The sequence below is a fragment of the Desulfobotulus pelophilus genome (assembly GCF_026155325.1).
In the GTDB taxonomy this organism is placed as follows: Bacteria; Desulfobacterota; Desulfobacteria; order Desulfobacterales; family ASO4-4; genus Desulfobotulus; species Desulfobotulus pelophilus.
The window spans coordinates 1-115,343 of the sequence record NZ_JAPFPW010000005.1 but is presented as its reverse complement, the minus strand read 5'-3'; the positions used below and the strand labels follow the sequence as shown (position 1 = coordinate 115,343).

Sequence of the window (115,343 nt, the reverse complement as noted above, 5' to 3'; positions counted from 1 at the left end):
ATCAATATTGACACCATAGAAAAACAACAGGGCGAAAACAAGGAAATAACTGGAATTCCAACAGGGTATAGGAGGCTAGACAAACTGACGGCAGGACTGCAGAATTCCGATCTTCTCATTCTGGCCGCAAGACCCGCCATGGGCAAAACATCCTTTGTTCTGAATATTGCGAGAAATGCCGCCGTGGAAGCCAATGTACCCGTAGGAATCTTTTCTCTGGAAATGAGCAAAGAGCAGCTTTCCATGCGTCTTCTGACGGCGGAAGCCAGGGTGGAATCCGGTAAACTGCGCGGCGGCTCGCTCAGCCCCGATGAATGGAACCGCATCAATACAGCTGCGGGTATTCTATACGAAGCACCCATTTTTATTGATGATTCACCGGATGCATCTCCCATGGATATTCGAGCTAAGGCCAGGCGCCTCAAAATGGAAAAGGGACTGGGTCTTCTGATCATCGACTACCTTCAGCTCATGCGTGGCTCTTCCCATTCAGACCGCCGAGATCTGGAGATTGCCGAAATCTCACGTTCCCTGAAGGGGCTGGCCAAAGAACTGAGTATTCCCGTCATTGCCCTTTCCCAGCTCAACCGTATGCTCGAGCAGCGTGCGGACAAACGCCCCATGCTGTCTGATCTCCGGGAATCAGGCTCCCTCGAACAGGATGCGGATATCGTCATGTTCATTTACCGGGATGAAGTCTATAATAAGGAAGAAAACAATCCCAACAAAGGGAAAGCGGAAATTATTCTGGCCAAACACAGAAACGGTGCCGTCGGGACAGCACACATGGCTTTCCTGGGTGCCTACACGCGGTTCGAAGATCTTGCAGCAGGCGAGTATCCCCACTGACATCTTTCGGAGTACAGCCCCATGGCCAACATATTCGGCAATACAACCGGACTCAAGACCCGGCAGATCAAACGGCTTGAAAGCCTCTATAACCAGAGAGTTCCTCAGGATACCATTCTCCCACCGGACCTTGCGGACGAGCTTTGCCTTTTCTCCAGAGAGCTGAACCGGCAGATCGGGCTTGCCATAGACCGCGGCGGTAAAATAGTCCGGGTGATAGCAGGAGATGCCAAAGAAATTCTCATACCGGATCTGTCGGATTTCAGAACGGCTCCAGGTCGCCTCAGGGGGGTACGCATTGTTCATACACATCTGAATGGTGAACCCCTTACGGAAGACGACCTCACTGACCTTGCTCTTCTGCGCCTGGACCTTATCTGTGCCCTCTGTACCTCCCGCAAAGGGGAACTGGAGACAGTCCATGTCGGCCATGTTCTGCCCGGCAGCGACCGGGAAAATCCCTGCCGGGTTTTTGCTCCCGGCCATGGGGAACTGCTGGAAAATGACTGCCTCCACTTTATCCTTGAACTGGAAGATGAACTCAGCCGTTCCGGTTCTCTGCAGGATGCTCCTCCGGGGGTGGAAAGGGCCATTCTTGTGGGTGTTTCCAGTCTCAGCAAAGCCGAAGCAGAAGCCCATATGGCGGAGCTGAAGGAACTGGCCCAGTCCTGCGGGGTTCATGTCATCCGCAACCTCATGCAGACCCGTCAAAAACCCGATCCCAAAACTCTTATGGGACAGGGCAAACTCAAGGAACTCTATCTGATGGCCTTGCAGGATGCGGCCACACTGATCATTTTTGATCAGGAACTATCCCCGGCCCAGGTCCGTAATGTCAGTGACCGCATGGAACTCAAAGTCATGGACCGGACCCAGCTTATTCTGGATATTTTTGCCCGAAGAGCCCAAACCCGGGAAGGGAAATTACAGGTAGAACTGGCTCAGCTGAAATACCTGCAACCCCGACTGACAGAAAAAAATACAGCCATGAGCCGTCTGACAGGCGGGATTGGAGGAAGAGGGCCAGGAGAAACCAAGCTGGAGATCAACCGGCGCAGAGTGAGAGAACAGATCCTACGGCTGGAAAAAGACGTATCCCAGATTCAGAGCCACCGAAGGCAGCAGAAAGCCCGGCGCAATCGCATGGGCCTGCCGGTTTTTTCCATTGTGGGTTACACCAACGCCGGTAAATCCACCCTGCTCAATGCCATGACCCAAAGCAAAGTCACAGCAAAGGATCAGATGTTTGCCACCCTGGACCCCACCTCCCGACGTCTTCGTTTCCCTCAGGATGTGGAAGTGATCATAACTGATACGGTGGGATTCATACGGAACCTCCCGAAAGAGCTGGTCGCCGCCTTCAGGGCAACGCTGGAAGAACTGGAAGGAGCGGATATCCTCCTTCATGTGGTGGACATTGCCAGCCCCTCATGGGAAAAACAACTCGCAAGCGTTGATGGCGTTCTGGAAGATCTGGGACTTTCCGATATCCCGCAGATCCGGGTTTTCAACAAAAAAGATCTGGCCCTTCCGGAAGAGGTGGTAAAAGCCCTGAGACAGTATGGTGGCATAACTGTTTCCGCCCTGGACCGCTCCAGCCTCCGCCCCCTGTTGGAAACCATGCAGAAGGAACTCTATGCACGTACCGGCAGCCAGGCCCTTCCCGTCTGTTCAGACTCCAGCACAAGCGGGGAGCCTACGCGTATTGACAGACCCGGACAAAGTCCCTATATGAGAGCCGATGAATAAAGAAGCACTTTTACATACCGCTGTCATGGCGGCAAGGGTCGGGGGGGAGAGACTCATGGCCCACTTCGGCAACCTGAACGGTATCCGTAAAAAAGGCCGGACCGATCTGGTAACAGACGCCGATACTGCCTCCGAGCAAGCTGTTATTGACCACATCAGAAACCGTTTTCCGGACCATGGTATCATGGCAGAAGAATCTGGCATGCAAGGCGATAATACGTCCTTCCTCTGGATTATTGATCCCCTTGACGGTACCACCAACTTTGCCCACGGCCTTCCTTTTTTTGCTGTCTCCATTGGTATTTCTCTGGATGGCAGACTTCTTGCCGGCTGTGTATTCAACCCGGTAATGCAGGAATGCTTTACCGCCATGGAGGGCAAAGGAGCCTGTAAAAACGGCATACCCATATCCGTATCCCAAACCACATCTATTGAAGACAGCCTTCTTGCCACAGGTTTTCCCTACTCTCTGGATCAGAAATTTGACGCCCTTACCAGCCGTTTCCGTCGTTGTATCCGCCCAGCCCGGGGAATCCGTCGCCTGGGTGCCGCATCCCTTGATCTGTGCTATGTGGCCAACGGGCATTTTGACGGATTCTGGGAAGAGGATCTCAAACCCTGGGATACAGCAGCAGGCAGTATCATTGCCCGGGAAGCCGGAGCCCTTGTAACGGACTTCTCCGGAAACCCTCATCATATTCATGCCGCCGAAATTCTGGCATCCAATGGCCGGATCCATGAACCTCTGCGCAGTCTTCTGGAGTTAGAATCATGAAAAAAAGAAGTTCATCACAGGATCGTTACGACGATACTCTTGAATGTTATGCCCGTTTTCGTATGAATGACCGAATCTGCAGGGAATTCTGTGCCGTACGGCTCCGCTGCCTCATCGAACAGGAACAACAGCTTGATGCTGGTTTTCTTGATGATTTCTTTGTACCCGAAGAAAGTCCCCTCAGAATGCAATAAAATCATAAAGGGGCCCTGCGGCCCCTTTCCTTCCTTTCCGGACTCTTGCAGAGATTATTATAAAAAGCCTTTTTCTTTCAGCCTTTTTCCCATTTCCTCCGCAAGAGCCATGAGGCCCGTAAGGGGACGAATAAAAACCTCAAAACGCTGAATTTTTCCTTCTTCATTAAATTCTATGAGATCAATGCCTTTAACGGACTTATCTCCCACATCCGCACTGAACTCCAGAGCCCAGTTTCTGCCCTGAATCAACTCGCGGTGATAGGTAAAGTTCCCGAAGACTTCTATGACCGTTCCCAGCATCACCATGGCTTCCATGCGTGTACCTTTGGGCTTCCAGAGAGCCGGAGAAAAAAACTGCACGTCCTCGGCCAGAAAATTTTCCAGCGCTTCCATGTCCTTCTTACACACCACATCATGCCAGGCTGCCAGCTTTTCGTGATCCTTTTCAACCATTGTTCTCCTACGCTTTCATTTCACAGGTATCATTCAGATCTTTGGCCATCTTCTCAAGAAAACCCGAAGAGGCTACCATTTTTTCAATGTCTTCCCGAATACGCTCCACTGCCTCATTCAGGGCAAGTACATGCTCGGCCGCATCATCACTCCGCTGGGCGGATTCTCCTATGCGGGAAGCAATGTCCTGAATAACCACGCTCTGCTGTTCCACGGCAGCGGCAATGGACTCTTCTCCTTCCCTTATCTGGGCAATGGTACGGCTGATGGCCTGATTGCTCAAAACAACCTTTGCCACCGTTTCCTCATTGCCGGAAATATGGTTACGGATTTCCTCCGTAGCCTCCCGTGTCTTACGTGAGAGATCCTTGATCTCTCCCGCCACAACGGCAAATCCCTTACCTGCTTCTCCGGCCCGAGCCGCTTCTATGGTGGCATTCAGGGCAAGAAGGTTGGTCTGTTCAGAAATCTCCTGGATGACAGCGGTCACTTTCCCGATGCGGCGACTGCTTTCCGACAGATTGTCAATCATTTCATTGGCAGAGTCCGCTTCCTTCACCGCCATACGGGCCACACTGGCTCCTTCATTAATTCGGTCCCGTACCTCACGGATGGAAACGGCCGTCTCCTCAACGGAACTGGCCATGACGTGGAGAATTTCCTTGATCTCCTGGGTGCCCTCCTTCACCTCTGCGGAAAAACGGGCCGTTTTACCCGCTTCGCCCCCCATATTGGCACTGGAAGCGGCCAGTTCCTTGGAAGCATCCAGCAGATCACAGGCATTCTGTGCGGTACGCTGAAACACCTGCTCCAGATTCTTCATGTGCCGCTCCACATCCCGTGCGGAGCGGGCCTGAGCTTCCATGGCTTTTGCCTGTTTTGCATCGGCTTCCTTCTGCGCGGCCATTGCCTGCAAGCGCAGTCGTTCAATCACATACATACATACGGCAACGGAGGACAGCTGCCTTGCAAAATCCCCGAAACGTAAATCCGAACGCTGTGCGGAAGTGACATCAAGCAGAGGAAAAACAATACCCATCTGTGGACCATAATGAAAAAAACACAAAGCCAGCCCCATGGTTACCGACCATGCCACACAGGCCCACAAGCCCTGAAATACCGCTGCCAGAACGGGAAAAACCAGAAGCCAGCTTAGGGCACTGGAATCCATTCCTCCCGTACGCCAGATGTAAAAAAGAAAATACCATGCCAGCAAAGTCATCATGTAGGCAGCGGTAACCCGGGAAGAACGGATAAGCTTCTGTAAAAAAGGTGCGAAAATAACACCAAACATCACAAGCAGTATGTTTGTTGCCAACACGCTTTCTCCCATTCGAAACCACCGAATGGTTGTCAGTAGAAAAAGGGTGCTTGCAAAAAACGTAAAAATCACCAAAAAAACGGCTACTCTTCTTTCTTCCGGATTTTCGAAAAAATTCTTCGGGACAAAAAAATCCCAGAACCCCTCTGTCAGCTTTCCCATAAACCTCCCCCCTTGCACACTTCTGTGTCTCCGTGATTTTGTCTGGGTGCTCACCAAAAGAGCAAGCTGCCTCCCCGAAACTATTTTACTGAATATGCATTTCGATTAGCAGAAATTCGTTACAAGAACAAGGTTTCGCGCTTCAATCTCCCATTTTATCGCTCCGTTTTTTCTGAAATGATTTTTTTTGACCCGGATAAAAAGTCATTGAAGATTTATCTTCCTGAATGTATAAATAAAAAATACAGATATTTTCTTTTTTGAATTCATTTATGTTCACTACAAATGCCATCCCAGACGATCATGGGCCCGGGTTTATCTCTTCTCAACAGCCAGCCGGAGTCTGCCATGGCCCGTACCGCCTCCCTGTCCATCCGTATTCTTCTCTATTTTCTGCTTCTGGCCATGATCATAACACTGGCGTCCACCATTCTGATGGTCGCTCAGGATCATCAACAGGAACAAAAAGCCATGCACCAGACACTGGATCAGATCGGGTATACCTATGTTCACACTATCTCCGCGCTTGTCTGGAATATGGGATCCGAAGAAATATTTCTGGTTGCAGATGGTATCCATAATATTCCCGGAGTTGTTCATGTAAAAGTGGAAGATGAAAAAAAACAACGCCTCGCAGAAAAGGGAGAAGAGACAGAAGGAACTACCCGGATCTATCCCCTTTATCAGCTCGAAGGACTGATTCCCTCCACCATTGGCACCCTTTTTGTCACCATGGATACGGTTGCCATGAATCAGAGAATACGTACGAACGGTCTGCGCATCCTCGCCATCCGGGCCGTTGATCTCATGATCATCAGCCTGGCCTTTCTCTGGATCATCCGGCACCTTATCACACGCCGGTTGGAAACAATGGCCGTTTATACACGGAATATGAATCTGGACGGCCTCGAAACACCCCTTATTCTGCAAAAAACGACAGGCAGCCAAGACACTGACGAACTGGATACCGTTGCCGGAGCCATCAATATCATGCGGTTATCCATCCTTCAGGGGCTGGAACAGAAAGCTGAAAAAGCCCGCATGGAAGGGGAAATCCGTGCGGCTGCCGCCATACAGGGAGCACTGTTACCCCAGAGTCCGCCTCTGATATTCTCCACGGATGCAGCCTTTGCCTTTGAACCCGCCCTTGAAGTCAGCGGGGATTATTTTGATTTCTTCCCCCTTGATGAATTCCGCATGGGGGTGGTCATTGCGGATGCTTCAGGCAAAGGCATACCCGCAGCCATGATCGTCAGTGCAGCCAGGGTGCTGATCATGGCTTACCCCGAACTACAGTCCAGACCCGATGCTCTCCTTTGCGCCATGAACCGCACCTTGCCCAGTGCCATGGGGGCATCCCAGTTTCTTACTCTCACCTACTTTGTAGTGGATACCCGGGAAAACCGGATCACCCTCGTTTCCGCAGGCCACGATCCGGTCCTGCTGAAAAGGGGCAGCGGTGAAATCCTAAGCCTTAAACCCCATGGGTATCCTTTCTGCCGCCTGCATCAGAAAACATTTGACACAAGACTGAAAAGCCTTAGGCTATCCATTGAGCCCGGCGACACCCTTCTTGCTTTTACCGATGGTGTCACCGAAACTCTTTCCCCGGAAAATGAAGCCTTTGGTGAAAATCGTATCCGCAGTCTTATGAAACAGAACCATTCCTCACCGGAGGACCTGATACGCAGCATCCGGAATCAGCTTGAGCATTTCCGCAACAACCGGATTCCTCTCGATGATGCAACCCTGGTGGCCCTCCATTTCCACCCGAGGCACCCCTGAAGGAGTACGGCAATGCCAGTCCTGTCCTTTCTTGCGGAAGATACCATGCAGGCCCTTGAAACCCAGGCAGCAATCCTGGGAATTCAGGAAAATGATATCCGGGAAATCCGGATAGAAAAGGAATGCCGGATCCGGATGATTTTTCCTGCCGAAACCCGTCAGCTTGAACTCATCCGCAGGCTGGCCCACAGCACGGCATCCCAGGCTCCGGGCCTGGATCCACAGACTGCCGACGATATTTCCCTTGCGCTGGATGAAGCCTGTACCAACATTATGGCTCATGCCTATGACAGGCACAGCCATCAGAAAATCATTGAAGTGGAACTATCCATCTCTTCCGATTCCATCACCATCATTCTGACGGATCAGGGTGAGTCCGGTCGATGTTTTGAGCCCGAAAAACTTCGCCCTCCAGACATGGATGCCCTCAGGGTCACCCCCATACCCGGAGGTCTGGGCTTCCATCTGATTCGGAAAATCATGGATGCGGTTACCTATGAAAAAGGACCCGGTCAGCCCAATCGCCTCACCATGAAACGCTATATTCACCGACCCGGATAATACATTCTTCTGCTCCTGCACAGTTTCTGATCCTAATCAAACGAGGCCCGTCATGCTCATCATCAAAAGTGAGACGCTAAACCAGATACATGTCATTCATCTCAACGGTATCCTGAATGCGGACACCAGCCCAGAGCTCGAAAAACTGCTCCGCCAGCTGGCTCAGGAATCACGGCCCTGCATCCTGCTCTGTGTCAGGGATCTCGAATACATCAGCAGTGCAGGTGTGGGATGTTTTATCGGTGCCATTGCAGCCATCCGCCAAAAAAAAGGTGATCTCCGCTTTAGCGAAATGCAGCCTCAGGTCAGACGTATTTTTACTCTGCTGGACATGGAGGATTTCTTTTCTCACTTTGATTCCATGGAAATGGGACTGGCCAGTTTTGCGTAAGACCAACAAAGGGACGCAGCCATGAATCCACCAGAGGATGTGATTGTTCAGCTCATCGAAGGCCTCAGTCAGGCCCCCTCCCTTGAAGATTTTCATCACCTGCTCTCTTCTTTCATCCGTAGGCATACCGGCATTGAAATCTGGCTGGGTCTTCACCATCCCCCCTTCAACGGTCTTTTTCGCTTCAGTGACCACATCCTGCCGCCACCATTCTCCTGCCTTGAGCTCAGCACGGAAGAGATGGAGGACTATGGCAGAGATAAAAAACCGGACGGCTACACACTGATCCCCATCCATTTCGGCAAAAAAACGATAGCCATTCTTGCCTGTGAGGATTCAGGCTGCCCGAATTCCGCAAGCCAGCATTCCTTTTTGCAACGCCTCGCCGCACTGTCTGGCCTTGCCATTCATCACCTCTTTGTCCGTCAGGACCTTGAACAAAGAAAAAACGAGCTGGAAAAAAAAGTCTTTGAGCTGGCCATGCTGGAAGAAAGCGGAGCCAGCCTTGCACCCGAACTGGATATTGCTGCCATTGCCAAAAAGCTGCTGCTCTCCGTTGGCGGATACCTTACAGCCACATCTGCGGCCCTCTATCTGAAAGAGAGAGAGCATTCCACCATCTTCCACCTTGCCGCCGAAACAGGAACTTCCGGCCCGGCCTGGCCCCGGGACCTGTCCGTCTCTTATTGGAACTCTCCGGGTGGCTGGCCGCGCTTTGTCCGCAGCGGAGACATTCATGACCCTCAGCTGTCTGCCCTGGCTGTATCCATGGGCATGGAAATACTGTTTCCCCTGCGTGATGATGCAGAACTTGGCGTCCTTGTGTTTTTTGGCCCCATGGCCAGAAAGCTTTTTCCCGAAGAAGGGGCACTGCATCTGGCCGCTGCCATGATAAGCCAGTCTCTGGCTCCCTTCCGTAATGCTATCCTTTATGCAGATCTCAAGCAAAACAATGCAGCGCTGGAAAAATCTCTCGGAAACCTGCAGGCAGAAATCACAGAAAAAAAGCAGACACAGGAAAAACTGCTTGCCTATCAAGGTGTTGTGGCCGCCTCCCAGGATCCCATGGCCCTTATCGGTTCTGATTTCTGTTTTGTACTGGCCAACAGGGCCTGTGCCGAAGCCTTCGGTACCACCAGCCAGAGGCTGGAAGGAAAAAACATAGCCAGGGTAACGGATCCTGATCTTTTTCAGAAAAAGCTGGAAAAACCGCTGATACGATGCCTTGGCGGAGAAACAGCCCGATTCCGCTTTTCATGGTCTTTTCCCGGATGGGGGCTTCGGCACATTGATGTGGCAGCCTACCCTTATAAAGGATCGGTTCCCGAGCGTCATGCGGCCATCTTCATTTTAAGGGATATCACCCAGATGCAGGAATTGGAAAACCGTCTGCTCCAATCCCAGAAAATGGAAGCCATAGGTACCCTTGCCGGAGGCATAGCCCATGATTTCAACAATATTCTGGCTGGAATCATGGGCTATGCGGAACTGGCCATTGCCAAACTGGATTCCCCTGATGGTGCGAGACCGTATATCGAAAAAGCCCTTTCCGCATGCAACAGGGCCTCCGAACTCATACGCCAGATTCTCTCTTTTGCACGGGGAGAGAGCAACAATAAGGACATGCGCCCCCTCTGCCTCACAGAAATCACGGAAGATGTGCTGAAACTGCTCAGAGCCAGCCTGCCTGCCACACTGGAAATAGAACTGTACCGCAGAGAAAGTCCGCTCCCCGTTCTGGGGAATCCAACCCAGCTCCATCAGCTGATCATGAATCTCTGCACCAATGCCGCCCATGCCATGCCCAACGGAGGTACTATTTCCGTTGGAATCAGAGGCCTTGTGATCGGTCCTCTTCTCGCTTCCACAGATCCTGCTTTCCAAGAAGGTACCTACGCGGAACTGACTGTGAAGGACAGAGGAACAGGTATTCCCGAAGCCTACCTCTGCCGTATTTTTGACCCCTTTTTTACCACAAAACCCCAGGGCAAAGGCACAGGAATGGGTCTCTCCATCAGCCATGGAATCATAGGCCGCCACGGTGGTGTCATACAGGTGGAAACCCAGACGGGCAGGGGCAGCACTTTCAGGGTATTCCTTCCCTTACTCCCAGCACTGGATGTCCCTGGCCCCGATCGTACACAGCTTCCGGCTCCGACTGGCGGCAGCGAGCATATCCTGCTGGTAGAAGATGAACCTGACCTGCTCCATCTTTCCACCACCATCCTCTCAGGACTGGGCTATGAGATCACAGGAACCTCCTGCCCCAAAGAAGCCCTCCGGATATTCCAGAAACGTCCCCAAGCCTTTGATCTTGCCATTCTGGATCAGATAATGCCACACATGACAGGTGTCCAGCTAGCCCGGCATCTGCTGGGTGCACGCCCGGGCCTTCCCATTCTGCTCTGTTCCGGTTTTTCCGAAGCCATTGCACCGACGATGCTGGAATTTATGGGAATACGAAGCTATCTGATGAAACCCTTCACACGCCATCAGCTGGCCAGTGCCGTTCGCAGCCTTCTTGATTAGCGCCCATGCATCGCAACAAAGACACCGCCCCCCTTTACATACCCGCCACCATGATTAGTTTGAATTACAATTGTACATTGTTCTGACGGATTCACCATCCATAGCACGCAGGAGAAATCATGATGTATGACACCTTGAGTGAACTTCTGGAAGCACGTTTCAGTAAAAAAGCACCTGAAGAGCCCGTTGTATTTATCCATGACGAAGAACTTGCCAGACTGGATGAATTTATCACGCCCGGGGCTGACGGTCAGTCTGTCTTCAATGCTCCCCTTGTTATGCAGAAAGCGGCACTACTTGGCTACTGGTGCGAGGCAGACTGGGATGAAAAAGGAGGAGGTTTTGTGTTTGCAATAGATACAAAAAGATAGAAACCGGCCCCATGACAGAACCTGCGCGGCATGATGCAAACTATCTGCACCGTGCCGCTTGCATTTTATCGGGTGCTGCCAAACAAATCTCTCCATCGGTATCAGGCCAGCTGACAACATCTCACGGAGGTACCTTACAGAGATACAAAAACAAAGCCCCCCGGAACTCTCAAAGAATCCGGGGGGCTGATCGTGATTCACAGGGAATCACGGTAGTGTCTGTGGGAACGGAAATGGTCACCCTCAGGCGGGTTTTCTTCATGGTGCAGAGACCCTTCATCGAGGGCGGCAGGTTACATAGTAACAAGGAAGGTCGGCTCAATTGGCCGAAAGATTCTTTACATTGTTTCAGATGGGGCCGCTTCCGTTCCCGAAGCGCAGAATCAGAAACCGGCTTTTTACCGAACAGACTTTTTCCGGTTTCTCTATCTGGTACCAAACATTGGCACGTTCCCACCTCTTGTCAAGGACGAAAATCATAAAGTTCCTGATATCCGCCATGCCTTTTCCTGTAAAATCTAACCGCGGCGGAAAACCGCAAGGTAGAGCGAATCACCCACAGGCCGTATCTCATCAAGGGTGAATCCAAAGGGGACAACCAGAGCCGTCAGCTCTTCAGGAGAAAGACGTATGGCTTCCGGAGGACCGGGGGGGCCGGGCTTTTTGTCAAACTCCACCACAGCAAGCCGTCCTTCGCATTTGAGTGTCCGTGCCACCGCCTTCATCATTCCGTCTATGGTTCCATCGGCCACCAGATCATGAAGCACCGTAGCAGCCAGACAAAGATCCACACTTTCCGCAGCCAGTGTAGTGCCCTGAGAAAGATCGGCCACCATTGCCTGAATATAGGACGCTCCGGCATCACGGATACGCTGCCTCAGCTCAAAAACACCCTCCTCCCAGAGGTCCACGGCATAAATGCGGCTGTGCAGTCCTGCCCAGCGGGCAAGGGCCAGTGTATAGTTTCCCGCACCGCAGGCAGCATCCAGAATCACCATGCCGTCCAGGGGGCCCAGAGCCTCTTTCAGTCGCTGGGTATCTACAAGAGAGAAACTGGATTTTCCCGCTGCTATGGGCATTGCTTTCATAAAGCCTCCTGACTTCCGTATCAATTCAACCTTTTCACGCCATATTTCCAGCTCAAGCTGAAAACGGATCTCCGGCTATGGCACTCCATATCTCACAGCCCCTAAGGCCTTGTCTGCTATTCAGCCTGGCAACCCATATTAGCCAGACCTAACAAGATAAGTACACAGCAATGAATTTTGCAATAGCTAGCACCAAAAAAACAACCTTCTTCAAACATCCATCAGAAGGGAACGGGCTTCTTCCAGACTGTGTAAAACCCGCTCTGCTCCACTGAGATCCCCGCCACATCCCATAGGTCCCGGAACCACCCAGCAGCAAAGCCCCGCCGCCTGAGCTGCCATTACACCCCTCCGGGCATCTTCAATCACCAGGCAGAATTCCGCAGGACAGCCTGCCATGGTAAGGGCTTTCAGGTAGGGCTCCGGATGGGGCTTAGAAAACCGCACATCCTCCCGGCAGACCACAAAATCAAAAAAAGGAAGAAATCCGGTACGCTCATGAATGCGCAGAAAAGGTTTTTTTTCCGAGCTGGTTACCACACCGATACGAAAACGCGATGAAAAGTCAGCAAGAACCTTGTCCACTCCGGGTATGGTTATGGGCTCCTTTGCCAACAGCTCCATGTGATGTTTATTTCTTTTTTCCCTGAAGTCAGACATAAATGAAGCAGACATTTCCGGAAACCAGGCATGAATCCCCCTGGATGACCTCAAAAAATGTTCCTGATAATCCTCAAGGTTCATGGTAATATCATATTCTGCCAGTACACGACGATTTGCCTCAAAATAACATTTTTCCGTGTCCACCAGGACGCCATCATTATCCAGTAAGAGGGTCTGAATGCGGGTCTTCTCCATTGTTTTCACATGTCCTTTACGCTAAAGTATTTCATACGGTTTTCCCCAACCCCTTACAGGAAGGTGTGTCCATGCCCTGTGTTCCCATTTCAGGCCTGATTCTCTCTGCCTTGCTTCTGATACTTGCGCCCGGCCTTTCCTTTGCTGAACCATCCGAAGCAGGGGATACTTCTGATGAAGGATATGAAACTCTCCTCCTGGTCAATCCCCTGGAAGAAAGGAGAAAGCTGGAAAAAAGTACGGCCGACAACCCCTTTGCCATGCTGCCCCATAAAACCAACTACCTTCTCCCGTTTACCTGGAATAGCTCTCCCAACCCTACACCGGAAGATCCGGACAGCGACATTGACAATACGGAAGTTCATTTTCAGATCAGTATTAAGGTCCCTGTTCTCCGTAATTTCTGGGATGGACGTGCCAACCTTGCCTTTGCCTATACCAACCGGTCATGGTGGCAGGCCTACAACAAAGACGATTCCAGCCCTTTCCGCGAAACAAACCATGAACCGGAGCTGCTTCTTTCCTACGCCATGGAAAAACAAAAAGGGCGCATCCATCTGTCCCATCTCGTTTTGGGTCTTAATCATCAGTCCAACGGACAGAACGGCCTTATGTCCAGAAGCTGGAACCGTGTTTATCTCAGCAGCATATGGGAAATCGGAGACCGCACGGCAGTAATCATCCGGCCATGGTACCGGATTCCCGAAAGTAAAAAATCCCATCCCACGGACCCGGGAGGGGATGACAATCCCGGAATCCATAACTACATGGGATATGGAGACATCCGGTTAGTGTACAAGGTGAAGGAAGAACAGAATCTGGCACTGCTCCTGCGCAATAATCTCAGAGGAAAGGATAACAGAGGAGCCATACAGGTGGACTGGACTTTTCCGGTTCACCAGCACCTGAAACTGTACGTACAATACTTCAACGGATACGGAGAGAGTCTTCTTGACTACAATGTATCCGTTAATCGCATAGGATTGGGATTCCTGCTGACAGACTGGATGTAAGCTAGTCCCAGGGTCCACGGCGACGGGTGTCCACCACAATAATACGACCGTTTTCAAAACGGAAACCCGTGAGGGCCACATTGATTACAGCCATCACAAGGGAAGCCCAAAAAGCTGTCCAGAAACCGGAGACCTCAAACCCGCTGACCAGAGCCGCGCTTATCTGCAAAAGAAAAGCATTGATCACAAAGGCAAAAAGGCCAAGAGACAGCAAGGTAACCGGCAGGGTCAGGAGAAGCAGGACCGGCCGGATGAAGGCATTCAGAACACCCAGTATGGCAGCAGCGGCAATGGCCGTTCCCACACTGGCAATCTCTATACCCTGAAAAAGCATTCCAGCCACCAGAATGGAAACGGTGAGAATAAGCCAACGGACGGCAATATGTTCCATAATATCAGTACCCCTGTGAAATAAATGTTACCAGAGTGCCTGTTTCGGCAGCTGGAATTTGTTTCCTTCTGGTTCAGGCAGCCGTGGCTGAAGGAACTGTGTCCTGTTCCGCCGTATCAGCCCTTTTCCCCTTTGCCACGGAGTTTCCGGACATTCTGCATGCGCTTGCGCCTGAACCCGTAACGCTGAGCTTCCAGAACAAAACGGTGCAGGGTTTCCTCATCCACATCCAGAATATCCGGGAAACTGCAGTGACAGAAACCATCCAGGGTGCGGCCCAGAACTTCTGCCGTAAGAACAAGCTCCATAGGAACAGCCGGGTTGTCGGACATGACAACGAGGGTTACCCGGTCTCCCGGCTTCAACTCAGGGCAGTGAAAACTGCAGCCCCCCGCACTCAGATCCCTTACCGGCCGTTGCTCCACATCCTTACCGACCTGAACCGTAACCTTTACCGTTTCGGCAGGGGTGTAGCGATAATTCTTCCTGCGGTCGTTCAGAATTTTGTCAAGCCAGGCAAAAACCTTATCCTTTTTTTTCGAGAACAAACTCAACCCTCCTGTTGATAGCGCGGTTCTCATCCGTGGTATTCGGCCGAAGAGGAAGAAGGGACCCATACCCGGTAGCCGTCAGACGGAAAGGAGATATACCCTTATCAATTAAGTACTTAAGAACAGTTGTCGCCCTGAATGCCGAAAGTTCCCAGTTGGATGGGAAGCGAAGGGTCGCAATGGGAACATCATCCGTATGCCCCCGTATATTGATATTATACTCTGGATATGCCCTGAAAATATGCACAATCTGCTCCAGAATAGGAGCCGCCTGACCGGTAAGCTGTTCACTTCCGGACTCAAAGAGAATGGTTCCACGGATGCGCACCACGATCTTGTTATTCAGGATCTGTACCGTGATATGGTCCCCCACATTCCGTTCCGCAATAAAAGCATTGATATCTTCCACAATGGCTTCTTCTCTGGAGCGCTGACCAAAAATTTCCTCCACGGTAAGTTCCCTTCGGTCCAGCTCCGGTACCTCCATGACTTCAATAATTCCCAGCGTGGTCAAATCCTGACCAAGACTGATGCGTATGGATTCAAACGCCTGTTTGAATCTCTCCATGTTCAGGCTGGATATGGAGTAGAGAAGCACAAAAAAAACCAGCAGCAAGGTCACAAGATCCGCATAAGTAACAATCCATCCGGGGCCGTCGTCTTCCTGAAGAAAATCATCGCTGCCACGTTTTTCTCTCATATATCCCCCTGCCGTATATCCATTTTTTCAAGGGGAACGCGTTCTTTAATGGGGATAAAGGAAGAAAGACTTTCATAAACCATGATGGGATTGTTGCCTTTGAGAACGGCGATGGCACCCTCCAGCATAATTTCAAGCTGCATCACCTCGGATATGGTCCGGGCCTTCAGCTTACCGGCCATGGGGAGAAAAACCATGGAAGACAGAAGAGAGCCATAAAATGTGGTGAGAAGTGCCACAGCCATAGCCGGTCCTATGGAAGAAGGGTCTGCCAGCTTGGAAAGCATATGAACAAGGCCGATCAGTGTACCCAGCATACCGAAGGCAGGTGCATAGGCTCCCATTTTTTTAAAGACATCCTGCACCGCAAAATGACGCATTTTCAAAGAGTCAATTTCCGTCCGCAGAGCTGCCCGCACCACATCTTCCTCCGAGCCATCGGCAATAAGGCCGCAGGCTTTTTTCAAAAACCCGGAATCTGTATCAAGGTTACCCAGCTCCAGAAGACCTTTCTTGCGCCCCACATTACATATCCGGATCATGGTTTCCACGGCCGTATTGGGATCTTCCCGGTCCTTGGTAAAGGCAAAAGCCGCAGCCCGGAATGCCGCAGCCACTTCACGGAAGGTAAAGGTCAGGAGTGTTGCGGCCATGGTTCCGCCCAGTACAATCATCATTCCGGGCACATTGATAAAACTTTTTATGTCACCACTCAGAAAAATGGCACTGATGATAAGGGAAAGACCCGAAACGATACCAATAAGGGATGCAAAGTCCATGGAAAGTCCTTTATGAGTCTTTGGGAAGAGAGACCCGGATGGAAGAACAGGCCCCATGGTTCCGGAAAAGCCTGTAAAAGAAAAGCTTGAGCAAAAGTTGCTTTTTTCTGGGTATCACAGGGACATACCCAGGTCAACAGAGAGCCGGAAACTCCCCCTAATTGCCTTTGCGTAACCTGTTCAGCAAGGGGCTGAAAGGGTCTGTAGTCGCCTTTCTATCCATGATTTTATCCTTTCCGGCCTTCTGTCTGAAGACAGGGTCCAATCCGCTAACAAACATATGGGACAAAGCCTTTATTTTTAAAGCTCCATCAGAAATTAAAAGACAAGAATCTGCGCCTTTATTTGCCATTGCAACAATCCGATGGCCTTTCTCACACCCACCGGTATCAGAAAAAACTTCTTCCTCCTCTTCCAATCATTTTAACAAGATAAGAGCAAAATCGGATCTTCTGAAAACTTTCTGAAGTTTTTTCAGTGCTATGAAGATTGACTTGGCCGGGGGGAGCTGCTAATTTTTCCGGTTATGGAACCTGGGAAAATTGTCGAATATATCGACCAACAAAAAATTATCACCGCCGTTGTCACAGAAAATAAAAAGCAGAGACTTCGGCTTCTTACAGAAACCAACCGGGAGGTCAACCTCTCGGCCAACCGCCTGTCCCATATATCGGAAAGCTCTCTGGATCCCGCCACACCGAGGGACGGACAGGTCCGTACACTCAAAGAAATTGCCGATCGCCGCAGGCAGCTGGCCGCCTCCATAGATCTTGCAGAGCTCTGGGAAGTTCTTCAGGAAGAAAATGACTGGCTGGAAACGGAAACCATTGCTTCCCTCTGTTTTACGGACGAAAGCGCCGATGATGCAGGATCTGCTGTTATACGAACCCTGTTTGCGGACCGTCTCTATTTTAAATTCGGTACCAGCCGTTTTCTGCCCCACAGTCCGGATCAGGTTATGCAGCTCCAAAAGCAGCAGGAAGAAGCGGAACGGCGTAAACGCATCATAGAAGAAGGAGTGGTCTGGCTCAAAAAAAGCCTGGAGGACCCGGCACCGGAGCTTCCCGACAACCTCAGGCCCGTAGCAGAGCTTCTTCAGGATTATATCATTTTCGGAGATGAAGCACCCGGGATAGAAATTTCCCGCCACATTCTCAACGGCATAGGCGGAGATCCAGGAGAAAAACTCTTTCATCTGTTTGTTCGCCTCGGACTCTGGGGACCGAACGAAAACCTGCTCCTGAAAAAATTTGAGGTTGAAACAGAATTCAATGGGAAAACCATGGAAGCCGTCAGCGCACTGCGGGAAACACCGCTGGATTTCTGCAACGACGCCCGGCGACGCGACCTGAGAGACCGTCGTCTCATGACCATAGACGGTCCTTCCACCCTGGATTTTGATGATGCCATCAGCATAGAAGCTGCGGGAGACTTTCATATAGTTGGCGTTCACATTATTGATGTGGCTCACTTCGTTACCAAAGACAGCCCTCTGGATAACTGCGCCCTGGACAGGGGCAGTTCCATCTACCTGCCCGATGCTCGCTTTTCCATGTTGCCGCCTGCCATGTCCGAAGACCTCTGCAGTCTTAAAGGAGGAGAGCTGCGACCGGCTGTCAGCGTACTCATGCGGATTGCCGACTATGCCCGGGTGGTGGACTATGAAATTGTACCCAGCATTATCCGTGTTGCGGAACAGCTGACGTACAGTGATGCCAACCGTATGATAGAAGAAGACACGGATCTGGCCAATCTGGACCGTATCGCCAGAAATTTCAGAACCCAGCGGCTCCACGCAGGAGCTGTGCAGATTTCCCTGCCGGAAGTCAATATCCGTGTGGATGACGAAAATGGAGACATCCTGATTTCTAAGATAGACAGGGAAAGCTCCAGTCGCATGCTTGTGGCGGAAATGATGATCATGGCCAATGCCATGATGGCAGATTTTTTGAAAAAAAATAATATGCCTGCGGTTTTCCGTTCCCAGCCCGAACCGAAAAACCGGCTTTACAAGGGAGACGAAGGGAGCCTTTTTCAAAATCTGATGCAGCGTCGGCACCTGAACAGGGTTGTGCTCAGCCCCGTTCCCGAACCCCATGCGGGCATTGGCTTCCCCTGCTATGTGACCGCTACCTCTCCCATACGCAAATACTGGGATCTGGCCACACAGAGACAGCTGAAATCCATTCTTGGGATGGAAACACCCGCTGACATGCAGGAAATTCAAAACCTCTTCGCACGGCTGGAACAACCCATGGCAGCGGTGGGCAGAGTGCAGTTTTTCAGAAAACGCTACTGGCTGCTGAAATACCTGGAAAAACGTATTGGCCAGAGGGAAAGGGCCATGGTCCTGGAAGAACGCCGCAATCAGTATCAGATTCTTCTCATGGATTATATGCTGGAATGGATGCTACCCGTATCATCCGGCATACAACTGAAACCGGAAAGCGAGATTGAAGTGGTCATTCAGCAGGTCAGTGCCCGACGGGATCAGCTATCCCTTTACCTTGCCTGACTGATTTTGAGGCTTCCTTTCCTGCATTCCGTTCGGCAGGTCTCCTGACCACCCAACCAAACCGGGTTTTTATATGGATTACTCTGCGGATCAATCCCGGCCAGCCCAAAACTGGCAGCATCAGGCCACAGCTTTTCTTGCACGCTGCCGTGCCCAGATGTGGGGAAAACACAAGGAAGAACCCCTGACATGGCTGCACAGAGCCGGATTTTCCCTTGCCTTTGCTCAGGATCACTATCTGGGCTGGAACTTCCGGTCCATGTTCCGAAAAACAGCCCTGTGGCTGGGAGAAGAACGGGGTGATGAGAAATATTATCTCCCCCGGGGTCTCCTTCTTCCATGGATTCAGGAACAGGAACTGCTCCGCCTTTCCATCCTAAGCCCCGATGGCAGTCTTCTCCTGCTGGAAGGCAGCGCGACAGCCCCCATGGTTTCCGGAAAAGGTCCGGGTCTGCTGCTTACCCTCAGTGACGGTGACGCCTTCCGCCTGATACAGGAAAAAGACAGCTCAACGGCTGTCATGGCCGTTCCCATAAGTCCTCAGGCTGCTTCCATCGATTTTTCAGACTTCGGACGGATACGCCTTGTGGCACCCGCCAATGAAGAAAACCGGGCCATCCTCGCAGGCCTCAGGGAAAGAGGACGGATGGCGGAAGCCTTCTGGTTGCCGGACAAAGGGCTTGTGGGAGGCATTCTGGACGGAGACCTCCACCCATCCGATCTTTCGGCCATGGCCCGCTTCCGCTGACCTTCCGTGTGAAATACCCCTCCGGCGTGAATACCGGCTGTTTATACGGGTCCGCATCATAATATTTGGCGGACCCTTCCCCGGATGTCACATACGGCTAGCCGGGCGGCAGAAACTCAATCTCCACCCTGCGGTTAGACTGCCTTCCCTCGGGCGTACGGTTTGTTGCCACCGGCCGGGTATCTCCATATCCGGATGCTTCCAGACGATAGGTTTCAATGCCGGCCTGCTGCACCAGATAGCTGCGGACGGATTCAGCCCTTCTGCGGCTCAGGTTCAGGTTATGAGCGGCCTGACCCGTGGTATCCGCATGTCCGCCCAGCCGAAAACGGGTTCCCGCAAGGCGGGGATCCCGAAGGGCAGCCCCCAGCCGGTCCAGCACGTTCCGGGAATCCGGACGCAGGGTAGCCGCATTCACATCAAATCGCACATCAAAGCTCAAACGACCGCCACTTCTACCCGCCTGTACCATAGCCAGCAGCAGCTCCGTCAGGACTTCCACGGAATGCCCATCCCCCGTCAAAGGAGTACCCACCAGGACCCTCTCTTCTTCCTCCGGCTTTTCATCCTTCTCAACGGGCTGCAGTCTTTTAAAATGAATCTCCTTCACATCCTTCCAGGCCAGATAGTTCCGCTGCCAGCGATCTTCAGAAGCCACATATTTTTCGACTTCCATCTCAAAAGCCGGGTACTCATCCCCCACATGGCGTATGAGCGCACCCTGCTGCACATCAAAAGGCTCTCCCTGAATGGGAGTAATCTTCATAACAAGACTGCCGTGGGAAGAAGATCCGGGCACACTGAGCAGCTCCACACTGGCAAATTTGCGGCGGGCTTCTTCCAAAGGAACAAAAAAACGCTGCCCTTCTCTGGTAAAACGAAAAGCAGACAGCTGAAGATCCCGCACACGAACGGACGAATCATGTCTGAGCAGGCCTTCTTCCGTATAATCCGCAGGGATATGATAGGCGGAAGACTGAATACGAGTACCATCCCTGAGCACTACCAGCGTATTCAAAGCTTCGGAAAAGGCCGGTACGGCCTGCATCAGAAAAAGGCCTGTCAGAATGAGCCCCGGAAGACAGCTTTTTTTCATCGGATTCCTCCGTTACGAACCATAAGTGGTTGCCGTAAAAAAGACTTTTTTAACAGTATCGGCAAAAGAGGCCCGGAATTGAAGTAAAAGCTGTTTTTTATCCACCATACTCCGCAAAATAATGATCCACCAGAGAAACGGCCAGCCCCGTATAACCGGCAGGAGTCAACTGCCGCATTTCCTCTTTCGCCTTTTCCGGAACCTTTTCAAGGGAATCGATCAGACGGGAAAAATCTTTCAGCTGAATTCGATGCCCCCGGGTCAGCTCTTTCAGTTTCTCGTAGGGATTTTCTTCACCATACACCCGCATCACCGTCTGAATAGGTTCCGCAAGAAGTTCAGGATTGGCTTCCAGATCCTCTCTCAGCCGATCTGGATCGAGAGCCACCTTGCCCAGGCCTTTCAGAGTATTCTTGCATCCTATGGTCATATAACCAAAAAGGGCTCCCATATTTCTCAAAACCGTGGAATCCGTCAGATCTCTCTGAAAACGACTCTGCAACAGCTTGGCTGCCATATGCTCCATCATGGCCATAGCTATGCCCAGGTTTCCCTCACCGTTTTCAAAATCAATGGGATTCACCTTATGAGGCATGGTAGACGAACCCACTTCTCCCTCTTTAAGACGCTGGCGGAAATACCCCAGGCTGATGTATCCCCACATGTCCCGGTCCAGATCCATCAGAACACCCGCCATGCGTACCATGGCATGCAGCACCTGAGCGATACTGTGGTTGGGGTTAATTTGTGTTGAATAGAGAACAGGACTCACCTCGAGATACTGCGAAAGAAAAATACCGGAAGCCCGAATCCAGTCAACCCCCGGAAAAGCGGCCATGTGGGCATTGAAATTTCCCGTAGCTCCATTCATTTTAGCTCCGATACGAACGGAGGAAAGGCTTTCCATTTCCTGGCGAATGCGCCAGGCAAAATTGACCATCTCCTTACCCATGGTAGTGGGTGTGGCAGGCTGACCATGGGTACGGCTCATCATGGCCGCACAGCGGCCCGTCCGGGCAAGGGTTTCAATGGCTGTGAGAACCTCCTGTGCCTGATTCAGAATATAGTCCCTGCCCGCCTGAAGCATCAGGGCATAGGCCGTATTATTGATGTCATCAGACGTACAGGCAAAATGGGTCCATTCCCGGACAGCACCGAGCCCCAGATCATCCAGCCTTTCCTTGATATAGTATTCCACGGCCTTCACATCATGATTGGTGGTCTTCTCAATAGCTTTCACCTTCAGAGCTTCTTCCGGCGTGAACGAGGAGCCAATGGCCTCGATGCGATCCAGATCTTCATCCGAAATATCCACAATCTTCAGGTGTTCCACAAGAAAACGCAGCCAGCGCAGTTCTACGACCAGCCGGTGCCGGATCAGTCCATATTCAGAAAAAATATCCCGGAGATCTTCCGTAAGCCTGCGATAACGGCCATCCAGCACACCCAAAGCACAAATCTGTTCCATAGCGGTATCCTTATGAAAATGGTCAAGGCATTTTTCGACATTCCATCCGGCGCTTCCTGGCCAGTCCCGCGGGCATGCCACAGACACCACCGCAGCATATCTCCCATGACAGACAGGAAAACCCGAAGCTAATCCATCTGTATCATCAAACCTTTCAGGTAGTTTCCTTCGGGAAAATTCAAAGAAACGGGGTGATCCGGACCCTGTTCCATTCTTCTCAGAATCCGTCCCTGCCGACCTGCATCCAGGGCGGCATCCGCTACAATCTTCTGAAACAGATCCTGCTCCATGGCACCGGAACAGGAATAAGTGAACAGGAGGCCACCCGGAGCCAGCACCTGCATACCCAGCATATTGATATCCTTGTATCCTCTGGCCGCCTTCGGCAGCTGTATTCTGGATTCAGCGAATTTAGGAGGATCCAGAACCACAAGGTCAAAAAGACGTCCATCACTGCGAAAGCCCCTCAAAAGCTGAAAAGCGTTTCCCTCCACATTTTCCATCCTGTCCGGACAGCACCCGTTCAGACGGGCATTGACTTCGGCCATATCCAGAGACGGCCGGGAGGTATCCATATTGACAACGGAACATGCACCGCCCACCAGTGCGGCAATGCCGAAGCCGCCTGTATAGGAAAAGGCATTGAGAACCCGCATGCCGTTACTGCAGCCCATCACCCTTGCCCGGCTCTCCCTCTGGTCCAGATAGAAGCCGGTTTTATGGCCGGAACGGATATCTATACGGAAGCGAACGCGCCCTTCCTGAATATCCATCATTTCTGGCGGTTCCGGTCCATACAACAGGCCGGTCTGTAAAGACAGCCCTTCTTTTTTCCGCACAGAAGCATCGGATCGTTCATAGACACTCTCAATACCGGGAAGCCGTGCCAGTGCCTCCACAATGGCACCTTTCCATCGCTCCACCCCAGCGGACTGAAACTGACAGACAGCCACCCTGTCATAGCGATCCACAATCAGGCCAGGCAGCCCGTCCGCCTCACCGGCCACCAGCCTGAGAGCCGTTACGGAACCATTGGGATACAGACCAGCCCGTACCATGGCAGCCGACTGGATTCTCTGGACAAAAAAATTCGCATCCACTTTTTCCGAAGGGCTAAAGGTCCACACCCGGACCCGAATGCGGGAGGAAGGTGAGTAGGCTCCGCTGGCAAGCCAGTTATTTTTTTCATCAATAATGTCCACCGTATCACCCAGGGCAGGATAACCCCTTACCTCACGGATGGCACCGGAAAATACCCATGGGTGACGGCGATGTAGGGCTCCGGCCCCCTTCTCACTTACGACAACTTCCTTTTTCATTGACTCCTTCCCTTCAGCAGGCAGCAAGCTTTCCCACACACGGAAGAACCTGCATAGGATCTCACTTTTTCTATAAAAAACAATAACATTAACGCTGCATGCTTCCGCAAGTCCATGATTCCCAATCCATAAGCAAAGCTTCGGCAATACTCATTCTGTCCGGTACAGCGCGATCTACCATGGGGCTTTCCTTCATAAAAAGGGTATGTACGGCCGAGAGCATACGGTTCAGAGAATCAAGGGAAAGGGAAAAAGGAAGCATCTCCGCAAGATTGTCCGTGAAATTCAGAGGGCAACAATCGAGAAAAGCATCCCCCCCCTCTTCAACCAGTATGGGATAGCCATGGGTCCGGCAGATCAGGGGCCGGGCTGCATACAAAACACAGCAGCCCTCTTCCAGCAACGGGCAGCATCCTTCGGGATCCGCATGCCGGGCCCGTTCCCGGATTCGGCTTCTTTCAGGCCCGGTAAGGGCCTCAAGGGCCAGAACCAGCCAGCAGGCCTCTACCATAAAGATGGAAATATGCCGACAGCAACCATCACAACCTTTCCGGCAGGCCATCGAATCTCCCACGCCGGAACGGATTTCACCGAGTTTTTCTTCCACCCGCTGAACAAGGGTTCTGTAATTGATAAAAACCGTTTCCCACATCGCTCCCGCCTTTTTGCTTGCCCATACGCCACGGCCCGCCTGCAGAAGACGGGCCGTTCTTCCCTCAAAACCGGTTGACAATAGCACAGCAATGGGGCAGCGTGAACCATATCCTTATTTTTCTTCATGAAAAGTCCCTTTTTTCAAAATTGTCAGTCCACAAAGAGACATACGGACCTTGTCATGATATTTCCAGTTCAAGGGATATCGGTCTTTCGCCGCATCCGGCCGGTATGCCAGACTGATTCCTTCCAACCGTACCAAGGACTCGCTTTATGTTTGCTCCGGCACCTTCCTATCAGACAGACGTGATCATTATCGGCGGAGGCATCGCCGGACTGGTTACAGCACTCAAGCTTCTGGACAGTGGCCTTTCTCTTCTCATTCTGGACAGAGACAGGGAAGAAAAAATGGGAGGACTTGCCAAGGAATCCTTCGGTGGCATCTGTGCCGTGGACACCCCCCTCCAAAAACGCATGGGAATCCCGGATACGCCAGAAATTGCATGGGAAGACTGGAAACGGGTTGCCCGTTTCCGCAGGGAGGAAAAATGGTCCAGAGCCTGGGCCAAGCGCTACGTGGAACATTCAGAAAGGGATATCTACTCTTTCCTTACGGAACTTGGCATCCGCTTTCTGCCCGTTGTCAACTGGCCGGAACGGGGCATGCTGCATACAGCCAACTCCCTGCCCAGATGGCACATCGCCTGGGGAACGGGTTACCGCATTATCGAATGCCTTATCAAGGCACTGGATACCCACCCCCACCGCCGTAATCTCCGCTTCCGATTCGGTCATCGCGTGGAAAATCTTCTCATGCACGATGGTCAGATTGCTGGCTGCACAGGCCATATGGAAACGACGAGCCGCCCCTTTGAAGCCCATGCGGACAGAATTGTACTCGCCGCCGGCGGCCTCTGCGGGGGAAATTTATCACGGGTCCGCCAACACTGGCCCTCTCATCTGCATACTATCCCTTCCAGACTTCTCAACGGTAGTCATCGTTTTGCGGACGGACGCATCCATGATGCCGCAACAGCCGTCGGTGCCCGACTGGATCATCCGGACCGGCAGTGGCACTATGCGGCAGGCATTCCCTACCCGAAAAGCCTTGTGGAAAATCAGGGATTAAGCCTTGTACCACCACGATCGGCCCTCTGGCTCAACGCCAAAGGAGAACGCATCGGCCCCCTGCCCCTGATGGGCTATACGGATACGGCCTATCTTGTCGAACGACTGTGCCGGGAGGAAGAACCCTTTTCATGGCTGCTTCTCAACCGGAAGATCGCCCTGCGGGAGCTGGCCGTATCGGGCTGTGATTATATGACGGCTTTCCGTTACAGAAAATTTTTCCGCATGATCCGGGAACTGCTGTTCGGCAACAGAGAACTCACAGACCGGCTCATCCGGGAATCCGATGAGATCATTACAGCCCCCACCCTGACGGAACTTGGCCGAAAGATGCAGCAGAAAGTACCGGAAGTTCCCATCCATATGAAAGCCATGGAAAATTCCGTACGGGCCTATGACCGTCAAATTGAGTGGGGGCCATCCTTTTTTACGGATGATCAGCTCAGGCGCATTGCCATCACCCGAAAATACCGGGGTGACCGGATGCGCACCTGCCGTTTCCAACAGATTCTCGATCCTGCGGCAGGCCCTCTTATGGCCATCCGCACCTTCATCCTCACCCGAAAATCCCTTGGCGGCATCCGGACAGATCTGAACAGCCGGGTACTGGATATGCACGACAAACCCATACCCGGCCTCTTTGCAGCAGGTGAAACCGCCGGCTTCGGCGGTGGCAACATGCATGGCAGGGGGGCACTGGAAGGCACGTTTCTGGGGGGAGCCATTCTGACGGCACACCATGCAGCCCAAAGTATTGCAAAAGGAGAATAGAATCGGACCCGGTTCAGATATTCAGCCGTCCTGCAAGGTTCAGACGTTCATCCAGTATCTGTCTCAGGCCTGCCACCCCACCAAGCTGCCTTTCCAGTTCCCGGATCCGTTCATCCGTCTGGGCCTGCACCTCTTCAGTCAGACGGATACGCAGAGCTTCCGTTGCTTCTCTGGCAGCTCTGGTAACAGCCTCCCTCACAACAGTGTCCAGACTGGAAGAGATCCTGAGCTTGGGTTTTTCAAGGGTTCCGGTCAAATCCGCTTCCACAGCAATACGATCCACTCCTCTCAGGCCTGAAGCCACAGCAGCCCGTACACTGTCCCCGGAATCTGCCATCTCCCAACTCACTCCGCTGAAATCCAGTTCTACCCTGCCCTTCAAAACTCCGCTTCGGTTTTGCAAATCCAATGTAAAATCAGCTCTGTCTGCGAGAAAAGTAAGATCACCGCTACCCATGGCACCGGGCTGCCAACCTTTTCCTCCCAGCCAGAAATGATCTGCAGGGACTTGCGGAGTCACGCGGTCAAACACAAGCTGCACCCCGATACTTTCCAGACCGGAAAGCTGATCACCCTTGAAATCCAGCTCCATGGGACTTCCCACCATGGGCTGCTGTGCCGTTGCATTGCGGAGACTTCCTTTCAGGCTGCCCGCAGGAATTTCAAGGGAAAGCGTGGCTCTCCGGATCAAAAAATCCGGCCGGAGAGGACTTTCGGCAAACACAATGTCTGTGCCTTCTCTCCGCATAGGTTTCTCCGGTTCCGGCTTCTTTTCCCGTTCACGAGCCCTGCTAAGCAAAGGCTCCACCCGTCGGTACAGACCAAGCCCCTTCCTCAGATGGGCTTCCCACTCGGGTCCCAACAGGAGCCCTGTCATGTTGCTGAGTCCTTCACTGGAAATTCCGTAACGACTCACAAGCTCATGTACATCATTTGTGGCCATATTTTTCAAGGATCGGATCCGCCTGCGCAGGTCAGCGACGCTCTCTTCCATTTCCTGTCTGGCACGGCGCAAGGCCAGCATATCTTTGTCCACATCGACCTTGATCTCCCGCAGCTCCCTTGCCCCTGCCAAAACACCGGCAAGTCCCCCTCCCTTTCTGAGATCTTCAATGCGCGTTCTGTAGGCCGCAAAGTCATCGGCATCGGGCAGGTTTCGGAGCCTTTGCTCAAATCTTTCATATTCTTCCCGCAGAGTTCTTTCCAGCCTGTCCGCTTCTTCCAGAGATCCAAGGGACGCCCGCTCCAGAATGACAGACACATCGGGAATTTCCATAGACGGCATGGGGAGACGGTCCATGACCGAAGGAACGGTCATTTTTTTCTTCTCCTCTTTCTTTTTCTCAGGCAGGGCACCGGATACCCTGCGTGGTGTTCCCATGCGGATACCTTCCACAGCCATTTCTCTCACATCTACCTTGCCAAGCATCAGTGCACTTGCGTCCATTTTCATACGGATGCCAGCAATCTCAATGGCATTGGTCATGGGCTCATTCGGATCCGTCACTTCAATGCCAGAGAGCCTGAGTCCCAGAGGAAACAGACCAGGCCTTGCACTGGCCACGTCCACCCTTGCCCCCACAATCCGGGTACCTGCCAACTCCACTCCCTTTGCAATGAGAGGGCCGGAAAACAAAACCGTTCCCGCCACAAGAAGACCGGTTATCACCAGAAAAGCCACAAGGCCTGGCCAGCGGATCCACTTTGTCATTGTTTTCCTCCCTTTCAGCGAAGTGCCCTATAAGCCATAAAAACTTTGGTCCCCTTGATGATCTGAGCCATACGGGTCTTCTGAATCCAGCCCATGAAGTGACCTCGGTATTTTCCGATAAGGAACTGAAGCATAAAAAAAAGAGGAATAAAAAGCAGAAAGGATACCACCAGACTGCCCATCATAACCGTATTGTTAAAATGGGTCAGCCTTATAAGCGGGATATTGTAAAGACTGGTCCATAAGGCTTCCAGTCCAGTGAAGGAAAGCAGAACGAGCCCCAGACTATGAAACAAAGGATCCATTACAAAGGCCAGAACCGTACAAAAGCCCCATCCCAGCAAAAAGGCCGAAAGATTAACCCTCAATACAAGCACCACAAACAGCACGCAGAGGGTAAAAGGATTGAAAAACGGAATAAATCCGGCAACCATGGCAAAACACAAGGCAAGACTGATCTGCGCAGGCGAAGCTTCTGAATTCAGAATCTTTAAAAAAGAAGCAATGGGCTGTATCATGGCATCCCTTTCTGATAAATGGCAGAATGATGAAAAAGCCTTTTCACTATTTGTAAGAACAGCTTACTCCAAGACAAAACACCGCTGTGCCCGTGCGTTGCTGTTCAGCACAGCGAAAGCCAGCGCAGGTGCCACAAACCATATCAGCTTAAACAACCGCCATCTTCCGACGCCGCCCTTCCGCGCAGGCCAGGATTCTCCAGCCATAAGATTCCGTGGTAAACGGACGACCTATGCCTGCCTTGCGCAGGAATAATCCTTACCAAGCGTAAAATTTGCTGCTTGTATGCCCTGCTGCATAGACTAGGTGATAATGCATCATTCATAGCAGAGAAGCCCTTCCCAGGCAATGCAGATCCGGCCCATGAGCATACATTTCCTCCCCCCACCCTGCTGATAATCCAGAAGATTGCTGCCAGTATCCCCGCACCGTGAAAAAGATTGACATACCCGGATCCCGGGCTTAGAACCCCCAGATCTCCGGCAGATTGTAACCGGACAAACCGATACCGGAACAGAAGCTGCCCCCATTTCACATTATCCTTTTCTGACATACCGAAGGATCGTATCATGACCATCAAACCCATGCGCCGCATGCGTGTCAACGAAACCGCCTTCATCCATGAGGTCCTTGCCGAAGGAGAGCTGGGCCGAAAACTTCGCGAGATGGGCCTTGTTCCCGGAGCAAAAATCCGGATTACGGGTCGTGCCCCCCTGAAAGATCCTGTGGCTCTGCGCATAGGAGATTTTACCCTCACCCTGCGCAACAATGAAGCGGACTGGATTCGGGTGGAGGAACGCCCATGAAGCCCACAGTCATTGCCCTTGGAGGAAATCCCAATGCGGGGAAAACCACCCTCTTCAATGCCCTCACCGGCTCCCGTCAACGGGTGGGAAACTACCCGGGCGTTACGGTGGAAAAACGGGAAGGAGATGTGCTCCACGGAGAAACACGTATCCGGGTTGTGGACCTTCCCGGTACCTATTCCCTCACATCCTGGTCCGATGAGGAAAGGGTAGCCCGCAATGTTCTGGTACAGGAGCGTCCCTCTGCGGTAATTGATGTGGTGGACGCCACCAACCTTGATCGCAACCTCTATCTGGCGGTACAGTTTCTGGAGCTGGGCGTTCCGCTGGTTCTGGCTCTGAACATGATGGATGAGGTCCAGAAGCAGGGCCGCCGGATCAATACCCCTCAACTTTCTCATCTTCTCGGAGTACCGGTAGTGGAAACGGTGGCACGCAGAGGGGAGGGTAAAGAGGCCCTTCTCGATGCCGCTGTTCAGCTTGCCGGAAAACGAAAAGGCAACTGGCAGCCCCTGGAAATTTCCTACGGTCCGGATGTGGATCCCGTGCTCAAAAAAATGACGGAAATCCTTGAGACCCAGACCAGACTCAAGGATCTCTACCCCTGCCGATGGCTGGCACTCCGCTATATCGAAGGAGATCCTGAAATCCGCAGTTTATGCGATACCAGTCAGGAACTGGCTTCAAAACTGCAGGGAATAACAGCAAGCCTTGATGATCATTGCCAAAAAACCCTCAGAACCCATGCGGACTCCATTATTGCCGGATACCGCTACGGCTTCATCACCTCCATCACCAGAGAAGTGGTTCAGCGAGGGGAAGACAGCATGGAGAACCGTCTGCGAACGTCCGAAAAAATTGACCGGGTGCTTACCCACCAGCTCGGCGGCCCCCTGATCATGCTGATGGTCTTTTACCTGTTGTTTGAAGCCACCTTTGCCATTGGGGAAATTCCCATGGGATGGGTGGAAGCCCTTTTCGGGTGGATGGGAGATATGGCTTCCGCTTTGATCTCTCCGGGACTTCTGCAGTCTCTCATTGTTTCCGGCATCATTGATGGTGTGGGTGCTGTCATGGGTTTTGTGCCTCTGATTCTTGTCATGTTTCTCCTTGTTACTTTTCTGGAGGACGCCGGATACATGGCCCGCATGGCCTACATGCTGGACCGTATTTTTCGTATTTTCGGTCTCCATGGTGCTTCGGTCATGCCCTTTGTCATTTCCGGCGGAATTCCCGGAGGATGTGCCGTTCCGGGTGTCATGGCCGCCCGGACCCTGCGCAGTCCCAAAGAACGGCTGGCAACCCTGCTGACGGCCCCTTTCATGAGCTGTGGTGCCAAAGTTCCGGTATTTCTTCTGCTCAGCGCTGCATTCTTCGGTGACTATGCCGCACAGGCCATGTTCTGGATCACCCTTTCTTCATGGGCCGCCGCCCTTCTGGTGGCCAGACTGCTCCGATCCACCCTCATACGGGGAGAGGCCACCCCCTTTGTCATGGAGCTGCCTCCCTACCGTATGCCCACCCTCCATGGAGTGCTGCTGCATACCTGGGAAAGGGCCTGGCAGTACATCAAAAAAGCAGGTACGGTTATCCTGGCCATTGCCATTCTCATCTGGGTGTCCATGACCTTTCCCGGACTTCCCGAAAACCGTACCGAAGCCTTTGAAAGGGAGCGGATGGCCGTAGTCGGACTTCCGGACAGCGAGGCACAGCTTCTTCTCATTGATAATGCAGAAGGCCAGGCAGCTCTTCGCCACTCCCTGGCCGGCCGCGTGGGAACGGCGCTGGAACCCATTTCCAGCCTTGCCGGTTTTGACTGGAAAACCAACATTGCCCTCATCGGTGGTTTTGCAGCCAAAGAAGTCATCATTGCCACCATGGGAACGGCCTATTCCATGGGCGAAGTGGACCCAGAAGATTCCCAGGGGCTGGCCCAGCGTCTGGCTTCCGATCCTTCATGGACAGTGGCCACGGCCATAGCCCTGATTGCTTTCGTCATGCTGTACAGTCCCTGCTTTGTCACCATTGTGGCCATTGCAAAGGAATCCAGCTGGAAGTGGGCCACCTTCAGTATGGTATTCAACACAGCCCTTGCCTTTGCTGCATCGGTTTTTCTTTTCCAGATTTTTTCACGTATGATCTGATAAGCTCCGGCAGCAAAGAAGAAGGGAAGACATTCGTTGTCTTCCCTTCTTCTTTCCAAAGCCCTGCCATGCCAGTCTTTTTTTGGATTGGCAAAAATTATATTGACTAACTTACTATTCTTCCCTATTCACTGATTGATGGCAATCCACCCGCACAGGAATCTTCCGCAAAGGACCATCAACCATGATTGCTAAACGTTTTATTCTAACAGCTCTGCTGCTTACCTCTGCTCTTCCGGCCCATGCCCACAGGGCCATGGTACTGTGCAACGATAATGGAGATAATACCATCACATGCCAGGGTGGTTTTTCCGATGGTTCTTCCGCTTCGGGTGTGTCCATGCGTGTAGAATCCACGGACAGCCGGATTCTGATGCAGGGCCGCATGGGAGAAGACTCCGCGTTTACATTTACCAAGCCACGCACACCCTTTGTGGTAGTCTTTGACGCCGGTGCCGACCACCGGGTCACCGTGCCCGGAAGGCAGATTTCCCGATAATGAACGCCATCGAAGTCAGCCATCTCTGCCACCGCTATAATGGCAAAACCGTTTATGAGGATCTCTGCTTTTCCGTTCCCACGGGGTCCGTATGCGGTCTTCTGGGTAAAAACGGTCAGGGCAAAACCACCCTTGTGAACATACTCATGGGTTTTCTCAAACCCGGTTCAGGCCGCTGTCTGGTACTGGGAGAAAATTCCCACAGCCTTTCTCCTGCCTTACGAAAGCGTGTGGGTCTGCTCCATGAAGGCCATCAGGCCTATGAATTCATGACCATCACCCAGACTGAAAAATTTTTCCGGGCCTGGTACCCGGACTGGAACGGGGAAATCTTCCATGATCTTGTGAGCCGGATGGGCCTTTCGCCCAGTCATAAAGTCAGCCAGATGTCCTGTGGACAAAGGTCCCAGGTGGTACTGGGAGTAATCATGGCCCAAAATCCCGACCTGCTCATTCTGGATGATTACAGCATGGGACTGGATGCGGGTTACCGCCGCCTGTTTCTGGATGTTCTCCACGATTTTGTGGCTTCCGGTGACAAAACGGTTTTTGTAACCAGTCATATTGTTCAGGATCTGGAACAGCTGGTAGACACCCTGCTCTTTCTGGATAAGGGCCGCATCATGAAAACATCGCTCAAGGAATTCATGACTGCCTTCAAAAAATTCACCTTCACAGCTGAAAACGGGCAGAATATCCGCGAAGACACCCTCATCACCGGCATGGAACAGAGGGGGAACATAACTACCCTTTACTCCTATGGTGACAGAGAAGAACTGGCCGGGCATCTGGCCGGTCTCGGCATCCGCCCTCTGGATCTGAAACAGGTCCCCATGAGCCTGGAAGACGGGTTCATCGGACTGATGGGAAAATACTGACATGTGGCAATCCCTTTTTATGAAGGAATGGCTCAAGCTCCGCTGGTATTTTACGGCTGCCCTTCTGGTTAATCTTGGCGTATGCATGAAAATATTCCTGGATATCCGGCAGATCATTCACATGGAACATGCGGAAATGGTCTGGTATCAGGCCATCCACCTGCATACCCTGTTTTATGAACCCCTGCGATATCTCCCTCTGATAACAGGACTTGTGCTGGCCACAGCCCAGTTTCTGCCGGAAGTTTCCGGCCGCAGAATGCGGATTTCTCTTCATCTTCCCATGAATCAAAACCGCATGCTTTTTCTCAGCCTGCTTGCAGGCATCCTTCATCTCGCTGCCATTACGGGTCTGGACATACTACTCACAGGCATTCTCCTCTTCAACTATTTCCCGGCAGAAGTAGCCCGGGCATCCGTTCCCACCCTTCTTCCTTGGATATGTGCCGGGTTTCTTGCCTATCTCGGTGGAGTGCACCTTCTCCTTGAACCTTCCCCGTCCCGCAGGATTTTTCATGCCTTTGTTTTCGCAAGCCTTACGGCAGTCCACTTCACCGGCAGCGGTTATAACTGGCTTTCCCCGGTTCTTCCCTTCCTTTTTATGCTTTCAGTCCTGGCTCTTCCGGGTATCTTTGATGCCTGCCGCCGATTCCGTCAGGGAGGTGCATGATGCCTTTGAACCACATCTCCCGCTGGAGTACCCTGATCATAGCTGTGATCGCCACCTTTTCCGTACTGCCTGCCTTGTTTGATAAAGTATGGACTCCCAGACACGAAGAACCTCTTGTTTTTTTCAGTCCGGTGCAAAAGAACTTTGTCTATCAAAAGTCCCTTGGCAGTCATCAGTTCCTGTACGCAGATGAAAGCGGCAGGGAATTCAGCCGTCAGGAATGGGAAGATCTTCTTCCCTTTGTCTATTTTCGAAATTACGAACTGAGAAATGAAGAACCCCTGAAGCTTGCAGGAACGGTTTTTGACAGTGAAGCCGTACGGACACACCGTCAGTCCTTTGAGATTAAGGCCAGAGATATAAGAGGCAGATACCCGCAGATACCCATCTATCCTCTCTTCAACAACAATCCTGCGGTAACCATGCTTCCCTTTCCCGAAGATGTATTCCGCTTTACAAAAAATGGCATGGAGTTCATCCATGCAGACACAAACCGCAAAGACGAGACTCTCTCCCATCGTTTTACGGAAAACCTGAAGGCAGAGGGTTTTGTCTTTCCCGCCACCCTGATCAGTGGTAACCCCACCAATCTTAAGCCCTTTGATGAGGGCTACTTTGTGCAAGACAGCAAAGAACAGGTATTTCACATCCGCAGGGTGTTGGATCAACCGCACATCCGCAAAACCGCCATTCCACCCGATATGGACATTCTGGATATCATTATCTCCGAAAACCAAAGGCGGGAGTTCTACGGCCTTCTGATTACAAAAGAAGGCGGAATTTTTCTCATAACCTGGCATAACTATGAACTGATTCCGCTGCCCTCCGCCGGCTACGACCCGGATCGTATGAACATAAAACTTCTCGTCAATCCCCTTTACCGCACCCTTATCCTCACGGAGGGAAAAAAGGTTCATGCCACAGCCATGGACAGGGCTTATCAGCCCATTCACTCCTTCACGCTACCCTTTTCCCATGAAAACAATAGTGTCCGGCACATAAAGGACTTTCTTTTCCCCCTCGTCCTGAGCCTTGAAAGCCCATGGCAGAATCAGGCCACACTACAGTTGCATACGGGCGGTGTCGGCTCCCTTGCAGGCATCGTTCTTGCCATGCTCCTGTATCTGGTGCTCAACCGGAACCGGCCTTCATCCAGCCGCGTAAGAAGTCTTGTCTTTCTTGCCGTGACAGGTCTGCCCGGAATATGCATTCTTCTGTGTCTGCACGAGGACTCTTTTTTCACCTGAAAAAAACCAACGAGCTGCTTATCCGTCCCCCCGGCAGGCCACAAGCAGATTGCGGTACCGCCCTGCAGAGGGTTCGCCTGCATCGTTTTCTGTCGTCTTATTCTGAATCCACAACCCCGGCTTTTCTCAACCGGATGCCTATACCTCTGTCTGCCTGCGGTCAGTTTCATGTCAAAATGCCATACGGCCCTACCGAATCAAAGAGACATGTCTGTATCCGAAGGCATTGAGCAGAAGCCTTGCCACCAGCAGCACACCCACCACTACAGCCATGATGCATACGGAAAATGCGGCCGCCTGATTCACAGCACCCCGATCTTCCAGCATCAGAACAGAAACGGCCGCCACCTGCGTGGAAGACGTTAGGAGAAAAATCACCGCACTGAGGGTCACCATGCTTCGCATGAAGAAAAACACCGCCACCCCCACAAGGGTGGGCCACATCAGGGGCAGGGTGATTCTGCGCAGGGTCCTTATGAAAGACCCGCCCAGAACGGCGGAAGCCTCATCATAGGTTCCTGCTATCTGTTTCATGCTGGTGGAAGCGATGAGAAAACCCTGGGCATGGTAATGATAAACATTACAAATGGCTAAAAGCAGAAGAGAACCATAGAGCATGGAAACGGGACTGGAAGGATGGTTAAAGGCCAGCACATAGCCAAGGCCCAGCACCATGCCGGGAATGGCTGCGGGTGCAATGCAGAGAAAATACAAAGGTCCGTCCATGAATGTGCGGCAGCGTTCCGTAACCCATGCACCCAGACCCGCAACAATCACACCGGTACCGGCTGCCATCAGCCCGATATAAATACTGTTCCACAGGGGAGCCATGCCATTTTGCACATCAAAATTGTAGTGACGCAGGGAAAACTCCATGCGATAGGGCCACAGATGGGTAAAGCTTGCAAAAATCACCACACCCACCACTGCGAGAATGACAGATGCCATGGGAAGAACAAAGCTGCCAAAGGCAAGATCCCTTGGAAGATGGGGCTGAATCTGTAAGGGCTGGGCACGGTCGGAGATCTCCATATTTCCACCTCGTGTCAGCCACTTTTCCAGTCCAACAGCCAGTGCCACGGGCAGCAGCAGAATCATGCCGATGACCGCGCCCAGCTCAAAGTTTGCCTGTCCTATCACCTGATTATATACTTCCGTTGCCAGTACACTGTAATCTCCGCCAATAACCATGGGATTGCCGAAATCCGTCATTACCAGAGTGAACACCACAAATCCCGATGCCATGACGGCAAAGCGGGTGGAAGGCAGGGTTACTTTCAGAAAGGTTCTGACACTGCCTGCCCCCAGAATGCGGGAGGATTCGTAAAGGCGGTTATCCGCCATGGCAAGGGAGGCGGAAAAAATGAGAAAGGCATAGGGAAACACATAGAGAACACTGGCAATGACAATTCCCCAGTATCCGTAAATGGAAAAATCCGTGCCAAAGGTGCGGTTGATCAGGCCATTGCGGCCCAGCAGAAGAACCAGCCCCTGGGCCTGAACCAGAGAGGGAGCAAACACCGGAATCAGGGCAAGAAGTCGGAAAAAATTTTTAAAGGGAATACGGGTTCTCTGTATGGCATAGGCATAGATATAGGCCAGAATGAGGGTAATTCCCGTTGTCATCAGGGTAACGGCAAAACTGTTGTACACAAGACCCAAAAAACGTGATGTTCCCATAACGGAAATATAGTTGCCAAAACCCGTGCCCTCGGGAGTCTGAAAACTGCGGCCAAGGATATGCACCATGGGGTAAAGTACAAAAAGAACAAGGGGCAGCGCCACCAGCAGAGGCATCAGTCCCTTGAGCAGAGCTTCTCCATCCATCTGTTTCATTTTCTGTACAAAAACAGCAGGGGTAATCATCATCAACATCCTGCGGGGAAACAGTCTTGGGGAAGGTTCTTCTTCCTGTCGAATCAATGCCATTCCAGTACCCTCACATTTTCCGGCTGAACGCAGAGCGGCAGGCTGGCACCCACTTCCAGTCCATCCCCCATGCCCTGCAATTCCGATACAATCGTAAAATCATTCTCCCCACCCATAATATTTCCCACCCGCAGGCTCACGCGGGTAAGGTTACCCAGCCTTACCACCTGATCCACAACACCGTTGAAAGTGCCTTCTTCCCTGCTGCAGCAGGCAATCTGCACATCTTCGGGACGAATCCCAATGACCCTTGGCCTGCTGCCCTCTGCAGCCACATGGCTTTGAACGGGTATTTCCTTCTGGGCAGGAAGAACATTCATTTTGCCGATAAACTGCGCCACAAAGGAGTTTTCCGGTTTTCTGTAAATGTCCATGGGAGTTCCCGTCTGCATCACCCTGCCGTCTTTCATCACCATTACCCTGTCGGCCATGGAAAGGGCTTCCTCCTGATCATGGGTTACCATGATGCTGGTGATTTTCAGATGCTGCTGCACCCGCCGTATTTCTTCCTGCAGCTCTTCCCTTACCTGTGCATCCAGTGCGGAAAGGGGTTCATCCAGAAGCAGAAGGGAAGGTTCCGGCGCAAGCGCCCTTGCCAGAGCCACCCGCTGCTGCTGACCGCCCGAAAGCTGGTGGGGAAGTTTACGGGCATGGTCCCCAAGGTGCACAAGGGCAAGCATTTCCTCCACCCTTGTTCTGATTTTCGCCCCCGGCCACCTGCGACACTCAAGACCGTAAGCCACATTGGCGGCAACGCTTAAATTGGGAAAAAGGGAGTAGGACTGAAATACCACACCAAAATTGCGCTTCCTTGCAGGGAACGATGATAAATCCCTGCCATCCAGATATATGCTGCCCCCATCGGCAGATTCAAGGCCTGCTATTATTCTCAACAGGGTTGTTTTGCCGCAGCCAGAAGGGCCAAGAAAACAGATCATTTCTCCTGTTTCAACGCGTAAGGATACGCCATCCAGCGCCTTCATCCCCCCGAAGAACTTGCTTATTTTCCGTATTTCCAAAGACATGCTTATCCCTTCCATCGCAAAACAAAGAAGCTGCACAGGCAAAAAGCCCGTACAGCTCTGATTTTTCTAGCGTTCCAGCCGCTGCTGCCAGGTATTGAGAATCCGGTCCCTGTTTGTCGCAGACCAGTCAAAATCCATGTCCACCATCACGGAACCGATGTCTTCGGGAAGACCGGCTGCCACAAAGTTCTTTGGCATGGTGCCACCACTTACGGTAACGATTTCTTTCCACTTATAGTATTCATTTACCGCATTGGCAGAAAGTGCCCAGTCAATGAAACGCTTTGCATCCTTCTTGTTGCGGGAGGATTTCATGAGCCCTGTGGCTTCCAGCTCATTGCCGGCACCTTCTGAAGGAATGACCATGGTAATGGGAAATCCTTCATCAATGTTTTTGATGGCCCGAAGGGCAAAGGAGGCACCCACGGCAAATTCACCGGCACTGGCCGCATTACAGGGCCGGGAACCGCTTTTGATATACTGGGCAATATTTTTGTCCAAAGCTTCCAGATAACGCCAGCCTCTCTCCTCTCCCTTCATCTGCAGGATGGAGGCAATCTGAAGATAACCGGTACCGGAGCTGGCAGGGTTAGGCATGACCACTTCACCCTTGAATTCGGGCTTCAGCAAATCTTCCCATGAGGTGGGCATGGGCAGGTTTCTGCGTTTCAGTACTTCATTGTTCACGCAAAAAGCAGCCATGTATCCTGTGGTGGCAAACCAGCGGTTCTTTGCATCCCTGAACCGTGCGGGTACCTTTTCAATGCCTTGCGGCTGGTAGGGTTCCAGCATGTTAAGAATCCGGGGATCGACCATGTTGGTTACAGCCCAGCCCCAGATTACATCGTGGCGGGGATTGGCGGATTCCGCCAGCATGCGGGCATGGAGATCTCCTGTGGAAAGACGCAGCATATTCACTTTGATATCCGGCAAATCCCGCCGGGCAGCGGCAAGAAAGGCTGCGGCCTCATCTTCCTCATAGGAGGTATACACGGTGATTTCACCCGCATGTACTCCGGTGGCAGGCAGAAAGACACCCATCATTCCAGCTGCCGCAAACAAACATACCATAAAGGATTTTATTCCCCAGAACTTCATCCGGACACTCCGATAAAAAGGTTTTTCATCAAGAAAAGGGACAGACTGTTTGTCCGCTTTTCTCCGCCAGTATCGGAAGGCACCTTACGCAGAGATTGTCAGGATGAAATATGGTTTTTGTTTGTTTTTTGTGAGGGAGCCAACCCTTCTTCCATAGGAAAAAGGGCTGGCGGAAAGAATGGAAAAAGGGAGCAGGATTTTTATGGCTGGGGACTGCCATCCCTGCTTAAAAAGGTAACGGCAAAACAAAAAAGGCTGACACCGAGGCTCACCCATATAATGGTGTGAAAGCCCTGTTGGGAAGCAGCCTGCTCCATGATCCCCCCGGCACTTTCACCGGTGCTGTAAAGGGTGGCGTAAATGCCCACACTGATCATACCGAAAATGGATGGCAGAACGGATTTAACAGAGGAGAGAACACCGGAAGTTTCCGGTCTGGCGTGGGACATGGTGAGGGTGAGGATGGGGGCGCAGTAAAAGCCCATGGCAAGCCCGTAAAGTACAAGGCAGGTCATCAGCCAGGTTGTGGAAGAGGCTGGTGTGAGGTTAAGGAAAAAAATGCAGGCGGCAATAAAGAGAACGGCTCCGCCCATGGCCGGAATCCGGGAGCCGATTCTGTCACAGAGCCAGCCCGCCAGGGGGGTGATGAGCATGGAAATCATGGGGCTGATAAACAGAAGATTTCCCGTGGCAAAGGCCGTCATGCCCCGGGCATCGATGAAATAAAACGGGAATATAATGGCCAGCCCCTGCAGCAGAATGTAGTAACAGGCCGTTCCTGCCAGAGCAAAATTTAAGGGGCCATTGCGAAAAAGGGAAAGGGGCATGAGGGGATGGGTGGATCTCTGCTGGTACCTTACAAAAAGAAACCCTGCCACAAGGGCAATGGAAAGTCCCCCGATAATTTCAGTTGAAAGATACAGGGATTCTTCCCATGAGTGCAGGGAGAAGACAAGAAAGCAGAGACAGAGAAAACTTGTGATGGCACCGGCTTTGTCAAAGCTTCCCCGGACAGCTGGAAGCTCCCGTTTTTTCAGCCAGTACATGCCCAGAAACAGACCAGCCAGCCCCACGGGAATATTCACCAGAAAGACCATGCGCCAGTCAAAGTGGTGGGAAAGAAAGCCACCCACGGGGGAACCCAGAGCAAAGCCGATACCTGCCATCATACCGTTAAAGGCAAAGGCCCTCCCACGGATTTTTTCCGGAAGGTAGCGGATGACAATCACCGCATTGGTGGCAAAGATCATGGCTCCGCCCAGTCCCTGAACAAAACGGAAAAGGGCAAGGGACCAGACATTCCATGAAAAGGCACAGAGAAGAGAACCCAGCACAAAGGTCCCGTATCCCAGAAAAAAGATTTTTTCCGGTCCTTTCATGTCGCTGAGACGGCCAAAGATCAGGGCCGTGCCCGTGAGGGCCAGCAGGTAGGAAAGAACAAATATAGAAGCTTCTGATGTACGGATACCAAAGAGGCTGCTGATTTCCGGCAGCACGATATTCACCACCGTGGCATCCAGATTCACCATGAAAATGGCCAGCGATGCCGTTCCTGCAACGCATAGGGTTTGAATGAGGGAAAGAGAGGCTTTTTCTTCCGATGGGTTGTTCCGGATATTCGGATCTGTTTTCATGCAAGGCCTGTCTGTGGGTAGGGGATTGTTTTGGGCAGAGTCGATGTACTTATTCAGATGCCTTAAATTGCCCTTTGAATTGCCTACATAATTGAGCATGCAGCAATTAGCGAGCAATCAATTTAATAATTCAGGCTATTGTCACAGCATTTCATGCACCGCTCCATTTATAGTGGGCCTCAGGTCCATGCCCTCACGTAAGATTTCCGCGTGAAATGGCTTGTATCGCAGTAAGGAAAATATTGAAGCTGCCAGATCTGTTTTGATGAATATCCATGAGCATGGCAATCTCCCGGGCACATTCCGCCTTGCGTAAACCGGTTGAAAAATACCCGGCCTGTTTCAGCACACGTTCCAGGGCCTCCCAGGTACCACCGCTTATTGCATCGGGATTGCAATAGGGAGCTTTTTGGGGAATCGTAACGGGAACCTTTGGATAAGCGGCTTTGACTGCGTTCCAATCCCCAAAATACCATGCTTTCAGTTCTTCTATGACAATACGGTTGGTAATATTAAAACGCTGTCCGGAGGCTGCACTTCTTTTGGTTATAAAACCAGAACGGATGGCTGCTTGTTCCAGTTTGTGTTTAAGAACCGAACAATCATCATCTCTGTCTACCAGAACAAGGACAGACCAATTCTCAGGCATCCATGATGCTATAACCTTTCAGTCGTACAGGCAGTTGTTTCAAGAGGTCGTCTTTGCATTGAAAACAAATGATCTGATAATCTGTTCCGTCAAGCATTTTGGGAAGCAGAAGCTCCAATGCTGCTTCCATGGAATATTCTTCCACAAAAACAAGCAGTTTTTCCAGCATCACTTGTCCCCCTTCCGCTTCTTTTTCCTGGGGGCACCGAAGTTGATAAGGGGATCACCAAAGCCAAAATGACCTTCCATCCAGAGGTGGCCAAGGCTTGCACCGGCTTGAAGCATTTCAGGAATTCCCTGTATCTCCGATGCTTTAACAGCATGGGTGAAGCCTTGCTCATCCCGGTAAAGAACCCGCACCTCTTCAGCTCTCATTGCATTAAGGAAGAAGGGAGAATGGCTGGTAACTAGAAGCTGCGTTTTTTCAGAAGCAGCCCTGCACTCCTCTGCCAGTTCAGGCAGCAGTCGGGGGTGAAGGAAATTCTCAGGTTCTTCGATCCCTACAAATTGAGGGGGCTCAGGGTCATAAAGTACCGTTAAATAGGCCAGCATTTTCATTGTGCCATCAGATGCAAACTTTGAAAGTACCGGTTTTTCGAACGGGGCATCCTTGATCTGAAGGAGCAATCGTCCATCCGGCATCAGATCGGCATCCACCCGTTCCAGGCGAGGAATTCGCTTCCTGAGTATGGCAAATATCTGCTCCAGCCTTTCCGTATGGTTTTCCTTCAGATACTGGATGACATTGGGCAGGTTGTCACCATTCTTATTCAAACGATCCTGGGGTCCGGCTTCCGGCTGATTTCGGGTTTGATCAATGGATAAATAAGAGACATACCAGTCCGTAATAAACTCACGCAATGCGGCCACACGGGGATGGTCTGAAAGCTGTCCCAGTGTATTCACTGCAATGAGATCCGGTGAACGCAAATTACTTTCCGCTCTTACATCATCGGCATCGGGTACTTCACCACTGACGGCACGTCCAATGCCTTTTTTAAACTCCAGAAAGCGAAACGGCTGGCCTTTGCTCCCCCGTCGCCATTGAAGCCACTCTTCCACCACCTCCGGCCCTTTGGTTCCTTCATCTATAGCCAGGTGATACGTAATAACAGGAGTCTTTGGAGCTTCACGATATTTCAGCTCAAAAACGATGGGACCGCTTGAGCCACGGCTTTTCAGTTCCTTGCTTCTGCCCCTGCGATCCCATGCATGGCGCAGCCCATACCGGAAGCACTCAGACAGAAAATTAAACACATCAAAAATTGTTGACTTACCGCTTCCATTTGGCCCAAGAAGAACTGTCACGGGTGTCAGTCTGTCCAGGGTAATTTCTTTTAAAGCCCTGTAGTTCAGAACTCTTAAGGATTCTATTCTGGGAATGCCTTTTTTTTGATCCCCCATATCACTCCCGCTTTTTTTGGGTTTTGTAAGCTGCAATTTCTGTATTCCTGTAGCCTGAGCCATATTATCGTATTCCATGCCCGGCAGGCCATAAAAAAAACCTCAAGGCACTTACAGGTGAGGGTTATCCCGAAACACGGAACCTCTCCATGGCTAAAGCGAGGGGCTTTACGGCGACTTTTGGCAAGGGCCCATCACACTGAAATGCCGATCTGTAAAGTTTTTCGATTATAACCGAAAAAATTGTTTTTTTGCATCTTATTTTCAGGTATTCTCTAAAAAAAGGAGGATGCATGAAAAAAAGAGATCTTTATCTGACAAAGCTCATACAGTTCAAAGACAAACCCCTGATCAAGGTGATTACAGGTATCCGTCGCTGTGGAAAATCCACCCTTCTTTCCCTTTTTGAAGCGCACCTGAAAAAAAGCGGAGTGGAAGCGCACCGGATCATCCGCATGAATTTTGAATCCTTTGAATTCGATGGCATTACGGATTATAAAGCACTGCACAGCCATATCCGGAGCAGAATGCCAACTACTGAAAAATATTATATTCTCCTGGATGAGGTGCAGCAGGTCAATTCCTGGGAAAAAGCAATCAATGCTTTCTCGGTGGATGCGGACACAGACATTTACATCACAGGTTCCAATGCCTTTCTGCTTTCCTCTGAACTTTCTACGCTTCTTTCGGGGCGTTATGTGGAAATCCCCATGCTTCCCCTTTCCTTCAGGGAATATCTGGATTTTACCGGCCAGCATCAGAATGGAGATCTTCTTTCATCCTTTAATGCGTATCTGGAGCTGGGCGGGCTCCCCACGGTTGTGGATCTGATGGATGTTCCTGAAACCCTGCCGGCATTTTTCAGCGGCATATGCAATACGGTTCTGATGAAGGATGTCATGGAACGTAACAGAGTCAGGGATGCGACCCTGCTTGAAAGTGTGCTGAAGTTTATCGCTGCCAACATTGGAAGCATTGTCTCCACAAAAAAAATAAGTGATTATCTCACAAGCAGCGGCAGAAAAACATCCAGCGAGACCATAGACAGCTACCTTAAAATGCTTGAAAGCGCCTTCATCATCTACAGGGCCAGGCGGTATGATCTGAAGGGAAAGGCTTTTTTAAAGGCACTGGAAAAGTTCTACATTGTTGACATGGGGATTCGCAATCATCTGACAGGGCTGAGAAATACCGATTATGGTCATGTGCTTGAAAATATAGTGTATTTTGAACTGCTGAGGCGGGGCTATGATGTGGCTGTGGGCAAGGTTGGGACGCTGGAGGTGGATTTCATTGCAACCAGGCTGAAGGAAAAATTATATGTTCAGGTTTCCGCAAGCATCATGGATGAACATACCCGGAAGCGGGAGTTGCAGTCCCTTCAGGCCATCTCCGACAATTACCCGAAAATGATTCTCACCATGGATAAGGTTATACCCAATGACTATGAAGGTATTAAGATTGTTAATGTTATTGATTTTCTTCTTGGGTAATTTGAATTTTTTTATTACCCCTGAAAAATATGTTTTCTGTGATAAGAAAGAAAATTTTGATCCGGCAAAAAACGTTTTGGCATGTTGATTTGTAAGCCAATAGAATCCGTAATTAGCTCTATTCCGTTCGTATCAAAAGACAAGAGCTTTTTAGACCCTACAACAGTAAAATCTTCGGAGATAGAAATTAAACCAGCGTCAAAGGCTTTATCGTGTAGTGCGTTCAAACATAAACCATTCCTTGGATTGGTTCGGTTTTTTTCATCTACAGACCAAGGTACAATGTGGCTTGCAACAACAAGTTCTGGGATAGATAGACCGGTTATGCAACAGCCCCCATAGGAGGCCAGAATTGTTTTGCGAAAAAAATTCTGGTTTACCCTCACCCTTACAAAGGCTTCTTTGTTTGTTCCTGCTGGAAAAATTTCTGTTTGTTCTTCTTTGATTTTTGAGAGGGTTATTTCACTTTTATAACTCATTTCTTCCCAGTTAAGAAAGAATTCATTCCATACTTCAATATCTAATTTACTGACATGGGAAGCTCCTTCTCGTTGAAGGGATGGATCTATGCTGGCAAAATTGGCAAGTTTATAGCTTACAGATCCAGGGCTACGGTCTAAAAGCTCTGCTAATTCTATGATTTCAGGGGTCTTTTGATGGATTTTACCAAAAGGAATTTTGCAATACAGATTGATAGCTACTAAAAGCTCTTCTTTTGTCCAATTTCTTCCTTTTGTGTTTTTCACGAGTTGCCCTTAAAAATTTATGCACTTAGAAAAATATTGTCCATAATTACAAGTTTTTATATCTTTGAGCTCTGCTTTTTTAGTTAAAATGGAATGCCGTCCTCATCTTCCTCCACACACCGAACCGGAGTATATGAATCGGAAAGGGGCTCTTCCTCTTTGATAAGCTCCCAGAATCCATTCCTATGCAACCACAGAGGATCGGCATTGTTCGCTATGAATTCATCCGCAGGGATTCCGTCTATGGTTTCAGGTCTTTTGATTCTGACCTGCTTTCCATTGATAAAAATCCACTGGTATTTTTTCTGGCGCTCTTTTTTGGCTGCATTCCGTGCCTGTTTCTGTACCTTTGTTAGTTTTTTCTTTATTTTTTCACAGCAGAATGAACCATTATTTGATTGATAACAAAGCTTTTTAAAATAACTCAAGATCTGGTTTTGAAATCCCATGCCGGTTTTTAGTGCTTTCCTCAGCCCGTTTTCTTCGGCCTATGATTCTTGCGTCTGGATTCTCTCATAGGATGCTCAGCTGTTTTTTGCAAGGCGTTGCCCATGAAAGTCTTATTTCCTTGAGGTCATGACATTGTTGTGGGGCTGGCCTTTGGTTTTAACTTCCATTGAATGGATAGCTGTTTTGTTCAGGTTAAAATGAATACATATTCAAAATAATGGAAGCCATGGTGATTTCTCCCGCAAGCTTTCCCTTTATAATCAAGGGCAAAGACCGGTTTCCGAGTGGGACATGAGAAGCAGGGCATGGCACAGGCGGTCTTCTGGAGAGACAGAAGGCACCTCCCTGTTCAGCATGGCGGTAACGGGCTGATCCCATTGCCGGTCCTGGCGGATGGAGGCAATGGTTTTTTCGGAGATGGTGCCTGTTGCATCTGCTTTTTTAGCAGGGGGCTTTCTAAATTATTTAAAAAACGTCTTGATGCTTAAACGCTATGGCATTATATTTTTGTCAAACGAATGGAGGTACTCCTATGGAAACAACGACCAGGCGAACCACAGTTTATCTTGATGAAATGCTTCATAAAGCCCTTAAGTTGAAAGCTTTTGAAACGTCCCGTTCCATATCGGACCTTGTTAATTCGGCTATCCGAGAAGCCCTTGCCGAAGATGCCGCAGATCTTGCTGCATTCGAAAACCGGATGGATGAGCCTTTGATCAGCTATGATGAAATGGTAAAAAGGCTGAAAAAAGATGGTCGAATATAAAATATTATTCAGAAAATCCGTAGAAAAGGATCTTTTAGGCATCAGAGGAAAGGATGTCATAAGAATCCTTGAGCGTATAAAGTCCCTTGAAAACAATCCTCGTCCTCCGGGTTATGAAAAACTGACCGGGCAGGATCGTTACCGTCTGCGGCAGGGGCAATACCGTATTGTGTATTCAATTCAGGATAATGAGCTTACCATATGGGTCGTAGCAATTGGTCACCGGAAGGATGTGTATCAAAAGCTACCCTGATGCCATGACTTCAGCCATGGCTCGGCCTCAGGAAAATTTCTTATCGCCGCAGCAGTTTCATGAGTCTGCTGGGAGAAAGACCCATGGCTGCACCCAAAAGGATGGCCTGATGGATGAGGGTGGTGCGCAAAAGCCCCTTCTGCTGCCATCTGCGGGCGGATGTTTTTACAAAAGAGGCAGCCATGACAATTCTGCCCCGTTTTCGGGCCTTTTTTACCAAAAGGAGATCCTCAAGTATGGGCTCATCGGGAAAGCCCCCCAGCTCTTCAAACAGGCTTTTATGCATGAAAAGCCCCTGATCGCCGTAGGGTCTTTTCATCCGGCAGGACCGGAAACGGACGGCCCGGATCAGAAGATCCATGCCGGGGATTTTTTCCTGAAGGCCGAACTGAAAGGCCCCCAGAGCCACACCCGGCTGCTTCAGGATCTGGCGCAGATCCCTGTCCCAGTTTTCCGGGGCAAGGCTGTCCCCGTGCAGAAAAAAAAGAATGCTGCCCGAAGCTCTGGCTGCGGCGTAGTTCATCTGTCCGGCCCGTCCCGGAGGGGATGTCAGCACTTCTGCCCCGCAGGATCGGGCAATCTCCGGTGTGCGATCCCGGCTGCCGCCGTCGGATACAAGGACTTCCACATGAAAACCCTGCCCCAAAGAGCTCAGGGTTTTTTCGATGAAGGCGGCCTCGTTGAGGGTGGGGAGTATCACGGAGATTTTTGCCGGGATGTCTTCTTTTTCATCCACATCGCTTAAGCAGGAAAGGAGGAAGGGGGCGGATTTTTCTGCGGCAAGGGTCTGGGCCAGAACCTTGGATGTTCCCCAGTCCACGCCCTGAAAGAGACGGGGCAGATAGCGGCCCATGCCCAGCATGTAGTATCCGCCGTCCTTGGCAGGGCCGATGGCCCAGTCCTTCTGGCCAAGGGCTTTGGCACAGGCAAGGATGTTGTCTGCGCGGTTCTCCGGGCAGTCCGCACCCAGTACAATCACAAAGCGCGTTTTTTTAGTAAAATGCTCCCTGAAGGCCCTGTCCAGTCGTTCTCCCAGATCCCCGTCCCCCTGATCCGCAAGACTGAACCCTTCGCCCAGCCAGTTTCTCATGTCCTCTGCCCTTGCTCCGGTGTAGCGCACTTCAAGGGGAAAGCCCGTTTTCAGGGCTTCCTTCAGGGTGAAACGGGTCATGTCCCGCTGGAGGGCTGCGGCTCCCTCAGGCCCGAGGGCGGGGATGAGTCGGGTTTTGCTGCTGCCAGGCCGGGGATAACGGGTAAAAAGCAAAAGCTGTACCGTATCCGGAGAGGAGAGATCCGTCATGGAGCAAGTGTCCTTTTTTAGTATTTTCTGGCCATATCCAGCCAGCCCCGGAGCAGAGCGGCAATTCTTGGGGTGAGGCGGCTTTTTCTGTAAAGCCCCGCTGCCCTGCGGATGGCTTCGGCCTGGGTTGGGTAGGGGTGGATCACCGAAGCCAGTGCGCCAAGGCCCATGCCCGCTGCCATGGCTGTGGTGAAAATCCCGATGCTTTCTCCGGCATGGGAGGAAACCATAGTGGCACCGAGAATCCGGTCGCTTCCCCTTTTCACCATCACGGATACAAAGCCCTTTTTCTCTCCTTCGGTTTTGGCCCGGTCATTTTCTTCCATGGGAAAGGTAAAGGTCTCCACCTCAATGCCAAGGGTTTCGGCCTCCCTTTCCCCCATGCCCACATGGGCCACCTCCGGGTCCGTGTAGGTGCACCAGGGCATCAGTAGACGGCTGACCCGTTTTCTGCCCATGAAAAGGGCATTCTGTACGGCAATCTGGGCGGAAGCATCGGCTGCGTGGGTGAACTTCCATGCCATGCAGCAGTCTCCGGCCCCGTAGATTCTTTTGTTGCTGGTGCGGAGAAAATCATCCACAAGAATACCCTGTTTTGTGTTGTAGCGCACTCCGGCCTTCTCCAGTCCCAGCCCCTCCACCCTGGGTTTGCGGCCTGCAGCCACAAGGAGGGTTTCCGCATCAAGGCGGATTTCCTGCCCGCCATGGTTCAGGACCAGGCTTTTTCTTCCATCGGGAAGTTCTTCAGCTTTCAATATGCTGGCATCCGTATAGAGCTGTATGCCTTCTTCTTCCAGAACTTCCGTCATGAGCCTTGAAACCTCAGCACTTTCCTGGGGCAGCAGGCGGGTATCCTGAACGAGGCTCACCCGGCTTCCCAGCCGTGCAAAGGCCTGGGCCATCTCGCAGCCGATGGGGCCACCTCCGATGACAAGGAGATCTTCGGGCCTTTCCGTGAGGAAAAAGAGGGTCTCATTGTCCAGAAAACCCGTTTCCTTTAAACCCGGTATGGGGGGCGGAACCGCAGAGGCCCCCGTGGCGATGACGGCCTTCTTGAAGCGCAGGGTCTGGCCTGCCACATCAAGGGTATCCGGGCCTGTGAACATACCTTCCCCCAGAAAGACATCCACTCCCAGATCCCGGTACCGGGCGGCAGCATCGTTTTCGCCGATGTCCGCCCGGATATTGCGGAGGCGTTCCATGATCCTTGAAAAATCTTCTTTCCGCACACCGCTTTGTGGAGAAAGGCCGAAATCTCCGGCCCTTTTCAGGTCTGCCGCCACACGGGCGGAGCGGATGAGGCTTTTGGAGGGCACACAGCCCGTATGGAGGCAGTCCCCGCCCATGAGATGGCGCTCCACAAGGGCTACCCTGCCGCCGAGGGAAGCGGTGGCAATGGCGGAAATGAGACCCGCAGATCCGGCCCCCAGCACCACGAGGTTGTAGCAGGGGCTGGGGGAAGGGTTCTGCCAGTTGTCCGGATGCACAAGGGAGAGGAGCTTTCGGTTGGCCGCATCATCGGGGAAAAGTCCGTGGTTTGGGATCTTCATGGCTCAGCCCCGCATATTCTGTCGGGCCTTCTTCACAAGGAAGAAGAGCAGTACGAAAACAAGGAGGAAGACAGCCGCAAGGGGCCAGGGAATTCTGCCTTCGGTGATGGCCTTTGTGATGATATCCGTTCCCACCACATAAAGGATGGTTCCGGGCATCATGCAGAAAAAGGACCAGAAAACATAAATTTTGAAGGGAATGCGGGTGAGTCCGAAACCATAGTTGAGCAGGTTGAAGGGAAAAAGGGGCACCAGACGGGTGATGGCCACAATGATGGCCCCGTTTTTTTCCGTAAGATCATCGAGTTTTCTGAATTTTTCATTGTTTTCCAGAAGCTTTGCCAGAGCATCCCGTGCAAGGTAGCGGGAAATGAGAAAGCAGAGGGAAGCCCCGAGGGTGGCTCCTATGATGACGGAAATGCTGCCCGTAATGGAACCGAAAAGGGCACCGGCCATGATGGTGAGGGCAGAACCGGGTATGGCGAGAATCGCGGCAAGGGCATAGAGCAGGCTGAAAATCACAGGACCCATCAGGCCTAAGCCCTGAATCCATTCCCTGAGGTTGCCAAGCTGGGTGTCCAGCCCGGCAAAACGTGCGCCTGCGATGAGTACGCCCAGACCCAGAACAAAAATCAGGGGTTTGAGCCATATGGGCAGCTGCTTTTTCATGGGGATTCCCTTCCATTAGGGAGATGAAAATTGCCAATATACATCATTGAAATTTGATTCTTCATTTCAGGCGAGAGCCGTGAACTTCACGGGCAGTATATCAGTACGTTTCAAATCCCTTAGAGTTCACTGCATGAAACGCCTCCGGCAAAACAGGTGAAGCATCGGGGGTGGGCCAGAATGGTGCGGGCTTTAAGGGCGGGTTCCAGCTCCTCTCCCATGTCATAGGCGGCGTCATTGTCCACCAGCGTACAGGCATAGACGGCCATCCGGTTTTTCTTTTTCACCACCATGCGGCTGAAGGCGCACATGAAAGCGGCACTGGTTTTTGGGGTATGGCAGGTCTGCATGCAGCTTTGTGTGATTTCAGGTGTATCTTTTTCTTGAAGATCCGGAAAGCTCACAAGGTGCAGGTCTTCGGGCAGGCCCCTTTCTTTGAAAAGTTTTCGATAGGCTTCACTGCGATCCCCGTCTTCCCTGCGGCAGGCCACGGAAACCCCGAAGCCTGCGTCGAGAAGTTTTCGGATGCCGGTCAGGGCAAGTTCAAACATGCCCTCTCCTCTGCCCGCATCGTGGCGGATGGCATCCGGATGATCCAGACTGATGCGGAAGGTGAGGCGATGGGGTTTTTCCTTCAGGGGAAGAAGAGCCTCAAGGCGGGCCTGCATGGGCCGGGTGCCGTTGCTCAGCACAAGGCAGGGGGCGATATTTAAGGCATGTTCCAGAATGGGGATGATTTCTTTGTTGAGGAAGGGTTCCCCGCCGGTAAAGGAGAACTGTCTGGCTCCGGTCTTGAGGCCTTCCGCCATGAAGGGTTTTACATCTTCAAGGGTAACGGGGGCAAGGCGGTGCACGCCCGGCCCTGAATGCTCAAAGCAGTCCGGACAGCTGAGGTTGCAGTCTGTTCCCGTATGGAACCAGAGTTCCTGAAGTCCCTGAAACTCAATGAAGCCCCGTGCTTCCCCGGAAGCGGCGGGGGTGTGGAGGGGGGAGATGCGTTCTTGAAACATGGGAAAACCTCGCTTGGGTGGTGAATTTTTCAGGCCCCGTGAAGGCGGGGAAGGCTTCGGGTGAGAAGGCTCACCAGTTTAGCCACATTGCCTTTAAAGATTTGTATGATTTCTTCCACAATGAGGGGCGGGGCATCGTCTTTCCAGGAATCGTAATCCGTCACCATGGCCACCACGGCATAGGGAATTCCCAGTTCCGTGGCGAGGATGGCCTCCGGCGCAACGGTCATGTTTACGAGATCCGCCCCCCAGATGCGGAACATGCGGGACTCGGCCCTTGTGGAAAAACGGGGGCCTTCGATGGTGATAAGGGTAGCGCCGTCATGGAGGGTGAGGCCTTCCTCTTCAGCGGTTTTTTTCAGAATGTTTCGGATCTGGGGAGAAAAGGGCTCGGCCATGTGGGCGTGACGGGCGTTTTCGATGCCCGGCTCAAAGGTCTCGTGAAAGGTGACGATGCGGTGGCGGGTGAAGTCAATGAGCTGATCCGGCAGCACGAGGCTTCCCGGTTCAAGGTCTTCTTGTAAGGAGCCGCAGGCCGCTGTGGCGATGATCTTGGTGCAGCCTGCGGCTTTCAGGGCGTAAAGGTTGGCCCTGTTGTTGATGCCGCTGGGTGGAATGGTGTGCTCCCGGCCATGGCGGGCAAGGAGAATCACTTCCTGCCCCTGAATGCGGCCACGGCGCAGGGGGGAAGACGGCGGGCCGTAGGGGGTGTCCAGACGAAGATCTTTGGGAGATTCGAGGATTTCCGGGTTGTCCAGCCCTGAGCCTCCAATGATGCCGGTTATGGTCATGGGGTATCTTTCCACCTGTAAGGGTAAGGGTATGAAGGGTCAGGCCTTGCGCCTGTCCAGATTCCGATCTCCGGCCCAATTATGTCTGCAAGCTATAGGGTCAGAAAAAAGTAGCTGATGGGGCAGGATAGTATCAGATTGTTTTTTAAACCGAAATCCTGCGGATATCATCAGAGGTCAGCCCCTCCTGGGGCCAGCGAAGAATTTCTGCTTTTTCAAGATAAATTTCTGCCAGTTCAACCCCCAGCCATTGCTTGGCAGCCATGGGATCGTGATCCTTGGTCTGGGATCTGTCATAGGGCGTAGGGAGGTTTTTTTCAAGGAGGGCCTTATAAAGGGAAAGGGCTGGTCGAAGTGGAAGAAGGCCCTTTTCTTTCCTCATGGCATTGATTCGGGTGGGAATGGCAATGCCTGTGGGATCAAGGTCTCCAAAATAGAGGATTTCCATGGCTTCAAGATCTGCTCTGATCTGTTCCAGCCCGTCATTGGCATATTCCCCTGCATTGGCCGATACCGTGAAACCCTTGCCATATACCACTGCTGCATAAATGCACATATCCCCATTGGCCTGGCAGCAGCTCCAGTAAGTATTGGCGTTTTCCACAACCAGAAGGGGTTTTCCTGAAAGAAGGGCCTTATCCGGTGAGGGGCTTTGGAAGGGAAGGGGTTCCGGGCAGTAAAAGCAGTCCAGATTTTCAAGGGTGATTCTGCCACCAAAAAGTCCCTTGCGGCTATAGCCATCCAGGGCCTTTTCACTTTCAAAGATCTGTAAGGCCCTTTCCCTGTGGGGGATGATCTTTGTATCGGTTTTTCGGTTCAGGAGATAATCGTTGACCCTGATGGCCTGTTTCAGTTCTTTTTCTGTTTTCAGATGACAGGCAAAGGCTGCCATGTATGTGGGTTCCCAGGCGGTCAGGTGGCGTAAATTGTAAAGTTCTGTCTTTTTTTGAATTAGGGCGGCATCTTCTTCCGGTCGTAATGCGGTGACATAAGGGGGAAGGCCGGTTTTGTAATCAGATTTAGTTTTGGGAATTTGCAGCAGTTTTTCTTTTTCAAGGGTTTTCAGGATATCAAAAAGGCGTTTTGGGAGTTCGAAATCCCCTATGGATGAAGGGGCTTTTCTTCTGATGGTTTCAAGCAGAAGGACCGTTTCAATCTTTTTGCGTTTGCTGCATCGTATCACTTCCCAAACAGCTTCATGGAGGATGTTTTCCATGGAGAATATCCTTTGCCGGGTTATTAGAGTTCTTTGTCGGTCAGAAACTAAAAAAGCTTTTTTTTGGCTGAAAGCCTGCCATTGCCATGAAGGTATAGGGGCATTCCTGTCAGAACAGCTGGTTTTTTGGCCAAAAAATTCAAGATTCTGCCACATATATTGAGCTATTCTGCCCATCAGCGTTTTGTATTGAGGAAAACAGGAACCCTTGGAGGAAGACATGGAAATTCAATCCGTCAGCACAACCATTGTCACGCAAAATCTTGAAGAAACAAAGGGATTTTATATCTCACACTTTGATGCCCGCCCGGCCTTCGACTGCGGCTGGTACGTGGTGCTTCGCCTTGGAGCTTCCCCGTCCGGGCCGGAAATCTGCCTTATGAAGCCCCAGGAAGGCATGGTTCCTTTTACCGGAGGTATCTTTCTGAATGTCCTTGTGACGGATGCCGATGCCATGTACGAGAGGCTGCATGATCAGGCGGGTCTGTCTGTCATCATGCCTCTGGAAGATCATCCATGGGGAGACAGGGGCTTCGGGCTTCTGGATCCCTCCGGTGCCCTTGTTTACTGCTACCATCCCATCCCTCCGGCAGCGGAGTTTCAGCAGTATATTCTTGGCTGAGGATTGGGGAATGCATCGGGAGCTGTCAGCCGGGTTGCGGACAGCTCCCTGTTCACACGAAGCATGTTGGGGGTGCAGCCGAACCAGCGTCTGATCTCCCTGTTCAGATGGGCCTGATCTGAAAAACCGTGGTCTGCGGCAATATCGGCCAGGGAGATGGCCGAGGTGGCGATGGCAGATCCTGCCTTCCGTACCCGGGCCAGCCCCTTCCAGTAGCTGGATGATGCTCCCGTGAACCGAACCAGCTGTCTCCTGATGCTTCGCTGACTACGTGCCGTGGCCCTTTTCTTTCCCCCTGCCCTCACTTCAGCCAGGTAGTCTGCAATCCAATGGGGGGCAGGGTTTGCCAGCGATACCACCTCTAAAAGTGCATTCTGAATTTCATCATGATCTGCTGCAAAACAGAAACCCTTCCAGGATGGCAGGTATGGGGAGATGGACAGATCCCTGCACGTTGAGCCGGGGTCATCCTTTTCCCATGGGAAGGTCAGGCCCGGCGCAAGCCGGATGCCCACAAAACGGGTTTCCTCCGGGCAGGTCACAATTCTCGGAGAGGCATCCAGCCCGCTGCAGATAAGCTCTGGAGCCTGATTTTTCGGAAGAATGGCAATCAGATCCCGGCAGCCATCGGGCCAGACAAGGGACTTACCTCCAGGCAGACAGACCTTCCATGAACAGATGATATCACCCATGGTTTATCTGTCTTTTTGTTTTTTCCACATTCAGCTCCGTGATTTCGAGGCAGTTATAGGAAATACCGTGGGAAATTTTTTTACGGCTTCTTTGCCAAATTCAATTGACAATCAATCGAAATCTATTGGTGGGGTGAAAAAAAGTGTTTTTCTGCTGGCAGAATAATCCAAAAAAGACCTTTGGGTATTTTACCCGGAAAAGCGAAAATTCAGTGAGTATTCACCGTTATTATTCAGGAGAAGCCCCATTTCTGATAATTTGGCGAGGTCTCTTCGGGCTGTCTGGCTGCTGATACTGCTGTAGAGAAGCCTGAAGGGCATTTTTGATATGAGATCTTTTATACAAAAGACAAAATCAGGTGGATAATCGAGAAGAAGAGTCAGCAGCTCAAAATGCCTTTTGTTTATCTCTTTTTTCTGGTTCTGGTCTGTGTAATGATCTTTTAATGCAAAGATTTTTATGGAAGAAATTATTATTTTTTTAATTTTTTCCATGGAAAATATGGCAGCATCCAGAAAAAATTCTAAAAAAGGAGTGGCATCGTTTCCGAGTTTGTTTGTTTTTGAAAAAGCACTATAATAATTGTCTATATTTCTGTAATAATAGTTTGATAATTCTCCGGGTATGTATTGCAGCTTGCCAGTTTGCAAGATAAGGGCTTCCAGCAGTCGGGCTGTTCTTCCGTTTCCGTCCCAGAAGGGATGGATGGCACATAAATAATAGTGTGCAAGGGGTGCCCTTATGAGGGGGGGCAATTCCAGTATTTCATGGCTGTTCATCCATTCTGTGAAGGCAGCCATCAGCAGGCTGACGTCATCCAGGCATTTGGGAGGCCTGTATACGCCGCCATGGGCTTTGTCACCGACTTCCACCCTTCCGTTTCGGTAATTGCCAGGTATGTTGTATTCATGGGGCACATTAGTGGTAATGATTTTATGCAGATTCCGGATGAGCTGTTCGCTGATCAGAAAAGGCTGAGAGATGATTTTTTTCTCAGAGAGATAATCATAGGCCTCAATAAGATTTTTGATCTCCTGCTGATCTTTGGCAGAATAATCAATAAGATCATGGCCTTCTGATATTTTTCTGACATCTGCTTCTGATATGGGGTTGCCTTCGATGGCGGCGGTCCCGGCAATGGAGCTGTACATGATCTCTGGTTCCAGTCGTGATGCCAGACCGGAGAAAACGGGCAGCTCTGCAATGGTTTCATTCAGAACCATTGCCCTGATAAACAGCTCCCTTATTATTTGAGAGTCATATTTTTCCTGGAAAATGAATTTTCCGGATTTATATGTCATGCACTCCTTCATGTTCTGCTTTCTGATAGTGTGTATGTAATATGTATGTCATTTTATAATAGTTGTTTATGGGATAATACTTTAAGAAATGTAACATGGCATGTGGGCTTTGTAAACTTGAAAGCCTGCTTTTATCCGGGTATGCACAGAGAAACCTGTTTGGCCTGAGAGCCGCTTATCCGTCATGTCCAGGAAGGGCTCAGCTTACCGGTTCATTTGATGCCGGAAGGGGGTCCGTATCAAATACCCTGAATCCCCCATTGCCAAAACAGTAAATCACATGCTGGCTGATCTTTGCTTCCGGGTATTCCTTTTTAAGCCCTTCCACATAGCCTGCCATCTGCTCCGTATCTTCAGGAATCAGGGTGAAGTTTTCAATGCTGGTATTGAATTTTTTAAAGGCGGCATTGGAAAAGTATTTGAACTCGATGACCATACGGATGCCCGCAAAGCATTCATTGAATTTGCCCACAAACTCCAGATCTGTTCTGCCCTTGGGGTAGGACCTTTCCACATTCCAGGTGAACCAGCGGGAAAGATAGCGGGAACAGAGTTCATAGAAGGTGGTGCGATAGAAGTTCTCGTTTACCTGGGAAAAGACCGCTTCGGGAAGTTGGGAAACGTATTCCTGCCAGTAGCCAGCAAACAGAGATTTCAGGTCAAGGGTTCTGACAAAATGCTGCATCATGTTCCCGTAGCGGGTGGAAACGTCAATGTGGTGGAGTTCATTGAAGTATTCCACAAAGATTCTTCTCATGTTGAGGTTGGGGAGAGTTAGGGCAAAGTCATTTTTTCGGGTAAGCATCCCCAGATAAAAAAAGGAGATGGGAAAAAAGCTCTTTTCAAAAAAACGGGACATGTTGAATTTCTGGGTGAGCAGGGTGTCGTCATAGTCAATGCTGTTCTGGGTTGTCAGCTGGGTGACAAAATCCTGGGTAAGCTCAGGGTTGGAGCCGGTGATTCTTTTGATCCACAGGATATCGGTTTTGAGGTTCATGTCCGTTAAGTGTTTGGGCATGGTTTTAAATTCACAGAACCAGCTCAGAAAATATTGAAGAATGGTGGAGTTATAGACGGCCTCGCCTTCAGGATCGATAAAATGATAGCCATTATACTGATTTTTAATGACATCCTGTACTTCATTGCGGGTATCCGGGCGGATTTCATAATCTCTGTAAATGTCATCGAGAAGTAAATTCACTTCGGACTGGGTGAAGCCGATCATGTTTTCAAAATTGGGGTTCAGGGTGATGAAGGTGGCAATGTTGAAGCCCGAAGCCAGTTCATCCATGGTGACGGGCAGAACGCCTGTGATGAAAACATTGTGGATGGTTCCGGTTTTTCGGCCCTCTTTTAAAAGCTTGAAAAAGGTTTTTAAAAAACCGTCATCGGCCATGAGCTGCTTATAAAGAAGGTCTTTATGGCCTGTGATGAGCTGGTTGGCAAAATTGTCGTACTCATCGATGATGACATAGAGGGGCGGTAGCTTGTTGTCCTGGATCTTATTGATAACGGCCTTGAGATTGGATACGGAGCTGTTTTCCGGATTCAGCAGCGGCTTATCCTCTAAAAAACAGATGTTTCTGTTCACCAGGGATTGAAGGGCAAGGTTCACTGTGTGATCAAAACTTTTTTCCATTAATTCCAGCTCACCGGTCTCAATGGTGGAAAAATCCAGATGCAGCACAAGCAAAGTATTGTGCAGGGGCGTTGGGTTTTTGCCAATCCATGTGTGGCCGAAAAGCTCTTCAAAGTTTTCTTTGTATAAAACCGAATAGTAGGACTCCAGCATGGTGCAGAGAAGGGATTTTCCAAAACGCCTTGGACGCAGAAAGACGGGATTTTTAACGAATTCCAGTTTTTCGATGTAGGCAGTCTTGTCCACAAAGTAGCCGTTTTCACGAACAATGGCTGGATAATTGGCTTCGCCGTAGAGGATTCTTTTTTTCATGGCTTGCACCTTTTGTGGTGAGGAAAAGCAGTTTTTCCAGTATATCTTTATTTTACTCCAAGCGGTCAACCGTGAAACATTCGAAAATTTCAAACACACGGGTCAAGAACTTTTTCATATCGTTTCAAGACTGCCCCATGTATCAAGAATGACCACCCAGAGTATATCAGCAGATCCAGCCCCTTGTCTCCTGCAGCCAGTACGGCTTTTATTTTTTCAGGGGGCTTGATGGTGGTTCACCTGCCTCTTTGTTTTTTCCACATTCAGCTCCGTGACTTCAAGGCAGTTATAGGAAATACCGTCGATTTCAAGTTTTTTATCCCCTTTGCGGATGGCTGTGCGCAGTTCAAAAAGTTCTAAGGATTCCCGGTCATGGATGCCGGTGAAATAGACGCACTGAAGGCCCATGTTTCCCGCCACCTTGAGCTGGGCATCCACAAAGTCCGAGCGGTTGCAGACGCCTAAGGGATTGTCCAGAATGAGGAATGCGGGAATTCTGCCTTCGGAAGCACTGTTGCGCTTTTTTCGCATGGAGATGAGCAGGGTGTAGAGCATGACCGCAATGGTGAGGGCTTCGCCTCCGGAACCGAGATCCTTTCCCACGGGCTCGTAGGTGCTGCCGGAGTCATCGCATTTCAGCATGCGGATACCGAAATTCTCCCGGCCCGATGCGGCCCCCAGAAGCTGATAAAGCAGCTCAGAGCCAAGGCCGTTGCCTGCCTTTGGATTGACTTCCGGCAGGCGGTTCTGCTGCATGAGCTGATAAAGCCAGTTTTCCACAGACTGGCGGAAGGCATCCTGGTAGCGGGCAAAATCCAGTCGGACACCTGTGCGAAGAATGGGTTTTCCGCCGTAAATGAAAACGGTCTCCGGAAGAAGCTCCCTTGCGGCGGATTGCAGTTTCTGGTGATAATCCCGGCTGTGCTGCAGCAGCCTGTCCACAAGACTGTCCATGAAGCGCTGGGTAATTTTCAGATCCATTTCAATGTTACGGGCGATATCTTCGCAGCGCCGGATCAGGTCTTCGGCCTGAAGCCCTAAGGATTCGGCATCGTGGCTTCTCAGGGCATCCACCACAGCGGGGAGGTCATGGCGGCAGGCATCATCCTGAAGGTGGGTCTGGAGACGGTCAAAGGCACTGCGCATCCGTCTGCGGGCGTTTTCTCCGGTTTCCCGCTCCTTTCTTTCGGCTGCGGCCATTTCCCTTATTTCTTCCAGCAGTTGCCGGATGGAAGCCATCCTGTCTCTGCCCGGCTCCAGCAGGTCCGGCCATGGATGACGGGGAGAATCCTGATCCCAGAGGGGTTCAAAGGTCTGGTTTTCCGCCATGGCAATGCGAAGTTCCTGACGCCATTTTTCAAGGAAGCTGAGCTTCTCTTTGAGGCGCTCAGAGCGGGAAAAAAGGGTTTCGCAGTCGGTCTGCTGCCTTCTTTTTTCGCTTTCCAGACGATGCAGCAGCGCATCTGTGTCCTGATCCTTCAGGTTTTCTTCCCTAAGATCCTGGGGAAAACCTTTGGCTTTTTGTTCCGAAAGAAGGGCCTCGCTGCGGATTTGATCCTTTTTTTTGTGTTCCAGTTCCGTTTCCATGCGGATGCGGCTTTCCTTCAGCCCTTCCAGTTTCCCGGAAAGGCTTTCAAGGTACGCCTTTCTATCCCTGAAGCCCCGCGTGGCCCAGTTTTCCGCACTTTTTCCATCAAAGCTGTGGCTGCGGCCAAAGGCCTCGAATTCGGACTGAAGCCTTGCAATGCGTGCCTGAAGATCTTCAAGCTCTCTGCCAAGATGGTCTATACCGAGCGTATGGCTCATCTGTCTCAGGGTTTCCCTTGCGGCCCTATGAAGATGGAGCAGGGTCTGAAGATCCATGGACAGGGCTTCTTCCTGCTCTTCGGTCTTCAGTTCCGTATCCTCAGGCCGCATGATTTCAGAGGCCTTTTCGTCCAGCCCTTTGAGATCGGATTTGCATATGTGGATATCCTTAAAAATCCGGAGTTCTTTTTCCTTGAGTTCCGTAAGGGTCTTTCCATCCGCCCGGATGGCCTTTTCCACGGCTCCTTTTTCAAGGGTCTTTTTTTCCCTTTCCTCCTCCCATGCGGCCAGATCCGCAAAGGATGAAACCCAGGTGTTCACCTGCTGGAGCATCCGAGAAAGGTCTGCGAGTTGGTCTTTCAGATGGCGGTAGCGGGATTCCAGATCTGTTTTTGAGCGGCTGAGGGCTTCCATGCCCGCTTCAGCCTCAGCAATGGCAGCTTTGATTTCAGAAAGTTTTTTCTCCCCCGCATCTGCCCGTTCACGGAGGGCGGCCACAGCTCCGGCATCGGGAAAACGCTCCTGATAGGCATGGAGATTGCGGCTTACGCCTTCCATGGCTTTAAGGAGGCTCCGGGCTTCTTCCCTTTCCTCTGCCACCTTTTCCAGCGTTTTTTGGTATTCTTCCCTCACCTTTTCCATGTGCTGTCTGGAATAGACCTCGGGCGTCAGGGGGCGGATCAGGGTCTGCTCCACAGTGCTGACCGCCTCCGGAGCACAGGGGGTGGAAATCACCACGGGCCGGTGCAGCCAGGGAGGTGGTGGCATCTCAAGGATGCTTTCAATGACATCCTGACTGGCCGCCATCATGCCCGTGAACCGCGCCGGATCCCCTTCGATGTACCGGGCCAGGATTTCCGGCGCAGGGTAGAGATCCGCAAGGTATTCGGGATAGGACTTGAGTTCTCCGGGGGCAATACCCTTTTCATGGCCTTTTTTATGATAATAGGAAAGAAGGCGGCGGGTAAGGTCATCGGCGGCAAGGCCGCCTCCCTGATCCAGAGCTTCCAGCTTTTCTTCCAGCTGAAGGGTCTGCCTTTCCTTTTTCCTGAGACGTTCCTCGCTGCGCACCAGGGTGTCATCCAGCCGGGAAAGGAGCTCTGCCGAGCTGATTTCCATATCACGGGTTCCGGCAATGCGCACAAGATGGGGATCTTCCAGAAGATGCCGCCGTAAATCCGCTTCTTCTTCCATGGCTTTGAGGGATTCGCTGCGTTTTCCCTGTGCTTTTGAACACTCTTCCAGCAAACGACGCCAGTTGCGATCCTGGGCCTTCAGGGCCTCTTCTCCGGCGCTCATTTCCTTTTCAACCATAATGATGCGGTTTTCAAAGCCCGCTTTTTCCCCATGGAGCCGGTCCAGGGCGGCGGAGGGTTCTTCTCCAGGATCAAGGGGCAGCAAGGTACGGCCAGCTTCGGCTCCCCGGATGCGACCGTTCAGATTCTCAAGCTCCTTTTCAAGGGCTTGCCTGAGGATTTCCCCTGCCTGCTGTTTTTTTTCCACAGCCCTTTGATGCTGCTTTCTTTCTTCCTCTTCCCGGCACAGATTTTCCATGGCGGCTTTCAGTCCGTGGCGGTCTGCATCCAGACGCAGATGGTACTGGGCCGCAAGGGTTTTTAATTTTTCCTGCAAGGGATTGATTTCTTTGCCTGCTTCGGCGAGAGCCTTATCCTTTGTGTCCGCTTCGGCCTGATTTTTACGGATATCCGCCATGAAGTCCGCAGCAAGGAGGGCGTTTTTTTCAGCCTTTAGCGCCTCGCTTTCCCCATGATTTCTGTGGAGGCTTTTTTCTCCTTCTTCTACGGCACTGGATATGCAGAAGTGCTCCAGATAAAGGATATTGCTCCGGGTGGTTTCCAGTCCGGTCCGAAGGGTCCGCAAAGAGTCTTCGGCATGTTTCTGCTCATTTTCAAGTTCTTCCAGCTCTGTCCGGGAAGAAGCTTCTGCACCATGGAGAAGATGGCTGGCCTCTCCCAGTTGCATCCGCCATTTTTCAATGGCCTTTCCTGCACTGCGCCAGAGGGCGGCGATGGTGTCAAAGTCGGCGATGCGCTCCTTTAGGCTGCGTACGGCATCAAGCTGGGCCCGTTTTCTCGGGCGGTCCTTCATTTTGCTTAAGTCCTGATCCATGCGTTCGCGCAATTCTTTGGCAGCTTCCATATCCGTCACGCAGCCAAGGAAGAAACTTAAAAAATCCCCTTCGGATTTAAAGCGGAAGGCATCCTTGATGCCCCCTTCCGTACGGGCAAAATCCACCTGACGGTCAATGAGCCAGGGATCAAGCCCAAGCTCTTCCAGGGTTTCCTCCCATTCCTTCTGGCTGGAGGTCTGCTGGATAAGCGGAGCCATGAAATCCTTCAGGGCCTGATAGGGCTTTTCCTGATCGAGAAGTCCGTCCCACTGGCTGCGCAGGGTGTCAAAAAAATCAGCGGATCTGGCCAGAAAAAAAGTGCGATCAACTTTGTCCGGCGTGTTGCTGTGGCGATAGAGAAGCTGGCCCAAAACCAGATGATCCACGGGTTTTGTCTCAAAGAGGGTGGGTTGCAGTACCATGGCAAGGTCCAGCATGACGATGGCAGGACGGCCGGGAATCAGATACTGGTCCAGACTCTTGTCCCCGCCGGATTGCAGGTGCTGCACAAAGCGCTGTCTGGATGGGCTGAACACGCTGAGGATAAAGGATAAGAGGGTGGTTTTACAGGTGCCGTTGGCAGCAAAAAGAACACCATGATCCGCATCCCCATCCTCCCGGAATACGGGCACAAAGCCATTGCGCAGAATATTGTCCCCTGCCTTGATATCGCTTACAAAGAATTTATTGAGTCTAAACATGGGGTTTCCCTTCCCCGGCCGCATTTCCGGCTGTCTTTTTTTCCTGAAGGGGAGCGGTGGTCACAATATCCCGGAAGGCGTGGAAAGCATAGACAATACCTTCCCTCAGGGCGGTCTGATAGGCAGGCGTCGGCCTGTATTCCACCTCCCCAGGTGTTTCTTCAAAGGCCAGCAGATAGCCCGTTTCCACCATGTGATCCAGTACGATGGCAATCATTTCCACCCAGCTTGAACCGCTGCCCGCCCTTTGTCTGTCCGGATTGTCTTCGGGCAGAAGGCGAAGGCGTTCCGCAACGCTCTTCACCTGGGGATGCAGCCTTGTTTCTCCATCGGGCAGGGCGGATTCTGCAAGGGCAAAGCGTTTCAGGATATCCATGACATCCATGATGACAATGGCACCGAGGTCTTCCACCGGAGCATCCAGATCCGCCTCCGTCGGGAAAAAGGCCGTGGCAATGGCGCAGTGAACGGGAAGGATTTCCGCTGCCTTGAGGTCGCTTCTGGCAAGGAGTTTTCCGTAATCCGTGAGGGTGGCTGCAAAAAAACTGTCCGAGCGACGGGCGGAAAGGCGAAGGCCCTTGTCTTCCAGGGCAAGGAGCCTCAGCTCCATGGCCTTCAGGCCCGTTTCCACCATCTGGCGGAAGCTGTCCTGGGACTGAAAACGCTGGATGAGTTCGGCCATCTCGGCACTGAAGGGGGCCATGGCCCTGCGGCTGCCGCTGCTGTATAGGAGGCTTAAATAAATCAGGCGGCTGGCCCCATGAAAGGATTCTGTATGGTGTTCCATAAAAAAGGTGCACCCTTCACTGTAATTTTAGTTGTTTGGTTTCAGTGTAAGGCACCCAGGCTATTTGTAAGTGACGTTGCAATCGTTTCGGATCAGAGCTTCGAAGACCTGTGCGAAAGAAGCGGCAAACTGTCTGAGCCGCCACAAAGGCAGCGTGCTCAAGCCAGCTATGGTAATCAAAAAGCTTATCCTGCCTGTGGCGGGGAGTTTTTGCCGCTTCCGCACAGGACAAGAAGCTCTACGAATAAGATTGCGTCACGATCAAATAGCGCGGGTGCCTGTGCACGGGCCTTACAGTTGTAGCAGTTAACCAAGCGCAAATGGTACTGAATTGCAACGCACGCCGTGTTGCGGCGTCTTGTCGTAAAGTAACTTTTGAAGCTACTCAGACGGTATATTTTTTATTCCCTTGGGTTGCCGGAAAGAACCCGCTGCCTCAGCCGCAGTTCATGGCCCCGGTAGCGTCTTCCGCTTCCGAGATCCATGGTGATGCGGCTTTGCGGGTCGGGCATGTCCACATGGATGCCGTATCTGTCTGCAATGCGTTTTTCCACAAGGCACTGAAAAACGGCCATGGCCGTTGCAACGGGGAAAAGGCTTTCATCGGACTCCGTCAGGGCCTGTTCCAGAACCTGCCCCAGTCTCAGCTCTTTTTTGCGGCCAAGGAGATGATGGATCAGGTGAAAGGCCTGCTGCATTACTTTCTCATTCAGTTCCGGCTGAAAGCATATAAGGGGTTCGCCGTCCACCTCCAGGAGCACCTGGGTCTGATCGCCCGGCGGATTCCTGCGCTCCAGGGCGCGTTCACAGGCTTCCATCACCGATGCCGGATCAAAAAGAGGCCTTTGTGCCGGAGGATTTATGCGGGCGATGAATTCCTTCCCCATGCGGGCGGCGTTTTCCTCATCCAGAGAAAAAATCCTTTCCATGACCTCATCCATGCCGGGAAATACGCCGCTGGCTTCTTTTCTGAAAAGTTTGTGGCTGTGTTTCTGGTAGTCTTCGGGCAGGCTCTGGAGCTGGCCAGAAAGCTTCATCAGCTGGTTACTTAAGCCTTCAAGCTTGTCGGCCAGCCTGTAAAGGGTGCTGCTGTGGCCCCTGTATCCGCCGCCATGCAGGTTTTCGATGACAAGGTTGTGCAGACGGTTGCCTTCCTTCTGGATATCCATGACCTGATTGACACCCTCTTCGGCCAGGGCCTGAACCCGGTCAAAACCCACGGACTTGATGTTCCGGCTGATCTGGCGGCGCACCGTTCTCACTTCTCCTGCCTTTCGGGCGCAATGCCTTCGGTTGGTTTCGGCCACGGCAATGGCATCATCCAGATTGCCCCTTTCAATGAGCAGCTTGATGCGCAGGTTGCCGATGGCAGCAGCATCCAGGGCACTGGTTTCGTGCAGGCCGAAATAGGCTGTGTAGCCTTCTTCCGTGAGGGCGAACAGGGCCTCGCTGCCTTCGCCCGTATAGACATTTTTGATGAGCCAGAAGCGGCGGGTGCGGTAGCGTCCTGCATCGGCATCAAAAAAGGGACAGGAAAAGGGAAGGTAGCGGTTGTTTCTGTTTGTGAGATGGTCAAAAATTTTAGAGCTTACTTCTTCAAGGGCTTCATCGGGGAAAAATCTGTTTTCTGCAGCAACCTGCTGACGGAGGAGGGGAAGGATTTTTTGCGTTACTTCACTGCGGGTGACACCGATCTGGTATTCGGTCAGCTCTGAGATGACATCGAGAATGGCAAATGCCGTCCACATCAGATCAACCCGCATCCAGATCTCGCCGCTGAGTTCTTCTTCACCCTGACCGAAACGACGGGCTTCCAGCTCAAAGATGGGTCGAAGGATCAGAGCGGAATGAACAGCCCGGCTGACATCCGATCCGAAACCGGATGGAGACAGAGGTTCGCTTTCTTTACCTGCCTTGGGGTCATCGGCTTCAACTGGAAGGGTTTTTTTTATAAAATCAATTAGTTCTAGCTGGATAGACATGCATAGCTCCTGGTTTATCCGGTATACAGACAGCAAACCAGGCCTGCTGCCATGATAAAGGGCTCCCCTGCACCCGGCTATGGCGAACCATAAAGATTCGCTCAGCCTGATGAACGGTAGGTACTATATCATCGCAGCAGTCGGGAAAACAGAACCATCAGGCAACCTTTTGCATTTCATCTTCTGTTTCCGGCCAGACAGGCTCCATCATCTGCCCAAGGAGAAGATCCTTTTCCGCCCACATGGTATTGAGTTCCTTCTGAAAGGACTCCCTGAAATCCCTGTCATTGAAATAGTCACCCCGCAGTCCTTCATGGATGGCAAGGGTCCGTATGTGCATGCGAATCAGGGAGACATTCCCACAAATGAACTGCCAGAAAGACGGCACACCCTGGGGATAAGCAATGGTAACATCCACGATGGTGTTCATCTCCCTTCCCATGGCGGAAAGGACAAAGGCGGTCCCTGCGGACTTGGGTCTGAGAAGCCTCTGAAAAGGACTTTTCTGGCGAAGATGTTTCGCTTCCGTAATACGGGTCCCCTCCACAAAATTCATGACAGACACCGGGGTTGTGCGAAACTTCTCACAAGCCTTGCGGGTAACCTCCAGATCCTTTCCTTTTTTATGGGGATTTTTCAGAATGTATTCCTTGGAGTAGCGTTTCATGAAGGGAAAATCCTGGGCCCACCATACAAGGCCCATGACAGGTACCCAAATCAGCTCCTGTTTTAAGAAGAATTTAAGAAAAGGAATTTTTCCGCATAAATTTCTCTGGAGTGCAAAAATATCCACCCAGCTCTGATGATTGCAGAGAACCAGGTACCAGCCTTCCGGTGAAAGATGGTCACCGCCACGGATTTCCCATCGGGTTTTGTGAAAAAGTGAAAAAACAAAATTGTTCACATGGATCCATGACGTACTGATGCCAATAATAATACGGGTGCATAGAAGACGGCTGATCCGCCACGGAACCAGCACCTTCACAAAAGTGACGGCAATAAGGGGAGCAGAATGCATAAGGGTTGACACAACAACGGCCGTAATAACCGCACAGCCTTTCATACGGGCAAGGGGGGTAATATGCATGGGACATCCTTCACATAAGCAGTTCGTAAGTTTCCCCGCTAAACAAAGTTTTCAGAGGGAAGCTATTGATACCAGCAAAGCCGGAAGCACTCAAGATTTTTTATTATTTTTTCATTTCGTTACGACAGCTTACAAAGAATATGAATGCAGACAGCCGTGCTGTTTCAAATGATTTTCCAATGGCTGTATGCGGACTGGACAGGGCACCAAGGATTTCCACAGCACCCATGATGAAATTTATATTCCCGTTAACACAATTCTCATAATCTGAGGATAAAAGGTGTCAGGGTAATGAAACATCAGGAGGTTCTGTCCATGGGTCCTGTTACCGGAATAAAAAACAAAGGCATGATACCGGAAAATCCCCCCACGCTTCCGGTCAAAGATCTTTTAGGACAACCGGATATCCGTTTTTCTCCCATTGCCGATGATATGACAGGGCGTATCCGGCTGTGGATTGTCCGGAAAGAAAGCTTTTCAGATTATCTTTCAGACAGGCACAGGTCAGGGGAACAGAAGGCGCAGGTATTGCTGGAGGACATCCGCCTTCTTGAGACAGCTCTGGATGCCTTCCACCATCTGCCCGAAGAAGGCAGGCTGGTTTTTTTTCTGCATCCGGAGAGTATGGCCCATGTTGATTTTTCTGAAAGTCTCAGAACAACCCTCAAGAATAAAAAGGTTTCTTCCCGGCGTATACTCCTCGGGATTCATGAAGAAGATCTGGATACCCTGACAGACATGTCCTCTTCAGCCCTTTTCATACATACCGAAAGAGGTACTGGCCTTTGCATCTGCGGCGGTGCAGGAAATGGTCTTTCCCTGCTCCGCCTTGCAGGTCTGCAACCGGATCTTTTTCTTCTGGAATCCTCCGCGTTCCAGCAACATGTATCTGGGCAGGATCATGCGGCTCTGATGGTGGGCCTGCTGTCAGATGCCTGTCGCCGTATACAATGCGTTCTGGGTGTTATCCATATTCATAAGATAAAGGATCGGCGTTATTTTAAAGAGCTGGGTTTTTCACTGATGCAGGGAGCTGCCATTGCACCGGAGTCATCCCTGCCCTCCCTTCATCATATTGAAGAAAATGGTGGGGGTAGTAGCCGTGAATGGTCGGTTTTTCCCGGGTCTCAGGGTTCGGGAGTCGGTTATCTGGCCAGCCCTGGAATAACGGCTCTGGTATCGGATACCGTTGAAGAGATCAGCCGGATACTGAAAAACCGTTCACCAACGGACAGCATCTGCCTTTTGAAGGAAAAACGCCCTGTGGGCCTTCTCATGCGCTATCATCTGGACCGCCACTTGAGCTCGCCCTATGGCAATGCCCTTTTTCTGAAAAAAAGCGTTGCCCGAATCATGGATACGGAACCTGTGATCAGGGATGCAGGGACACCTCTGGATGAAGTGGCCCGGGCTGCCATGTCCCGCTCTGCGGAACGTCTTTATGATGATATTCTGATTACGGAAAACGGCCTGTATAAAGGAACGGTATCCATTCGCAGTCTGCTGGATGTCATGGCCCGGATTCAGGTAGAAACCGCAAGGGGAGCAAATCCCTTAACGGGTCTGCCCGGTAATACCAGCATTGAAAAAAACATGGCGGAATATCGGCAGAATCAGGTACGCATGAGTCTGATCTATGCGGATCTGGATCACTTTAAGGCCTATAATGACTGCTTCGGTTTTGAGGCCGGTGACCGTATGCTCATGTTCACAAGCCGTCTGATACGGGAAAGCGCATCCATCTGCTGCGGCAAAAATACCTTTATCGGCCATGTGGGCGGGGATGATTTTGTCATTTTCACCCATCCGGCGGAGGCGGAATCCTTTGCAAAGGATCTTACGGAAAAATTTGAGAGAGAAACGCAGGTTCTCTATCCGGATGGCATTCGTAATCAGGGTTTTTTTCAGGGTAAATCCAGAGACGGAACAGTCTGTCCGTTTCCCATGGTGTCCATTTCTCTGGGGATTGTGGACTGTCAGTTTCATCCGGGCATGGATTCTTCGCAACTCAGCCTCCGTGTGGCTCAGATCAAAGGATATGCTAAATCCCGAAAGGGAAATTCCTGGGTCCGCGACAGAAGACAGATTTCCGCTCCGGGAGAATCAATTTTGGATAAAGGTGTTGTATGATTTTTTTATCCGGGAACTTTCTCATGGGCTGCACCCTGACCGGTGCTCTGCTTTTTTTAGCAGGCATTCTTTCAGAATATTGGCATCTTTCCTTTGCAGCCCGTTTTTTTATGCTTATTTCCGCCGGTCTTGGCCCGCTGTTTTTTTATCACGGCATGGCCCTGTGCCATCATCGGAAAAATGCTAGGCTTCTTGCCCGGAAAGAAAGGAGAATCCGGAGATGGCTTACATCCATGCGGCAGCAGGAAAAAGGTCTCCTTGCCGGAAACCATGCTCTGCTGCTCACGGGACCAGACGGCCGGATTCAGAAAGCTTCTCCGGCAGCCATCCGTGCGGTCGGGAAAAACCCTTCAGGCAGTTTTATCTCTCAGTTTCCCGGTATCAGGCCCGATCTTCAGGGCCATACAATCAGCACCCATGGGAAAACCACCCTCTGCTGGATTCCCCTTTCCATCTTTGGCAGAAAATGGCGACTGGGTCTGGACATCAGCGATTATGCAGAAAAAGAAGTACGCTTGAATACGGAAAATGCGCAATATCGTAAACTGGCAGAGCATAAATCCGATGAGCTCATGATCATCAGACGCCGTTTTCAGGAGCTTTCCCAGCTGGCAACACTAGGCCGCATAACAGCAGGTATATCCCATGATTTCAACAATATTCTTTCTTCTATTTTAGGTGCTTCCCAGCTGGCTGCCATGACAGAGGATGAAAAACGAAAGGCCCACCATCTGAATACCATTGTCACAGCAGGGCACCGGGCAAAGGATTTGATTCAGCAGATTCTTGACTTCAGCAGACCCGATGGAAAGGGCTTTCATACCTTTTCCCTGAAACCTCTGATCACGGAAAGCCTGCGCCTCATCGGGGCCTCGCTTCCAGCCCATATTGTTGTCCGCTGTCAGAATGAAGCTTCCGATGCCTGTATTCATGGGAATCCTACCCGTCTTCATCAGCTTCTCATCAACCTTATGACCAATGCCTGCCACGCCATGGAAGATAACGGAGGAATTCTTCATCTGAGTATAGAACGCTGTACAAAGGAGTCGGTACAATGGGTGGGTATCTGTGTAAAAGATTCAGGCCACGGCATTTCCGAAGACATCCACCAACGAATTTTTGAACCCTTTTTTACCACCCGTGCCAACCGGGAAGGACATGGAATGGGGTTGACCCTTGTCAGAGAGGTGGTCGAAGAACACGGAGGCCTGCTTACGGTGGAAAGCAGCCCGGGCACCGGTGCCCTGTTCCGCGTTGAACTGCCCCATGCCGGGATAAAGGCAGGCAACAGCCAAACGATGGAACAGCCCATCTGCCACGGAAAGGGTTTTGTACTCCTTGTGGAGGATGATGGTTCTTTGCTGACGATAGTCAAAGAAATGATAGGATCCCTGGGCTACGGGGTACATGCCGTTCCCAATGCCGCAGAAGCACTGGCATGGCTCAGTGAAAACAGCTTTGCCGATATGATTCTGATGGATTATGGCATGCCCGGCATGAACGGCCTGACACTGGCCTCCCAGATACGGGAACGGTACCCGCACCTTACCATCCTTCTCACAACAGGCTGCCCCCACTGGATCCGAGATAAAAAAATTCCCCACTTCATACTGGAAAAACCCTTTTCCATGCAGGAGCTGTCCTACACCCTCATTCAGGCTGGCAACCAGAAACCAGCACTCCTCCATGCAGGATAGGCAAAATTTACCAATGAGGAAGACCCTTTTGAACAGGGCTGCATGAACCATAAAGTCATTACCATGACAGAACAGAAACCCCACACCGGTAAAAAAAGATGAATCAAACTAAGGTGCATATACTTGGCAAAGTTGTCTTCAGCAGCTTTTTTGCATTAACCATAGGAACGGCAGGGGCTTACTTTTCCTGACCCAGCCCCACACCCAGCACAAGAACTTTTTGCAAGATAAAAAACAGAAGAAGCGGCGGTACAAGGGTGATGACAGCACCGGCCATGACCACACCCCAGTGGGTAGCATCCTGACCTGCCGTCATCATGCGCAGGCCCACCTGTACCACCTGTCTGGACCCGTCACGAATGATCACCAGCGGCCATAGGTACTGATTCCAGACATACACAAAATCAATGAGGGCCATGGCGGCAATCACATGACGGCTCATGGGCAGAAGAATCCGTATCATAAAAGAAGGAAGACCGATGCCATCCACCCTGGCTGCGTCCACAAGTTCCAGCGGAATCTGTAAAAAATGCTGCCGGAAAAGAAAAACACTGGTGGCTGAAGCCATAAAGGGTATGGTCAGGGCAAGATAGCTGTCCGCCCAGCCAAGATCCGTGATCCTGTCAAACAGGGCTATGATCATAATTTCCGTTGGCATCATGAGGGTCATAAGGACAAAAGCAAAAAAAAACCCCCGAAATGGAAGGCGAAGATATACAAAGGCTGTTGCAGCCAGAAAGGCCGTAAGGGTTTTCCCCAGTGTTACGGTCACGGCAATGAAAAGGGAGTTTTTCATGTAGAGGCCCAGCTTGTAGGTCTCCCAGGCCATGGTGTAATTGTCAATGGCGGCACTGCCAAAGGAAAGTTTCGGGGGGTAAGAGAATATCTGAGCGGGTGTCTGGGTAGAAAAAATCAATGCGCAAAGCACAGGTGCTGCTATCACAAAAACAGCTGCAAGCAGTACCAGATGCCGTATCCATCTCTTTCCATGGAAAGCATTATTTTGTAAAAATAATAAAGCCTGCTTTCTCATCGCCTCCCTCCGTAATAAATTCCCTTTCCATAGATTCTGAATTTCACAAAGGAGAGGAAGGCTACGGCTCCCAGCAGCAGAACGGACTGAGCTGCTGCCATGCCGGTTTTAAGAAACTCGAAACCATCCCTGTACAGACTGTAAATCATGAGCAGTGTAGCATCCGAAGGCCCGCCCCGGGTTATGAGATCCACCACGGGAAAAACATCAAACACCGCATACATGAGATTCACCACCAAAAGAAAAAGGGTCATGGGCGCAAGGAGCGGGAGCAGTACCCGCCCAAAACGCATACCCATTCCGGCACCATCCATACGTGCGGCTTCCAGCACATCACGGGGAAGGGCCGAAAGGGCCGCAAGATAAAAAATCACATTATAGCCCACATTTTTCCAGATAGCAGCACCCACCACAACACCCATGGCAAGACCGGGACGGGCCAGCCAGTCCGGATGGCGACCAAAAACAGCATTCAGCCCTGCATTAACAATGCCCACCTGATTGCTGAACAGAAACAAAAAAATCACACCCGCAACGGCCGGTGACAGGGCATAGGGCCAGATAAGAAACAGCCGGTACAATCCTTTCCATGCCCCTGCATTATGAATCATTATCGCCAGCAACAGACCCAGCCCCATGCTGCCTGTAACCGTAAAGAAGGTAAATATGAGGGTGGCTCGGAACATTCTGCGATATCCCGGCTCGAAAAAAAGATCCCGGTAATTGCTAAGTCCGCAGAATTCTTCCCTGAGCCCCAGAAAACTGACCTGATAAAAAGAAAGACGCAGGGTTTCCAGAATGGGGGTGTACAGAAAAACGATAAGAATCAGGAGGGTGGGAAGCAAAAGCAACAAACCCAGCCACCTGTTGGATGAAAAAGATGTCATGGCAGCCCCTGATATACTACTCAGTTTTTATTGTAACTTTTGAGTAACGCAGCAAGTTACTCTACGAGAAAACTCCGCAACCCGGTGTCCATTACTGTCCGGCAAGCAATCTTCTGCCTTAAACCATTGAAACAACAAAAAAACGATGGGAAATATACCGTTGTGAACATCTCTTACCTCACCCCGCCCTCTCCCGGAGGAAGAGGGCGAAATGGGCTGAATAAGAAAATCACGGCCACAGCGGCTTCTTGCCCTGAAGTAACTGGTAACGACCCAGAAGGTACCTTTTATTTGCCCTTCTACACTTCAGCGAACGGAACGATTATAATCCATTAAAGCCTTATCCGCCCGCTTGTCCGCCTCCCTGAGGGCTGTTTCCACGTTCTTTCCGCTGATAATCTGCTGTATGGCATCGGTCACAATGGTACGAATCTCGGGAAACGGCCCCAGCAACGCCCCCTGAGATGCCCGGTTGACACGGGTAGACAGGAGCTGTTCAAAAGCTGCCGTATAGGCGGGATTTTTTTCAAACCAGCCCTGGTTTTTCACCACATCACAGGAACTGGTTCGAACGGGGAAATAGCCCGTTCCCTTATGCCAGCGAACCCCGTTTTCCGTATTGGTGAGCCAGAGAAGAAAGGTTCTTGTCGCTTCCATCTCTTCTGAAGTCCTGCCACCGGTCATCCAGATGGAAGCCCCTCCCACTACCACACCATTTCGTTCCATGCCATCGGGGACGGGAAGAGGACCGGTTCCCAGAGCATAACCATTTTCAAAGGCTGCCGCCTGATGGAAGGCCACATCCGATGTGGAGGTGATGAGCATAGCGGTCTGACCGGAAACAAAGAGCTTGTTGGCCCCGTCCCAGTCCTCCGGCCTGCCGGAATAGGCATACAGACCCTTGTCGTAGAGTTCTTTCCACCAGGTGGCGATACGGATCATCGCAGGAGAATTCAAAAAGGTTTCCGTTGCCCTCCCTGCCCTGCCATTTTCATTATTGGCCAGCAACGCACCCTGCATGCTCAGCCACTGTTCAACAAACCAGGAATGCAGAGGCCAGGTAATTCCTTTGACCGCCGCTTTCGAATTTACAATTTGTTCCGCCGCCTTCATCACTTCCCCGTAGGTCTTGGGAGGGTTGTCCGGATCGAGGCCCGCTTTGCGAAAAATATCCTTGTTGTAATAGAGGACAGGATTGGAGGAGTTCCAGGGAACAGAGTAGAATTGCCCGTTAATGGTGTAATAATTGGCTACAGGCTGGATATAATCTTCAAGATCCCGCAGGGCTGAGGCATCCAGTCCCTGAGCGAAGGGAGTAAAAATACCGGAATCCAGTGCCATCTGGGTGCCCACTTCAAAAATGTGCACCATATGCGGAGATTTTTTCTGCCGATGGGCCAGAATGGCCGCATTGAGGGTATCCCGGTAGGAACCTTTGTATTCTGCCTTCACCTCAATCTGCGGGTGAGTAAAATTAAAATCCGCCACCATGCGATCAATGAAGGCGATATTTCCTCCTCCCAGGGCATGCCAGAAAACAAGCTCCACTTTTTTTTCGGCTGCCAGAGCATTCCCTGCCATGGCGAATCCCAGTAAAAACACACAGGCAATACGCCCCCATTTTCCCATCGGTCTTTCTCCTTTACATTGAAGATATCCGTAGTTAGGCAGCAGAACTCATCCGTGCCGGACTGAGACATCTGCCGGTTTTTTCATCAAAAAAAAACAAATTTTCTTCACGGGCATGGATGTGAAGGGTTTCTCCTTCCCGAACCCTTCGCCCCGAAGTCCGAAAACGAACAGGATTGCCCGCAATATCTCCATGCACCAGCACATCACCGCCCAGAGGTTCCAAAAGACGTACATCCGCCGCCATGGCCGAGGCTTTGGCCGGACCGTCCTCTGCCGGACACAGGTGCTCCGGCCTCACGCCTACAGTGAGATTTTTTGCTCCGTTCAAAACCCGCTGACGTTCCTTTGAAAGATCAATACGGGCACCGTTTTCCAGATGAACGCTACCATTGGTATCCCGCATTCCCGGGAAAAAATTCATGGCTGGCGTACCAATAAATCCGGCTACAAAACGATTCACCGGAGATCGGTAAAGATCCTGAGGGCTGGCAAGCTGTATAATCTGCCCTGTTTCCATCACAGCAATACGATCCGCAATGGTCATGGCCTCCGACTGATCATGGGTCACATACACCATGGTTGTTCCCAGACGGCGCTGTAAACTCTTAATCTCCATTCTAACCTGCATGCGCAAAAAAGCATCCAGGTTAGAAAGAGGCTCATCCATGAGGAAAAGACAGGGGTTTCTTACAAGGCAGCGGCCCATGGCAACACGCTGACGCTGACCACCAGACAGGGCTGCCGGTTTTCGTTTCAGCAGTTCTCTCAATCCCAGCATGGAAGCGGTTTCGGCTATCATTTGTTTGCGCTCTGCGGAAGGAATACCCTTTGCCCGAAGGGGAAAAGCCATGTTTTCTTCCACGCTCAGATGGGGGTACAGGGCATAACTCTGGAAAACCATGGCTACATTACGTTTTTCGGGAGATCGTTTTGTCACATCCCGGCCTCCCATCCATATGGCTCCCGTATCCGGAATTTCCAGTCCGGCGATAATCCGCAGAAGCGTACTCTTCCCGCTGCCCGAAGGTCCGACACAAACCACAAGTTCTCCGGAAGCAATCTCAAGATTGATACCGGAAAGAACGGGACTGCCGCCCAGTTTTTTTCCCACATTGGTAACAACTAGACCTGTCATTTTCTGGCTTCCTTCATAAGGTGTGACGAAAAAGCGATACCATCTTCATGCCATGCTGCTGTTTGGCTTTTGTTATAAATGAACGGGTATTTCGTTCAGAATACGGCGAGGGATGCGATCAGCCTTTGAATACAACTATCCCGGCCATTTCACCCCTGTACCCCGGCTCATATGTGAGGGAGGCCGGCCTTGATATGAAAAGCCCGCATGTGCATCAGGCCTGAACCGCATCGGCCTGTGCAGCGGAAGAAACCAGACCTCTTCCTTCCCGGGTATCTTTCTCCCATATCCCATTCCTCCGCCTTTCTGTTCTGTCTCCCGGAACCAAAAACAAAGCACCGGCCAGTGCGGTGAAGGGAGCCACGGCCAGCAGCCCAAAACTCCCCAGCATTGTATTCAAAAACTCTGCGGTCACGTAATTGAGGTTGAGCATGTTGGCCATGGGAATACCCTGAGCCATAAAAACCATGAGCAGGGAGAGGTAGCTGCTGGAGTAAGCCAGAAGCAGAGTGGTACTCATGGTTCCCATGACAGCCCGTCCCACCCGGAAGCCGGAAAGAATGGCTTCGCTGCGGCTGATCCGTGGATTTTGGGAGACCACCTCATCCATGCTGGCGGCAATGTCCATGGCCAGATCCATCACCGCACCCGAAGCGGCCATGATAATGGTGGCAAGGAAAATACGGGTGAGATCCAGATGGGCATAACCTGTGTACAATAGTGTTTCCGAAAAGGGCTTGATGGCTCCGTGAAGCTGGAAGACAGGGGCCACAAAAAGGGCAAGGAGGGCGGTACAGGCAAGACCCAGAAGACAGCCAGCAAAGGCCGTAAAACCTTTTCTGTTCCATCCGGCCACAAGAAAAAGGATGGCCGCACTGAGCAGCATGACCACAAAAAGAGCGGTCACCATGGGGTCCCAGCCTTTTAAAAAACCGGGAATAAGAATTTTCCAGACCACAAGACCTGTGAAAACAAAGGAAAGCAGGGCCCGCATTCCCGTCCATCCGGCAAATGCCACCAATAAAAGAGCAAAACTCCCCGCCAGCCATGCCTGCATGCCAAGACGGTAATGATCCATGACCTGTGCATGGCGGATTGTATCTTTTTCCAGGGTCAGCACCACAAGTACACGGTCACCAACCTGATACAGGCGATCAAGATCCAGTTTTCCGAGGAGGTGGTTCGCCGAATTCACAAGCTCTCCCTTTCTCTCCCCGGAAACAACGCGCAGCACGATATTCTGGCTGCCCGTACGCACCATGCCATACTGACGCAAAAAGGCATTATCCACCTCTACTATCTCGCCCCTACAGCGAAGGGAGTTCGGATCTTTGCGTTCTTCAAAGCCCGTTGGCAGAAAAAACAGGATAAGAGTCATCAGAAAAAAAAAGCCTACAAGAAAGGCTTCGGAACGGATTCTGCTTTTGTGCATGATCGTTCTCCCCTGCTGTGTATTCACCAAAACAGGGAATGCCCGGCATTCCCTGCCATGATTTTTCTTACAATAAGGGTTTTTGCATCAGAATCCGATAACCGCAGCCTGACGCATATCCCCTGCTCCGGGAGCAGCATCCGCGTAGCGGGGACTGAAGCCCATGGTGGAAAGCAGCTTCTTACCGAGATCGGACTGGTGGTAGTAGCCGTTGAACACCTCTTCACCTACGCCCATGGCCGAGGTGATAACCGGTGCGCCCGTGTGGGAGTAGGAGGTCCAGCCAATACCCGCCTTCTGGTTCAGAATGTGGGTGACCTTGATGCTGAAGGGATCATAGTCACCATAAAGCAGGTAGGATTCGCCCTGTCCCTTTTCCCGGAGTCCGGCCATGCTGTGCAGAAAGGCTTCTTTAAGGCTGCGGATTTCGTAATCCTTCAGTCCCATGGGGCCGGTTCCGTCAAACTTCAGCCCGAAATTGGCCTCCACAAGGGGAATCATGTCTTCAAAGGAGGTTTTACCCTGATGACTTTTTCTGTAGTCCGCAAGTATGGTCTCAAATCGCTGAAAGGATATTTTCTGATTTTTAAGAATCTCGTGGGCAGACTCGTATTTCGTTCCCGCAAAACCAATGGTCATACCACCGCATTCATGATCGCCTGTAACGACAATGAGGGTTTCTTTAGGATGCTTTCTGGCAAAGGCAACGGCTTCGGCAATGGCCGCATCAAAGGCCAGGGTGTCGTGGATGGTAGCCGCCGCATCATTGGCATGGCTGGCCCAGTCAATCTTGCCACCCTCCACCATCATGAAAAAGCCCTTGGGATTGTTCAAAAGCTCGATTCCCTTGCGGGTAAATTCCGCAAGGGAAATATCGTCTTCGGAAGCATCCATGGCATAGGGAAGAGCCTTGCCATCGGGAAGATTGGCATTGTACGCAATGAGGCTCTGGCCGGATTTAGCCCTTTCAAAGGCTCTACGATCCGTTGCAATGGCATAACCGTTTCTGCGGGCCTTCTCCAGAGCATCTCCTTTGGGAGCCTTGGATCTTGTTCCTTCCGGATCTCTGAATCCTCCACCGCCAAAATAATCAAAACCGCTATCCGCAAGATCATGGGCAATTTCATGGTACATACTGCGGTGGGGCTGGTTGGCGTAAAAAGCCGCCGGTGTGGCATGATCAATGGAAACACTGGAAACAATTCCCACCTTCATGCCCTTTTCCTTAGCCATGTGGGCAATGCTGCGCACGGGTTTGAGATCCGGCCCCATGCCGATGAAACCGATATTAGTAATAAATCCCGAAGCAAGGGCGGTGCCGGAAGCGGCAGAGCCGATAATGAAGCGATCATTAGCATAGGTGGTGGTGACGCCCTGAACCGGAAAGGTGTTCATGGTCATTTTCACATCACCAAAGTTCTTTCCTTCCATCGCGGCAAGAAAAGCCTCCGGAGCCTGACGGTGGGGGATACCCAGACCGTCTCCCACAAACACAAAAACATATTTGGCAGGTTTTCCCTTGTGGAGGGAGATATCTGCCCAGGCGGGCAGACGGAGGCATAAAAAAACAAAGACCAACACAAAAAGCAGACAGAAACATTGCTTTCCTCCGGCCTTTCCGGAACAAAAAATGGACATGATGATTCTCCCTTCTGGGTCATTGAAAATAAAAAACAGCCTGGAGGATCCAACACCATTTATGTTGGAGAAATGTTGTACGAACATCTTTTTTTCGTTTGGAAAGGTTTCAGTAAAAAAAAGTACTCCCATGGCCATCTGCCACCCCTGCAAAAACAAAAAGAACAGTGCACAGGGATCATACCCTTCCCGTGCACCGTTCTTTTTGAGTCGGGACCGTCTGCCGCCTGGCCTGCTTTCATCAGACAGACCCGGAACTTGAGTGAGCAGATGTACCATGGAGAAAATTTTTCCCTGCTACCGTACAGGGAAATTGATATAAATGGGATTGGTAATGGCTGTAACACGACCGTGCAGAAGACGTTCGGCCAATCGGTTTTCCGGAGAGCCGAGGAGTTGAGCCCGGTAATAGGTGCGGCCTCTCCCTGAAGGCGTATCGGTGAATAGAACCTCACTGGCCCCGCCACTTAGAATCCAGGCTCTGTGCAGTATGCCATTTTTCAGAATACAGGCCAGATAGCTGCCTTTTTTCTGCAACCTGAGGGCCAGCGTTTTCCAGTCCGTCTCTCCGGAGACAAGGGCCATAAGCCTGTCCACATCAAGTTCTTCCACTGCAGGTTTTGCAAAACGTCCTGCTGACTCAGGGTTATGAACCTGCAGCCGGAAAGTGACCGGTGCGGTATCTGTCCGCACAATATTATCTCCCATTATCGTTTCAAAATAACCGTCTCCGTCGCGGTCAGCCAACAGCTCGAGCCGTTCCTTATCCGGTGCATGGCTCAACGTCACATGCCCTTTCCTGATGGCCGCCAGAATGGCTTCCGGAGATCTTTCCTCCGCGTATACCCAGGTGGTGGGATTGCCAAGACCAAAGAGGGAAGCTTCCACCTTTGCCGCAAGACCGGATGCGTATGCGGAAAGCTTGTGGGTGTCCGACCCGCCCACAGCGGTGAGGCGCCGGCCCTGAATCAGCTGGGCATCCCAGAAGGGATGGCTGGCCCAGACGTTGAAGTTAGGAAAACGGTACATGCTGTTCCATACCTCCACCGTATCCACCAGATGATCCACATCATATTTCCAGGGGCAGCAGAACACCGCCGCAGGATGGTTGATGGAAAAAAGGGCCTGTCCCCGATGCGCTCCGTAAAGGGCTGCCGTGGCATTCAACTCGTCATTGGCCTGCCACAGGGGACCATAATCAAAGGGGGCCGCCGCCCAGACATTGGCGTGCCCCCTGGCCGATGTCCATTCCACGCCGTAAAGGAGCTGCATGCTGCGGGACACATGGTCCCGATCCTCCCAGTGCGCCGGAAAGATGTCCTCATAGATACCACGATCAAAAAGATAACTGTCGTGATCCGTCAAACTGAAAAAGTCAAAACCCCTTGCTTCGGCTTCCCGGATCACCGCAGCCAGAGGGGCGTTGCCGTCGCTGTAAAGGGAATGGGCGTGGAGATCCCCTTTCAACCACAGGCCTTTTCCATGACTGCCCTTCTCTTCCGAAATCCACTGGTTCATGAAAAGAAAGAGATCCGTGTTGTCGATGTACTCTCCCGTGAAATCCGGATCAAAGGCTGCAATCAGCCCTGCCAAATAGCTGTCCCTGCCATCCACAAAGCTTTTCAGCAGGCCGGAAACCCCTTCTCCTTTCACGTACAGGGGAACGGGCAGGTTGCTGTGACCATCGGAGTGAAAGGCCATCTCCGGCATGTTCCCGGCCCCGCGATCCTGTACCGGTGTGAAACGGCGACTTTCCGATCCCCAGAGATAGCCGCATTCGTGATCCGATGTGACAATGAGGAGGGTTTCCTCCCAGCTGCTGTGGTTTTCCACCCAGTCCGTCACGGCGGCAACGGCCTCGTTGAAATCCCGTTGTTCTTCTATCAGCCGTCCCTTTTCGTTGCTATGGGCCGCCCAGTCCACAGCGCCCCCTTCCACCATGAGAAAAAAATTCTTCCCGTTTGCGGAAAGGGCGTTCAAAGCCCCCAGACTCATCACGGCAAGGGTTGGAGTTTCAGGGTTGGGGCTGGATCTGTCCACAATCTGCCTGTTGCCGGGTCGTGCCTGCTGCAGGGTGGTCGCGGCCCTTGCAAGCCCCAGCACTTTGGCATGCACCCGATCACCTCTGGCCAAAGCCTCAAAATCCGCTTTGTCATCCATGAAATGCCAGATGCGACCATCCTTGCCGGAAAGCCCCTCTTCGCTCATCAGCTGGTGAAAGACCCCTTCACCGCCCACGTATTTATATTCCTGGCCTGAAATTTTCAGATTGCCATTGTTGTCGTACAGGGGGTGACCTGCGCCCATGAGCACATCCAGGTCACTGGCATACAGCATCTCCTGAGCAATATCTTCGTATTGGTTCCTCGAAAGCACATGGGCCACCATCCCCGCAGGTGTGGCATGGCTGATGGGAACCGAGGTAACAAGACCCGTGGTCATACCCTGACCTGCGGCTGTCTCCACAATATTTTTGATGCTGGTACCAGCAGAGTTCCTGCCTATCATGCCGGGAATGGTTTTCACTCCCGTAGCCATGGCTGTGGAAGCCGCCGCGGAATCCGTGGGATTCAGTTTGTGGGCTCCGAACACCTTCCATCCTGCCTCCGGCCTGTAGTCACCGATGGCACTGTGAGTTGTCATGAAATATTTTTCAGGAAATGAGGCATAAACGGGTTTATCACCATAATAATAATCCGTTGCCATCACCGTTCCAAACCCCATGCCATCACTGATCATAAGAACCACGTTTTTTGCCGCCATCGCATGCGATGCCAGCAGCATGACCGCACAAAAAGCCATGGCCTGCAACAGAAGGCGCATATGGTTCAGCATTTTGTTCCTCCCCTGCCAAAAGGTTGTTCATCAGTATAAAGGTGAAAACCAAACAAAAAAAGAGATGAAAGAAGACTAGGCGAAAAAGATTTGGGAAATATGAAAGAATTGTGTGTTTTCACATTTTTCCCAAAAACATAACGTCACAGAGCCTCCCACGCACCCATTATCAGGATACCTACCCATCTCCTGCCAACCGGCACAAGCCTTCCATGATTCAGAAACCACCCTGACAATACTCTTATTTTATTGCAAATATTTTGGATCAGCACGCATAAAACGCGACTTTTTTTATATTTGTAAAAATACAGCCATTATAAATAATATTAAGCTTGCCTAAAAAAATGTTGACTTAAAAAAAGACGGGCGTTAAAGCAGAGAACACGTCAGCGGAATGCGCGCGAATAAACAACATATCGCCCTAAAGGATCCATCCTGAGAAACCATGGTTCCTGGTATAATGTTCATTCCGGCATCAGACATCCATAAAAGGTTGACAATGACCATTCTCCACAATCTCCGATTCCCCCTTTTCGTACTCTTCCGCATCACTGCTCAAGCGTCAGGAACAGAGGTCAGAGGCAATTGTGGGCATGGCTTTTACACAGCCCCCATGAAAAAGGAACCCAGCCTGTGAAATTAACATTGAATACAGCCCTTGCAGTATGCTCACTTTTCCTGCTGCTCCATACTCCGGTTTTCGCCGGAAATGAACCCGCACGGGTTCTGGAGGACATGGTCATCACCGCAAGTAAGAGGGAATCTTCACTGGATGAGTTTGCCGGCAGTATCAGTGTCAAGGACGGTCAATTTCTTATGGACCATGATATCAAAGACATCTCCGGGCTGACCCGTTTTATCCCCAACGTCTATTTTAAAAAGGCAAACTCAGGAGATGCCATTGTCACCCGGGGTATCTCAACCATAGACACGTCTCTGTTCAGTCCCATGGGCCTGTACATCAATGATGTCTCCTACCCGCTGGCCTTTATGCAGAATCAGCTGCTCACCGACATAAAACGCGTGGAGGTATTACGCGGTCCTCAGGGCACTTTGTATGGCCGCAACAGCGAATCCGGAGTCATCAACGTTGTTCTGGAAGAACCGGGAGATGAAATCAGGGCTTCCGCCAGCCTGTCCGCCGGTAACTATGCCAGCTGGAATGGCCATGCTTCCGTGAGCGGGCCCGTCATGGAGGACAGCCTTTTCCTGGGGCTCTCGGTCACAGGACGCAAAAGTGATGGGTTCATCACCAACGAAGTGACGGGCAAGGACAATGTGGCTGACGAAGAATCTTCATCGGCCAGAGGTACCCTTCGGTGGGCTGCTGGAGATCGATTTGAACTTGTGACCATCCTTGACGGCACCTACCGGGACAGGGGCATCAGCACCCTTCGGTTCGAAGACGGCCCCTACGCATCGGGCAGACACAAAGTCCGGTCCGATGAAAAAGACCGGACCGATGAGAAAGAAACCGGGGGCGTGGTGAAAATGAGCTGGCAGGGAGATCAGGCCCTTTTCACCTCCATCACCAGCAACCGCCGTTTTACGAAAGACTTTCTTCACGATTTCGACCGTACTCCCGTTAAACTGGGAACCACCGACATGCATATCGATCAGGACAACCGGAGTCAGGAATTTCGCGCCGCATCCAGCGGAAACACTCATCACTCCTGGTTGATAGGTCTGTTCGGGTATACCGAAGACATCGATACATCCATCGCCTTAAACCACGTATCCCCCCTGATGGCCAAAAACAGGGTCACAGATTCAAAACACGAGGGATTCGCCGTATTCGGCCAGCTTACCTACCAGATAACGGAGCGGTTGAAACTCACCGGTGGCCTGAGGGGAGAATACGCATCCGCCACAGGCACCCAGACCTTCACCAGCAATCTGGGTCCCGTCACCTTCGACGAAAAACTTTCCAGCACCGAGTGGCTTCCCATGGTTGCGGCCTCTTACGTCCTTGCCGATAACCTGACTGCCTACGCCACCTGTGCCAGAGGCTGGCTTGCCGGAGGATACAACTATTTTTCGGCAAACTCTCAGGAGTCCTTCGGCTACGACCCCGAATACACCATCAATTACGAGGCAGGCATCAAAACAAACTTCTTTGACCGACGACTCAAGGCCGACCTCTCCGTTTTTTACATTGATATTGACGACAAACAGATCAGAGAGGAAGTCCCCGGGGGTGGGCCCGGTGTGTGGCGGTTCTCCAATGCAGCCAAAGCCCACAGTAAGGGGATAGAGCTGGACGTCACGGCGCTGCCCTTAGGCAATCTCGAAGTTTTCACCAGCATCGGCCTGGCCAGCACGGAAATCGATACCTGGCAGGGAACCACCGATGGCACTCCCTTTGATTACTCCGGCAACTCCCTGCCATGGGCACCGGAATTCACCTGGAATGTGGGTGTCGGCTACTACATGAACAACGGGTTTTACGGAATCGCCGATGTATCCGGTGCGGGAAAACAGTATTTTGATGCAGCCAACACCCTGAGGGATGACAGCCATGCCCTCGTCAACCTCAAGCTGGGCTACGCCCTGCCGCACATGGATATCTCCTTTTACTGCCACAATCTCCTTGATGAGAAATATGCCACCAAAAAAGTGAAAAACATGCAGGGCTTCACCATGGTAGAAGACGGTGAACCGCTCACCTTTGGACTGACGCTCAGCTGGAGGCTGTAACATGACTTTCTTCGCAGACAAGTCTCAAAATCCCATGGCCTCCATTTTCGAAGCCCTTCAGGCACCGGTCCGTATGGCCGTCCTCCAAACAGCTGTTGAAACAGGTATGGCCGATATCCTCACTCAGGCTTCCGCACCGGAAGATATAGCCGCCGCCATGGACACAGAAATCCATCCTGAAAATCTGGTTCATTTTCTGGACAGCATGGCAGGTATAGGTCTGGCGGTAAAACAGGATGGTCGATATGTCAATTCGGAATTTGCCAGCACGTTCCTTCGTAAGGAAAGTCCCGTCTATCTGGGGAGTCTGGTCCTGAATCTATCCCGCATGCAGCACCGGAATATCCACCGCATCGAAGAGCTGGTCCGCACAGGACCTCCTCCGGTGAAACAGGAAGACTGTCTCAGTAAGGAAAGCAGATGGGAGGCCTCCGTCCGTCACCTGGCTTCCTATCAGCGGGCTGGCATAGCCGCCCTTGCCGCAGACATTATTGATACCCTTCCGGAATCCAGGACGGCCTCAACCATTATGGATATCGGATGCGGCCCCGGGCTCATGTGCATGGAAATTCTCCAACGTCATCCGGGCATGAAAGGAGTTCTCTTTGACCTGCCGGGCATCATCCGTCTGGCAGAAAAAGAAGTACAAAAAGAGGGCATGGAAAAAAGAATCTCTTATATCCAGGGGGATTATAATACCACGGACTTCGGCAAAGGTTATGACATCATCTGGGCCAGCCACAACCTTTATTACGTTCAGGACTTTTCCACCTTCTTCCTGCGCCTCCATGCAGCCCTCAACGATGGCGGTGTCTTTGTCAGCCTTCACGAAGGTACCTCCGCCGAGGGGACGATTCCGGAGCATGTTGTGCTCTCCAGACTCTCCCTCGCCCTTGAGGGCCAGAACTATGTATTCAGGCAGAAAGAGATTGCCAACCACCTCCGGCGCGCAGGGTTTCAGTCGGTGGAAACATCCCCCTTTGTCCTGCCCGTTGGTGAGGTGGAGCTGACCATCGCAAGAAAAGAGAAAGGATAAATCATGACCTGGGTCCTGCCCTCCCGCTGGTTTAGCGGGATGACTGATTGCCGGAGCCTGCTCTGGCTGCTGATTCTGCCATGGATGGCAGTCCCATGGCCCGGCAGCACATGGGCAGACGATCGGCCGGTCTTCCGAATTTCCGGCCCTCCCATAGCCGAAAGTCTGCCCTTTGCCATGATGTCCGGCATGACCTTCGACAACCCGGCCATGACCGTTCGATTTATCCCATGGAACTCCCCGGATCAGATCCGGGCCATGATCGCAGGGGGACAGGTGGAGGGTGCCATCATCACCACGGCATCGGCATCCCTTTTCTACAACCGGGGTGTCCGTATCAGACTGGCGGCTCTCTTTGAAACATCCCTCTGGATTGTATCCACGGCAGATTCCGGAGATACCGGCCTGAATAGTCTCACTGGCACCATTCTTTTTCCCTTTGGCCACCGGGAAATGCCCGAACTGATCTTCAACGTTCTCATGGGGCCGCAATCTTCTGAACTCACCCGGCACCACACCGGTGGAGCCCTTGAAGCGGTAAACCTCCTGCTGCTCGGCAGAGGTCACCATGCCCTTCTGGCCGAACCAGCCGCAAGCCTTGCCCTTGTCCGCTCCGGGGAGATGGCCGCAAAAGGAGTCCCTGCCCTGATCAAGCACCTCGATCTGCGCACACTCTGGGAACAGAAATTCCTGGGAAAACCCCTCTATGTCAGCGGTTTTGCTGTTATCGGAGATACCCTTGCCAACCCCGCCATGGTCCATCGCATCCTTCTGGAGTACGAGAAAGGCCTTGTCCTTATGGCAGACCACCCCGAAAGAGCCCTTGCCATGGCTCAAAAAAACTTTCCCGCCCTGGCCGCTCAGTCTGATAATGGCAGCCTGCCCGGTGGGAATATCCGTATAACCCGTGGCCAAGAGGCCTTTTCCGATACCCTCTTTTTCCTGAATAAACTCTCTGAACAGGCTCCCCGGGCCATGGGAGGCCCTCTGCCCGGAGAAGACTTTTTTCTGGTGACGCAATGAAGGCATGGAGCCAACGCCGCACCGGGCATCTCCTTTTCCGGTTCTCAGGAATATTTCTTCTGGTCTTTGCCTGGTATCTCATCGCCCGCCATTACTCCGGCCTTGTGGTAGCCTCACCTCTGGAAACCCTTTCTGCCGCAGGCAGGCTCCTCTCGGATCCATCCTTTATTTCCGGGCACTTTGCCGTAAGTCTGAAACGGATCGCCCTGGCCCTCCTGTTCGGAGTTCTTGCCGGTGGAGTTCTGGGCCTTCTAGCCGGTTTTTCGGAACCCCTGAGGCTGATGATCGACCCCCTCCGCTGGATGCTGATGACCATTCCCGGAGTGGTCATCGTTGTGGTCTTCATGCTCTGGTTCGGTATGGGAGATCTCATGGTCATCAGCATCACAGCCTGCACCATTGCTCCTGTAATGTATATCAATGTATCCCAGGCCATGTCGTCCGTGGACAAATCCCTTCTGGAAATGGCCGGAATTTATCGGTTTCCCCTTAGTATGAAACTGCGCCACATCTATGTCATGACCCTTGCCGGTCCGTTTTTTTCCGCTGTGGTTATTGCCGTGGGAAACGGAATCCGGGTGGTGGTACTGGCCGAGGTACTCGGAGCCAGCAACGGCATCGGCCACCGCCTGGCCATTTCCCGTACCAACCTTGACACACCCGAGCTTTACGCCCTGGCCCTTATCAGTATGTCCATCGTCGGAGGAATTGAGTTTTTCCTGCTGAAACCGTTAAAGCAGAAATACATGGGGAGAAAAGCATGAACCCGGCCGTGGAGCTCATCAATGTGTGCATGACCTTCCAAAACAGGGAGATATTACAACATATCAACCTGGTCATTCCGGAAGGCCAGCGTATGGCCCTTACAGGTCCCAGTGGTGCGGGGAAATCCACCATCCTGAAAATCATTGCAGGCCTTATTACGCCAACCTCCGGCAGAATCATTCGCCACAGTCGCAAGATCGGCTATGTTTTTCAGGAGCCCCGCCTCCTGCCATGGGAAACGGCCCTCAAAAACGTAATTTTTCCACTCCTTGCCAGGGGAGAGAGGCAACATCATGCCAGTGAAGCAGGGAGAGAATGTCTTGCCAAAATGGGCCTTTCAGGATTTGAACAGCATTACCCCGATCAGCTTTCCGGCGGCATGAAACAGCGGGTTTCCATTGCCAGAGCCCTGGTCATTGAACCGGATCTCCTTCTTCTTGACGAACCCTTTACAGGCCTTGACCCCAATTTACGGGATTCAATCTGCCACCACATGGAAAGTGCCCTTTCCCAAAAAACGACCACCCTAATTCATGTTACCCACGATGCGGAGGGAATGATTCACACCGCCGATACTCTCTACACCCTCACCGCCCCCGACACGCTGCATGCCCTTCCCCGGAGAATTCCTTCCGCCGCCCCTGAAGGGGTCACAGCTACGGGACCTACGGCCCTGCCAAGACCCGGATAAAAAATGGCGCAGGAAATGGTCTCTTTCCACTGCGCCGGTCCTGTTTGAATACAGAGTCAGGCGGTAAAGAATCCCTACCTCACCCAGATTTCCACACGTCGGTTTCTGGCCCTTCCTTCAGGATTTTCGTTGGATGCCACGGGCAACTCCTGCCCCACTCCAAGGCCCCTTACCCGATGCACCCCTCTGGCCTTCAGGGCATCGGCCACCACCACAGCCCGCTTCAGGGACAACTCCTGATTATAACGATGGTCACCATGACTGTCCGCAAATCCCGCAAGCAGCACTTTCCTGCCATGGTTTTCTGCCTTTTCCATGATGGCCCAAACAACCGTTCGATGATGCAAGCACGGTCTGCATACAGGGGATTTATTCAGATCTTGTGAGAAAAGAACCCAAAAGACGGCTTTTTTCTCACCAGGCTCCTCTGCACAAAAAGGCAACCTTTCTGCAATCTTTTCTGAATACACGCAGCTTATTCCTTGAACGAAACCATCAACGATTGCCACAGAGAAAGGACCATCATGGATATCATTGTAATCGGAACAGGTTATGTGGGACTGGTCACGGGTGTCTGCTTGGCTGAGATGGGGAACAGGGTCACCTGCGTGGACAGAAACCCTGAAAAAATTCAGGCTCTGGAAAAAGGACTTCTTCCCATTTATGAACCCGGCCTTGGGGAAATGATGCAGAGGAACATGGCATCCAAAAACCTTTTTTTCACCACAAACCTTACAGGGACCATGAATTCTCCCTGCCTGTGCTTCATTGCCGTGGGTACGCCCCCCCGGACCAATGGAGCCGCCGATATCCGACAGGTCATGTCCGTTGCTGATGATATCGCCCGTCACATGAAGGCTCCTGTCCTTGTTGTCAATAAAACAACGGCGCCCGTAGGAACCTGTGATGCCATCATCCGGCAGATCCGTATGGGACTCGCCGCACGGAACAAAACCATCACTTTTGATGTGGCCAGTAATCCGGAATTTCTCAAGGAAGGCGATGCCGTGGCAGACTTCATGCGGCCGGACCGCATCATCATAGGGCTGAGCCAACAGAAGGCTGCAGCCATTCCGGAAATACAGAGTCAGGAAATCCTCTCCCGCCTCTACGCACCTTTTTCCCGGAATCACCATAAAATTATTTTCATGGGTATGCGGGATGCGGAGATGACCAAATATGCAGCCAACTGCATGCTGGCAACCAAAATATCCTTTATGAATGAAATGGCCTCCATCTGTGAAAACGTGGGAGCGGATGTGGAAAGGGTGCGCAGGGGAATGGGTGCGGACAGCCGTATAGGCTATGATTTCATCTATGCAGGCTGCGGCTATGGCGGTTCCTGTTTTCCAAAAGACATTCAGGCCCTGATCCGTGCTGCCGAAGACATGGGCATTACTCCTGACATTTTGAAAGCCGTTGAAAAACGGAATTTCACCCAGAAAAAACGGCTTTTTGAAAAAGCCCTTGCCTTCTTTGGTGGCAATCTTTCGGGCAGGCATTTTGCTATCTGGGGACTGGCCTTTAAGCCCGGTACGGACGACATGCGGGAAGCCCCCTCCCTGAGCCTGATACAAAGCCTCATGGAAGCCGGTGCTTCCCTTGTAGCCTATGATCCCGTGGCCATGGATACGGCCAAAGCCATACTTCCCTCCTCCTGGCTGGCATCGGGCAGGATGGCTATGGCCGAGCACCAGTACGCGGCCCTTCAGGGTGTGGATGCTCTTTTCCTCGTTACAGAATGGAAGCCCTTCCGCCAACCGGATTTCGCCGCCATGAAAAGACTGATGAAGCAACCCGTTATTTTTGATGGCCGGAATCAGTTTGACCCTGAGGAACTGGCAAAAAAAGGCTTTGATTATAAAGGCATTGGAAGGGGGAGAATGGACGCCGGTCAAGACATACTGGAGTGTACGGCCCAAGCATCATAAGACGGCTCTTTTCAGGTTCCCACCGCGTACCATACGACACGGACTGTTTCCTGATCCAACCTTGTTCCCATGAACACACAGGCCGGCAGGTACCAGCAAACCAAAAGGTATTTCTGCAACCAGTTCATACCCTGAACAGCCTGGCTGACGACAGTGCCAGAACATTTTACAAGCCCAACACAGGGTTGGAGCAGGAGAAAAACTGTTTTCCCGGCAGTGCTCCCTGTGGTACCTTATTTTTATATAATGCGGCCGGGGACTTACCCCAAGTCACCGTAAAGCCCCTGACTTTCGCCATGGGGAGGTTCATGGAGTGGATCTTTCCTCTCTTTTTTTGTTTTTTTGATATCCTGTAAAGGATAGTGTTTCCTGCTCATAAGGTCATTGCCAATTCATTTCTTTTCTTATATGAATACCCGGTTTCAGCGGACGAGTGGCAGCCCGCTTTACAAATTCTCCCTCCCCTGCTCTGGAAGAAAGAGGTGGCCCCATGCTTACCATTACCCGCGAGTTCCGCTTTGAAGCGGCCCACCGTCTGGCCCTTGCCCACCTGACGGACGAAGAGAACCACACCATCTACGGACCCTGTTCCCGTATTCACGGCCACAGCTACCGGCTGCGGGTGACCCTCTGCGGCACACCCAACGAATACGGCTGGCTGCTGAATTTTTCTGACCTGAAAAAAATTGTTACCCTCCACGTCCTGCGCCTTTATGATCATGCCTGTCTGAACGAGCTGGAAGAATACCAGGAGGTACTGCCCACGGCTGAAAGTATGGCTACAGCCATTTTTCACCGGCTCAAGCCCCATCTCAGGGGCCCTAACTACAGGCTCCTGCGGGTTTGTGTCTATGAAACCCAGGATGCCTGGGCCAGCTGGGAGGACCCCTGTGCTGCAGATTCATGAACTCTTCCGCTCTATACAGGGAGAAGGCCCCTTCGCCGGACGACCGGCTGTTTTTCTGCGCCTTTCCGGCTGTGTGCAACCCCACTGTCCCTTCTGTGATACACCCGAAGCCTTGGGAAAAGGAAAGAGCATACCGGTGGAAGAACTGGTGGAACAGATGACTTCCGGAGGCCCGGGCCTTGCTGTGATTACCGGAGGTGAACCCTTCCTGCAGTGGGAAAGCGGCCTGAAGGAACTGGAAGCCGCCCTCCTGCAAAAAGGTATGGAAATCCAATACGAAAGCAGCGGTCGGGCTGGTGTACCCGATGGCGTGCAGGGCCAGGTGGTCCTTTCTCCCAAGCCCGGCCAGTGGCCCCCCCCATCGGTACTGGGTAAAGCCTTTGCCGTCAAACCCCTGATGGGCGATAAGCCGGAAATCGTTCTCAGAGAAATTTACCGTTCCGGACTGCCACCGGAAAAAATATGGCTCATGGCCCTGGGAGCCAGCCGGGAGGAACAGCTTCAGCGTATGCCCCTTTTATGGGAGATCTGTACCCGGTACGGGTACCATTTCTGCCCAAGACTTCATATCCTTGTCCATGACCGGAAAAAAGGAGTCTGACCCCTATGCAAGAAAATGAAACCCCCATGACTTCATCCATAGAATCCGTACTGGTGCTTTCCGGGGGTATGGATTCCACGGTGCTACTCTATGACCTGATGGCAAAAAAAAGACAAACCGCTGCCATCAGTTTTGATTACGGTTCCCGGCATAACCACAGAGAGCTGCCCATGGCCGCCGCCACCTGTGAAAAGCTGGGTGTCATCCACCGGATCATCCGGCTTCCTTTCATCGGTGAGCTTTTTTCCTCTGCCCTGCTCAAAACAGGCCCCCCCATACCGGAAGGTTCCTATGATACGGCCAACCTGTCCCAGACTGTTGTACCCTTCCGCAACCCCATCCTCATGAGTATTGCCGTGGGCTATGCGGCCTCCATCGGCGCAAAGGAAGTGCTGCTGGCCTCCCACAGCGGCGACCATGCTCTCTATCCGGACTGCCGAAAAACCTTTAACGAAGCCTTTGATCAGGCCGTGCGTCTGGGAACGGACAATGCCGTTCACCTTTCCTTTCCCTATGCTGGACTGGACAAGGGGCAGATTGCAGAAATCGGGCGCAGGCTGGGTGTGGACTTCACCCTTACCTGGACCTGCTACAAAGGTGGCAACCGGCACTGCGGCCGCTGCAGTGCCTGTGTGGAACGCAGTCAGGCACTCAAGCGCTCAGAGGGTCTGGATCCCACCCTCTATGAAGATCAGGGAGAACATCATGGAAGATAAGTTTCTTTCCGCCCTGCCCTTGGGCAGAACCGTGACATTCAGCCCCCGATATGACCCAACCCAGCTCTGCCCCGTGCCCCGCAGCCTCGCCAGAAAAACCCTGGGCATCGGGGAAAAATCCCTGCCCTTTTCCGGAGAAGACATCTGGAACTGCTGGGAACTGTCATGGCTGGACCCTGCGGGCAAACCGGAAGTGGCCGTAGCCGAATTCCGCATTCCAGCTACCAGCCCCTTTCTAGTGGAATCAAAATCCTTGAAACTGTATCTCAACAGCTTCAACATGACCCCTGTTTCCGGCATCGCCGAACTCCGAGAACGGCTGATCCATGATGTTGGCAGCATTGTTCAGGCACCCGTTGGCCTTCGCATCTTCCTACCGCATGAATTCTCAAAACTCATGCCCAGAGAACCCGAAGGTCAGTGCATTGACACCCTGCCCCTTAATGCTGCCAAAGCGCCGGTGCCGGAAGTAAAAAGTCCGGATACAATCACTTCCGAACGGCTCTTTTCCCGCCTTCTCCGCAGCCACTGCCCCGTAACCGGTCAACCGGACTGGGCAACACTGCACATAAGCTACACAGGCCAGCCCATCTGCCATGAAAGCCTGCTCAGGTATATTGTCAGCATGAGGGAACATACGGGTTTTCATGAATCCTGCGCCGAAGCTCTTTTCTGCCGGATTCTGGATACCTGCAACCCGGAACAACTTTCCGTCCATGCCCGGTTTACCCGCAGAGGCGGCATCGATATCAATCCCTTCCGCAGCACCCACGAGGAAGCATTGCCCAATCACAGGGATTTCCGGCAGTAAGCAGCCGCTTTCTTCCCCCATGCCTGCCACCGGACTTGAGTCTGCAGGGATTTTGTGGCAAAGACAGGAAGGCCGCCCCGGACCGGGGGCAGGCTTTTTCAGCTTTTTATGGAACTCACCGCCATCAGGGCGTTATACAGGGACCCAAACGTCCCCTGAAGAAAAAAGGAAACGTCACATGAAAGTCGGGATCATCGGCCTGCCCCAGAGCGGCAAAAAAACCTTATTTACCGTACTCACGGGAACCCGGATTCCCGAGGGCAGCCAGCTTGCCAAACCCCTGCCCGGAACGGCGGACATACTGGATCCCCGATTTGACCGTCTCGTGGCCATGTATGAACCCAAAAAACAACAGCCAGCACGTATCGACTTTGTACTGCTTCCTAAAATGGAAAAGGAAACCATATCCAAAGGCAGCATATTTCAGGACATTGCGGACATGGATGCCATCTGCCTTGTGGTACGGGCCTTTGAAGACGAGGCCATCTTCCATGTGGACGGTCATGTGGATGGGGTACGGGATGCGGAAATGGTCTGTTCCGAACTGATCATCCATGATCAGATTTTTGTGGAAAAGCGACTGGAACGACTGGAAATCACCCTCAAAAAAATAAAAGATGAGGATCAGAAAAAGGAATTCGCCCTGCTCCAGCGTATGCAGACCCATCTGGAAGAAGAAAAACCCCTGCGCCTTTTTGATATCTCGGATGAAGAGGAAGCCCTGATCCGCAGCTATCCTCTGATTACCCGTAAGGAAATGCTGCTGGTGCTCAATACAGGCGAAACGGAAATCGGTAGTGCCTCCATCCCGGAGCCCATTCAAACAAGATGTGAAAAAGACCAGATGCAGGCGTTGTGCATCTGTGCCGGCATGGAGGCGGAAATCGCCCTTCTGGATGATGCGGAGGAAAAAACGGCCTTTCTGGAGGACCTTGGAATCGCTGAACCGGCACTGGGCCTGCTGACCCGTGCGGCCCTGAAAGCCCTTGGCCGGATTTCCTTTTTTACCGTGGGCAAGGATGAGGTCCGGCAGTGGCTGGTCCGCAAAGATGCACCAGCCCCCAAAGCTGCCGGTGTGATCCATTCCGATCTGGAAAGGGGCTTTATCCGTGCGGAAGTCATCAAATACGATGAACTCATGGCCCTTGGCAGTGAAGCAGAAGTTAAAAAAGCCGGAAAACTCTCTGTTAACGGCAAAGATTACAAGGTAGAAGACGGCGATATTCTTAATATCCGCTTCAAAGTCTGAAACTACATGGGCTGGCCCGCATCCGGTCCAGCCACCCGTGCCTGTTCTCCTTCCCTCTGAACAGGCCTTTCCAAAAGCAGGACCCGCAATGCGCAGAATCCTCCGTTCCACTTCTGCCTCGCCATTCCACGGGAACGGTACGAGCAGAATATTATGATGACACCCTGTATCAGGGATGATACGGGTTCTATGAAAACAGCGGGGAGATTCGGGGTTTACTTTTATATTGCCGGAGGCCTATACTGTTTTCAATGCAAAAGGGAAACAACTCTTCTCTGCATACAATCTGTTGAAACCGTTCAGAGACCATCGGGTAACACCGTTGGTCTTTCTCTTTATAGACCGTTACTCCAACTTTTTTATCCTTTTATCATGTGGGCAGGCCATGGCATATCTGAATTTTTTCTTTCAAAATCAAAAGCTTTTACTCTTCGGAGTTTTGCTTACCTTTTTTTCAAGCTTTGGCCAGACCTTTCTGATCTCCGTCTTTGTTCCCCATATTCTGACAAAATTCTCACTGAACAGCGGACAGTTCGGAACCATTTACTCCCTTGCCACCCTGTGCAGTGCTGCTTTTCTTCCCTTTTTCGGCAGGCTTCTGGACAAAAGCAGCATCGGTTCCTTTGCCTTAGGTACGGGGCTGGCACTGCTTGTATCCTGCTGGCTTATGGCCCTGTCTCCGGGAGTTGCCTTTCTGTTTGCCGCACTGCTGGGCCTGCGAATTTCCGGACAGGGACTGATGGGTCTTACGGCTTCAACGGCCATGGCAAGGCTTTTTACCAGGTTCCGGGGACGGGCCTTAAGCATTTCTGCTACGGGTTATGCTTTGGGGGAAGGGCTTCTGCCCCTTCTTACCGTACTGATACTGCATACCTTCGGATGGCATACCACCTGGCTCATGGCAGGTTTTTGTATTGCTTTGGTTTTTCTGCCCCTTTCAATTTTTCTGATTAAGGATGCCGGGACACCGGCGCAGGGAACAACGGAAACAACGGAAACATGGTCACCCGTGCAGCTTCTCGGCGATGCCCGCTTTTATCTGATTCTGCCGGGTGTTATGGCCGTACCCTTTCTGCTTACCGGCATTTTTCTCTATCAAACCAGCCTTGCCGATTTCAAAGGCTATACACCCGCTCTTATGGCTTCCGGATTTACGGCCTATGCGGTAATGCGCATGTTCAGCTCCATTGCCGTGGGTCCATGGATAGACCGTATGGGCGGAATCCGATTGTTTCCCTTTTCGATAGTACCTCTTTTTATGGGGCTTCTTGTGCTATGGACACAGTCGGGCATCGGGTGCATCTATCTCTTTTTTATTCTGGCGGGAGCTTCTCAGGGGATTTCGGGTATCCTTGCCACAGCCGTGTGGGCAGAAGTATATGGCGTGGATGTTCTGGGGCAGGTCAAAAGCCTGAGTGCCATGGTGGTGGTTTTCAGTACGGCACTCAGTCCGGCTCTTTTTGGCTGGCTGATTGCTTCCAATTTCAGTTTTTCATGGATACTGCCCGGAGCAGCGGCTTTCTGTATACTTGCCTTTGTTTCAGGCCTTGCCATGCGCCGCATCGTAAGTACCTGACCTTGATTTTCAAATGCAAAACCGTTTACCTTGCATCTGCATGATGTTCTGATGGCTGCACAAACAGACAGACTGCCGGGCAGAAATCTCAAGCACCCGGCCCCTATTCGTAAATCTTTTCTCCTTCGGCAAAGGCTTCTGCCGCATCGTTTTCGCAGTCCCGGGTAATGCCTAAAGCCCTGTCTTCCATATATTTTCTGTACCATTCACTGGCGATGATAAGACTCATGACCTCATTGGTGCCGGTCCAGATGGAGGCCAGACGCACATCCCGAAAAATCCGCTCCACGGGAAAAACATTGGTGTAACCAATGCCGCCCATCACCTGCATGCTGTTATGCACCACTTTCTGGCAGGATTCCGTGATGAATTTTTTGGATTCGGAAACCAGCCTGCGGATCTCGTTTTCAGAAACTCCCGTATCCACCGCCCGGCTGGTGGTGTAGGCCATGCTACGGCAGGCATCCAGCAGCATGGCCGCTTCTGCCACCTGAAAACTGACACCCTGATAACGGGCAATTTCCCGGCCAAAGGCCTTGCGCCTTGTGGTGTAACCCGTAGCTACTTCCAGAGCCGGACGGGCAGCACCTATGGTCATGGCTGCCGTACCCAGCCGCTCCGGTATCATCATGGTATTGAAAACCGCATATCCCCCATGGAGGCTTCCCACAATATTTTCCTTGGGAACCTTTGCGTCTTTAAAGATAATCCGCGCGGCACCACCACCCCGGCAGCCCATGAGTCCGTAAATATAATCCACCATCACGCCTTCGCTGCGATCTACGATAAAACAGGTCAGGGACTTGTGGGCCTTGGCTTCGGGATCGGTCTTTGCGTATACCAGAAAATAATCCGCACCTTCACCACCCACGATAAAACGCTTCTGGCCATTGATGACATAATGATCTCCCTTATCTTCGGCCGTGGTGTTTGTTGCGAAGAAATCCGATCCGCCCCTGGGTTCCGTAAGACATTCCGCTGCAAAGATCTCCCCCTTCAGCAGGGGCCTGACATATTTTTCCTTCTGCCTATCCGTTCCATGGCGGATAATGGCGTCACAGACCAGCTCCGCCCCCACGCCAAAGGTACAGGCCATAATATAACCAAGGGTTCCGATTTCTTCCATGACCATAACCGTACTCACCCAGTCCAGCCCTCGGCCGCCCCACTCCCTGGGATACCGGCAGCCCATGAGGTTCCGTTTCCCGGCTTCTGCAAGAAATTCTTTGGGAAACTGCACCTTATCCGCATCCATATCCAGCAGAAGCTGCCTTGGAATGGTCTTTACAAAATCCCGGACTTCACTGCGCAGAGCTCTGGCTTCATCGGACAAAAGAAAATCATACATGGCGGTCTCCTTTAAGGGGAATCAATTGGGAATGGCAACCTGTTCCGGAAGGCTTTTTCTGGGCATCATTTATTATTTTGTAACTGTTCAGCACATTTTATTCAAAATTGTCACCGCTCTAATTTCAACAGCTTCGTACGGCTGCAAGGCATCCTGGCTATTTGCAAGTGACGTTGCAATCGTTTCGGATCAGAGCTTTGAAGCCCTGTGCGAAAGAAGCGGCAAACTGTCTGAGCCGCCACAAAGGCAACGTGCTTACGCTTGCTATGACAATCAAAAAGCTTATCCTGCCTGTGGCGGGGAGTTTTTGCCGCTTCCGTACAGGGCAAGAAGCTCTAAGAATAAGATTGCGTCACGGGTAAATAGCTTGGATGCCTCTGCATTTATCTGGCAGGCATGAAAGTTAAAAAAATGTGCTGAACCATTCCATTATTTTATGGATTGCAGCCGTTTTTCCAGAAACTCCTGCATGGAAAGAATGTCCGCCTCCAAAAGGGCCAGATCCTCTTTTTTTCTTCGGATTTCCTCAAGCTTTTCCCTGCCAAAGGCAAGGCTTTTACGAATCTGATCCGCCTCATGGAGGGGAACATCCGCATATCCGATCATTTCCGCAATTTCTGCCAGAGAAAATCCGAAACGCTTACCCCGGAGAATCAGCTTGAGCCTTGCTTTGTGTTTTCTAGAATACAGCCGCTGGTTGCCAGCACTGCGTTCAGGAGAGATCAGCCCCTTATCCTCATAGAAACGAATGGTGGAAGGACTGATTTCCAGCTCAGCAGCCAGCTCGGATATGGCGTACATCTTGATTGAATTCATGGTGAATGAATACTCACAAATAAAGTTAAAGTCAACTTTAGTTTTAATGACTCACTGAAAAACGCAGTGCTCCATTATGGCGAAAAAACATTCCTACAACCGCAAGAATCTCGCTACCTGTGCGAGAGAAGCTGGCGGGCAAGGCCCATCACCTGGCGGGTTATGGTATGACTCCGGTATTTTTTCAGAAAAGGTTCCCGGCTCATGATGGCATCATTCACCACATCATGATGGCTCACCACAGCACCAAGGGTGAAAACAGGGCCGAAAAACCTGGGGTAAAACCCCATCAGCTGCGCAGCCACTTCCGCATCCATGGTTTTTCTTACCTGATTAAGAAGCAGATAGAGGTGTATGGATTCAAGATCCGCCAACAGCCTGTTTCCGGCTTCGGAATCCTTCGCTGTAAGGGCTTCTGCCATATCGAAAGGCCGTATGGAAGCGGCGGACTTCGAGGCAAGACAGATGCGGGTCAGATCACGAAGCCCGGAATCTCCCACATGAGCGCGTATTTTTCGAATGAAAAGGGCATGAATGAAACGGAAAAGATTTTCCACAGCCGTTGGCTCCGGTGTGGTCACGACCACCCCACGGGATGCAGCCAGAAAAAAATCCATATTATTTTTATAGGTTCCGGCTCCCAGATCCAGCAAGATGAAGTCATGGGGGAGGCTTCTGAAACCCTGAATCAAGCGCAGTACCCAACCTGCAGGCAAATCAGCCACATGGCCTGCGCAGCCCTTGGAAGATATAAGAAAGAGGCGAGGAAGAGAGGTTTCCATGCAGCATTCCGAAAGGTTTGCAATGCGACCTTCCATAAAATCCTGAAGACCCGGCCGGGATGCGGTAATACCCAGAAAGGAATGAAGATTGGCAGCTCCCAGATCCAGATCCACCAGCACTACCTCTTTACCGGCCGCAGCAAGGACACTTCCCGTAAGGGACGTCAGAAAACTCTTGCCGCTTCCTCCCTTTCCTCCCCCAAAGGCTATGATATCACCCATATATTCCCCTTTTATTCATGAATGACCGGAAGCTCTCCCTGCTCCTGCCCGGCAAACTGCCTCCTGAACCTTTCTTCACACATTCCTGCCACCAGGAACAACACGCAGCCTGTGGGTCTGCCTGAGTTTTTCCGTCAGTGCTGCGATAATCATGGATACGGCTATGGTATCATCCATCTGATCTTCGGGAATACCTTCCACAAGGGCGCAGTCTTTCAAAAGATCGGGATTGGGTGGCCAGAGATAATGGCCCAGAATATAAACAGCCAGAGCCGAATCCGTGAGATCCGGATAGCCGCCTTCAAAATGGGCCAGTGCCACCCTGTCCCTCAGCGAAAGACCCGCTTCCAGATCCCTCAGCACCGACTCCATGTCTGGAAAAGGATTGCCTCCTTCGGAAGGAAGCCTTGCTCTCAGAACATGCTGAAGCCGTTCCGGGCGGGTACGAAGCAGACACATGGCAAAAAGGGCTTTTACGATATCACGGCAAACGGGGAAATGCCGGGGAGAAACATCGGAATCAATCCGCAGCCACACAATCCCTTTTTCATAAACCCAGTCCCTGCATCGGGCTGCCAGCGCATGAACCGCATCTTCGTCAGGTGGCAGGCTGAGCCATGCTCTTCCATCTGAACCAACACGTCCACGCAGGGAAGCTACGGATTCCGCATCCGGATCCTCGGTGAAAAACAGCAGTCCGTCTTCCCGCTCCGCTGTCTTTTCAGCGCCTTCCATTTTTTCCGGCAGGGTACCGGATATTTCCACATAGTGCACTGCAATATCACAAACGGTGGCCACATCCTTCAGTATCTGTTCCAGCTCTCCCTTACCATGGCTTAAGATTATGGCCTCAATCATACCCCTATCCTTCCCTTCCCCGGAAATAAAACAAAAGCCTCTATCTCAAAAAAACCGGATATCAGCGGAACAGCTTCCGCCGCATTCTCCGCATACGCTCCTGAAAAACGAGAGCCCGAAAATGGGGCCTCAAAAAAATTTCTGTTTACCACATCCAGCCCTTTTTTCCCATCATTCATCTGTCAGGACAGGTTTCTGCATAAGAATGACATCCTTTCCTTCAAAAATAACCCGGAGGCCACCCTTTTGTGCCAGATAGGAAAAGGTCTCCCTGCTGAAAAAACTGACATGGGTGGGGTCATTTTTATAGTGCCACCTTGCAAAGGCTTCCCCATCAAGGACCAGTTTGGTCATAATCCCAAGCCATCCGCCGGGACGAAGCATGCCCAGAACAAATGGCCAGGTCCATGCCGGTACATTCCAATGTTCCACAACTTCCGTACAGGTTATAAAATCATACAGTTCTTCAAGAACGCTGGCATCCGGTGCAAAAAAAGGATCATACACAGCCATGCTGTGCCCGGCTTCCGCCATCATCCGTGGCAGAGCAGGTCCGGGACCACAGCCGAAATCCAGCCCCTTCCGTCCCCGCTCCCCCAGTTTTTGATTCAAGGGTATAACAAGGCGGCTGATAAACCGGCGGTACCCCTCATCCTCCGGATCATTCTCATGCAATTCATAAACAGCTTTTTCCGCACTGGAAGACAGATGAAACACAGGATCCACAAAAACCAGCAGGCATTCACCACACCGCAGATAAAGACGGCGCTTACCCCGAAAAAAAACGGCGGAATCAGCGGAATGACATAAAGGGCAGGCAAACATTTTTTCCTCTCTTCAATCAGAGATATTCCTGACCATAAGGATGAATTCCCGCCGTCCCTATGAATGCGCTCCACAGGATGAATAGCCGGTCAGGGGATCTGTTCTGGTTCCATGTCCACTGTTCAGCCAACAACGTTCTTTGCATCCCTGAAAAATCCATGGATCTTGCCTCGTACCCCAAAAATCAGACAAAACGACCATGGCAGGCCATCCCCAACCCAATGATACCTGAACAAACCCGAATCAAAAAATCTTTTTCTCTGCCTCCACACCATTCAGTCAGCAGGTGCGGAATGTCTCCTTTAAAAAAACACCTCTCTCCATTGCTCCCTTTTTTTCATTGATGCTATAGAGAAAAAGCCATACAGGCAGCTACCCAGACAGTCCGCAGGCTGGCACTGCACTTTCACTGTTTTCAAGTTCCCCATTCTTTCATGTTCAAGGAGACCCTGCTTTGAATCCTTCCCTTTCCTCACGAATAGAGACTTTTCGCAACCGCATGGCAGATCATGGCATAGACACCATGATGGTTCTTGTGGAAGAAAACCGGCGTTACCTCAGCGGTTTCACCGGCGAAGACAACGGCTATGATGAGTCTTCCGGTGTACTTTTCATCACCCAAAACAAACTCCTTCTGGCCACGGACTCCCGCTTTGTCTTTCAGGCCAAAACCGAAGCCCCGGGCTATGATATTTACGGCTATAAAAAAGGCCTGGCTGCAGAACTACCCGATATTCTGGCACAGTTGAATACCCAGATTCTGGGATTTGAACCGGCAAAACTTTCCGTGAAAGACCATGAACGGATGAAGCAATCTCTCGATGCGTCGGGATCCTCCGTAAAACTGGCTCCGATCAGCGATCTGGTGGAGTCCTTGCGCATCATCAAGGATGAAGAAGAAATTGACATCATTCGCCGGGCACTTGCCATTACGGAACAGGCCTTACAAAATCTGCTTCCATCCCTTGTACCGGGCATGAGCGAGAAAGAAGCAGCCTGGCTCCTTGAGAAAAAACTCCGGGAAATGGGTGCAGAAGGCCTTTCCTTTCCCAGCATAGTTGCCTGCGGAGTGAATACTGCCAAACCCCACGCCCATCCCTCGGATCATCTTTTCACCACCAGAGCACCCGTTCTCTTTGACTGGGGCATCAAACTCAAAGGATACTGCTCCGACATCACCCGCACCTTTTTTCTGGACAAACCCGATGGACGCTTCATGGAAATTTTTGACGTGGTGAAAACCGCTCAGGAAAGGGCCACGGCCGCCATCCGCGAGGGTGTGAGTACAAAGGAAATTGACTCACTGGCAAGGGATTACATCAAGGAAAAGGGATATGGAGATTTCTTCGGCCACGGTCTAGGCCATGGTGTGGGCCTTGCCATCCACGAAGCTCCAAGGCTCAGCCCCATGCAGGATATCCCCCTGAAAAGCGGCATGGTGGTAACGATAGAGCCGGGGATTTACCTTCCTGAATGGGGTGGCATCCGCCTCGAGAACATGGTGGTGGTCCGTAAAGACGGGCCGGAAGTTCTCAACAGCACCACTGTGGAGGAATTTCTGCCGCAATGAACCCGGAACCGCACCCCCTGCTGGATGCCTATCTGCGGTATCTTCTGATCGAAAAGGGTCTGGCGGAGCTGACCCTGAGCGCCTATGCGGAAGATCTTGGCCGTTTTCTTCATTATGTAAAAGAAAATGATCTTGAGGTGGAAGAACTTGCACCCATGGATCTTCTGGCCTACCTTGTTCATCTTGAAAAGGAAGGACTTGCCGCCCGCAGCCGGGGGCGGCATCTGGTCAGTATCCGGGGTTTTTTCACCTTTCTTGCATCAAAAGAAACCCTGGAAAAGGATCCTTCCCGCATTGTTCGCCTGCCCCGTACAGGCCGGAAACTCCCGGATGTGCCTTCGTTTACGGAAATGGAAGCACTTCTTTCCGCACCGGCTGTGGATACGGCTCTGGGGCTCCGGGACAGGGCCATGCTGGAACTGCTCTATGCAACAGGGCTGAGGGTTTCAGAGCTCATGGGGCTAAAAGTTACAGATCTTCGTATGGATGCTGGTTTTTTACGGGTGCATGGCAAGGGAAACCGGGAGAGGGTGGTACCCTTCCATGAAAAAGCAGGGCAGGCAGTGCATATCTATATCCGGGAGGGCCGCCCCCGTATTCTGACAACCCGCACCAGTGATTATCTCTTTGTAGGAGGAACGGGAAAGCCCCTCACCCGTCAGGCCTTCTGGAAAAACCTGAAGCGCTACCGCCTGAAAGCGGGGATTACCAGACTGATTACGCCCCACAGCCTTCGCCATGCCTTTGCCACCCACCTTCTGGAGGGTGGAGCGGATCTGCGGGTGGTGCAGGCCCTGCTGGGCCATGCGGATATTGCCACCACCCAGATCTATACCCATGTGAACCGCAAAGGCCTCAAGGAAGTTCACAAACGCTTTCACCCAAGAAGCCAATAATGTTTGCATCAGGAACAGCGTTCATGCCCACCTTGACAGTCTTCCTCCCTTTGGGTATAGAGTATAGGTTTATGGTACTGAAATACAGACAGCGTGCAGGATGGAAGCATATGAAAAATGTAAGGGATCTGATCTGAAATGATAAGGAAATTCTGTGAATCGGACATGGACAGGGTTCTGGATATATGGTTGTCCGCATCCGCAGCTTCCCATGATTTTATGGAAGCCTCATTCTGGGAATCGCAGACAGACAACATGCGCCACGTCCACCTGCCTTCTTCAGAGGTATTCGTTTTTGAAAAAGACTCGGAGATAACAGGTTTTTATGCCCTTTCCGGAAATGAGCTTGCGGCTGTTTTTATTTCCCCTCCATTTCAGGGCATGGGAATGGGCAAACAGCTGCTGCTGCATGCCAGACAACAAAGGCCCAGATTGACCTTATCCGTATATAAAGCCAACAAAGCCGGGTACCAGTTTTATCGTTCCCAGGGTTTTTCACTCATCGGTGAGCAGACAGACAGGCATACCGGGCATGAGGAATACAGGATGAGCACATAACAACCTGCAATCAGGCCAAAACAGCCTCTTATGGATAGTGAATGACAACAGATATGACAAATTCTTCCATGGGCTGGTGGCAACCCGGCCCTTCTGATAAAGCCTTTCCTGAGACAAACGATCCAAAAACGGCACTGCTCGCCTTGCGCAGTCCCCTTTTTCTTGTGCTGGGAGAAAACGGCAAACCCCAGCTCCGCACATACGGGCAGGCGATTCTGGGAGGTGTCCTTTCCGGTGAAAACGCACTGCCTCTTCTTGCCTTTGTTCCCCCCCTTCCGCCTGAAAACCTCGGCAGCCGGGATTTTCTCCGGCGACACGGATTGAAATACCCCTACATAGCAGGAGCCATGGCCAACGGCATCACATCGGAAGCCATGGTGATGGAAGCGGGCCGGGCCGGAGGCATGGGCTTTTTCGGGGCTGGCGGCTGCACCCTTGCCCGCATTGAAAAGGCCATTGCCACCCTGAAAAAAGCGGCAGAATCCAGCCCCTTTCCCTTTGGCTTTAATTTTCTGCACCAGCCCGGCTCCCCGGAAGGGGAAATGGCCCTTGCGGAACTTTATCTAAAATCCGGCATCACCAGCGTCTGTGCCGCCGCCTTCATGCGCATGACCCCGGCCATTGTTCTGTACAGGGTAAGGGGCGTCACGGCGGATGAAAAGGGCCGTCCCCTGCCGAAAAACCGCATCATAGCCAAGGTTTCCAGGGTGGAAATTGCTGAAAAATTCCTTGCGCCCCCTCCGGAGAAAATTCTTACGCAACTGCTCAGCCAAGGGCTGCTAAGTGAAGATGAAGCCCGACTCGGGGCCTTACTTCCCATGGCCGATGACATCACGGCAGAAGCGGATTCCGGCGGACATACGGACAACCGTCCGGCCATGGCCCTTCTTCCCGCCATCAAAGCGGCAAGGGATGCGGCCATGGCTGCAAGGGAGTATGTCCACATCCCCTGCGTGGGTCTTGGGGGCGGCATTGCCACTCCGGCTTCTGCGGCGGCGGCCTTTGCTCTGGGAGCGGATTATATACTGGTGGGCTCCGTCCATCAGGCCTGCGTGGAATCCGGCACCTCAGATACGGTGCGGGAGATGCTGGCCCGCTGCGGACAGGCCGATGTCACCATGACCGCTGCGGCGGACATGTTTGAGATGGGTGGCAGGGTGCAGGTGCTGAAAAGGGAAACCATGTTTGCCTTACGGGCGCAGAAACTCTACACCCTTTACAGGGAGTATCCTTCCATGGAAGCCCTGCCGGAGGATGCCATCCGCTTCCTTGAAGACAAGATCTTTCAGAAAAGCATAGCAGAGGAATGGGAATCCACCCGCCGCTTTTTCATGGAACGGGATCCATCCCAGCTGAAACGGGCCGAAGAAGATCCCCGCCACCACATGGCCCTGCTCTTCCGCTCCTATCTCGGTCAGGCCTCCCTCTGGGCCATACAGGGAAATCCGGACCGCAAGGTGGATTATCAGGTCTGGTGCGGCCCGGCCATGGGTGCTTTCAATGCCTGGACCAAAAACAGTTTTCTGGAGGAGGTATCCGAACGCCGCATCCGCACCGTGGCCTTCAATCTTCTGGCCGGAGCCGCCACCCTTACCCGTTTCTCCATGCTAAAAGCCCAGTATCCGGAGATTCCGGCCCATATCGGCAATTTCTCACCACTGGGCCTTAACACCCTTGAACCCATGATGTCTTAAAGAGGATCAGGATATTCCATGACCCCTTCTTCCATATCCAAACCCTGTGATCTGGCCGTGATCGGCATGGCCTGCCTTTTTCCAAAATCACCGGACAGGCTGGCTTTCTGGCGGCTGATTTTCCGTAACCTCGATGCCATCGGTGAGGTTCCCGAAAGTCACTGGTCCAGGGAAGCCTACTTTACTCCCTCCCCCGGTGCGCCGGACAAAACCTACTGCACCCGGGGAGGCTATCTTTCTCCCTATCCCTTTGATCCATCCGCCTTTGGCATTCCGCCCAATCTCCTTGAAGTGACGGATACATCCCAGCTTCTGGGTCTGGTCACGGCCCGCTGCGCCTTAGATGACGCAGGCTACCCCCAGCAGAGGGAATATGACAGTTCCCGCACCAGTGTGATTCTCGGTGCCACGGGTACTCAGGAGCTGGTGGTGCCGCTGGCTTCCCGACTCAGCCATCCCCTGTGGAAAGAAGCACTGGAAGCCGAAGGAATCCCGGAAGATATCCAGACCGCCATTATGGAACGCATGGCGGCCGGTCATACAGCATGGCAGGAAAATGCATTCCCCGGTCTTCTGGGCAATGTCATTGCCGGACGCATTGCCAACCGCCTCAACCTTGGGGGCAGCAACTGCGTTGTGGATGCGGCCTGCGGCAGCTCCCTTGCCGCCGTACACATGGCTGTGCTGGAACTGCAGACGGGCAAAGCCGACATGGTGATCACCGGCGGCGTGGATACCTTAAACGATATTTTCATGCACATGTGCTTTGCCCAGACCGGCGTTCTTTCCCACTCCGGCGATGCCAGACCCTTTTCCGAAAAGGCCGACGGCACCGTACTGGGAGAAGGCGTGGGCATGGCCGTTCTCAAACGCCTTGAAGATGCCGAAAAAGATGGCGACCGTATCTATGCGGTCATCAAGGGCATGGGTACGGCCAGCGATGGCAGAAGCCAGAGCATCTACGCACCGGGAGCGGAAGGTCAGATTCGTGCCCTGGAAAAGGCCTGTGAAGAGGCTGGCTTTCATCCCTCCAGCGTGGATCTGGTGGAAGCCCACGGCACCGGCACCCGTGTGGGCGACGCCGTGGAATTCAAGGCCCTGCAGGCGGTGTACGGCAAAGAAAGGGACACAAGGCCCTGCATTCTCTCCTCCGTCAAGGCCAACATCGGCCATACCAAAGCCGCAGCGGGCATGGCTGGTTTCATCAAAATCGTACTCTGCCTTTATAACAAGGTGCTGCCCCCGGCACTGAAACACCTTCCCCCGGATCCGGATCTGGACATTCCCTCCTCCGGCTTTTGCATGCTTTCCCAAGCCATGCCATGGACGACAGAAAAAGACCGCCCACGTCGGGCCGCGGTCAGTGCCTTTGGCTTTGGCGGAGCGGATTACCATGCCGTGCTGGAAGAATATGGCAAAAAACGAAACGAATGGGTCTGGGATTTTCATACGGATATCTTCTCTGTTTCCGGCCCAGACACGGATACCCTTCTTCACAAGCTTGCGGATCTGGAAAAAACAGAACTGAAGGAACCCCGGATGCTGCAGGAAGTCTGCCGCCGTTCCCGATCAGATTTCTCCTCCGCCCACAGCTTTCGTCTGCTGCTCCTTCTGGAAAAAGATGGGGATATGGCAGGTACCATCAAAGAAGCCAGAGCCATTATCGGGGAAGAAAAGGAAGGCCAGCATGGCCAGATTTTTTTCGGCAAAGGGGAGTCGCCCGGAAAACTTGCCTTTCTCTTTCCCGGACAGGGCAGCCAGTATCCCGGCATGGGAAAAAGCCTTGCCTGTATTTTCCCGGAAATGCTGGAAAGCCTTGAGCTGGGGAATGCCACTCTGGCCGAATACGCTGCCCCTCACCGCAAAGAACATCTCCTTTCCCCTTTTATCCATCCCTTTACAGGTGAGGGCAAAGAAGAGGAAGAAACCCTGCGGTCCACGGATCTGGCCCAGCCCGCCATCGGCTGCGTCAGCCTTGGCATGGCCCGCATACTGGAACGTTTCGGCATCCGTCCCCATGCCACATGCGGACACAGTTACGGAGAACTCCCGGCCCTCTGCTGCGCCGGTGTGTTTCAGGAAACGGAATGCATGCAGCTTTCCGTCCTCCGGGGCCGCTACATGGCAGGTGACCCCGATGACCCAAGGGACCGGGGCGCAATGATGGCCGTACGGGCTGATGTGGAAACCCTGAAAAGCCTCATTGAAAAAGAAAACCTGAATGTGGTGCTGGCCAATGAAAACAGCCCTTCCCAGTGCGTGCTCTCCGGTGGAAAAGAGGCTCTGGATCATGCGGCCAAGGTGCTGAAGAGCCACAAAATCAGGGGAATAAGGCTGCCCGTTGCCGCCGCCTTCCACAGCCCCCTTGTGGAAGATGCGGCCAAACCCTTTGCAGAGGCCCTGCAGGGCATCACCCCCAAAGCTCCCTCCATGGAAGTCATGGCCAACGGCACAGGCCTTGCCTATGAAAAGGATGGGGATGCCATCCGCCAGACCCTTTCTTCCCAGCTCCTTTCTCCTGTTCGTTTCATCAGCAATATAAAATATCTTTATGATAAAGGTGTGCGCACCTTTGTGGAAACAGGCCCTAAAAATGTTCTCACTGGCCTTGCTTCCGCCATTCTGGAACAGGAATCCGTGCATTGTTTTGCCATGGATGCTTCCGCCGGAAAAAATTCAGGAGATATGGATCTTCTCATTCTTCTCTGCCAGCTGGCTGCCCTTGGCTATGGAGTGGACTGGTCCGGCATCCCGGAGCCACCGCCCAACCCGGAGCGGCGGATGACCATCTGGCTTTCCGGAGCCAATATCAAACCGGAACAGGGGAAAAAGGCCGCAGAAAAAAAGCCCCTTTTACGGGCAGCTGACAGCAGACTCCTTTCCGCTGAGAATCTGGCCCCTGCCCGGAGCAGGGAAACAATCCACCGGCCTGAACCAGCAGCAAAGACCCCGGCAGAGGCCCATACAAATTCTGCAGATGTGGCACCTGCATCCACCCGACAACTTGCTGCTGCGACAACTCCGGCCGGCACCCGTCAAGATTCTGTTGATGTGGCCATGCATTCCCTCCCCCATAGACCCACTGAGACTTTACAGAAACGAGGTACCCCCATGGATTCAAGGGTTCTGATGGAAGGTTTCCAAACCTTGAAAGCCCTTCAGGAACAGACCACCCGTGCCCACGAACAGTTTTTATCCCTGCAGTCCGAAGCGGGCCGCACACTGGAAAGACTGGTCCATTCCATGGGAAGGGGCGAAGGATTTTCCCTTCAGGAATACCCTGAAAAACCCTTTTCCGAAGCCGGAAGCCTTGCCCCTGTTGCAGAGAATCTTTCAACTCCGGCCAGAAATCTTTCACCTGATCCCGCCCCGGCTCCCCCGGTTCCGGCGCGACCTGTCCCTGAGGCAGCCGCAGCCAGAGCCCCTGAGACCATGGAAAATTCCAGCCAGCAGGAAAAAAACATTCTGTCCCTTCTGGTGAGCACCGTATCCCGTCATACGGGTTATCCCGAAGACATGATTCAGGCGGACATGGATCTGGAAGCGGATCTGGGCATAGACTCCATCAAAAGGGTGGAAATTCTCTCGGAGCTGGAAGGACACTTCCCGGCCATGGCCGGTTTTGCACCGGAAGTACTGGCCGAAGCCCGCAGCCTACAGGCCTTTGCCGATCTTCTGACAGACCATTCTCCGGCCTCCCTTTCCGTACCGGAAAAAACCAGTAGCACGACATCTCCAGCCAGCGCATCCCCCATCCCTGTCATCACGGAGCTGGTATCCCGCCATACGGGTTACCCCGAAGACATGATTCAGGCAGACATGGATCTGGAAGCAGATCTGGGCATAGACTCCATCAAAAGGGTGGAAATTCTCTCCGAACTGGAAGGCATTTATCCCGGCCTCGCCACCCTGGCCCAGGAAATTCTTGCCACAGCCCGCAGCATATCCGCCATAGCGGCCCTTGTGGTTCCGGATGCACAGCCAACCCATGAAAAATCCCATAACAGCCATAAAGTACAGGAAAATGTATTTCCTGCAGATGCCGCCGCAGCGATCCGTTCCATCATCGCCCGCCATACGGGTTACCCCGAAGAGATGATTCAGGCAGACATGGATCTGGAAGCGGATCTGGGCATAGACTCCATCAAAAGAGTAGAAATTCTCTCGGAGCTGGAAGGCATCTATCCCTCTCTGGCCACGATTCCCGCAGAAACCCTGCAGGAGTGCCGCAGCGTGCAGGCCATCGCAGCTCTGATTTCAGATCCTGCACCGGAAAAAGACCTGCCTTCTCCCATCACTGCAATAAAGGAAACAGCTTCCCCAGCTTCAGAAAGCAGACAGTCCTCCGCTGACACAGAGCCGTCTGCGGAGGAAATCTCCCTTATCCGAAGCACCATCCACTGGGAGGCCTTTGATCCTGAGGATGAAAACATTCCCGCTTCTCTGGCTCTGCTGCAGGACTTTTGCGATGAAACAGGCCTTTTTCCCATAAAGCAATCCCTCATCGGAAAAACTCCGAAACTCTGCCGTGCCGAAGAAGCCCTCGCCTCCTTTCAGCCCAGCCTGATTGTGCCATGGGCAGCCCATAACGATGAAAAAGCCCTGCAAAAGCTGTTCGTCTTTCTTGGGTCATGGGGCAAAAAAGCCCTTGCATCTTCTAAGGCCTGCTCCCTCTGCATCATCACCCGGAGTGACGGAAGCCTTGGGTCCAGTGATCCTTTCAGCGCTTCCCCTGAAACCCAGAGCCTTGCAGGACTCATGAGAACCCTGCAGAAGGAATGGCCGGATATGGCCCTTCGCCTTGCGGATCTTTCCGGAGAAGCAGGCGCAGCGGAGCCTCTGATGAAAAAGCTCCTCTTCAGCCGTGGCCCCCTGATCCTTGGATGCGATGCCTCAGGCCACATCCGCACCCCCCTTCTCAAGGAATGTTCCGCCGAAGAAAAGAATCCAGCCCTTGCGCCCCCTGCCAAGGACGATCTCATGCTCATCACCGGCGGAGCCTACGGCGTAACAGCAGCCTGTGTGGAAGCTCTGGCCCGTTCCTGGCCCTGCCGCATGCTCTTTACGGGCCGATCTCCGGAACCCGGCCCCGAACCCCTCTGGCTGTCCGGCATCCAGAAAAAAGAAGACATCCGGAAAGCCCTGCTGCGCCACCATTTTGCAGAAAAAACTCCCACGCCCAGAGAGCTGGATACGGAGTTCAACCGGATAAAAAACGGTCGCGCCATCCGTGACACCCTCAAAAAAATGAAAAGCCTTGGCTGCGATGCCCGCTACCTTTCCATGGACCTTGAAAAGCCGGATGCCATTGAAGGGCTTTTCAAAAAACTAAAGGAAGAAAATACCCTGCCCTCCCTCTGGGTTCACGGAGCCGGTGTACTGTCGGATAAGGCCATGGTGGATAAAAGCGCAGAGGATTTCAGCAAAGTCTTTTCCGTGAAAGCCCTTTTTGCAAAGCATATGGCCGAGGCACTGAAAGATATGCCCATGAAGGCCATGATTTTCTTTTCCTCCGTTGCCAGTCTGGAGGGCAATCCCGGACAGGCGGACTATGCCATGGCCAATGGCGTTCTCAACGCCCTCGCCCGGAGAGAAAACCTCACACGCAAAAATTGCCGGGCTCTATCCATCTGCTGGGGCCCCTGGGAAGGGGGCATGGTCACCCCTGCTCTGGCACGGCACTTTCAGCGACAGGGTGTGGGTCTGATTCCTCTGGATAAGGGCAGCGAAGCCTTCTCCCACGAAATTCTTTCCGGCAATGACCCTGAAGTACTGCTGGCAGCAGGCAGGGAGGCGGAAAAAAAAACTCTGAAAACAGAGAAAACCCCAGACAGTGCGCCTGAAACCCTGCGCATCTTTTCCGTCAGAACCCGGCCTGAATTTACGGACCACAGCATTGCAGGCAAAGCAGTGGTTCCCTTTGCCTCCCTTGCCTGTGAAATCCTGCGTCAGGAAGAAAGGCCGGATTTTCGCCCAAATCCGGATACTGACTTCCGGATTCTTGAGGATCTTCGCCTGTTAAAGGGCTGTATTCTGAATGAAGACAGCCTTCTTCCTCTGGAAGTGCAAAAAAAAGGCCGTGAGCGGACGCTGGTATCTCTGGAAAGAAAACCGGCTACCCCCCGGATGCGCTGCACCATCCGTTCCGGCAGTGTCCGCCCCCAGCTATCCCCTGTCCTCATCCATCCCCGGTCCTATCCCAGAGACTGCCGGATCGTATATGATGAGATCCTTTTCCACGGCAGAGCCTATCAGGTACTGCAGAAAATTGAGATCATGGGAGATAATGGCATGAAAGCCAGCCTTGCTCCGGAAGTTCTCAAGGCCCATCCCGATCCATTATCCCTGATTCTGGACAGTGCCATGCAACTGGCCTGCCTCTTCGGCTTTGAAAGCAGGGGCAGCGTCTGCCTGCCCACCCATGTGAAGTCCCTTCATCTGCCCCATTCTTTTACGACTTCATCCTTTACTCCGGACAAGGTAAAGGGACTGATTTATACAGCGGAAAACGGCAGCAGTCATATGCTTTTAGGCAACATCTCCTTTCTGGACAACGATGATATGCCCTGCATGGAAATAAGGGGCCTGACCATGACAGGCAGTGAGGCCATGGCGGAAAACTTCAAAACAGGGGGCATCACCCTTAGCCCCTGCATGGAAGGTGACCATGCATCCTCAGCGGACGGCTCCTTTTCCCTTCCGGACAGGCAGCGATCCGCGGGATGAAAATCCATTGCCCCTGACTTTAAAAATTCTCTGGAGTCGTGATGGAAAAAATAGTGTTGTATATCCTTGCGGGTTATGTACTTTTCTGCCTTCTGCTTTTTGCCATGCAGAGAAGCCTTCTTTATATGCCGGACAAACAGGCCCTTTCACCGAAACAGGCAATCACTCAGGGTCTTCGCCACTGGCCAGAAGAAAAGGAATACCGTGGTTTCATCGCCAGTCCGGAGCCTGATAAACCGGCCGGAACCGTACTTCTGTTCCACGGCAATGCAGGGTCCGCCTGGCACAGGACATTTTACACCACAGCCCTTTCCAGACATAACTTCCGGGTAATTCTGGCCGAATATCCGGGCTATGGCGGCCGCAGGGGCAAGATTTCCGAGACAACCTTAGTGGAAGATGCCCTGCAGAGCATCCGCCTTGCCCATGAATCCTATGGCGGTCCCCTTTATCTCTGGGGCGAATCCTTAGGCTGCGGCGTGGTGGCAGCGGCCCTGAAAAAAACGGACATTCCCGTCAAAGGTGCAGTTCTTTTTCTCCCCTGGGACAGCCTTCCGGATCTTGCCCAGAGTCATTACTGGTTTCTTCCCGCCCGCCTGCTGGCAAAAGATAGATACAACAGCATGGAAAACCTGAAAAACTTTGAAGGCAGGGTGGCGGTTCTTCTTGCGGGAGAAGACGAGATTATTCCCATCAAACATGGAAAACGGCTCTACCAGTCCCTTGGTATGGAAAAAAAGCTCTGGATTTTTGACGGTGCACGCCACAATGCCATGCCCGTATCCCCGAATCTCCCATGGTGGAAGGAAGTCATGGATTTTGTATCGGCTCAGGATCTGGATTTGGAATAAAACCGGAGCTGGATAGCATGGGGAAAGCAGGCTTGCGGCAGGATGATACCCGGAAAAAGAAAACTTGTAGTCAGAGGAAGAGTGTTTTATGGATCAAAAATGAGGTTTCTGTTTTTTGGTGAAAAATACTTTTAAAACCGTCAGTCCGGAGTTGTATGGTTTTCTAATTAACAAACAAAATGATGTGTTATCCAGATAGAAGTTTATGGTCTTGTGCCTATTGACCTGGCTGATTTCAAAGAGATCTGAAGGTTATACGGATCAGCACAATAACTTGATGGCGCGGACGCTTCGCGCCGCGCCATCGGGGCGGCGTATACCATCCGCATGCTGCCCGGCGCTCCGCGCCGACCATCACGCGGATTCAGCAGACAAATCCTCCGGCAAGCAAGCTTGCCTACGGCTTTGCAGCTGATCCGCCGCCCCGTTAGCTGAAGAGGATGATGATGAGAAACTTAGACATTTTTAATTGTGCTGCTTTAGAGATTATGCATACTAGTTTGGAAAAATTCCCAAATTTAGTTGTCGTAGATCCAAATGATATTGCGGATCGAGTTAGGGACTATTTCATCGAAAATGAAGAGAATGATCTAGATTCTCAATCTTTGTTTCACACTTGTCACGCAACGATAAAGTGGCTGAATCAAGAAGGATTTATCATTATCGAACAATCTTTTATTAGTGGTGTATGCCGTATCGTTCTGACTCAAAAAGGCTTGAATGCGTTAAACTCGGTGCCGAAATTTGCAGATAGTGAAAAGAAATCTTTCGGTCAGTACTTTCTTGAAGGTGTAAGGCCTTTACCATTCTCTTTGATGGGGAATCTAATGGCGGATTTCTTCAAGTCTATCAGCTAACAAAGCGTTCAAGAGGGATTCGCAACGCGTAGCATTTTCGTTATGCATTGATTTTATTAGTTTTTAGTGCAATGCGGTAAGTTAGTCGTTGCGTTGCTCACCCCTTAACGCGGCGTTATGCATAAAATTGAGGAAGTTTAATATTGTCGTATCAAACTGATGAGAGACTTAAAAGCTATTTAGACACAAATCAGCTTCACAGGGAGCAAATGTGTCGCGCTGTTCTTGCTAATGACAAGAGGTTTTCTGATGTAAGACCACGGCATCCAAGAGGTGGTCCTGATGGTGGTCGCGACATTCAAGCTGTATATCGAGACGAGCAAACTGCATTTGGCGCAGTCGGATTTGTTAATCAAGGCAATGATTCAGATGAACAGAAAAAAACAATAAAGAAAAAGTTTTCTGATGACTTAGAAAATGCAATCAGCGCAGACTCTAGCCTAACGGCTTTTGTTTTTTTTACGAATATTAATCTCACAATTGGAGAAAAAGATTCTCTTATTGAAAGCGCGAAGGATAAAGGGATCCTGTTTTGTGATATATATGACCGGGAAAGAATCAGAATTGTTCTTGATAGTCCTGATGGTTTTTCAATTCGATTTCAATATTTGAACATAACCCTTTCTGAAGAAGAACAAGCTAGTTTCTTCTCTCGCTGGGGGGATGACATTCAATCTGTTATCTCATCAGGTTTTCAAAAAGTAGAAGGAACACTAAATAGAGTGCTTTTTCTTCAAGAGTCAAATGATCCAATCGCTAGCTTAACAGTATCTTTTGAGCTTGATAAAAAATATAGTGCGGATGAAATAGGGCACTTTCGAGCTTTCTGTTATCTAACCCTTAAAGAACCGAAACATAAGATATTATCAATGCTATTTGGAGCTTCTGATAAATCAAATCGAATGAGAGATGATGAGGAAGCGGATTTCACCGAGCAACGTGCTGGAATTAAATATGGTATCGGATCGGGTCAATGGGAGCAGCATATAGACTTTGATGAGACGAACGATAAAACTGAAGAAGCCGATGATGAGAATGAGAAGTGGTCTCCTGTAGGCTCAGGGTCATCTATAGGAAGAGAAGAAATAGAGTTTTTACCGATAAGTTACAGTAAAAGCAGCTTTATTAGGTTTTTTCCTGTCATTAGTTTGAGAGACCTTGATGATGCAATGTTTCTCCCTTTTCTAAACAAGTCATTAGCTGAAAAGATTACTGCGATCCATGTTTACTCTAACGGCTATAAGCTTCAAGAGATTAAGTCGGACGATATAAATATAGATTCGACCAGCATTGACCCCAATTTTCCAGCGCTGTTTTCAGAAGAGGAAATAGAAGATCCTTGGGTTAGGATTAGACCTAAAAGGTCTTCAGCATATCATATGAGATTTTTCGATCATACACCAAAAAGGTTATTTACCCCTAGCCAGGTAGAGAATAGCCTCGAAGGCAGGAAGTCTTAATGCATAACAAGGCGCTGCTTGCCGATACCGGCACATCTGAAGAAAAAGAAAATATTCGAGCAACTGTTGCTAGAAGAGGATTGTGTGGCGCAGCAAACAATACCAAGTGGAACGAATTAATAACTTTTATGCGGCAGCAGGTTGAGTGGCGGCCTTCATATCGTTTCAAATGGATAAATGGACATATTTCAAGCTGGGACACCGAATGGTGGTATCACCTACCGTTCCCCTTCATGGGCGTTGAGTGGTTCGATATCGGCTTGCGTCAAGAGAGGCCAAGGGGCCGCCTCATCAAAAACGAGGTAATTGACCACTCACCATGGATTCTCAAAAAACTAAGAGAAATTGGTTTCGAGCACGAGGCCTCAGGGGATGTGGTACGGATTTTTGGCTACCTTCCCAAGTCGCTTGAAGACTTCCGACCAAGCAATGCCTAACAAGAAGTTCAAACCGTTCGCTTCGCTCACTGGGACCGGCTAAAGCCGACCCTTTAACAAATCGTTAAGTGAAACTATATGAATTGGAATCGAAGATATTTTCTACCATCTAAAGAAAAGGCATTCTCATTCTTCGTCCTCTTCGGAGAGTTTGAAAATGGGGCAAGTATTTCAGCATCCAAGTACAATTTTACTGAGGTTCCGGATAATACAGATATTGCAAAGTACCATGACGGGGCCTCGCCAGAGTACAGAGACGGATTTCGATCCGGTTATCTTTGGAATGAAATATGCCGAATGGACTCCAAATTGGCTAAAGCTATAAAAAAAGCATCAAGTTGCATGGTCATCCGTACAGAAATCAAAGATCAGGAAACCCTGGATTACCTACGCAACATTGTGGGGTTGGTAACCTATTTTCTTGATAACGGTGGCGTTTGTGTATATGAGCCGCAGCGGTTTAAATGGTGGAGCCCAACTGAATGGCGGGAATCTGTGTTTTTTCCAAAAGAGGCAAAACCGTTTCAGCACACCACAATATTGGTATCTTCCCAAGAAAATGGCAAAAAATGGTACCGCACTCGAGGGTTAAGGCTTTTTGCACGACCAGACATTAGTGTTCATGACGTCTCCGAAGAGCACGCTAGAGCAGTACATGAAATGATAAATCGTTTTATCGAATTTCAAGCACTAGGAGGCGTCATTGAGAATGGTAAGAAGATAAAAATTGAAGGTCTTCCAGAATCGATGTGGTGTGAAGTTAAAGGAAACGAAGAAGATCCGGACTTCAATAATAAACATGTAGAAGTACATTGGGCATGAAATCACTTAACAAGTTGCAGCACGCGGACCCAGCTACGGCGCACCAAAATGCGGTCGCTGCGCTCTTTTACCACATTTTGGCACGCCGCAGCTGGGCCGGTGTACAAAGCGTTATGTGTTTTGAAGGAATGGTGACAAAAGTGAAAATCTCAATATCTTCAGAGGAATTTGTGAATGAGTTCTCTGAGCTCAAACGTCAGCTAATTGAAGGCTACTTTTCAGAAGACTCAGATATATCTCGTTTAACTATTTTGAAAGAAGCTGGCATTGAAGCACAGCAATTGGATGTAGTTAAAGGAATCGTGGATGATTCATTGACTGACGCTTTTTATACCATCTTACTCGGCTTAGACGGTTGCGCTTCAATAGGTAAGCATCAAATTGAATATAAATTACCGGTAGGTGTCAAGATAGATGTCACCTGAAGCGTGATTTTTTTAAGCAGCCTCAAGGCAAGAA

General features: G+C 51.6%; 98 protein-coding genes (1 of these 98 running past the window's edge). 50 read left to right on the top strand and 48 right to left on the bottom strand.

Annotation, left to right across the window (positions count from 1 at the left end; all coding sequences use genetic code 11):
- The 4 genes in view from dnaB to OOT00_RS06205 are tightly spaced (at most 21 nt apart) and all read left to right on the top strand, a layout consistent with a single transcriptional unit that may run on beyond the window.
- Positions 1-849, top strand: the 3' portion of a protein-coding gene (gene dnaB, locus OOT00_RS06220) for a replicative DNA helicase (protein ID WP_265424454.1). It extends 522 nt beyond the left edge of the window; 849 of the gene's 1,371 nt are visible here — the last part of the coding sequence; its start codon lies off the left edge, out of view; it ends in the stop codon at positions 847-849.
- A gap of 21 nt (positions 850-870) precedes the next feature.
- On the top strand, positions 871-2,598 hold the full coding sequence (hflX, locus tag OOT00_RS06215; RefSeq protein ID WP_265424453.1) for a GTPase HflX: 1,728 nt from the start codon (positions 871-873) through the stop codon (positions 2,596-2,598).
- Positions 2,591-3,373 carry an inositol monophosphatase family protein gene (locus OOT00_RS06210; RefSeq protein ID WP_265424452.1) on the top strand — a complete coding sequence of 261 codons (783 nt, stop codon included), beginning with the start codon at positions 2,591-2,593 and terminating at the stop codon, positions 3,371-3,373. Before hflX ends, OOT00_RS06210 begins: the two co-directional genes overlap by 8 nt.
- Entirely contained in the window at positions 3,370-3,567 is a 198-nt protein-coding gene (locus OOT00_RS06205; RefSeq protein ID WP_265424451.1) for a hypothetical protein, read from the top strand. Before OOT00_RS06210 ends, OOT00_RS06205 begins: the two co-directional genes overlap by 4 nt.
- A gap of 57 nt (positions 3,568-3,624) precedes the next feature.
- Here the strand turns inward: OOT00_RS06205 and OOT00_RS06200 are convergent, their stop codons facing one another.
- Both OOT00_RS06200 and OOT00_RS06195 read right to left on the bottom strand, forming a co-directional pair.
- On the bottom strand, positions 3,625-4,023 hold the full coding sequence (locus tag OOT00_RS06200; protein ID WP_265424450.1) for a nuclear transport factor 2-like protein: 399 nt from the start codon (positions 4,021-4,023) through the stop codon (positions 3,625-3,627).
- Positions 4,024-4,030: 7 nt separating this feature from the next.
- On the bottom strand, positions 4,031-5,506 hold the full coding sequence (locus OOT00_RS06195; protein WP_265424449.1) for a methyl-accepting chemotaxis protein: 1,476 nt from the start codon (positions 5,504-5,506) through the stop codon (positions 4,031-4,033).
- 348 nt (positions 5,507-5,854) lie between these two features.
- On the opposite strand from OOT00_RS06195, the gene OOT00_RS06190 reads away from it, so the two are divergent.
- The 5 genes from OOT00_RS06190 (at position 5,855) to OOT00_RS06170 (ending at position 11,143) form a co-directional block, all read left to right on the top strand.
- The gene (locus OOT00_RS06190) at positions 5,855-7,291 is read left to right on the top strand and encodes a SpoIIE family protein phosphatase (RefSeq protein WP_265424448.1); all 1,437 of its coding nucleotides are present in this window, start codon (positions 5,855-5,857) and stop codon (positions 7,289-7,291) included.
- Positions 7,292-7,303: 12 nt separating this feature from the next.
- Complete coding sequence (locus tag OOT00_RS06185; protein ID WP_265424447.1) at positions 7,304-7,852, top strand: ATP-binding protein; 549 nt, start codon at positions 7,304-7,306, stop codon at positions 7,850-7,852.
- 52 nt (positions 7,853-7,904) lie between these two features.
- The gene (locus OOT00_RS06180) at positions 7,905-8,243 is read left to right on the top strand and encodes an STAS domain-containing protein (protein WP_265424446.1); all 339 of its coding nucleotides are present in this window, start codon (positions 7,905-7,907) and stop codon (positions 8,241-8,243) included.
- Between the two features lie 21 nt (positions 8,244-8,264).
- The gene (locus tag OOT00_RS06175; protein WP_265424445.1) at positions 8,265-10,772 is read left to right on the top strand and encodes a hybrid sensor histidine kinase/response regulator; all 2,508 of its coding nucleotides are present in this window, start codon (positions 8,265-8,267) and stop codon (positions 10,770-10,772) included.
- Positions 10,773-10,891: 119 nt separating this feature from the next.
- The gene (locus OOT00_RS06170; RefSeq protein WP_265424444.1) at positions 10,892-11,143 is read left to right on the top strand and encodes a hypothetical protein; all 252 of its coding nucleotides are present in this window, start codon (positions 10,892-10,894) and stop codon (positions 11,141-11,143) included.
- 518 nt (positions 11,144-11,661) lie between these two features.
- Here OOT00_RS06170 and OOT00_RS06165 read toward each other — a convergent pair.
- Both OOT00_RS06165 and OOT00_RS06160 read right to left on the bottom strand, forming a co-directional pair.
- Complete coding sequence (locus OOT00_RS06165; protein WP_265424443.1) at positions 11,662-12,231, bottom strand: class I SAM-dependent methyltransferase; 570 nt, start codon at positions 12,229-12,231, stop codon at positions 11,662-11,664.
- Between the two features lie 210 nt (positions 12,232-12,441).
- The gene (locus tag OOT00_RS06160; protein WP_265424442.1) at positions 12,442-13,089 is read right to left on the bottom strand and encodes an HAD family hydrolase; all 648 of its coding nucleotides are present in this window, start codon (positions 13,087-13,089) and stop codon (positions 12,442-12,444) included.
- A gap of 71 nt (positions 13,090-13,160) precedes the next feature.
- Between OOT00_RS06160 and OOT00_RS06155 the strand changes: the two genes are divergently transcribed.
- Positions 13,161-14,102 carry a phospholipase A gene (locus OOT00_RS06155; RefSeq protein ID WP_265424441.1) on the top strand — a complete coding sequence of 314 codons (942 nt, stop codon included), beginning with the start codon at positions 13,161-13,163 and terminating at the stop codon, positions 14,100-14,102.
- Between the two features lies 1 nt (position 14,103).
- Here OOT00_RS06155 and OOT00_RS06150 read toward each other — a convergent pair whose 3' ends face one another.
- The 4 genes from OOT00_RS06150 to OOT00_RS06135 form a co-directional block, all read right to left on the bottom strand.
- The gene (locus tag OOT00_RS06150) at positions 14,104-14,493 is read right to left on the bottom strand and encodes a phage holin family protein (protein WP_265424440.1); all 390 of its coding nucleotides are present in this window, start codon (positions 14,491-14,493) and stop codon (positions 14,104-14,106) included.
- Positions 14,494-14,609: 116 nt separating this feature from the next.
- Positions 14,610-15,041, bottom strand: a complete 432-nt coding sequence (locus tag OOT00_RS06145) for a PilZ domain-containing protein (RefSeq protein ID WP_265424439.1) — start codon at positions 15,039-15,041, stop codon at positions 14,610-14,612.
- Complete coding sequence (locus OOT00_RS06140) at positions 15,019-15,744, bottom strand: OmpA/MotB family protein (protein WP_265424438.1); 726 nt, start codon at positions 15,742-15,744, stop codon at positions 15,019-15,021. The genes OOT00_RS06145 and OOT00_RS06140 overlap by 23 nt, the downstream gene beginning before the upstream one ends.
- Positions 15,741-16,523: a motility protein A gene (locus tag OOT00_RS06135; RefSeq protein WP_265424437.1), complete on the bottom strand. Its 783-nt coding sequence runs from the start codon at positions 16,521-16,523 to the stop codon at positions 15,741-15,743. Before OOT00_RS06135 ends, OOT00_RS06140 begins: the two co-directional genes overlap by 4 nt.
- Positions 16,524-17,049: 526 nt before the next feature.
- Here OOT00_RS06135 and OOT00_RS06130 point away from each other — a divergent pair.
- A complete protein-coding gene (locus tag OOT00_RS06130) occupies positions 17,050-19,038 on the top strand; it encodes a ribonuclease catalytic domain-containing protein (protein ID WP_265424436.1) in 1,989 nt (662 codons plus the stop codon).
- A 73-nt stretch (positions 19,039-19,111) separates the two neighbouring features.
- A complete protein-coding gene (locus OOT00_RS06125) occupies positions 19,112-19,786 on the top strand; it encodes a hypothetical protein (RefSeq protein ID WP_265424435.1) in 675 nt (224 codons plus the stop codon).
- Between the two features lie 97 nt (positions 19,787-19,883).
- Here the strand turns inward: OOT00_RS06125 and OOT00_RS06120 are convergent, their stop codons facing one another.
- From OOT00_RS06120 to OOT00_RS06105, 4 genes are all read right to left on the bottom strand, one after another.
- Complete coding sequence (locus OOT00_RS06120) at positions 19,884-20,882, bottom strand: OmpA family protein (protein WP_265424434.1); 999 nt, start codon at positions 20,880-20,882, stop codon at positions 19,884-19,886.
- Positions 20,883-20,979: 97 nt separating this feature from the next.
- Positions 20,980-22,350 carry an adenylosuccinate lyase gene (purB, locus tag OOT00_RS06115; RefSeq protein WP_265424433.1) on the bottom strand — a complete coding sequence of 457 codons (1,371 nt, stop codon included), beginning with the start codon at positions 22,348-22,350 and terminating at the stop codon, positions 20,980-20,982.
- A gap of 128 nt (positions 22,351-22,478) precedes the next feature.
- Positions 22,479-23,669 (bottom strand): class I SAM-dependent rRNA methyltransferase, encoded by a 1,191-nt coding sequence (locus OOT00_RS06110; RefSeq protein ID WP_265424432.1) that lies wholly within the window; start codon positions 23,667-23,669, stop codon positions 22,479-22,481.
- Positions 23,670-23,757: 88 nt separating this feature from the next.
- Positions 23,758-24,321, bottom strand: a complete 564-nt coding sequence (locus tag OOT00_RS06105; RefSeq protein ID WP_265424431.1) for a YkgJ family cysteine cluster protein — start codon at positions 24,319-24,321, stop codon at positions 23,758-23,760.
- A 275-nt stretch (positions 24,322-24,596) separates the two neighbouring features.
- On the opposite strand from OOT00_RS06105, the gene OOT00_RS06100 reads away from it, so the two are divergent.
- Entirely contained in the window at positions 24,597-26,222 is a 1,626-nt protein-coding gene (locus OOT00_RS06100) for an FAD-dependent oxidoreductase (RefSeq protein ID WP_265424430.1), read from the top strand.
- 13 nt (positions 26,223-26,235) lie between these two features.
- Here the strand turns inward: OOT00_RS06100 and OOT00_RS06095 are convergent, their stop codons facing one another.
- Positions 26,236-27,933: a TIGR03545 family protein gene (locus OOT00_RS06095; protein ID WP_265424429.1), complete on the bottom strand. Its 1,698-nt coding sequence runs from the start codon at positions 27,931-27,933 to the stop codon at positions 26,236-26,238.
- A 14-nt stretch (positions 27,934-27,947) separates the two neighbouring features.
- Positions 27,948-28,451, bottom strand: coding sequence for a TIGR03546 family protein (locus OOT00_RS06090; protein WP_265424428.1), 504 nt, complete (start codon positions 28,449-28,451; stop codon positions 27,948-27,950).
- On the opposite strand from OOT00_RS06090, the gene OOT00_RS06085 reads away from it, so the two are divergent.
- The 7 genes from OOT00_RS06085 (at position 28,450) to OOT00_RS06055 (ending at position 34,696) form a co-directional block, all read left to right on the top strand.
- Positions 28,450-28,707 (top strand): hypothetical protein, encoded by a 258-nt coding sequence (locus tag OOT00_RS06085; protein WP_265424427.1) that lies wholly within the window; start codon positions 28,450-28,452, stop codon positions 28,705-28,707. The genes OOT00_RS06090 and OOT00_RS06085 overlap by 2 nt on opposite strands.
- Before the next feature lie 314 nt (positions 28,708-29,021).
- The gene (locus OOT00_RS06080) at positions 29,022-29,258 is read left to right on the top strand and encodes a FeoA family protein (RefSeq protein WP_265424426.1); all 237 of its coding nucleotides are present in this window, start codon (positions 29,022-29,024) and stop codon (positions 29,256-29,258) included.
- Positions 29,255-31,402, top strand: coding sequence for a ferrous iron transport protein B (gene feoB / locus OOT00_RS06075; RefSeq protein ID WP_265424425.1), 2,148 nt, complete (start codon positions 29,255-29,257; stop codon positions 31,400-31,402). Before OOT00_RS06080 ends, feoB begins: the two co-directional genes overlap by 4 nt.
- Before the next feature lie 184 nt (positions 31,403-31,586).
- Positions 31,587-31,901 carry a hypothetical protein gene (locus OOT00_RS06070; protein ID WP_265424424.1) on the top strand — a complete coding sequence of 105 codons (315 nt, stop codon included), beginning with the start codon at positions 31,587-31,589 and terminating at the stop codon, positions 31,899-31,901.
- A complete protein-coding gene (locus OOT00_RS06065; RefSeq protein WP_265424423.1) occupies positions 31,901-32,779 on the top strand; it encodes an ABC transporter ATP-binding protein in 879 nt (292 codons plus the stop codon). Before OOT00_RS06070 ends, OOT00_RS06065 begins: the two co-directional genes overlap by 1 nt.
- A 1-nt stretch (position 32,780) precedes the next feature.
- Positions 32,781-33,449: a hypothetical protein gene (locus tag OOT00_RS06060; protein ID WP_265424422.1), complete on the top strand. Its 669-nt coding sequence runs from the start codon at positions 32,781-32,783 to the stop codon at positions 33,447-33,449.
- Entirely contained in the window at positions 33,446-34,696 is a 1,251-nt protein-coding gene (locus OOT00_RS06055) for a DUF4857 domain-containing protein (protein WP_265424421.1), read from the top strand. The genes OOT00_RS06060 and OOT00_RS06055 overlap by 4 nt, the downstream gene beginning before the upstream one ends.
- Before the next feature lie 189 nt (positions 34,697-34,885).
- Here the strand turns inward: OOT00_RS06055 and OOT00_RS06050 are convergent, their stop codons facing one another.
- From OOT00_RS06050 to OOT00_RS06020, 7 genes are all read right to left on the bottom strand, one after another.
- The gene (locus tag OOT00_RS06050) at positions 34,886-36,625 is read right to left on the bottom strand and encodes an ABC transporter permease subunit (protein WP_265424420.1); all 1,740 of its coding nucleotides are present in this window, start codon (positions 36,623-36,625) and stop codon (positions 34,886-34,888) included.
- Positions 36,616-37,650 carry an ABC transporter ATP-binding protein gene (locus OOT00_RS06045; RefSeq protein WP_265424419.1) on the bottom strand — a complete coding sequence of 345 codons (1,035 nt, stop codon included), beginning with the start codon at positions 37,648-37,650 and terminating at the stop codon, positions 36,616-36,618. Before OOT00_RS06045 ends, OOT00_RS06050 begins: the two co-directional genes overlap by 10 nt.
- Before the next feature lie 66 nt (positions 37,651-37,716).
- A complete protein-coding gene (locus tag OOT00_RS06040) occupies positions 37,717-38,721 on the bottom strand; it encodes an ABC transporter substrate-binding protein (RefSeq protein ID WP_265424418.1) in 1,005 nt (334 codons plus the stop codon).
- Between the two features lie 227 nt (positions 38,722-38,948).
- Positions 38,949-40,382 (bottom strand): MFS transporter, encoded by a 1,434-nt coding sequence (locus OOT00_RS06035; RefSeq protein WP_265424417.1) that lies wholly within the window; start codon positions 40,380-40,382, stop codon positions 38,949-38,951.
- A gap of 193 nt (positions 40,383-40,575) precedes the next feature.
- The gene (locus tag OOT00_RS06030) at positions 40,576-41,031 is read right to left on the bottom strand and encodes a DUF4276 family protein (RefSeq protein ID WP_265424416.1); all 456 of its coding nucleotides are present in this window, start codon (positions 41,029-41,031) and stop codon (positions 40,576-40,578) included.
- Positions 41,024-41,200: a hypothetical protein gene (locus tag OOT00_RS06025; RefSeq protein ID WP_265424415.1), complete on the bottom strand. Its 177-nt coding sequence runs from the start codon at positions 41,198-41,200 to the stop codon at positions 41,024-41,026. Before OOT00_RS06025 ends, OOT00_RS06030 begins: the two co-directional genes overlap by 8 nt.
- A complete protein-coding gene (locus OOT00_RS06020; protein ID WP_265424414.1) occupies positions 41,200-42,435 on the bottom strand; it encodes an AAA family ATPase in 1,236 nt (411 codons plus the stop codon). The genes OOT00_RS06025 and OOT00_RS06020 overlap by 1 nt, the downstream gene beginning before the upstream one ends.
- Before the next feature lie 293 nt (positions 42,436-42,728).
- Between OOT00_RS06020 and OOT00_RS06015 the strand changes: the two genes are divergently transcribed.
- Positions 42,729-43,928, top strand: coding sequence for an ATP-binding protein (locus OOT00_RS06015; protein WP_265424413.1), 1,200 nt, complete (start codon positions 42,729-42,731; stop codon positions 43,926-43,928).
- Positions 43,929-43,942: 14 nt separating this feature from the next.
- On the opposite strand, the gene OOT00_RS16400 is transcribed toward OOT00_RS06015, so the two are convergent.
- On the bottom strand, positions 43,943-44,674 hold the full coding sequence (locus tag OOT00_RS16400) for an HNH endonuclease (protein WP_265424412.1): 732 nt from the start codon (positions 44,672-44,674) through the stop codon (positions 43,943-43,945).
- A gap of 982 nt (positions 44,675-45,656) precedes the next feature.
- Here OOT00_RS16400 and OOT00_RS06005 point away from each other — a divergent pair.
- Complete coding sequence (locus tag OOT00_RS06005; RefSeq protein WP_265424411.1) at positions 45,657-45,890, top strand: RH3 domain-containing protein; 234 nt, start codon at positions 45,657-45,659, stop codon at positions 45,888-45,890.
- Positions 45,877-46,143, top strand: coding sequence for a type II toxin-antitoxin system RelE family toxin (locus tag OOT00_RS06000; protein WP_265424410.1), 267 nt, complete (start codon positions 45,877-45,879; stop codon positions 46,141-46,143). Before OOT00_RS06005 ends, OOT00_RS06000 begins: the two co-directional genes overlap by 14 nt.
- A 40-nt stretch (positions 46,144-46,183) precedes the next feature.
- Here OOT00_RS06000 and OOT00_RS05995 read toward each other — a convergent pair whose 3' ends face one another.
- The 6 genes from OOT00_RS05995 to OOT00_RS05970 all read right to left on the bottom strand — a co-directional run bounded on the left by OOT00_RS05995 (position 46,184) and on the right by OOT00_RS05970 (position 52,679).
- Complete coding sequence (locus OOT00_RS05995) at positions 46,184-47,443, bottom strand: TIGR04283 family arsenosugar biosynthesis glycosyltransferase (protein WP_265424409.1); 1,260 nt, start codon at positions 47,441-47,443, stop codon at positions 46,184-46,186.
- Positions 47,444-47,460: 17 nt separating this feature from the next.
- A complete protein-coding gene (locus OOT00_RS05990) occupies positions 47,461-48,993 on the bottom strand; it encodes a mercuric reductase (protein ID WP_265424408.1) in 1,533 nt (510 codons plus the stop codon).
- A gap of 3 nt (positions 48,994-48,996) precedes the next feature.
- Positions 48,997-49,662, bottom strand: a complete 666-nt coding sequence (locus OOT00_RS05985; RefSeq protein ID WP_265424407.1) for a TVP38/TMEM64 family protein — start codon at positions 49,660-49,662, stop codon at positions 48,997-48,999.
- Positions 49,663-49,781: 119 nt separating this feature from the next.
- Positions 49,782-50,672, bottom strand: coding sequence for a radical SAM protein (locus OOT00_RS05980; protein ID WP_265424406.1), 891 nt, complete (start codon positions 50,670-50,672; stop codon positions 49,782-49,784).
- A gap of 29 nt (positions 50,673-50,701) precedes the next feature.
- Positions 50,702-51,463, bottom strand: a complete 762-nt coding sequence (gene mtnP, locus OOT00_RS05975; protein WP_265424405.1) for an S-methyl-5'-thioadenosine phosphorylase — start codon at positions 51,461-51,463, stop codon at positions 50,702-50,704.
- A gap of 145 nt (positions 51,464-51,608) precedes the next feature.
- Positions 51,609-52,679: a Wadjet anti-phage system protein JetD domain-containing protein gene (locus OOT00_RS05970; protein ID WP_265424404.1), complete on the bottom strand. Its 1,071-nt coding sequence runs from the start codon at positions 52,677-52,679 to the stop codon at positions 51,609-51,611.
- A 220-nt stretch (positions 52,680-52,899) separates the two neighbouring features.
- Between OOT00_RS05970 and OOT00_RS05965 the strand changes: the two genes are divergently transcribed.
- Entirely contained in the window at positions 52,900-53,301 is a 402-nt protein-coding gene (locus OOT00_RS05965) for a VOC family protein (protein ID WP_265424403.1), read from the top strand.
- Here OOT00_RS05965 and OOT00_RS05960 read toward each other — a convergent pair.
- The 7 genes from OOT00_RS05960 to yihG all read right to left on the bottom strand — a co-directional run bounded on the left by OOT00_RS05960 (position 53,280) and on the right by yihG (position 65,740).
- Complete coding sequence (locus OOT00_RS05960) at positions 53,280-53,993, bottom strand: helix-turn-helix domain-containing protein (protein ID WP_265424402.1); 714 nt, start codon at positions 53,991-53,993, stop codon at positions 53,280-53,282. The two genes, OOT00_RS05965 and OOT00_RS05960, sit on opposite strands and share 22 nt — an antisense overlap.
- A gap of 189 nt (positions 53,994-54,182) precedes the next feature.
- Entirely contained in the window at positions 54,183-55,295 is a 1,113-nt protein-coding gene (locus tag OOT00_RS05955; RefSeq protein WP_265424401.1) for a Fic family protein, read from the bottom strand.
- 199 nt (positions 55,296-55,494) lie between these two features.
- Positions 55,495-57,246, bottom strand: coding sequence for an AAA family ATPase (locus OOT00_RS05950; RefSeq protein WP_265424400.1), 1,752 nt, complete (start codon positions 57,244-57,246; stop codon positions 55,495-55,497).
- A 216-nt stretch (positions 57,247-57,462) separates the two neighbouring features.
- Complete coding sequence (locus tag OOT00_RS05945) at positions 57,463-61,884, bottom strand: coiled-coil domain-containing protein (protein ID WP_265424399.1); 4,422 nt, start codon at positions 61,882-61,884, stop codon at positions 57,463-57,465.
- On the bottom strand, positions 61,877-62,671 hold the full coding sequence (locus OOT00_RS05940; RefSeq protein WP_265424398.1) for a hypothetical protein: 795 nt from the start codon (positions 62,669-62,671) through the stop codon (positions 61,877-61,879). Before OOT00_RS05940 ends, OOT00_RS05945 begins: the two co-directional genes overlap by 8 nt.
- Before the next feature lie 401 nt (positions 62,672-63,072).
- On the bottom strand, positions 63,073-64,653 hold the full coding sequence (locus tag OOT00_RS05935) for a hypothetical protein (protein WP_265424397.1): 1,581 nt from the start codon (positions 64,651-64,653) through the stop codon (positions 63,073-63,075).
- A 157-nt stretch (positions 64,654-64,810) separates the two neighbouring features.
- Positions 64,811-65,740, bottom strand: coding sequence for a 1-acylglycerol-3-phosphate O-acyltransferase, YihG family (gene yihG / locus OOT00_RS05930; RefSeq protein WP_265424396.1), 930 nt, complete (start codon positions 65,738-65,740; stop codon positions 64,811-64,813).
- Positions 65,741-66,031: 291 nt separating this feature from the next.
- Here yihG and OOT00_RS05925 point away from each other — a divergent pair, with 291 nt between their 5' ends.
- Positions 66,032-67,870, top strand: a complete 1,839-nt coding sequence (locus OOT00_RS05925) for a GGDEF domain-containing protein (RefSeq protein WP_265424395.1) — start codon at positions 66,032-66,034, stop codon at positions 67,868-67,870.
- Positions 67,867-69,567: a hybrid sensor histidine kinase/response regulator gene (locus OOT00_RS05920; protein WP_265424394.1), complete on the top strand. Its 1,701-nt coding sequence runs from the start codon at positions 67,867-67,869 to the stop codon at positions 69,565-69,567. The genes OOT00_RS05925 and OOT00_RS05920 overlap by 4 nt, the downstream gene beginning before the upstream one ends.
- A 178-nt stretch (positions 69,568-69,745) precedes the next feature.
- Here the strand turns inward: OOT00_RS05920 and OOT00_RS05915 are convergent, their stop codons facing one another.
- The 7 genes from OOT00_RS05915 to OOT00_RS05885 all read right to left on the bottom strand — a co-directional run bounded on the left by OOT00_RS05915 (position 69,746) and on the right by OOT00_RS05885 (position 80,159).
- On the bottom strand, positions 69,746-70,600 hold the full coding sequence (locus OOT00_RS05915) for a carbohydrate ABC transporter permease (protein ID WP_265424393.1): 855 nt from the start codon (positions 70,598-70,600) through the stop codon (positions 69,746-69,748).
- Complete coding sequence (locus OOT00_RS05910; protein WP_265424392.1) at positions 70,597-71,487, bottom strand: carbohydrate ABC transporter permease; 891 nt, start codon at positions 71,485-71,487, stop codon at positions 70,597-70,599. Before OOT00_RS05910 ends, OOT00_RS05915 begins: the two co-directional genes overlap by 4 nt.
- A 306-nt stretch (positions 71,488-71,793) precedes the next feature.
- On the bottom strand, positions 71,794-73,116 hold the full coding sequence (locus OOT00_RS05905; RefSeq protein ID WP_265424391.1) for an ABC transporter substrate-binding protein: 1,323 nt from the start codon (positions 73,114-73,116) through the stop codon (positions 71,794-71,796).
- 34 nt (positions 73,117-73,150) lie between these two features.
- A complete protein-coding gene (locus OOT00_RS05900; RefSeq protein ID WP_265424390.1) occupies positions 73,151-74,254 on the bottom strand; it encodes an ABC transporter ATP-binding protein in 1,104 nt (367 codons plus the stop codon).
- A 214-nt stretch (positions 74,255-74,468) separates the two neighbouring features.
- Positions 74,469-75,686: a YibE/F family protein gene (locus OOT00_RS05895; RefSeq protein ID WP_265424389.1), complete on the bottom strand. Its 1,218-nt coding sequence runs from the start codon at positions 75,684-75,686 to the stop codon at positions 74,469-74,471.
- Between the two features lie 87 nt (positions 75,687-75,773).
- Positions 75,774-77,324 (bottom strand): alkaline phosphatase, encoded by a 1,551-nt coding sequence (locus tag OOT00_RS05890; RefSeq protein WP_265424388.1) that lies wholly within the window; start codon positions 77,322-77,324, stop codon positions 75,774-75,776.
- A gap of 297 nt (positions 77,325-77,621) precedes the next feature.
- A complete protein-coding gene (locus OOT00_RS05885; RefSeq protein WP_265424387.1) occupies positions 77,622-80,159 on the bottom strand; it encodes an alkaline phosphatase in 2,538 nt (845 codons plus the stop codon).
- Positions 80,160-80,792: 633 nt separating this feature from the next.
- On the opposite strand from OOT00_RS05885, the gene OOT00_RS05880 reads away from it, so the two are divergent.
- The 5 genes from OOT00_RS05880 to OOT00_RS05860 are packed head-to-tail and all read left to right on the top strand — an operon-like array spanning position 80,793 to position 86,371.
- Positions 80,793-82,856, top strand: coding sequence for a TonB-dependent receptor (locus OOT00_RS05880; protein ID WP_265424386.1), 2,064 nt, complete (start codon positions 80,793-80,795; stop codon positions 82,854-82,856).
- A 1-nt stretch (position 82,857) separates the two neighbouring features.
- The gene (locus tag OOT00_RS05875) at positions 82,858-83,892 is read left to right on the top strand and encodes a class I SAM-dependent methyltransferase (RefSeq protein WP_265424385.1); all 1,035 of its coding nucleotides are present in this window, start codon (positions 82,858-82,860) and stop codon (positions 83,890-83,892) included.
- Positions 83,893-83,895: 3 nt separating this feature from the next.
- A complete protein-coding gene (locus OOT00_RS05870) occupies positions 83,896-84,915 on the top strand; it encodes an ABC transporter substrate-binding protein (RefSeq protein ID WP_265424384.1) in 1,020 nt (339 codons plus the stop codon).
- The gene (locus tag OOT00_RS05865) at positions 84,912-85,679 is read left to right on the top strand and encodes an ABC transporter permease (RefSeq protein ID WP_265424383.1); all 768 of its coding nucleotides are present in this window, start codon (positions 84,912-84,914) and stop codon (positions 85,677-85,679) included. Before OOT00_RS05870 ends, OOT00_RS05865 begins: the two co-directional genes overlap by 4 nt.
- Complete coding sequence (locus OOT00_RS05860; RefSeq protein WP_265424382.1) at positions 85,676-86,371, top strand: ABC transporter ATP-binding protein; 696 nt, start codon at positions 85,676-85,678, stop codon at positions 86,369-86,371. The genes OOT00_RS05865 and OOT00_RS05860 overlap by 4 nt, the downstream gene beginning before the upstream one ends.
- A gap of 74 nt (positions 86,372-86,445) precedes the next feature.
- Here the strand turns inward: OOT00_RS05860 and OOT00_RS05855 are convergent, their stop codons facing one another.
- Positions 86,446-86,718, bottom strand: a complete 273-nt coding sequence (locus OOT00_RS05855; RefSeq protein ID WP_265424381.1) for an OmpA family protein — start codon at positions 86,716-86,718, stop codon at positions 86,446-86,448.
- A 177-nt stretch (positions 86,719-86,895) separates the two neighbouring features.
- On the opposite strand from OOT00_RS05855, the gene OOT00_RS05850 reads away from it, so the two are divergent.
- The 7 genes from OOT00_RS05850 to OOT00_RS05820 all read left to right on the top strand — a co-directional run bounded on the left by OOT00_RS05850 (position 86,896) and on the right by OOT00_RS05820 (position 94,162).
- On the top strand, positions 86,896-88,302 hold the full coding sequence (locus tag OOT00_RS05850; protein ID WP_265424380.1) for a UDP-glucose dehydrogenase family protein: 1,407 nt from the start codon (positions 86,896-86,898) through the stop codon (positions 88,300-88,302).
- 490 nt (positions 88,303-88,792) lie between these two features.
- Positions 88,793-89,209, top strand: coding sequence for a 6-pyruvoyl trahydropterin synthase family protein (locus tag OOT00_RS05845; RefSeq protein ID WP_265424379.1), 417 nt, complete (start codon positions 88,793-88,795; stop codon positions 89,207-89,209).
- Entirely contained in the window at positions 89,193-89,810 is a 618-nt protein-coding gene (locus tag OOT00_RS05840) for a 7-carboxy-7-deazaguanine synthase QueE (protein WP_265424378.1), read from the top strand. The genes OOT00_RS05845 and OOT00_RS05840 overlap by 17 nt, the downstream gene beginning before the upstream one ends.
- Positions 89,811-89,815: 5 nt before the next feature.
- Complete coding sequence (gene queC, locus OOT00_RS05835; protein WP_265424377.1) at positions 89,816-90,526, top strand: 7-cyano-7-deazaguanine synthase QueC; 711 nt, start codon at positions 89,816-89,818, stop codon at positions 90,524-90,526.
- On the top strand, positions 90,516-91,337 hold the full coding sequence (gene queF, locus OOT00_RS05830; RefSeq protein WP_265424376.1) for an NADPH-dependent 7-cyano-7-deazaguanine reductase QueF: 822 nt from the start codon (positions 90,516-90,518) through the stop codon (positions 91,335-91,337). Before queC ends, queF begins: the two co-directional genes overlap by 11 nt.
- Before the next feature lie 178 nt (positions 91,338-91,515).
- Positions 91,516-92,586 (top strand): DUF933 domain-containing protein, encoded by a 1,071-nt coding sequence (locus tag OOT00_RS05825; protein WP_265424375.1) that lies wholly within the window; start codon positions 91,516-91,518, stop codon positions 92,584-92,586.
- Positions 92,587-92,971: 385 nt separating this feature from the next.
- A complete protein-coding gene (locus tag OOT00_RS05820) occupies positions 92,972-94,162 on the top strand; it encodes an MFS transporter (RefSeq protein WP_265424374.1) in 1,191 nt (396 codons plus the stop codon).
- Positions 94,163-94,265: 103 nt separating this feature from the next.
- Here the strand turns inward: OOT00_RS05820 and OOT00_RS05815 are convergent, their stop codons facing one another.
- The gene (locus OOT00_RS05815) at positions 94,266-95,510 is read right to left on the bottom strand and encodes an acyl-CoA dehydrogenase family protein (protein WP_265424373.1); all 1,245 of its coding nucleotides are present in this window, start codon (positions 95,508-95,510) and stop codon (positions 94,266-94,268) included.
- Positions 95,511-95,535: 25 nt separating this feature from the next.
- Between OOT00_RS05815 and OOT00_RS05810 the strand changes: the two genes are divergently transcribed.
- On the top strand, positions 95,536-95,910 hold the full coding sequence (locus tag OOT00_RS05810; RefSeq protein ID WP_265424372.1) for a hypothetical protein: 375 nt from the start codon (positions 95,536-95,538) through the stop codon (positions 95,908-95,910).
- Positions 95,911-95,939: 29 nt separating this feature from the next.
- Here OOT00_RS05810 and OOT00_RS05805 read toward each other — a convergent pair whose 3' ends face one another.
- The 4 genes from OOT00_RS05805 to OOT00_RS05790 all read right to left on the bottom strand — a co-directional run bounded on the left by OOT00_RS05805 (position 95,940) and on the right by OOT00_RS05790 (position 99,013).
- Positions 95,940-96,326, bottom strand: a complete 387-nt coding sequence (locus tag OOT00_RS05805; RefSeq protein WP_303649884.1) for a MerR family transcriptional regulator — start codon at positions 96,324-96,326, stop codon at positions 95,940-95,942.
- Positions 96,327-96,439: 113 nt separating this feature from the next.
- A complete protein-coding gene (locus OOT00_RS05800) occupies positions 96,440-97,330 on the bottom strand; it encodes a MinD/ParA family ATP-binding protein (protein ID WP_265424371.1) in 891 nt (296 codons plus the stop codon).
- 75 nt (positions 97,331-97,405) lie between these two features.
- Positions 97,406-98,188 (bottom strand): hypothetical protein, encoded by a 783-nt coding sequence (locus tag OOT00_RS05795; protein ID WP_265424370.1) that lies wholly within the window; start codon positions 98,186-98,188, stop codon positions 97,406-97,408.
- Between the two features lie 171 nt (positions 98,189-98,359).
- Positions 98,360-99,013, bottom strand: a complete 654-nt coding sequence (locus OOT00_RS05790) for a class I SAM-dependent methyltransferase (protein WP_265424369.1) — start codon at positions 99,011-99,013, stop codon at positions 98,360-98,362.
- Between the two features lie 454 nt (positions 99,014-99,467).
- Between OOT00_RS05790 and OOT00_RS05785 the strand changes: the two genes are divergently transcribed.
- The 11 genes from OOT00_RS05785 to OOT00_RS05735 all read left to right on the top strand — a co-directional run bounded on the left by OOT00_RS05785 (position 99,468) and on the right by OOT00_RS05735 (position 115,309).
- Positions 99,468-100,583, top strand: a complete 1,116-nt coding sequence (locus OOT00_RS05785) for an aminopeptidase P family protein (protein WP_265424368.1) — start codon at positions 99,468-99,470, stop codon at positions 100,581-100,583.
- Entirely contained in the window at positions 100,580-101,479 is a 900-nt protein-coding gene (gene xerD / locus OOT00_RS05780; RefSeq protein WP_265424367.1) for a site-specific tyrosine recombinase XerD, read from the top strand. Before OOT00_RS05785 ends, xerD begins: the two co-directional genes overlap by 4 nt.
- Before the next feature lie 138 nt (positions 101,480-101,617).
- Positions 101,618-102,037: a GNAT family N-acetyltransferase gene (locus tag OOT00_RS05775; protein ID WP_265424366.1), complete on the top strand. Its 420-nt coding sequence runs from the start codon at positions 101,618-101,620 to the stop codon at positions 102,035-102,037.
- A gap of 41 nt (positions 102,038-102,078) precedes the next feature.
- A complete protein-coding gene (locus OOT00_RS05770; protein ID WP_265424365.1) occupies positions 102,079-103,731 on the top strand; it encodes a PfaD family polyunsaturated fatty acid/polyketide biosynthesis protein in 1,653 nt (550 codons plus the stop codon).
- A gap of 18 nt (positions 103,732-103,749) precedes the next feature.
- On the top strand, positions 103,750-110,457 hold the full coding sequence (locus OOT00_RS05765) for a type I polyketide synthase (RefSeq protein WP_265424364.1): 6,708 nt from the start codon (positions 103,750-103,752) through the stop codon (positions 110,455-110,457).
- Positions 110,458-110,498: 41 nt separating this feature from the next.
- Positions 110,499-111,308: an alpha/beta hydrolase gene (locus OOT00_RS05760; RefSeq protein ID WP_265424363.1), complete on the top strand. Its 810-nt coding sequence runs from the start codon at positions 110,499-110,501 to the stop codon at positions 111,306-111,308.
- Between the two features lie 440 nt (positions 111,309-111,748).
- On the top strand, positions 111,749-112,165 hold the full coding sequence (locus OOT00_RS05755; RefSeq protein ID WP_265424362.1) for a hypothetical protein: 417 nt from the start codon (positions 111,749-111,751) through the stop codon (positions 112,163-112,165).
- A 143-nt stretch (positions 112,166-112,308) separates the two neighbouring features.
- Entirely contained in the window at positions 112,309-113,625 is a 1,317-nt protein-coding gene (locus tag OOT00_RS05750) for a hypothetical protein (protein ID WP_265424361.1), read from the top strand.
- Complete coding sequence (locus tag OOT00_RS05745) at positions 113,625-114,062, top strand: DUF6678 family protein (RefSeq protein ID WP_265424360.1); 438 nt, start codon at positions 113,625-113,627, stop codon at positions 114,060-114,062. The genes OOT00_RS05750 and OOT00_RS05745 overlap by 1 nt, the downstream gene beginning before the upstream one ends.
- A gap of 78 nt (positions 114,063-114,140) precedes the next feature.
- On the top strand, positions 114,141-114,884 hold the full coding sequence (locus OOT00_RS05740; protein ID WP_265424359.1) for a hypothetical protein: 744 nt from the start codon (positions 114,141-114,143) through the stop codon (positions 114,882-114,884).
- Entirely contained in the window at positions 114,881-115,309 is a 429-nt protein-coding gene (locus tag OOT00_RS05735) for a hypothetical protein (RefSeq protein WP_265424358.1), read from the top strand. The genes OOT00_RS05740 and OOT00_RS05735 overlap by 4 nt, the downstream gene beginning before the upstream one ends.
- Positions 115,310-115,343 lie beyond the last annotated feature (34 nt).

Bases quoted from the DNA above. Each gene is read 5' to 3' on its own strand.
- hflX (WP_265424453.1), top strand. From the start codon at position 871: ATGGCCAACATATTCGGCAATACAACCGGACTCAAGACCCGGCAGATC.
- OOT00_RS06210 (WP_265424452.1), top strand. From the start codon at position 2,591: ATGAATAAAGAAGCACTTTTACATACCGCTGTCATGGCGGCAAGGGTC.
- OOT00_RS06205 (WP_265424451.1), top strand. From the start codon at position 3,370: ATGAAAAAAAGAAGTTCATCACAGGATCGTTACGACGATACTCTTGAA.
- OOT00_RS06200 (WP_265424450.1), bottom strand. From the start codon at position 4,023: ATGGTTGAAAAGGATCACGAAAAGCTGGCAGCCTGGCATGATGTGGTG.
- OOT00_RS06195 (WP_265424449.1), bottom strand. From the start codon at position 5,506: ATGGGAAAGCTGACAGAGGGGTTCTGGGATTTTTTTGTCCCGAAGAAT.
- OOT00_RS06190 (WP_265424448.1), top strand. From the start codon at position 5,855: ATGGCCCGTACCGCCTCCCTGTCCATCCGTATTCTTCTCTATTTTCTG.
- OOT00_RS06185 (WP_265424447.1), top strand. From the start codon at position 7,304: ATGCCAGTCCTGTCCTTTCTTGCGGAAGATACCATGCAGGCCCTTGAA.
- OOT00_RS06180 (WP_265424446.1), top strand. From the start codon at position 7,905: ATGCTCATCATCAAAAGTGAGACGCTAAACCAGATACATGTCATTCAT.
- OOT00_RS06175 (WP_265424445.1), top strand. From the start codon at position 8,265: ATGAATCCACCAGAGGATGTGATTGTTCAGCTCATCGAAGGCCTCAGT.
- OOT00_RS06170 (WP_265424444.1), top strand. From the start codon at position 10,892: ATGATGTATGACACCTTGAGTGAACTTCTGGAAGCACGTTTCAGTAAA.
- OOT00_RS06165 (WP_265424443.1), bottom strand. From the start codon at position 12,231: ATGAAAGCAATGCCCATAGCAGCGGGAAAATCCAGTTTCTCTCTTGTA.
- OOT00_RS06160 (WP_265424442.1), bottom strand. From the start codon at position 13,089: ATGGAGAAGACCCGCATTCAGACCCTCTTACTGGATAATGATGGCGTC.
- OOT00_RS06155 (WP_265424441.1), top strand. From the start codon at position 13,161: ATGCCCTGTGTTCCCATTTCAGGCCTGATTCTCTCTGCCTTGCTTCTG.
- OOT00_RS06150 (WP_265424440.1), bottom strand. From the start codon at position 14,493: ATGGAACATATTGCCGTCCGTTGGCTTATTCTCACCGTTTCCATTCTG.
- OOT00_RS06140 (WP_265424438.1), bottom strand. From the start codon at position 15,744: ATGAGAGAAAAACGTGGCAGCGATGATTTTCTTCAGGAAGACGACGGC.
- OOT00_RS06135 (WP_265424437.1), bottom strand. From the start codon at position 16,523: ATGGACTTTGCATCCCTTATTGGTATCGTTTCGGGTCTTTCCCTTATC.
- OOT00_RS06130 (WP_265424436.1), top strand. From the start codon at position 17,050: ATGGAACCTGGGAAAATTGTCGAATATATCGACCAACAAAAAATTATC.
- OOT00_RS06125 (WP_265424435.1), top strand. From the start codon at position 19,112: ATGGATTACTCTGCGGATCAATCCCGGCCAGCCCAAAACTGGCAGCAT.
- OOT00_RS06120 (WP_265424434.1), bottom strand. From the start codon at position 20,882: ATGAAAAAAAGCTGTCTTCCGGGGCTCATTCTGACAGGCCTTTTTCTG.
- purB (WP_265424433.1), bottom strand. From the start codon at position 22,350: ATGGAACAGATTTGTGCTTTGGGTGTGCTGGATGGCCGTTATCGCAGG.
- OOT00_RS06110 (WP_265424432.1), bottom strand. From the start codon at position 23,669: ATGAAAAAGGAAGTTGTCGTAAGTGAGAAGGGGGCCGGAGCCCTACAT.
- OOT00_RS06105 (WP_265424431.1), bottom strand. From the start codon at position 24,321: ATGTGGGAAACGGTTTTTATCAATTACAGAACCCTTGTTCAGCGGGTG.
- OOT00_RS06100 (WP_265424430.1), top strand. From the start codon at position 24,597: ATGTTTGCTCCGGCACCTTCCTATCAGACAGACGTGATCATTATCGGC.
- OOT00_RS06095 (WP_265424429.1), bottom strand. From the start codon at position 27,933: ATGACAAAGTGGATCCGCTGGCCAGGCCTTGTGGCTTTTCTGGTGATA.
- OOT00_RS06085 (WP_265424427.1), top strand. From the start codon at position 28,450: ATGGCATCCCTTTCTGATAAATGGCAGAATGATGAAAAAGCCTTTTCA.
- OOT00_RS06090 (WP_265424428.1), bottom strand. From the start codon at position 28,451: ATGATACAGCCCATTGCTTCTTTTTTAAAGATTCTGAATTCAGAAGCT.
- OOT00_RS06080 (WP_265424426.1), top strand. From the start codon at position 29,022: ATGACCATCAAACCCATGCGCCGCATGCGTGTCAACGAAACCGCCTTC.
- feoB (WP_265424425.1), top strand. From the start codon at position 29,255: ATGAAGCCCACAGTCATTGCCCTTGGAGGAAATCCCAATGCGGGGAAA.
- OOT00_RS06070 (WP_265424424.1), top strand. From the start codon at position 31,587: ATGATTGCTAAACGTTTTATTCTAACAGCTCTGCTGCTTACCTCTGCT.
- OOT00_RS06065 (WP_265424423.1), top strand. From the start codon at position 31,901: ATGAACGCCATCGAAGTCAGCCATCTCTGCCACCGCTATAATGGCAAA.
- OOT00_RS06060 (WP_265424422.1), top strand. From the start codon at position 32,781: ATGTGGCAATCCCTTTTTATGAAGGAATGGCTCAAGCTCCGCTGGTAT.
- OOT00_RS06055 (WP_265424421.1), top strand. From the start codon at position 33,446: ATGATGCCTTTGAACCACATCTCCCGCTGGAGTACCCTGATCATAGCT.
- OOT00_RS06050 (WP_265424420.1), bottom strand. From the start codon at position 36,625: ATGGCATTGATTCGACAGGAAGAAGAACCTTCCCCAAGACTGTTTCCC.
- OOT00_RS06045 (WP_265424419.1), bottom strand. From the start codon at position 37,650: ATGTCTTTGGAAATACGGAAAATAAGCAAGTTCTTCGGGGGGATGAAG.
- OOT00_RS06040 (WP_265424418.1), bottom strand. From the start codon at position 38,721: ATGGTATGTTTGTTTGCGGCAGCTGGAATGATGGGTGTCTTTCTGCCT.
- OOT00_RS06035 (WP_265424417.1), bottom strand. From the start codon at position 40,382: ATGAAAACAGATCCGAATATCCGGAACAACCCATCGGAAGAAAAAGCC.
- OOT00_RS06030 (WP_265424416.1), bottom strand. From the start codon at position 41,031: ATGCCTGAGAATTGGTCTGTCCTTGTTCTGGTAGACAGAGATGATGAT.
- OOT00_RS06025 (WP_265424415.1), bottom strand. From the start codon at position 41,200: ATGCTGGAAAAACTGCTTGTTTTTGTGGAAGAATATTCCATGGAAGCA.
- OOT00_RS06020 (WP_265424414.1), bottom strand. From the start codon at position 42,435: ATGGGGGATCAAAAAAAAGGCATTCCCAGAATAGAATCCTTAAGAGTT.
- OOT00_RS06015 (WP_265424413.1), top strand. From the start codon at position 42,729: ATGAAAAAAAGAGATCTTTATCTGACAAAGCTCATACAGTTCAAAGAC.
- OOT00_RS06005 (WP_265424411.1), top strand. From the start codon at position 45,657: ATGGAAACAACGACCAGGCGAACCACAGTTTATCTTGATGAAATGCTT.
- OOT00_RS06000 (WP_265424410.1), top strand. From the start codon at position 45,877: ATGGTCGAATATAAAATATTATTCAGAAAATCCGTAGAAAAGGATCTT.
- OOT00_RS05995 (WP_265424409.1), bottom strand. From the start codon at position 47,443: ATGACGGATCTCTCCTCTCCGGATACGGTACAGCTTTTGCTTTTTACC.
- OOT00_RS05990 (WP_265424408.1), bottom strand. From the start codon at position 48,993: ATGAAGATCCCAAACCACGGACTTTTCCCCGATGATGCGGCCAACCGA.
- OOT00_RS05985 (WP_265424407.1), bottom strand. From the start codon at position 49,662: ATGAAAAAGCAGCTGCCCATATGGCTCAAACCCCTGATTTTTGTTCTG.
- OOT00_RS05980 (WP_265424406.1), bottom strand. From the start codon at position 50,672: ATGTTTCAAGAACGCATCTCCCCCCTCCACACCCCCGCCGCTTCCGGG.
- mtnP (WP_265424405.1), bottom strand. From the start codon at position 51,463: ATGACCATAACCGGCATCATTGGAGGCTCAGGGCTGGACAACCCGGAA.
- OOT00_RS05970 (WP_265424404.1), bottom strand. From the start codon at position 52,679: ATGGAAAACATCCTCCATGAAGCTGTTTGGGAAGTGATACGATGCAGC.
- OOT00_RS05965 (WP_265424403.1), top strand. From the start codon at position 52,900: ATGGAAATTCAATCCGTCAGCACAACCATTGTCACGCAAAATCTTGAA.
- OOT00_RS05960 (WP_265424402.1), bottom strand. From the start codon at position 53,993: ATGGGTGATATCATCTGTTCATGGAAGGTCTGTCTGCCTGGAGGTAAG.
- OOT00_RS05955 (WP_265424401.1), bottom strand. From the start codon at position 55,295: ATGACATATAAATCCGGAAAATTCATTTTCCAGGAAAAATATGACTCT.
- OOT00_RS05950 (WP_265424400.1), bottom strand. From the start codon at position 57,246: ATGAAAAAAAGAATCCTCTACGGCGAAGCCAATTATCCAGCCATTGTT.
- OOT00_RS05945 (WP_265424399.1), bottom strand. From the start codon at position 61,884: ATGTTTAGACTCAATAAATTCTTTGTAAGCGATATCAAGGCAGGGGAC.
- OOT00_RS05940 (WP_265424398.1), bottom strand. From the start codon at position 62,671: ATGGAACACCATACAGAATCCTTTCATGGGGCCAGCCGCCTGATTTAT.
- OOT00_RS05935 (WP_265424397.1), bottom strand. From the start codon at position 64,653: ATGTCTATCCAGCTAGAACTAATTGATTTTATAAAAAAAACCCTTCCA.
- yihG (WP_265424396.1), bottom strand. From the start codon at position 65,740: ATGCATATTACCCCCCTTGCCCGTATGAAAGGCTGTGCGGTTATTACG.
- OOT00_RS05925 (WP_265424395.1), top strand. From the start codon at position 66,032: ATGAAACATCAGGAGGTTCTGTCCATGGGTCCTGTTACCGGAATAAAA.
- OOT00_RS05920 (WP_265424394.1), top strand. From the start codon at position 67,867: ATGATTTTTTTATCCGGGAACTTTCTCATGGGCTGCACCCTGACCGGT.
- OOT00_RS05915 (WP_265424393.1), bottom strand. From the start codon at position 70,600: ATGAGAAAGCAGGCTTTATTATTTTTACAAAATAATGCTTTCCATGGA.
- OOT00_RS05910 (WP_265424392.1), bottom strand. From the start codon at position 71,487: ATGACATCTTTTTCATCCAACAGGTGGCTGGGTTTGTTGCTTTTGCTT.
- OOT00_RS05905 (WP_265424391.1), bottom strand. From the start codon at position 73,116: ATGGGAAAATGGGGGCGTATTGCCTGTGTGTTTTTACTGGGATTCGCC.
- OOT00_RS05900 (WP_265424390.1), bottom strand. From the start codon at position 74,254: ATGACAGGTCTAGTTGTTACCAATGTGGGAAAAAAACTGGGCGGCAGT.
- OOT00_RS05895 (WP_265424389.1), bottom strand. From the start codon at position 75,686: ATGCACAAAAGCAGAATCCGTTCCGAAGCCTTTCTTGTAGGCTTTTTT.
- OOT00_RS05890 (WP_265424388.1), bottom strand. From the start codon at position 77,324: ATGTCCATTTTTTGTTCCGGAAAGGCCGGAGGAAAGCAATGTTTCTGT.
- OOT00_RS05885 (WP_265424387.1), bottom strand. From the start codon at position 80,159: ATGCTGAACCATATGCGCCTTCTGTTGCAGGCCATGGCTTTTTGTGCG.
- OOT00_RS05875 (WP_265424385.1), top strand. From the start codon at position 82,858: ATGACTTTCTTCGCAGACAAGTCTCAAAATCCCATGGCCTCCATTTTC.
- OOT00_RS05870 (WP_265424384.1), top strand. From the start codon at position 83,896: ATGACCTGGGTCCTGCCCTCCCGCTGGTTTAGCGGGATGACTGATTGC.
- OOT00_RS05865 (WP_265424383.1), top strand. From the start codon at position 84,912: ATGAAGGCATGGAGCCAACGCCGCACCGGGCATCTCCTTTTCCGGTTC.
- OOT00_RS05860 (WP_265424382.1), top strand. From the start codon at position 85,676: ATGAACCCGGCCGTGGAGCTCATCAATGTGTGCATGACCTTCCAAAAC.
- OOT00_RS05850 (WP_265424380.1), top strand. From the start codon at position 86,896: ATGGATATCATTGTAATCGGAACAGGTTATGTGGGACTGGTCACGGGT.
- OOT00_RS05845 (WP_265424379.1), top strand. From the start codon at position 88,793: ATGCTTACCATTACCCGCGAGTTCCGCTTTGAAGCGGCCCACCGTCTG.
- queC (WP_265424377.1), top strand. From the start codon at position 89,816: ATGCAAGAAAATGAAACCCCCATGACTTCATCCATAGAATCCGTACTG.
- queF (WP_265424376.1), top strand. From the start codon at position 90,516: ATGGAAGATAAGTTTCTTTCCGCCCTGCCCTTGGGCAGAACCGTGACA.
- OOT00_RS05825 (WP_265424375.1), top strand. From the start codon at position 91,516: ATGAAAGTCGGGATCATCGGCCTGCCCCAGAGCGGCAAAAAAACCTTA.
- OOT00_RS05820 (WP_265424374.1), top strand. From the start codon at position 92,972: ATGGCATATCTGAATTTTTTCTTTCAAAATCAAAAGCTTTTACTCTTC.
- OOT00_RS05815 (WP_265424373.1), bottom strand. From the start codon at position 95,510: ATGTATGATTTTCTTTTGTCCGATGAAGCCAGAGCTCTGCGCAGTGAA.
- OOT00_RS05805 (WP_303649884.1), bottom strand. From the start codon at position 96,326: ATGAATTCAATCAAGATGTACGCCATATCCGAGCTGGCTGCTGAGCTG.
- OOT00_RS05800 (WP_265424371.1), bottom strand. From the start codon at position 97,330: ATGGGTGATATCATAGCCTTTGGGGGAGGAAAGGGAGGAAGCGGCAAG.
- OOT00_RS05795 (WP_265424370.1), bottom strand. From the start codon at position 98,188: ATGATTGAGGCCATAATCTTAAGCCATGGTAAGGGAGAGCTGGAACAG.
- OOT00_RS05790 (WP_265424369.1), bottom strand. From the start codon at position 99,013: ATGTTTGCCTGCCCTTTATGTCATTCCGCTGATTCCGCCGTTTTTTTT.
- xerD (WP_265424367.1), top strand. From the start codon at position 100,580: ATGAACCCGGAACCGCACCCCCTGCTGGATGCCTATCTGCGGTATCTT.
- OOT00_RS05775 (WP_265424366.1), top strand. From the start codon at position 101,618: ATGATAAGGAAATTCTGTGAATCGGACATGGACAGGGTTCTGGATATA.
- OOT00_RS05770 (WP_265424365.1), top strand. From the start codon at position 102,079: ATGACAACAGATATGACAAATTCTTCCATGGGCTGGTGGCAACCCGGC.
- OOT00_RS05765 (WP_265424364.1), top strand. From the start codon at position 103,750: ATGACCCCTTCTTCCATATCCAAACCCTGTGATCTGGCCGTGATCGGC.
- OOT00_RS05760 (WP_265424363.1), top strand. From the start codon at position 110,499: ATGGAAAAAATAGTGTTGTATATCCTTGCGGGTTATGTACTTTTCTGC.
- OOT00_RS05755 (WP_265424362.1), top strand. From the start codon at position 111,749: ATGATGATGAGAAACTTAGACATTTTTAATTGTGCTGCTTTAGAGATT.
- OOT00_RS05745 (WP_265424360.1), top strand. From the start codon at position 113,625: ATGCATAACAAGGCGCTGCTTGCCGATACCGGCACATCTGAAGAAAAA.
- OOT00_RS05740 (WP_265424359.1), top strand. From the start codon at position 114,141: ATGAATTGGAATCGAAGATATTTTCTACCATCTAAAGAAAAGGCATTC.
- OOT00_RS05735 (WP_265424358.1), top strand. From the start codon at position 114,881: ATGAAATCACTTAACAAGTTGCAGCACGCGGACCCAGCTACGGCGCAC.